Source organism: Streptomyces sp. CB00316 (genome assembly GCF_001905595.1).
Lineage (GTDB): Bacteria > Actinomycetota > Actinomycetes > Streptomycetales > Streptomycetaceae > Streptomyces.
In genome coordinates this window covers 398,690-511,700 of the sequence record NZ_LIXI01000003.1, presented here as the reverse complement: position 1 = coordinate 511,700, position 113,011 = coordinate 398,690, and the positions used below count along the sequence as shown (strand labels likewise).

Annotated in this window: 99 protein-coding genes and 12 pseudogenes; 52 read left to right on the top strand and 59 right to left on the bottom strand. The window is 72.0% G+C overall.

Annotated features, from left to right (window positions below; genetic code table 11):
* The first annotated feature begins 25 nt into the window (after positions 1–25).
* Positions 26–913, top strand: coding sequence for a glycosyltransferase family 2 protein (locus tag AMK21_RS10290; protein WP_073876427.1), 888 nt, complete (start codon positions 26–28; stop codon positions 911–913).
* A 24-nt stretch (positions 914–937) separates the two neighbouring features.
* On the opposite strand, the gene AMK21_RS10285 is transcribed toward AMK21_RS10290, so the two are convergent.
* Both AMK21_RS10285 and AMK21_RS10280 read right to left on the bottom strand, forming a co-directional pair.
* Positions 938–2,104, bottom strand: a complete 1,167-nt coding sequence (locus AMK21_RS10285) for an MraY family glycosyltransferase (RefSeq protein ID WP_073876425.1) — start codon at positions 2,102–2,104, stop codon at positions 938–940.
* A gap of 237 nt (positions 2,105–2,341) precedes the next feature.
* The gene (locus AMK21_RS10280; RefSeq protein WP_073876423.1) at positions 2,342–3,922 is read right to left on the bottom strand and encodes an amidohydrolase; all 1,581 of its coding nucleotides are present in this window, start codon (positions 3,920–3,922) and stop codon (positions 2,342–2,344) included.
* Positions 3,923–4,135: 213 nt separating this feature from the next.
* On the opposite strand from AMK21_RS10280, the gene AMK21_RS10275 reads away from it, so the two are divergent.
* The 3 genes and pseudogenes from AMK21_RS10275 to AMK21_RS10265 form a co-directional block, all read left to right on the top strand.
* The gene (locus AMK21_RS10275; RefSeq protein ID WP_073876421.1) at positions 4,136–5,080 is read left to right on the top strand and encodes a methionyl-tRNA formyltransferase; all 945 of its coding nucleotides are present in this window, start codon (positions 4,136–4,138) and stop codon (positions 5,078–5,080) included.
* Between the two features lie 18 nt (positions 5,081–5,098).
* Positions 5,099–5,911 (top strand): dimethylargininase, encoded by an 813-nt coding sequence (gene ddaH, locus AMK21_RS10270; protein WP_073876419.1) that lies wholly within the window; start codon positions 5,099–5,101, stop codon positions 5,909–5,911.
* Between the two features lie 155 nt (positions 5,912–6,066).
* A pseudogene (locus AMK21_RS10265) lies at positions 6,067–6,264 on the top strand (helix-turn-helix transcriptional regulator); the annotation flags it as partial.
* Positions 6,265–6,401: 137 nt separating this feature from the next.
* On the opposite strand, the gene AMK21_RS10260 reads toward AMK21_RS10265, so the two are convergent.
* Complete coding sequence (locus tag AMK21_RS10260) at positions 6,402–7,790, bottom strand: PP2C family protein-serine/threonine phosphatase (RefSeq protein ID WP_073876417.1); 1,389 nt, start codon at positions 7,788–7,790, stop codon at positions 6,402–6,404.
* A 230-nt stretch (positions 7,791–8,020) separates the two neighbouring features.
* Here AMK21_RS10260 and AMK21_RS10255 point away from each other — a divergent pair, with 230 nt between their 5' ends.
* Entirely contained in the window at positions 8,021–8,947 is a 927-nt protein-coding gene (locus tag AMK21_RS10255; protein ID WP_073876415.1) for an SDR family oxidoreductase, read from the top strand.
* Positions 8,948–9,228: 281 nt separating this feature from the next.
* Here AMK21_RS10255 and AMK21_RS10250 read toward each other — a convergent pair whose 3' ends face one another.
* Entirely contained in the window at positions 9,229–10,110 is an 882-nt protein-coding gene (locus AMK21_RS10250) for a universal stress protein (protein ID WP_073876413.1), read from the bottom strand.
* A gap of 252 nt (positions 10,111–10,362) precedes the next feature.
* Positions 10,363–11,280 (bottom strand): universal stress protein, encoded by a 918-nt coding sequence (locus AMK21_RS10245; protein WP_073876784.1) that lies wholly within the window; start codon positions 11,278–11,280, stop codon positions 10,363–10,365.
* A 358-nt stretch (positions 11,281–11,638) separates the two neighbouring features.
* On the opposite strand from AMK21_RS10245, the gene AMK21_RS10240 reads away from it, so the two are divergent.
* The gene (locus AMK21_RS10240) at positions 11,639–12,118 is read left to right on the top strand and encodes a cation:proton antiporter regulatory subunit (protein WP_073876782.1); all 480 of its coding nucleotides are present in this window, start codon (positions 11,639–11,641) and stop codon (positions 12,116–12,118) included.
* A 4-nt stretch (positions 12,119–12,122) separates the two neighbouring features.
* Positions 12,123–13,298: a cation:proton antiporter gene (locus AMK21_RS10235; protein WP_073876411.1), complete on the top strand. Its 1,176-nt coding sequence runs from the start codon at positions 12,123–12,125 to the stop codon at positions 13,296–13,298.
* Positions 13,299–13,736: 438 nt separating this feature from the next.
* Here the strand turns inward: AMK21_RS10235 and AMK21_RS10230 are convergent, their stop codons facing one another.
* From AMK21_RS10230 to AMK21_RS10170, 14 genes and pseudogenes are all read right to left on the bottom strand, one after another.
* On the bottom strand, positions 13,737–14,600 hold the full coding sequence (locus AMK21_RS10230; RefSeq protein ID WP_073876409.1) for a universal stress protein: 864 nt from the start codon (positions 14,598–14,600) through the stop codon (positions 13,737–13,739).
* A 5-nt stretch (positions 14,601–14,605) separates the two neighbouring features.
* Complete coding sequence (adhP, locus tag AMK21_RS10225; protein WP_073876407.1) at positions 14,606–15,628, bottom strand: alcohol dehydrogenase AdhP; 1,023 nt, start codon at positions 15,626–15,628, stop codon at positions 14,606–14,608.
* A gap of 32 nt (positions 15,629–15,660) precedes the next feature.
* The gene (locus AMK21_RS10220; RefSeq protein WP_073876406.1) at positions 15,661–16,560 is read right to left on the bottom strand and encodes a universal stress protein; all 900 of its coding nucleotides are present in this window, start codon (positions 16,558–16,560) and stop codon (positions 15,661–15,663) included.
* A 323-nt stretch (positions 16,561–16,883) separates the two neighbouring features.
* Positions 16,884–17,759 carry a universal stress protein gene (locus AMK21_RS10215; RefSeq protein WP_073876403.1) on the bottom strand — a complete coding sequence of 292 codons (876 nt, stop codon included), beginning with the start codon at positions 17,757–17,759 and terminating at the stop codon, positions 16,884–16,886.
* 278 nt (positions 17,760–18,037) lie between these two features.
* The gene (locus tag AMK21_RS10210) at positions 18,038–18,955 is read right to left on the bottom strand and encodes a universal stress protein (RefSeq protein WP_073876401.1); all 918 of its coding nucleotides are present in this window, start codon (positions 18,953–18,955) and stop codon (positions 18,038–18,040) included.
* 170 nt (positions 18,956–19,125) lie between these two features.
* Positions 19,126–19,296: a sigma 54 modulation/S30EA ribosomal C-terminal domain-containing protein gene (locus AMK21_RS33645; RefSeq protein WP_079181124.1), complete on the bottom strand. Its 171-nt coding sequence runs from the start codon at positions 19,294–19,296 to the stop codon at positions 19,126–19,128.
* Complete coding sequence (locus AMK21_RS10205; protein ID WP_079181123.1) at positions 19,293–19,922, bottom strand: sigma 54 modulation/S30EA ribosomal C-terminal domain-containing protein; 630 nt, start codon at positions 19,920–19,922, stop codon at positions 19,293–19,295. Before AMK21_RS10205 ends, AMK21_RS33645 begins: the two co-directional genes overlap by 4 nt.
* Before the next feature lie 396 nt (positions 19,923–20,318).
* Positions 20,319–20,597, bottom strand: a pseudogene (locus AMK21_RS10200) (pyridoxamine 5'-phosphate oxidase family protein); the annotation flags it as partial.
* A 156-nt stretch (positions 20,598–20,753) separates the two neighbouring features.
* Positions 20,754–21,234: pseudogene (locus tag AMK21_RS10195) on the bottom strand (universal stress protein).
* 152 nt (positions 21,235–21,386) lie between these two features.
* Entirely contained in the window at positions 21,387–21,974 is a 588-nt protein-coding gene (locus AMK21_RS10190) for a hypothetical protein (RefSeq protein WP_420712486.1), read from the bottom strand.
* Positions 21,975–22,008: 34 nt separating this feature from the next.
* Positions 22,009–23,766, bottom strand: a complete 1,758-nt coding sequence (locus AMK21_RS10185) for a GAF domain-containing protein (RefSeq protein WP_073876399.1) — start codon at positions 23,764–23,766, stop codon at positions 22,009–22,011.
* Between the two features lie 127 nt (positions 23,767–23,893).
* The gene (locus AMK21_RS10180) at positions 23,894–24,586 is read right to left on the bottom strand and encodes a response regulator (protein ID WP_073876397.1); all 693 of its coding nucleotides are present in this window, start codon (positions 24,584–24,586) and stop codon (positions 23,894–23,896) included.
* A gap of 91 nt (positions 24,587–24,677) precedes the next feature.
* Positions 24,678–25,415, bottom strand: a complete 738-nt coding sequence (pflA, locus tag AMK21_RS10175) for a pyruvate formate-lyase-activating protein (RefSeq protein WP_073876396.1) — start codon at positions 25,413–25,415, stop codon at positions 24,678–24,680.
* Positions 25,412–26,299 (bottom strand): annotated as a pseudogene (locus AMK21_RS10170) (pyruvate formate lyase family protein); the annotation flags it as partial. The pseudogene AMK21_RS10170 and the gene pflA, both read right to left, overlap by 4 nt.
* Between AMK21_RS10170 and AMK21_RS10165 the strand changes: the two are divergent.
* The 7 genes and pseudogenes from AMK21_RS10165 to AMK21_RS35350 all read left to right on the top strand — a co-directional run.
* Positions 26,295–26,960: pseudogene (locus AMK21_RS10165) on the top strand (molybdopterin dinucleotide binding domain-containing protein); the annotation flags it as partial. The pseudogenes AMK21_RS10170 and AMK21_RS10165 overlap by 5 nt on opposite strands.
* A 1-nt stretch (position 26,961) precedes the next feature.
* The gene (gene narH, locus AMK21_RS10160; RefSeq protein ID WP_073876394.1) at positions 26,962–28,494 is read left to right on the top strand and encodes a nitrate reductase subunit beta; all 1,533 of its coding nucleotides are present in this window, start codon (positions 26,962–26,964) and stop codon (positions 28,492–28,494) included.
* Positions 28,491–29,287: pseudogene (gene narJ / locus AMK21_RS10155) on the top strand (nitrate reductase molybdenum cofactor assembly chaperone). The gene narH and the pseudogene narJ overlap by 4 nt, the downstream one beginning before the upstream one ends.
* Positions 29,284–30,051, top strand: a complete 768-nt coding sequence (narI, locus tag AMK21_RS10150) for a respiratory nitrate reductase subunit gamma (protein ID WP_073876392.1) — start codon at positions 29,284–29,286, stop codon at positions 30,049–30,051. Before narJ ends, narI begins: the two are co-directional and overlap by 4 nt.
* A 109-nt stretch (positions 30,052–30,160) precedes the next feature.
* Positions 30,161–30,514 carry a vitamin K epoxide reductase family protein gene (locus AMK21_RS10145; RefSeq protein WP_073876390.1) on the top strand — a complete coding sequence of 118 codons (354 nt, stop codon included), beginning with the start codon at positions 30,161–30,163 and terminating at the stop codon, positions 30,512–30,514.
* 270 nt (positions 30,515–30,784) lie between these two features.
* Positions 30,785–31,990 (top strand): globin domain-containing protein, encoded by a 1,206-nt coding sequence (locus AMK21_RS10140; RefSeq protein WP_073876388.1) that lies wholly within the window; start codon positions 30,785–30,787, stop codon positions 31,988–31,990.
* Positions 31,991–32,065: 75 nt separating this feature from the next.
* Positions 32,066–32,440, top strand: coding sequence for a hypothetical protein (locus tag AMK21_RS35350; protein WP_199863151.1), 375 nt, complete (start codon positions 32,066–32,068; stop codon positions 32,438–32,440).
* A 188-nt stretch (positions 32,441–32,628) separates the two neighbouring features.
* On the opposite strand, the gene AMK21_RS10130 is transcribed toward AMK21_RS35350, so the two are convergent.
* Complete coding sequence (locus tag AMK21_RS10130; protein ID WP_073876384.1) at positions 32,629–33,051, bottom strand: pyridoxamine 5'-phosphate oxidase family protein; 423 nt, start codon at positions 33,049–33,051, stop codon at positions 32,629–32,631.
* A 374-nt stretch (positions 33,052–33,425) separates the two neighbouring features.
* Between AMK21_RS10130 and AMK21_RS10125 the strand changes: the two genes are divergently transcribed.
* From AMK21_RS10125 to adhE, 4 genes and pseudogenes are all read left to right on the top strand, one after another.
* Positions 33,426–34,628, top strand: a complete 1,203-nt coding sequence (locus AMK21_RS10125; protein ID WP_324613887.1) for an MFS transporter — start codon at positions 33,426–33,428, stop codon at positions 34,626–34,628.
* 302 nt (positions 34,629–34,930) lie between these two features.
* Positions 34,931–35,665 carry a hypothetical protein gene (locus AMK21_RS10120; RefSeq protein WP_073876380.1) on the top strand — a complete coding sequence of 245 codons (735 nt, stop codon included), beginning with the start codon at positions 34,931–34,933 and terminating at the stop codon, positions 35,663–35,665.
* 647 nt (positions 35,666–36,312) lie between these two features.
* Entirely contained in the window at positions 36,313–36,960 is a 648-nt protein-coding gene (locus AMK21_RS10115) for a CBS domain-containing protein (protein WP_073876378.1), read from the top strand.
* A gap of 219 nt (positions 36,961–37,179) precedes the next feature.
* Positions 37,180–39,819 (top strand): annotated as a pseudogene (gene adhE, locus AMK21_RS10110) (bifunctional acetaldehyde-CoA/alcohol dehydrogenase).
* A 201-nt stretch (positions 39,820–40,020) separates the two neighbouring features.
* On the opposite strand, the gene AMK21_RS10105 reads toward adhE, so the two are convergent.
* Together AMK21_RS10105 and AMK21_RS10100 are read right to left on the bottom strand one after the other, a co-directional pair.
* Positions 40,021–41,337 carry a YncE family protein gene (locus AMK21_RS10105; protein ID WP_107429892.1) on the bottom strand — a complete coding sequence of 439 codons (1,317 nt, stop codon included), beginning with the start codon at positions 41,335–41,337 and terminating at the stop codon, positions 40,021–40,023.
* Between the two features lie 755 nt (positions 41,338–42,092).
* Positions 42,093–43,535: a dihydrolipoyl dehydrogenase family protein gene (locus AMK21_RS10100; protein ID WP_073876376.1), complete on the bottom strand. Its 1,443-nt coding sequence runs from the start codon at positions 43,533–43,535 to the stop codon at positions 42,093–42,095.
* A 116-nt stretch (positions 43,536–43,651) separates the two neighbouring features.
* On the opposite strand from AMK21_RS10100, the gene trxA reads away from it, so the two are divergent.
* A complete protein-coding gene (gene trxA, locus AMK21_RS10095) occupies positions 43,652–44,050 on the top strand; it encodes a thioredoxin (RefSeq protein ID WP_073876374.1) in 399 nt (132 codons plus the stop codon).
* Between the two features lie 109 nt (positions 44,051–44,159).
* On the opposite strand, the gene AMK21_RS10090 is transcribed toward trxA, so the two are convergent.
* Positions 44,160–44,426 carry a hypothetical protein gene (locus AMK21_RS10090; RefSeq protein WP_073876372.1) on the bottom strand — a complete coding sequence of 89 codons (267 nt, stop codon included), beginning with the start codon at positions 44,424–44,426 and terminating at the stop codon, positions 44,160–44,162.
* Between the two features lie 57 nt (positions 44,427–44,483).
* On the bottom strand, positions 44,484–45,506 hold the full coding sequence (locus tag AMK21_RS10085; RefSeq protein WP_073876370.1) for a LacI family DNA-binding transcriptional regulator: 1,023 nt from the start codon (positions 45,504–45,506) through the stop codon (positions 44,484–44,486).
* Positions 45,507–45,625: 119 nt separating this feature from the next.
* Here AMK21_RS10085 and AMK21_RS10080 point away from each other — a divergent pair, with 119 nt between their 5' ends.
* The 5 genes from AMK21_RS10080 to egtD all read left to right on the top strand — a co-directional run bounded on the left by AMK21_RS10080 (position 45,626) and on the right by egtD (position 50,669).
* Positions 45,626–46,093 carry a type II toxin-antitoxin system PemK/MazF family toxin gene (locus AMK21_RS10080; RefSeq protein WP_073876368.1) on the top strand — a complete coding sequence of 156 codons (468 nt, stop codon included), beginning with the start codon at positions 45,626–45,628 and terminating at the stop codon, positions 46,091–46,093.
* A 148-nt stretch (positions 46,094–46,241) separates the two neighbouring features.
* Positions 46,242–47,591, top strand: a complete 1,350-nt coding sequence (gene egtA / locus AMK21_RS10075) for an ergothioneine biosynthesis glutamate--cysteine ligase EgtA (protein ID WP_073876366.1) — start codon at positions 46,242–46,244, stop codon at positions 47,589–47,591.
* Positions 47,588–48,955: an ergothioneine biosynthesis protein EgtB gene (gene egtB / locus AMK21_RS10070; RefSeq protein WP_073876364.1), complete on the top strand. Its 1,368-nt coding sequence runs from the start codon at positions 47,588–47,590 to the stop codon at positions 48,953–48,955. The genes egtA and egtB overlap by 4 nt, the downstream gene beginning before the upstream one ends.
* Positions 48,955–49,710: an ergothioneine biosynthesis protein EgtC gene (gene egtC / locus AMK21_RS10065; RefSeq protein ID WP_073876362.1), complete on the top strand. Its 756-nt coding sequence runs from the start codon at positions 48,955–48,957 to the stop codon at positions 49,708–49,710. The genes egtB and egtC overlap by 1 nt, the downstream gene beginning before the upstream one ends.
* Complete coding sequence (gene egtD / locus AMK21_RS10060; RefSeq protein WP_073876360.1) at positions 49,707–50,669, top strand: L-histidine N(alpha)-methyltransferase; 963 nt, start codon at positions 49,707–49,709, stop codon at positions 50,667–50,669. Before egtC ends, egtD begins: the two co-directional genes overlap by 4 nt.
* Here egtD and AMK21_RS10055 read toward each other — a convergent pair.
* The 3 genes from AMK21_RS10055 to AMK21_RS10045 all read right to left on the bottom strand — a co-directional run bounded on the left by AMK21_RS10055 (position 50,612) and on the right by AMK21_RS10045 (position 53,818).
* Complete coding sequence (locus tag AMK21_RS10055; RefSeq protein ID WP_079181121.1) at positions 50,612–51,535, bottom strand: lysophospholipid acyltransferase family protein; 924 nt, start codon at positions 51,533–51,535, stop codon at positions 50,612–50,614. The genes egtD and AMK21_RS10055 overlap by 58 nt on opposite strands.
* Before the next feature lie 44 nt (positions 51,536–51,579).
* A complete protein-coding gene (locus tag AMK21_RS10050; protein WP_079181120.1) occupies positions 51,580–52,368 on the bottom strand; it encodes a GNAT family N-acetyltransferase in 789 nt (262 codons plus the stop codon).
* A gap of 196 nt (positions 52,369–52,564) precedes the next feature.
* A complete protein-coding gene (locus tag AMK21_RS10045; protein WP_073876354.1) occupies positions 52,565–53,818 on the bottom strand; it encodes an extracellular solute-binding protein in 1,254 nt (417 codons plus the stop codon).
* A 203-nt stretch (positions 53,819–54,021) separates the two neighbouring features.
* Between AMK21_RS10045 and AMK21_RS10040 the strand changes: the two genes are divergently transcribed.
* Positions 54,022–54,237 carry a dodecin gene (locus AMK21_RS10040; RefSeq protein ID WP_018513053.1) on the top strand — a complete coding sequence of 72 codons (216 nt, stop codon included), beginning with the start codon at positions 54,022–54,024 and terminating at the stop codon, positions 54,235–54,237.
* On the opposite strand, the gene AMK21_RS10035 is transcribed toward AMK21_RS10040, so the two are convergent.
* A complete protein-coding gene (locus AMK21_RS10035; RefSeq protein ID WP_073876352.1) occupies positions 54,238–54,726 on the bottom strand; it encodes a hypothetical protein in 489 nt (162 codons plus the stop codon).
* A 98-nt stretch (positions 54,727–54,824) separates the two neighbouring features.
* Here AMK21_RS10035 and AMK21_RS10030 point away from each other — a divergent pair, with 98 nt between their 5' ends.
* From AMK21_RS10030 to AMK21_RS10025, 3 genes and pseudogenes are all read left to right on the top strand, one after another.
* Positions 54,825–55,826, top strand: a complete 1,002-nt coding sequence (locus tag AMK21_RS10030; protein ID WP_420712485.1) for an MsnO8 family LLM class oxidoreductase — start codon at positions 54,825–54,827, stop codon at positions 55,824–55,826.
* Positions 55,827–56,272: 446 nt separating this feature from the next.
* A pseudogene (locus AMK21_RS37055) lies at positions 56,273–56,460 on the top strand (MFS transporter); the annotation flags it as partial.
* 30 nt (positions 56,461–56,490) lie between these two features.
* Positions 56,491–57,168, top strand: a pseudogene (locus AMK21_RS10025) (ABC transporter); the annotation flags it as partial.
* A gap of 46 nt (positions 57,169–57,214) precedes the next feature.
* Here AMK21_RS10025 and AMK21_RS10020 read toward each other — a convergent pair.
* From AMK21_RS10020 to AMK21_RS10010, 3 genes are read right to left on the bottom strand one after another with little or no spacing between them, the layout of a single operon-like run.
* The gene (locus AMK21_RS10020) at positions 57,215–57,961 is read right to left on the bottom strand and encodes a succinate dehydrogenase/fumarate reductase iron-sulfur subunit (RefSeq protein ID WP_073876348.1); all 747 of its coding nucleotides are present in this window, start codon (positions 57,959–57,961) and stop codon (positions 57,215–57,217) included.
* On the bottom strand, positions 57,958–59,907 hold the full coding sequence (locus AMK21_RS10015; RefSeq protein ID WP_073876346.1) for a fumarate reductase/succinate dehydrogenase flavoprotein subunit: 1,950 nt from the start codon (positions 59,905–59,907) through the stop codon (positions 57,958–57,960). The genes AMK21_RS10020 and AMK21_RS10015 overlap by 4 nt, the downstream gene beginning before the upstream one ends.
* Position 59,908: 1 nt before the next feature.
* The gene (locus AMK21_RS10010) at positions 59,909–60,613 is read right to left on the bottom strand and encodes a succinate dehydrogenase cytochrome b subunit (protein ID WP_079181119.1); all 705 of its coding nucleotides are present in this window, start codon (positions 60,611–60,613) and stop codon (positions 59,909–59,911) included.
* Positions 60,614–60,708: 95 nt separating this feature from the next.
* On the opposite strand from AMK21_RS10010, the gene AMK21_RS10005 reads away from it, so the two are divergent.
* The gene (locus tag AMK21_RS10005) at positions 60,709–61,605 is read left to right on the top strand and encodes a LysR family transcriptional regulator (RefSeq protein ID WP_073876342.1); all 897 of its coding nucleotides are present in this window, start codon (positions 60,709–60,711) and stop codon (positions 61,603–61,605) included.
* 21 nt (positions 61,606–61,626) lie between these two features.
* Here the strand turns inward: AMK21_RS10005 and AMK21_RS10000 are convergent, their stop codons facing one another.
* The 5 genes from AMK21_RS10000 to AMK21_RS35070 all read right to left on the bottom strand — a co-directional run bounded on the left by AMK21_RS10000 (position 61,627) and on the right by AMK21_RS35070 (position 66,625).
* Positions 61,627–63,801, bottom strand: a complete 2,175-nt coding sequence (locus tag AMK21_RS10000) for a putative bifunctional diguanylate cyclase/phosphodiesterase (protein ID WP_073876340.1) — start codon at positions 63,799–63,801, stop codon at positions 61,627–61,629.
* A complete protein-coding gene (locus AMK21_RS09995; protein WP_073876338.1) occupies positions 63,798–64,616 on the bottom strand; it encodes an SAM-dependent methyltransferase in 819 nt (272 codons plus the stop codon). Before AMK21_RS09995 ends, AMK21_RS10000 begins: the two co-directional genes overlap by 4 nt.
* 236 nt (positions 64,617–64,852) lie before the next feature.
* A complete protein-coding gene (locus AMK21_RS09990; protein WP_073876336.1) occupies positions 64,853–65,812 on the bottom strand; it encodes an SCO0930 family lipoprotein in 960 nt (319 codons plus the stop codon).
* Between the two features lie 425 nt (positions 65,813–66,237).
* The gene (locus AMK21_RS34805) at positions 66,238–66,432 is read right to left on the bottom strand and encodes a hypothetical protein (RefSeq protein WP_143194849.1); all 195 of its coding nucleotides are present in this window, start codon (positions 66,430–66,432) and stop codon (positions 66,238–66,240) included.
* A 25-nt stretch (positions 66,433–66,457) separates the two neighbouring features.
* Positions 66,458–66,625, bottom strand: coding sequence for a hypothetical protein (locus tag AMK21_RS35070; RefSeq protein WP_158070711.1), 168 nt, complete (start codon positions 66,623–66,625; stop codon positions 66,458–66,460).
* A gap of 65 nt (positions 66,626–66,690) precedes the next feature.
* Here AMK21_RS35070 and AMK21_RS09980 point away from each other — a divergent pair, with 65 nt between their 5' ends.
* Both AMK21_RS09980 and AMK21_RS09975 read left to right on the top strand, forming a co-directional pair.
* Entirely contained in the window at positions 66,691–67,455 is a 765-nt protein-coding gene (locus AMK21_RS09980) for a DUF4239 domain-containing protein (RefSeq protein ID WP_073876332.1), read from the top strand.
* Positions 67,456–67,639: 184 nt separating this feature from the next.
* Positions 67,640–68,203: a hypothetical protein gene (locus tag AMK21_RS09975; protein WP_073876330.1), complete on the top strand. Its 564-nt coding sequence runs from the start codon at positions 67,640–67,642 to the stop codon at positions 68,201–68,203.
* Positions 68,204–68,302: 99 nt separating this feature from the next.
* Here the strand turns inward: AMK21_RS09975 and AMK21_RS09970 are convergent, their stop codons facing one another.
* A complete protein-coding gene (locus AMK21_RS09970; protein WP_073876328.1) occupies positions 68,303–68,785 on the bottom strand; it encodes a hypothetical protein in 483 nt (160 codons plus the stop codon).
* A 347-nt stretch (positions 68,786–69,132) separates the two neighbouring features.
* Here AMK21_RS09970 and AMK21_RS09965 point away from each other — a divergent pair, with 347 nt between their 5' ends.
* Positions 69,133–69,795, top strand: a complete 663-nt coding sequence (locus AMK21_RS09965; protein ID WP_073876326.1) for a class F sortase — start codon at positions 69,133–69,135, stop codon at positions 69,793–69,795.
* A gap of 45 nt (positions 69,796–69,840) precedes the next feature.
* On the opposite strand, the gene AMK21_RS09960 is transcribed toward AMK21_RS09965, so the two are convergent.
* Entirely contained in the window at positions 69,841–70,314 is a 474-nt protein-coding gene (locus tag AMK21_RS09960) for a hypothetical protein (protein WP_073876324.1), read from the bottom strand.
* 39 nt (positions 70,315–70,353) lie between these two features.
* Entirely contained in the window at positions 70,354–71,205 is an 852-nt protein-coding gene (locus AMK21_RS09955) for a polysaccharide deacetylase family protein (protein ID WP_073876322.1), read from the bottom strand.
* A gap of 141 nt (positions 71,206–71,346) precedes the next feature.
* On the opposite strand from AMK21_RS09955, the gene AMK21_RS09950 reads away from it, so the two are divergent.
* Complete coding sequence (locus AMK21_RS09950) at positions 71,347–71,808, top strand: universal stress protein (RefSeq protein WP_073876320.1); 462 nt, start codon at positions 71,347–71,349, stop codon at positions 71,806–71,808.
* 18 nt (positions 71,809–71,826) lie between these two features.
* Here the strand turns inward: AMK21_RS09950 and AMK21_RS09945 are convergent, their stop codons facing one another.
* Positions 71,827–73,026 carry a CapA family protein gene (locus AMK21_RS09945; protein WP_073876318.1) on the bottom strand — a complete coding sequence of 400 codons (1,200 nt, stop codon included), beginning with the start codon at positions 73,024–73,026 and terminating at the stop codon, positions 71,827–71,829.
* A 269-nt stretch (positions 73,027–73,295) separates the two neighbouring features.
* On the opposite strand from AMK21_RS09945, the gene AMK21_RS09940 reads away from it, so the two are divergent.
* Complete coding sequence (locus AMK21_RS09940) at positions 73,296–73,868, top strand: sigma-70 family RNA polymerase sigma factor (protein ID WP_073876316.1); 573 nt, start codon at positions 73,296–73,298, stop codon at positions 73,866–73,868.
* Here AMK21_RS09940 and AMK21_RS09935 read toward each other — a convergent pair.
* Positions 73,802–73,999: a zf-HC2 domain-containing protein gene (locus tag AMK21_RS09935; protein WP_073876314.1), complete on the bottom strand. Its 198-nt coding sequence runs from the start codon at positions 73,997–73,999 to the stop codon at positions 73,802–73,804. The genes AMK21_RS09940 and AMK21_RS09935 overlap by 67 nt on opposite strands.
* A 112-nt stretch (positions 74,000–74,111) precedes the next feature.
* Here AMK21_RS09935 and AMK21_RS09930 point away from each other — a divergent pair, with 112 nt between their 5' ends.
* The gene (locus AMK21_RS09930; RefSeq protein ID WP_073876312.1) at positions 74,112–74,630 is read left to right on the top strand and encodes a hypothetical protein; all 519 of its coding nucleotides are present in this window, start codon (positions 74,112–74,114) and stop codon (positions 74,628–74,630) included.
* Between the two features lie 259 nt (positions 74,631–74,889).
* Here the strand turns inward: AMK21_RS09930 and AMK21_RS09925 are convergent, their stop codons facing one another.
* From AMK21_RS09925 to AMK21_RS09910, 4 genes are all read right to left on the bottom strand, one after another.
* Complete coding sequence (locus AMK21_RS09925) at positions 74,890–76,107, bottom strand: sensor histidine kinase (RefSeq protein WP_073876310.1); 1,218 nt, start codon at positions 76,105–76,107, stop codon at positions 74,890–74,892.
* The gene (locus AMK21_RS09920) at positions 76,104–77,606 is read right to left on the bottom strand and encodes a cation acetate symporter (protein ID WP_073876308.1); all 1,503 of its coding nucleotides are present in this window, start codon (positions 77,604–77,606) and stop codon (positions 76,104–76,106) included. The genes AMK21_RS09925 and AMK21_RS09920 overlap by 4 nt, the downstream gene beginning before the upstream one ends.
* The gene (locus AMK21_RS09915) at positions 77,603–77,965 is read right to left on the bottom strand and encodes a hypothetical protein (protein ID WP_073876306.1); all 363 of its coding nucleotides are present in this window, start codon (positions 77,963–77,965) and stop codon (positions 77,603–77,605) included. The genes AMK21_RS09920 and AMK21_RS09915 overlap by 4 nt, the downstream gene beginning before the upstream one ends.
* A 126-nt stretch (positions 77,966–78,091) precedes the next feature.
* Entirely contained in the window at positions 78,092–78,844 is a 753-nt protein-coding gene (locus AMK21_RS09910; protein WP_073876304.1) for a LytR/AlgR family response regulator transcription factor, read from the bottom strand.
* A 71-nt stretch (positions 78,845–78,915) separates the two neighbouring features.
* On the opposite strand from AMK21_RS09910, the gene AMK21_RS09905 reads away from it, so the two are divergent.
* Positions 78,916–79,560 carry a zf-HC2 domain-containing protein gene (locus AMK21_RS09905; protein WP_073876302.1) on the top strand — a complete coding sequence of 215 codons (645 nt, stop codon included), beginning with the start codon at positions 78,916–78,918 and terminating at the stop codon, positions 79,558–79,560.
* A 38-nt stretch (positions 79,561–79,598) separates the two neighbouring features.
* Here the strand turns inward: AMK21_RS09905 and AMK21_RS09900 are convergent, their stop codons facing one another.
* The 4 genes from AMK21_RS09900 to AMK21_RS09885 all read right to left on the bottom strand — a co-directional run bounded on the left by AMK21_RS09900 (position 79,599) and on the right by AMK21_RS09885 (position 85,367).
* Positions 79,599–80,459, bottom strand: a complete 861-nt coding sequence (locus tag AMK21_RS09900) for an Fpg/Nei family DNA glycosylase (protein WP_073876300.1) — start codon at positions 80,457–80,459, stop codon at positions 79,599–79,601.
* Between the two features lie 71 nt (positions 80,460–80,530).
* Complete coding sequence (locus AMK21_RS09895; RefSeq protein WP_073876298.1) at positions 80,531–81,892, bottom strand: wax ester/triacylglycerol synthase family O-acyltransferase; 1,362 nt, start codon at positions 81,890–81,892, stop codon at positions 80,531–80,533.
* A gap of 121 nt (positions 81,893–82,013) precedes the next feature.
* Positions 82,014–84,080, bottom strand: a complete 2,067-nt coding sequence (locus tag AMK21_RS09890) for a SpoIIE family protein phosphatase (RefSeq protein ID WP_073876296.1) — start codon at positions 84,078–84,080, stop codon at positions 82,014–82,016.
* A gap of 99 nt (positions 84,081–84,179) precedes the next feature.
* Positions 84,180–85,367, bottom strand: coding sequence for a DUF6777 domain-containing protein (locus tag AMK21_RS09885; protein ID WP_073876294.1), 1,188 nt, complete (start codon positions 85,365–85,367; stop codon positions 84,180–84,182).
* A gap of 280 nt (positions 85,368–85,647) precedes the next feature.
* On the opposite strand from AMK21_RS09885, the pseudogene AMK21_RS09880 reads away from it, so the two are divergent.
* From AMK21_RS09880 to AMK21_RS09870, 3 genes and pseudogenes are all read left to right on the top strand, one after another.
* Positions 85,648–86,121 (top strand): annotated as a pseudogene (locus AMK21_RS09880) (YndJ family transporter); the annotation flags it as partial.
* The gene (locus AMK21_RS09875) at positions 86,118–86,630 is read left to right on the top strand and encodes a DUF1990 family protein (protein WP_073876292.1); all 513 of its coding nucleotides are present in this window, start codon (positions 86,118–86,120) and stop codon (positions 86,628–86,630) included. The pseudogene AMK21_RS09880 and the gene AMK21_RS09875, both read left to right, overlap by 4 nt.
* Positions 86,631–86,658: 28 nt before the next feature.
* The gene (locus tag AMK21_RS09870) at positions 86,659–88,113 is read left to right on the top strand and encodes a lipase maturation factor family protein (protein ID WP_073876290.1); all 1,455 of its coding nucleotides are present in this window, start codon (positions 86,659–86,661) and stop codon (positions 88,111–88,113) included.
* 29 nt (positions 88,114–88,142) lie between these two features.
* On the opposite strand, the gene AMK21_RS35065 is transcribed toward AMK21_RS09870, so the two are convergent.
* Positions 88,143–88,319 carry a hypothetical protein gene (locus AMK21_RS35065; protein ID WP_015612873.1) on the bottom strand — a complete coding sequence of 59 codons (177 nt, stop codon included), beginning with the start codon at positions 88,317–88,319 and terminating at the stop codon, positions 88,143–88,145.
* Positions 88,320–88,697: 378 nt separating this feature from the next.
* Positions 88,698–90,182, bottom strand: coding sequence for an SDR family NAD(P)-dependent oxidoreductase (locus AMK21_RS09865; protein WP_073876288.1), 1,485 nt, complete (start codon positions 90,180–90,182; stop codon positions 88,698–88,700).
* Between the two features lie 261 nt (positions 90,183–90,443).
* On the opposite strand from AMK21_RS09865, the gene AMK21_RS09860 reads away from it, so the two are divergent.
* From AMK21_RS09860 to AMK21_RS09840, 5 genes are all read left to right on the top strand, one after another.
* Entirely contained in the window at positions 90,444–91,340 is an 897-nt protein-coding gene (locus AMK21_RS09860) for an RNA polymerase sigma factor SigF (RefSeq protein WP_073876286.1), read from the top strand.
* Between the two features lie 206 nt (positions 91,341–91,546).
* Complete coding sequence (locus tag AMK21_RS09855) at positions 91,547–92,800, top strand: PP2C family protein-serine/threonine phosphatase (protein WP_251053139.1); 1,254 nt, start codon at positions 91,547–91,549, stop codon at positions 92,798–92,800.
* A complete protein-coding gene (locus AMK21_RS09850; protein ID WP_073876284.1) occupies positions 92,797–94,446 on the top strand; it encodes a sensor histidine kinase in 1,650 nt (549 codons plus the stop codon). The genes AMK21_RS09855 and AMK21_RS09850 overlap by 4 nt, the downstream gene beginning before the upstream one ends.
* Positions 94,443–94,886, top strand: a complete 444-nt coding sequence (locus AMK21_RS09845) for a response regulator (RefSeq protein ID WP_073876282.1) — start codon at positions 94,443–94,445, stop codon at positions 94,884–94,886. Before AMK21_RS09850 ends, AMK21_RS09845 begins: the two co-directional genes overlap by 4 nt.
* A gap of 96 nt (positions 94,887–94,982) precedes the next feature.
* Positions 94,983–95,438 (top strand): ATP-binding protein, encoded by a 456-nt coding sequence (locus AMK21_RS09840; protein WP_073876280.1) that lies wholly within the window; start codon positions 94,983–94,985, stop codon positions 95,436–95,438.
* Positions 95,439–95,528: 90 nt separating this feature from the next.
* Here AMK21_RS09840 and AMK21_RS09835 read toward each other — a convergent pair whose 3' ends face one another.
* Positions 95,529–96,704, bottom strand: a complete 1,176-nt coding sequence (locus AMK21_RS09835; protein WP_073876278.1) for a PP2C family protein-serine/threonine phosphatase — start codon at positions 96,702–96,704, stop codon at positions 95,529–95,531.
* Positions 96,705–96,790: 86 nt separating this feature from the next.
* Here AMK21_RS09835 and AMK21_RS09830 point away from each other — a divergent pair, with 86 nt between their 5' ends.
* Positions 96,791–97,306 carry a MarR family winged helix-turn-helix transcriptional regulator gene (locus AMK21_RS09830; protein WP_073876276.1) on the top strand — a complete coding sequence of 172 codons (516 nt, stop codon included), beginning with the start codon at positions 96,791–96,793 and terminating at the stop codon, positions 97,304–97,306.
* 212 nt (positions 97,307–97,518) lie between these two features.
* Positions 97,519–97,890 (top strand): STAS domain-containing protein, encoded by a 372-nt coding sequence (locus AMK21_RS09825; protein ID WP_374194652.1) that lies wholly within the window; start codon positions 97,519–97,521, stop codon positions 97,888–97,890.
* 55 nt (positions 97,891–97,945) lie between these two features.
* Here AMK21_RS09825 and AMK21_RS09820 read toward each other — a convergent pair whose 3' ends face one another.
* Positions 97,946–98,650, bottom strand: coding sequence for a (2Fe-2S)-binding protein (locus AMK21_RS09820; protein WP_073876274.1), 705 nt, complete (start codon positions 98,648–98,650; stop codon positions 97,946–97,948).
* A gap of 242 nt (positions 98,651–98,892) precedes the next feature.
* On the opposite strand from AMK21_RS09820, the gene AMK21_RS09815 reads away from it, so the two are divergent.
* Positions 98,893–99,993, top strand: a complete 1,101-nt coding sequence (locus AMK21_RS09815) for a DMT family transporter (protein WP_073876774.1) — start codon at positions 98,893–98,895, stop codon at positions 99,991–99,993.
* Here the strand turns inward: AMK21_RS09815 and AMK21_RS09810 are convergent.
* Positions 99,963–101,339: a transglycosylase family protein gene (locus AMK21_RS09810; protein ID WP_073876272.1), complete on the bottom strand. Its 1,377-nt coding sequence runs from the start codon at positions 101,337–101,339 to the stop codon at positions 99,963–99,965. The two genes, AMK21_RS09815 and AMK21_RS09810, sit on opposite strands and share 31 nt — an antisense overlap.
* A 228-nt stretch (positions 101,340–101,567) precedes the next feature.
* Between AMK21_RS09810 and AMK21_RS09805 the strand changes: the two are divergent.
* Positions 101,568–102,083 (top strand): annotated as a pseudogene (locus AMK21_RS09805) (LacI family DNA-binding transcriptional regulator); the annotation flags it as partial.
* Here AMK21_RS09805 and AMK21_RS35885 read toward each other — a convergent pair.
* A pseudogene (locus AMK21_RS35885) lies at positions 102,067–102,234 on the bottom strand (sugar kinase); the annotation flags it as partial. The pseudogenes AMK21_RS09805 and AMK21_RS35885 overlap by 17 nt on opposite strands.
* A 274-nt stretch (positions 102,235–102,508) precedes the next feature.
* Positions 102,509–103,654: a S1 family peptidase gene (locus AMK21_RS09795; RefSeq protein ID WP_073876271.1), complete on the bottom strand. Its 1,146-nt coding sequence runs from the start codon at positions 103,652–103,654 to the stop codon at positions 102,509–102,511.
* Between the two features lie 299 nt (positions 103,655–103,953).
* Between AMK21_RS09795 and AMK21_RS09790 the strand changes: the two genes are divergently transcribed.
* Positions 103,954–104,985 (top strand): SCO7460 family lipoprotein, encoded by a 1,032-nt coding sequence (locus AMK21_RS09790; RefSeq protein WP_073876270.1) that lies wholly within the window; start codon positions 103,954–103,956, stop codon positions 104,983–104,985.
* Between the two features lie 6 nt (positions 104,986–104,991).
* Here the strand turns inward: AMK21_RS09790 and AMK21_RS09785 are convergent, their stop codons facing one another.
* The 3 genes from AMK21_RS09785 to AMK21_RS35060 all read right to left on the bottom strand — a co-directional run bounded on the left by AMK21_RS09785 (position 104,992) and on the right by AMK21_RS35060 (position 108,603).
* Positions 104,992–106,506, bottom strand: a complete 1,515-nt coding sequence (locus tag AMK21_RS09785) for a carboxylesterase/lipase family protein (protein WP_073876269.1) — start codon at positions 106,504–106,506, stop codon at positions 104,992–104,994.
* 159 nt (positions 106,507–106,665) lie between these two features.
* The gene (locus tag AMK21_RS09780) at positions 106,666–108,141 is read right to left on the bottom strand and encodes a UDP-N-acetylmuramoyl-L-alanyl-D-glutamate--2,6-diaminopimelate ligase (RefSeq protein ID WP_073876267.1); all 1,476 of its coding nucleotides are present in this window, start codon (positions 108,139–108,141) and stop codon (positions 106,666–106,668) included.
* Between the two features lie 321 nt (positions 108,142–108,462).
* Positions 108,463–108,603, bottom strand: coding sequence for a hypothetical protein (locus AMK21_RS35060; RefSeq protein WP_158070710.1), 141 nt, complete (start codon positions 108,601–108,603; stop codon positions 108,463–108,465).
* A 283-nt stretch (positions 108,604–108,886) separates the two neighbouring features.
* Here AMK21_RS35060 and AMK21_RS09770 point away from each other — a divergent pair, with 283 nt between their 5' ends.
* The 3 genes from AMK21_RS09770 to AMK21_RS09760 all read left to right on the top strand — a co-directional run bounded on the left by AMK21_RS09770 (position 108,887) and on the right by AMK21_RS09760 (position 112,622).
* On the top strand, positions 108,887–109,468 hold the full coding sequence (locus tag AMK21_RS09770; protein ID WP_073876263.1) for a DUF5709 domain-containing protein: 582 nt from the start codon (positions 108,887–108,889) through the stop codon (positions 109,466–109,468).
* Positions 109,469–109,532: 64 nt separating this feature from the next.
* Positions 109,533–110,975, top strand: a complete 1,443-nt coding sequence (gene gndA, locus AMK21_RS09765; RefSeq protein WP_073876261.1) for an NADP-dependent phosphogluconate dehydrogenase — start codon at positions 109,533–109,535, stop codon at positions 110,973–110,975.
* 270 nt (positions 110,976–111,245) lie between these two features.
* Positions 111,246–112,622 (top strand): diaminopimelate decarboxylase, encoded by a 1,377-nt coding sequence (locus AMK21_RS09760; protein ID WP_073876259.1) that lies wholly within the window; start codon positions 111,246–111,248, stop codon positions 112,620–112,622.
* Positions 112,623–113,011: the final 389 nt, after the last annotated feature.

Below are 113,011 nucleotides of genomic sequence, written 5' to 3'. Positions count from 1 at the left end.
GATCCGTGCAGTGAGGAGCTTCGCCGTGCACTCCGTCCACCTGGCCGTGCTGATGACGAGTCACAACCGGCGTGCGAGGACCCTGTCGGCGCTGAGCGCCCTGGAGAGCCAGCAGGGTCTTCCGGCCCACGCCACGCTGGGTGTGCACCTGGTGGACGCGGGCTCCACCGACGGTACTCCGGAGGCCGTCCGCCTCCTCCATCCGTCCGTCGAGGTGATGTCGGTGGGCGCGGACGTCCCCCGTAACCAGGCGATGCGCATCGCCAGCCGCAACAGCCGCAGCGGCGGAGGCGGAGGCGGTTCGCACAGCGGCAGACCCGGCGGCCCGAGCCACCGGTGGACGCACCAGCTGTGGCTCGACGACGGGGTCGAGCTGTACCCGGACGCCCTCGCCCGGCTCATGGGCGCCGCGGACGCGGTCGGGACCGGGGCGGTCGTCGTCGGGGCGGTCCGGGACCCGGACGGGGCCACGGTGTACTCGGGGCGGCGCGGCCGGTCCCTCGTGCTCGTGGAGCCCGGCGGGGAGCAACCCGAGCCGTGCGACACGTACGACGGCCGGGTGGTGCTGCTCTCGCGGGCCGCGTACGACCTGGTCGGGGACCTCGACAAGGTCTTCCGCCACCGGATGGGCGACTACGACCACGGGTTCCGCGCCCGGCGGGCCGGGGTGCCCGCGTTCGTCGCCCCGTGGCCCGTCGGCGTGTGCGCGGAGGGGCCGGACGTCCCCGGCTCCAGGGAGCCGGGGATCGGGGTGCGCGAGGCGCTGCGCCGGGTGACCTCCGTGCGGGAACTGCCGCCGCGCCAGTGGTGGGTGTACTGCCTGCGCCACACCTGGCCGTGGGCGCCGTTCCTGATGGTGTTCCCGTACGCGCGGACGGCGGCCCGGGCAACGGTGGCTCGGCGGCGGGCGTGAGGAGCGCCGGCCGCCGCCTCCGGGTCAGCTCCGGTCGGCGGTGAGGCCGACGGTGGGGCGGCCGGTGGGCGGCGGGGGCACGGTGGGGCGGCCGGCGGGCGTCCTGGCCGGCTCGGCGGCTGCCGGTGCGGGTGGCGTGGGCGGTGCGGTGCGCGCAGGGGTGCCGGGGGCCGGGCGGCGGGTGGCGGTCCTGGGCGGAGCCGCGTACGCCGGGATCCTCAGCAGGGCGAGGACGGCCAGGGCGCTGCCCGCCGGCGGTACGAGGGCGAGGGCGGGGTGCAGCACCCCCGCGTACACCGACGTGCCGGTCGCCACCGCCGCACCCGCCCACAGGCCGAGGACGACGGCCGTCCCGGGCACGGTGACGCGGACCCGGCGCAGACGGTGCGTGATGTGGTCGCCGCCGTCCTGGAGCAGGGGGCGCGAGGCGCGGCGGCGGGAGATCAGGACGAGGGCGGTGTCGGCGAGGGCGACGGTAGCGAGGACGGGCAGCGCGGCCCAGGCGGCGCGTTCCGGCGGTGCCGCCGCATGGATCAGCGCGCCGGAGGAGGCGAGGACGAAGCCGGTGAAGAGGGAGGCGGAGGCGCCGGGACGGAGGCGCGCGGGGTGCCAGTTGTGCAGCAGGAAGCCGATGAGCCCGGCGAGCAGGGTGGCGGGCACCAGGGCGAGCCCGGACCGGCCGTCGACGGCCGCGCAGGCGAGCAGCCCGGCGGCGGTGACGCCGCCGACGGTCGCCAGGGCTCCGTCGGAGGTGTCGAGGAGGGAGAAGGCCTGGGTGACGAGGACGATCCAGATCACGGCCAGGACGCCCGCCACCGGCGACAGACCGACCAGGCACACGGCGAGCGTGGCGGCGGCCGTCTGGACCGCCACCCGCAGGGGGACGCCGAGCGGCCGCACATCGTGGACGAGCCCGAGGGCGGCGACGATTCCGGCCCCGGCCAGCAGCCCGGTGACGGCCCTTCCCCCGTCGCCGGCCGCTCCGAGTCCCGAGCCGGCGGCGGCAGCCGTACCGACGCCGATGACGACCGTCGCGCCGCCCAGTCTGCGCACCACCCCGGCACGCGAGGGGCGCGCGCCCGGCTCACGGCCGATGCCGGAGCGGAGCGCCGTACGGCGGACACCCTTGGCGAGTACGACCGTGATGAACAGCGCGGCCACACCGGAGGCGATGATCCCAAGCACGTTCACCTGCCCTGCCTTTCCTCGTTCGTGAACAGCGGCGCGCGGGGCGCCGGGCGACCGGTGGAACACGGCGGCCCGGCGCTCGTCCGGCTGCGGTGTCGGGGGACATAGGACGCCAGTCGAGTGGCGTTTCTCCCCAACCTACGGGGCCGATGTCCCCATTCACCCTGAATAACACGAAAAAGGAGTTGATTCCCTGATCTCATGGCGGGAGAACGGGACTGCAACCCGCGTCCCGGCACCTCAGGCGCGCAGGGCCTCCCGGGCGTCCCGGCCGTCCACGTACGTCGTCACGATCTCGATGTCCCCGATCCGCGTAGGGTCGACGCGGTGCGGGTCGTCGCCGAGGACCACCAAGTCGGCGCGCTTGCCCGGGGAGAGGGTGCCCGCCGTGTCGTCCCAGCGGCAGGCGTGGGCGCCGGCGACCGTGTAGGCGCGGACGGCCTCGCCGACGCCGACCGCCTCGTCCCCACCGATGATCCGGCCCGACGCGGAGACCCTCTCGACCATGAACTGGATCGCCCGCAGCGGGGAACCGTCGGTGACGGGCCGGTCGGAGGAACCGACGAGGGTGACGCCGTGGTCCAGGAACCCCTGGCCGCGGTACATCCAGTCGGCCCGCCGCTCCCCCATCACCGTCGCGTAGTCGTCGCCGAAGTACCGCAGGAAGTTGGGCTGGATCACCGCGCTCACTCCGAGCGCGGCGAAGCGGGGCAGCTGGTCGGGGCGGATGAGTCCGGCGTGTTCGATGCGGTGGCGCGCGTCGGGCCGGGGCTTGACCTTCTGGGCGCGTTCCAGGGCGTCCAGGGCGAGGTCGGCGGCGCGGTCCCCGATCGCGTGGACGGCGAGCTGCCAGCCGGCGAGGTGGCCGTCCACGATGAGGCGGGTGAGCCGGTCGGGGTCGTCCTGGAACCGGCCGGTGTCGCCCGTCCCTTCGTACGGGGAGGTGAGCGCGGCCGTGCGCGCCATCATGCCGCCGTCGGTGTAGATCTTCAGGGCACCCAGGGAGAGCCAGTCGTCGCCGAACCCGGTACGCAGGCCCAGGTCCAGGGCCTGGGTGAATCCGTCGCCGGGGTGGGCCGCACGGGTACGAAGAGTGTCTCCGGAGGCCATGAGCTGGACGCGCAGGGGCAGCCTGCCCTGGTCGCGCAGCAGTTGGTAGGCGCCGAGTTCGACGGGGCTGTGGCCCAGCAGCCCGCCGCCGATTCCGGCCTCGGCGCAGGCCGTGACGCCCTCGGCGAGGCAGGCGCGGGCGGCGTGTTCGATCGCGTCGGCGAGCTCCTCCTGGGAGTACGGCAGCCGCAGCCGGCGGGCGGCGGTCATGGCGCTCTCGGCGAGGAAGCCCTCCTCGTGCTCCACCTCGGCCGGCAGCAGGTCCAGGACGGCGGTGTTGACGACACAGGCGTGTCCGGAGTCGTGCATCAGGAGGATCTTGCGGCCGTGGCTCACCCGGTCCAGTTCGGCGGCGGTCAGATGGCGTCCCAGCGCCCGCTGGTCGTAACCGGCGATATCCAGCCAGGCACCGGGTGGTGCGGGGCGGCGGGCGGCCTCGTCCACGACGGCGAGGATGTCCTCGATCCGCGCACACGGGGCGATGCTCGGCGTACGGGCCTTCAACCCGGCCCAGGCAAGGTGGACATGGCTGTCGATGAAGCCGGGCAGCACGGTGGCGCCCTGGAGATCGACCACCTCGCGGGCCGGCAGAACGGTCACCGCCTCGTCCACGCCGACGATCCGGCCCCGCCAGATGCCCAGGTCGCGAGCGACGGGGTGGTGCGGGTCCATCGTGAGGATGCGGGCGTTCGTCAGCCTCGTACAGAGCATGGGAGGTCCCTCCCCGTCGCGGTCGGACCCACGGCGCACGGCCGGAGAGCGGGCCGGGCCAAGCTAACCCGCCGGCCCCTGCCTGTCGACGGCATGGTGCGATTCCGGCCGACCTGGGCCGTCAACCCCGCTGCGAATCATGGGCCGTTGTGCTCTTAGGTAAGGCTTGCTTTACTGAGGCGCCGGTCATCGCTCTTCCAAGGAGGCACCTCCATGCGGGTCGTCATGTTCGGTTACCAGACCTGGGGGCACCGCACCCTGCAAGCGCTGCTGGACTCCGAACACGACGTGGTGACGGTCGTGACGCACCCGAGAAGCGAGCACGCCTACGAGAAGATCTGGAGCGACTCGGTGGCCGATCTGGCGGAGAAGCACGGGATCCCCGTGATCATCCGCAACCGACCGGACGGTGAACTGGTGGACCGCCTCAAGGAGGTGGCCCCGGACATCATCGTCGCCAACAACTGGCGGACGTGGATGCCGCCGGAGATCTACAACCTGCCGGTCCACGGCACGCTGAACATCCACGACTCCCTGCTGCCCGCCTACGCGGGCTTCTCGCCGCTGATCTGGGCGCTCATCAACGGTGAGCCGGAAGTCGGCGTCACCGCCCACCTGATGGACGAGGAGCTGGACGCGGGCGACATCGTCGTCCAGCGGTCGGTCACCGTCGGACCGGCGGACACGGCCACCGACCTCTTCCACCGTACGGTCGACCTCATCGCCCCGGTCACCACCGAGGCGCTGGGCCTGATCGCCTCGGGACAGACCGAGTTCACCCGGCAGGACCGCTCGAAGGCCAGCTTCTTCCACAAGCGGGCCGAGGAGGACATCCGTATCGACTGGAACTGGCCGGCGCAGGACCTGGAGCGTCTGATCCGCGCCCAGTCCGCTCCGTACCCGAGTGCCTTCACCTTCCACAAGGGGCAGCGGCTCGAGGTCCTCTCCGCTGTCGTGTCCGAGGGCCGCTACGGCGGCACCCCGGGCCGGATCTTCTACCGCGAGGGCGACGGCGTCGTGATCGTCGCCGGAGCCGATGCCCGAACCGGCCGCAACCACGGTCTGGCCATCACCCGCGTACGGACCGGGGACGGCCGCGAACTTCGCGCGACCGAGTACTTCACCTCGATGGGCGGCTATCTCACCGGCCGCCCCTGACGATCGGGACCCTCACCCATGCGTACCGCACGTGCCCGGCACTACCTCATGTGCCGGCCCACCTACTTCGACGTGGTCTACTCCATCAATCCGTGGATGGACCCGAAGAAGCCTGTCGACACTCCGCTGGCCATCGCCCAGTGGGAGCGACTGCGCGAGGTCTACCTGAGCCTCGGGCACACCGTCGACACCATCGAACCCGTCCGAGGACTCCCCGACATGGTCTTCGCCGCCAACGGCGCCACAGTCGTCGACGGGCGCGCCCTCGTGGCCCGATTCCGTGACGCCGAGCGGATCGCCGAGGGTCCGGCTTACCACGACTGGTTGCACGACAACGGCTTCCCGGACCTGCGCACCGCGAGCGTCGTCAACGAAGGGGAGGGCGACTATCTGCTCGTGGGTGAGCTCCTGCTCGCCGGTACGGGGTTCCGCAGCGATCCCCGTTCCCACGACGAGGCCCAGGAGTTCTTCGGCCGCCCGGTGATCGGGCTGACCCTGGTGGACCCCGACTACTACCACCTGGACACGGCCCTCACCGTGCTGGACGAGAAGACGGTCGCCTACTACCCGGGGGCCTTCTCCCCCGGCAGCCTCGCCGTTCTGCGACGCCTCTTCCCGGACGCCGTGCTCGCCTCGGCGGAGGACGCGGCGGTGTTCGGGCTGAACGCCACGTCGGACGGGCTGAATGTGGTCCTGCCGCAGAACGCCACGGCTCTCGCGGACCAGCTCCGCGACCGCGGTTTCCGCCCGGTCGGTGTGGACCTGTCCGAACTCCTCAAGGCCGGCGGCAGCGTGAAGTGCTGCACGCTGGAGCTCCGGCCGGCGCGCTGACCGACGGCTCCTGACGCCCCCGTCCGGGTCGACGACCTGGGCGGGGGCGGGCGGTTCCCCCGCATGAACCTCCTCCGGAACATGCACAACTCAACGCCTTGCGCCCCGCAGCGCATCACGACAGCTCATGTCATGTATTCCTCCAGGGTTTTCGCATGCGTGCCGATCGACTGGTCTCCCTGGTCCTGCCGCGCCGGCGCGGCCGGCTCTCCGCGGCCGCGCTCGCCCGTGAGCTGGAGGTGTCCCCCCGCACCGGGCTGCGCGACATCGAGGCGATGTCGCGCAGCCCGGTGTGCCGGTCCACGCCGAACGTGGCCGGCACGGCGGTTTCGCGCTGCTGCCCGGATTCTGTCGACGCGCTCGCCACCGCGGTCGCCTCGCGCCACTCGGCTTCCCCCTGAGCGGAGCGCTCCTCGGGGACCGTTCCGACGGCGCGGGGCGTCGGCGTCGGCGTCGTGGAGGAGCGGTACAGGCGTGATCCGAACTTCTGTCAAGGGGTGGCCACGGCGTTCCTGGCGTGCGGCGGCGCCGTTCGGACCGCGATCAGAGCGACGTCGTCCGAACCGCCCCCGGCCATGCCTTCCAGGATCTCGTCGCAGAACGTCGTGAGCGGCTCACGGGCCAGGGCCGCCGCGTGCTGCCTCAGACGCGCCAAGCCTCGGTCCAGGTCTTCCTCGCGGCGCTCGACGAGGCCGTCGGTGTAGAGCAGCACGGTCGAGCTGGGCGGCAGGATGTCGGTCGCGTCGGGGCGATGGACCTCGGCATCGACCCCGAGCATGAGGCTGCGGCCGCCCGTGAAGAAGCGGGTCTCGCCGTCGTGCGTCACGAGCAGGGGCGCGGGGTGGCCCGCGACCGCGTAGTGCAGCAGCCACGGCTCGTCCGCGCCCAGCCGTTCGACCAGCGCGTAGATGCAGGTCAGCGTCTGGTGGGGGTAGAGGATGTGGTGCGCCGCGTCCAGCCGGGCGAGGATCTTGCCGGGCGGTTCCTTGCGGTCGCAGGCGATGCCTCGGAGCATGTTGCGCGTCTGGCTCATCATGACCGCGGCCCGCAGATCATGTCCCGCCATATCGCCGATGATCAGTGTCATGGCGCCGTCCGGCAGCACGAAGGCGTCGTACCAGTCGCCGCCCACCCGGGCGGTGGCACTCGCCGGCTGGTAGCGGGCCGCCACATCGAGCGGCCCGTCCGTGGGCAGGTCGGGCAGCAAGGAGCGCTGCAGCCGCTCTGCCGTGTGCTGCGCCTCCGCGTGCAGGCGCGCGTTGTCGACGGCCAGCGCCACCCTGCGGCCGAGATCCTCGACGAGGGAGAGGTCGTCCTCGGTCAGCCTGGCTTCCCTGCGGGTACGGGCCAGGGTCAGCACACCGAGCACCTGACGCCGGGCTCTCAGCGGGGCGACGACCGCCGTGTCGGCCGCCAGACGCTCGAAGAGTTCCTTCTCCCGGGAGCACAGGGGGTCGTCCGCGTCCTTCAGCGGGGAAAAGTCGGTGAGCAGTACGGGCCCCACGCCCAGCAGCGCGCGGGCGACCGAGGCCGCCGAGCCCTCGGCCGGGGGCAGCAGCCCCTCGTCCAGGCCCGGCGAGGTCACGTCGGCGTCCCGGTGCTCGACGACGAGCCTGCGCAGCCGCCCTCGCTCGTCGAGCAGGTCGACCGCACACCAGTCGGCAAGGCCCGGAATGAGCGTGCGGCAGAGCCGGCGGAGCCCCTGGTCCACTTCGAGCGTGCTGGAAAGGGCCTCAGCCGCGTTGATGAGCAGGGTGAGCCGGTCCAGGGCGTGCTGGACCTCCTCGTCGACCTCGAAGGGGTCCGCGCCGTCCGTGCCCCGCTCCGGACCGGAGCCGTGGTGAGGCGGGCCGGCCGCGTCATCCTGCGTCGGGCACATACCGGGTCCTTGCCTCTCTCCCACGTGACCACCGGAGACCTGGGGCCGCCGGGCACCTTCAGTCTCCAGCACGCGGCTACGCCGGGCACGTGGGCGACGGCGGCCGGCCGCGCTTAGGCCGTCGGTCATCTCCGCATGTTTCACGAAGCACGTACCGGGAACCCGGCTCACCCGTTCACGTCGGGGAGCCGGACCGTGAGCGAGGTTCGGACCCGAAGCGAGGAGAGACGATGCGTGACACCTCTGGCGGGCCCCGGAGCCGGCGTACCCCCGGCCCTCCCCTGCGCGGGCGGGTCGCGGTCGTCACCGGGGCAGCGCGCGGCATCGGTGAGGCGCTCTCCAGGCACCTCTCCGAGGCCGGCATGCACGTCGCCCTGATCGGACGGGAAGAGGAGACGCTGATGGCGGTCGCCGACTCCCTGCCCGGCCGGAGCATCTGCGTGGAAGCAGACATCACCGACCGCGGGGCGCTCGCGGACGCCGCCCGTCGCGTGGAAGCCGAACTCGGTGCCGCCTCCGTGGTCGTTGCCAACGCGGGCATCGCCGTGAGCGGCCCGTTCGACCGCACAGCCCCCGAGCTATGGCAACGGGTCATCGACGTCAACCTCACCGGTTCCGCCGGCACCGCCCGCGCGTTCCTGCCCCAGCTCACCGCGAGCCGCGGCTACTTCCTCCAGATCGCCTCCACCGCGGCGTTCGGGTCCGCGCCCATGATGAGCGCCTACTGCGCCTCCAAAGCAGGGGCGGAGTCCTTCGCCCTCGCCCTCCGCGGAGAGCTGGAACCGGACGGAGTCCAGGTCGGCATCGCCTACCTGCACTGGACCGGTACGGACATGCTCACCGGCATCGACGACCACCCCGTCCTGGAGACTCTGCGGCGCAACCAGCCCCGTCCCGCTCGCCGCGTGCACTCCGCCGACGAGGTCGCCCGGTGGCTCACCCGGGGTATCACACGCCGTGCGCCGAACATCTACTGCCCACCGTGGCTCCGCTGGTGCCAGCCGTTGCGTCCCCTGTTCCCCGCGCTCGTCGCCCGGATCACCCGCCGCGAGCTGCGGGACCGGCCCAGCGACAAACTCTCCTCCCCCGTCGAAGTCCTCGGCGCCGGAGGGCGTGCTGACTGGGACTCCCACCGGACCTCTCCACACGACCGCTAGGCAGCCCATGGACGGCTGAACCGGTGCGGAGCGGGCCGCAGGCGTGGCGCCGGCCCGCCTCGCCGGTCCGGTCACGGCGGCGCGTGCGCGGTGCGTGTCGCACCGTGGGCGCGGAGCGCCGCTCCCACCGGGCCTGCCGGGACAGCACCGCGCCCCACCCGAGGAAGTCGTGCTTGCACGAGTGGGCAACCGTACGTGCCACGCGGCCGATCAGGGGGATCGAGTAGGGCGAGGGCTGCGGGACCACCGCGTCCATGACCCATCCGGGCAGCGAGGCGCGGTCATTCCTGGCCGCGGACCACGGTGACGGGGCAGTGGGCGTGGTGCAGCAGGGCCTGGCTGACCGACCCGAGCAGCAAGCCGGTGAAGCCACCGTGTCCCCGGGCGCCGACGACCAACAGCTGGGCGTCGCGGCTGGCCTCGATCAGGGCCGGGCGGATACGGGAGCGCTCCAGTCGCCGCTCCACCCTGACCTGAGGAAAGTTCTTCCGGCAGGCGGCCACCGTCTCGTCCAGCAGGCGCTGCTCGGCCTCACGAAGCCGTTCGATATCCACCACCATGGCGTTGATGGGGTCGCCGGGGCCTTTGTAGGCGCGCTCGCTCCAGGTGTTCCAGACGTGCAGGGCCACCAGCGGCGCCCCGCGCAGAGCGGCCTCGGCGAACGCGAACCCCACCGCAGCCCCACCGGCCTCGGAGCCGTCCACGGCCAGCAGCACCGCACCGGCCGGATCGGGTCGACCTCGCACCACCATCAGCGGGCACCGGCCGTGCGCGGCCAGGTGTACCGCGGTCGAGCCCAGCAGCAATCCCGAGAACCCGCTCAGCCCCCGGCTGCCGACGACGGCCAAGGACGCCGACCGCGATTCGATCTCCATCACCTCCAGCGCCTCCCCGGCCACCACCGACCGAGTGACGACCACGCCCGGTGCCGCCGCGTGCGCCCGTTCCTCGGCGGCGGCGAGCGCCCCCTCGACCATCGGCTCAAGACCGCGGGCGGCCGGGCTCCACGGCGGCCCGCCGGCCGGCCGGTGGCCGGGCGTGTGGCCGAAAGCATGCACGATCCGCAGCGGGGCCTCACGCAGGCGCGCCTCACGAGCCGCCGCGTCGACCGCCTCAAGACTCGAGGCGGATCCGTCCACCCCTACGATCACCGGATCAGTCATTGCATTCTCCCGTCCTGGGCGCCGCCGATGCGCGGCTCCCTCCCCTCATCCTCGGCGCAGCCACTCCGTTGCGCCCAGGGACCAACAGGCCGGCTTCAGGACCACTCGGCCCGAGCGGCCCTGAAGCCCTCGCGACTGAACGGGGCTGCGCCCCCGCCATGCGCACGTGCATGCCCTGCGGCACCGACACCGCCCCTTCGGCAGTCCGCGTCAGCACCCAGAACGCGCCGACGAGCCCGCGTTGGGATGGGGTCAGTGCCGCGTGCCCGCCGCCCGCACCACCGCGACCGGGCAGTGGGCGTGATGCAGCAGGGCCTGGCTGACCGAGCCGAGCAGCAGTCCGGCGAACCCTCCGCGCCCTCGAGCGCCGACCACCATCAGCTGTGCGGAGCGGCTCGCGTCGATCAGCGCCTCGCGCGTTCGGCCGTGCACCACCCGGCGCTCCACCACCACGTCCGGATACCGTGCCCGGCAGCCCGCGAGCGCCTCGGACAGCAGCGTGTCCTCCTCCTCGGCGAGAGCGCCCGGTGGGTTGGCGTACGGCGCGGAAGCGTCCTGCGGAGCGGGCAGTGGCGCGTTCCACGTCGTCCAGGCGTGCAGCGCCACCAGGGGGGCCTTCCGCCGCTCCGCCGTGGCGAAGGCGAAGTCGACCGCCGGCTCGCCCGCGGCCGAGCCGTCGACGCCCAGCACGACCGGACCGTCCGCGAGGGGCTGCTCGCGAACCACCAGCACCGGACACCGCCCGTGTGCCACCAGGTGCACCGCCGTCGACCCGGCCAGCAGCCCGACGAACCCGCCCGACCCCCGGGACCCCACCACGACCAGTTCGGCCGCACGGGTCTCCGCCTCCAGAACGGTGAACGGTTCGCCGGTCACCACGGCGTGGCTGACCTCGACATCCGGCGCCGCCGTCCGCGCACGTCCGACCGCCTCGGCCACCAGCCCCCCGGCCATCTTCCGAAGCCCGTCCTCGGACGGGTCCATCGGCGGCGGCCCCAACGGCGACGTGCCCCCCGGAGACGGGCGAAGAAGGACGTACGTGACCGGCCAGACCAGCGCGTGCACCACCCGCAACGCTGCCCCCCGCGCCCACGCCTCCCGAGCCGCCGCCTCCACCGCGGCGAAACTCGACTCCGACCCGTCCACACCCACGACCACCAGACCACTCATCATGCCTCCTACGTCCGGACTGCCTGACTCTCGTGTCCCAGCCCACCCCGCACATGCTCCTCCTGCCATGGGGCGTATGGGCCACTTCCAGGGCCGACCGGCCTGACACACTCCTTTGACACAGCCGCTGCCGGCCGCCCGGGCCGGAGCCAGTTGTCGTCCGGAGGCCCGTCCGGCCCTTCTTGCGGGGCCCTCCGGCCCTGCCGACCCGAGCGCAACGCAAGCGAGAGCGACCATGGGCCTCCGCGGCCGAGGCCGGAGCTTGAGCCGCCGCCCTCGGATGCCGAATACCCAGGGCACGGCGGTCGGGCCCCGAGCCGCACGACAGCGATTTCACGGCGGACGGGATTGAGTGCAGGTGGACGTCAACGAAGTGCTACTGCCGGGTGTGGGACTGCTCTACGAGTTCGTCAATCTGGAGGGCGACAAGGTCGGTGTGATCGCACGACGCGCGGGCGATTTCGAACTGGCGGTCTACGGAGAAGAGGACCCGGATCAGGCACGGGCCGTGTTCCGGCTCACCGGCGAGGAGGCCGACGTCCTCGCCGAGATCCTGGGCGCGCCGCGCATCGCCGAGCGGTTCGCGGATCTGACCAAAGAAGTGCCCGGGCTCAGCGCCGGGCAGGTAGAGGTGGTCGCCGGCACCCCGCTCGTCGGCCGCCCGCTGGGAGAATCCAGGGCGCGGACACGGACGGGCGCGTCGATCGTCGCGATCGTCCGTGGTGAGAAGGTCATCCCGTCCCCCGGTCCGGAGGAGGTCCTCAGAGCGGGGGACGTACTGGTGGTGATCGGGACCCGCGAGGGAATCGCCGCAGTGGACCAGCTCGTCCGAGGCTGAGCGGATGCACATCTCGGTCGCCCTGCTGCTGGAGCTGGGCATCATCCTCACCTGCCTGAGCCTGCTCGGCACGCTGGCGCGGCGCTTCGCGCTGTCTCCGGTCCCGCTGTATCTCCTGGCCGGCCTGGCGCTGGGCGAGGGAGGCATCGCCCCGGTCCCGGCAGCCGGTTCCTTCGTGGAGACCGGCGCGGGCATCGGCGTCGTCCTTCTGCTGCTGGTACTCGGTCTCGAGTTCACCGTGCCGGAGTTCACGGTCAGTCTGCGCCGCCACCTGCCCTCGGCATGGGTCGATCTCGTACTGAACGCGACCCCCGGTGCGGTGGCGGGATGGTTGCTCGGGCTGGACGCCGGAGGGATCCTGGCGCTCGCCGGGGTGACCTACATCTCCTCCTCGGGAATCATCGCCCGGCTCCTGGGCGACCTGCGGAGGATGAGCAACCGGGAGACCCCGGCAGTGCTGTCCGTGCTGGTGCTGGAGGACTTCGCGATGGCCGCGTACCTTCCGCTGCTCGCCGTGGTGGCTGCCGGAGGGACGTGGCAGCAGGCCCTGCTGGGAGTGCTGCTCGCCCTGGGCGCCGTCGCGGTGGCGCTCGCCATGTCCTACTGGTGGGGGCATCACCTGGGGCGACTGCTGTCGCACCCCGACGCGGAGCAGCTGCTGTTGCGCGTCCTCGGCGTGACGCTGGTCGTGGCGGCCCTCGCGGAGGCCGTCCACGTCTCGGCGGCGGTCGGCGCCTTCCTGATCGGGCTCTCCCTCACGGGCGAAGCGGCCGACCGGGCACGGAAGGTACTGAGCCCGCTGCGAGACCTGTTCGCCGCGGTGTTCTTTCTCGCCATCGGCCTGTCGATCCCACCGGACTCGCTGCTGCCGGTGCTTCCGGTCGCCCTGCTCCTGGCCGTGGTGACCGCCGCGACGAAGGTGGCGTCCGGGTGGTACGCGGCGCGCCGCGAAGGAGTGGGACGCCGAGGACGGCTGCGGGCGGGTACCGCGCTCATCGCCCGGGGCGAGTTCTCCATCGTCATCATCGGCCTCATGGGCACCGGTCATGACCGGCTCGGCGCCCTCGTCGCCGCCTATGTCCTCCTGCTCGCCGTGGTCGGCCCCGTCATCACCCGCTTCACCGGACGACGCCCGTCCGGTGCGAGGCACTCACCGCGCCGCCGCGCGCCCGTGTCCTGATCCGCCAGAGGCCGGACGGCACCACGCCCCACGCACGGGGGCGGCGTGCAGCCCAGGAGGACACCCCGCGAGCCTGCGACGGAGCGGGCCAGGGCTGGGCGGCCCGGCCGCTCGGAACGGGCCGCCGCCGCGGCGAATTCGGCCGTGGGCACGCCCTTCGCACGCTGTCGGCCGTGTCGCGCTCCACGCGTCAGCTGAGGTGGTCCGCCGGTCGACCGGCGGACCACCTCAGCTGACGCACAAACAGATCGACGGTCCCACCTGACACCGCCCGCGCCGCACTCACCGGCGAGCCCGGAGCCCCCGTGCCCCGCAGCTCGCCCCTGCCCCGCTCGGAGCCCAGCGCCATCCGCATCCCCGAGATGTGTCGCGAAGGGGGGTACCCCACCGCCCGGCAGGAGCCGGTCCGCCCGTCGTCCGGCGTCGGAGCGTGTGCCTTCACTCCCGTTCGGGCACGACCACGACAGGGCAGCCGGAGTGGTGCAGGACCGTGTGGGCGACCCGTCCCAGATGAGGCCCCAGCCGGCCGGGACGCCGCCGGCCCACGATGAGGAGGCCGGCGTCTCGCGAAGCGGCCAGCAGGACCCTGCGGGCGGGGCCCTCCACCGTGCGCCGCCGCAGCCGAACCTCCACGGGAGCGTCGGCGAGGGCTTGCTCCAGCTCCCTGGCCGCCCGTTCCTCGTACACGCGCTCGGGATCACCCGTGAGCAGAGGGTGGTCGACCGTCTCGTGCATGGGGCACCGCCACGCCCGTACCGCCTCCAACGCGACATCGCGCCGCTTCGCCTCCGCGTAGGCGAAGCGCACTGCCGCTGTCGGCGCGTCGGCCACTCCGACGACGATGTGGTCCTGACCTCGGCCGACAGCGCGGTTGCCGTGGTTGCCACGGATCACGACGACCGGGCAGTCCGCTTGTGCGGCCACGGTCAGGCTGACGGAGCCCAGAAGCAGATCTGCGAGACCGCTGCGTCCACGAGTGCCTACGACCAGGGCGGACGCGTCGCGGCTTTCGCGCACGAGGGCGTGCTCAGGCTCCTCCAGCACGTCGTCGGTCGTCACGTGCAGCTCGGCATGATGACGCAGCGCCCGCAGGGCCGCAGCCGCGAGGATGTCCTCCGCGGCGACACGGCCGGACGAGCTGCCGATTTCGCGCGCGAGTGCGGGCCCCTCGTAGCGCTCCCACAGGGAGGCGTACACGATGCGCAGGGGCGCCCGGCGCAGGGCGGCCTCGTCGGCCGCCCAGTCGACGGCCCGCAGGCTGGCCTCGGAGCCGTCGACGCCGACGACCAGGGGCAGGTTCATCGCTCTCAGCCTCCCGCGCCGAGGTCGAAGACGATGCGGGCCTTGACCTGGCCGCGCAGGACCTCGTCGATCGATTCGTTGACGGCGGAGAGCGGGCGGGTCTCCTGGATGACCTTCGTCCGGCCGTCCGCGTGGAGCTGGAAGACCTCCGCGAGATCCTGGCGGGTGCCGACGATGGAGCCGATCACCGACGTGCCGTTCAGCACGGTGTCGAAGATGGGCACCTGGATGGTGCCGTGCGCGGGCAGGGCCACCATGACGAGCTTCCCGCCGCGCCGCAGACCCGCGTTGACGGCTTCGAAGGCGGCCGGACTGACGGCGAGAGCGAGGGCGGCGTGGGCGCCGCCGTGCCGCTTCAACTCCGCCCCGACGTCCTGGGTACGGGCGTCGATGAGGATGTCGGCGCCCAGTTCCCGGGCGAGTTCCAGCTTCTCGTCGGTGACGTCGATGGCGGCGACGGTGGCACCGGCGATCTTCGCGTACTGCACCGCCAGATGGCCGAGACCGCCCACGCCGGAGATGGCGACCAGCTGTGAGGGCCGGACGCCGGCGACCTTCAGGGCCTTGTAGGTGGTGACGCCCGCGCACGTCAGCGGGGCCGCGTCGATGGCGCTGACGCCCTCGGGCACCAGCTGGGCGAAGTCGGCCCAGGCCAGCATCTTCTCGGCGTATCCGCCGTCGCAGCCGTAACCGGTGTTGACCTGGCTCTCGCACAGCGTCTCCCACCCCGACAGGCAGTGCTCGCACCGCCCGCACGCGCTGCCGAGCCACGGCACGGCGACCCTTTCACCGACGGCGAGATGGGTGACACCCTCGCCGAGCTTCTCCACGAGGCCGACACCTTCGTGACCGGGCACGAACGGCGGGGTGGGCTTGACGGGCCAGTCGCCGTGCGCGGCGTGGATGTCGGTGTGGCACAGCCCTGACGCCTCCACGCGGACACGGACCTGTCCGGGGCCGGGCTCGGGGTCGGGGCGCTCCTCGATGACCAAGGGCTGACCGAATTCCCGTACGACCGCTGCTTTCATGATGTCCTCGTTCTCCTGTGTCCGGATGTGCGTCAGTCGTGTGCGACGACGGCGACGGGCGCGGTGGCGTGGTGGAGCACCGCGTGGGTGACGGCACCGATGTGGGTGCCGAAGGGGTTACGGCGTACACGCCGGCCCACGACGACGAGGGAGGCGTCACGGGAGGCATCGATCAGGTGAGTGGCGGCGCTGCCCGGGCGGGACATCTCGACGACCTCGACGTCCGGGTACTTCTGCCGCCAGGGACGCAGGGTCTCGGCGAGTGCGTCGGCCTGCTGTCGGGTGAACCCCTCGTGGTGCTCGAAACCCGGCCCGATGGTGTAGACGGCGTAGGGCCACGTGTCCCAGGCCTGGACCACGTACAAGGCGGTCTCCCGGTGCCGTGCCTCCTCGAAGGCAAAAGCGATGACGGTGTCGTCGGGACTGCCCAGGCCGAGGACGACGGGCCGGAACGCGGTGGCGGCGGACGGAATGCCGACAGGGTCCATGACGTGCTCGTCGGTGGCCTGTTCCCCGGCGCGCACCAGGACCACGGGCACCTCGGTCCGGGCGATCACGGACTGTCCGACGGAGCCCACGAGGAATCCGCCGAGCCCGCTCAGCGCCCGGGACCCCAGGACCAGCAGTTCCGCGTCGTGGGCGGCTTCCACGAGGGCCTCGGCCGGCGTCCCGGTAAGCTGCTCGGTGCTCACCTCGACCCCTGGGTGGCGCAGTCCCAGCCCCGCGGCGGCCTCGCGGGGCACCCGCTCGGTCCAGTGCTGGTGGGTCTCCGCTCCCAGGAGCGGGGCCTGGGCCATCGGCTCCGGCACCGGCATCCACACGTGGATCAACCGTACCGGCAGGTCACGCAGCGTCGCCTCGCGCGCCGCCCATTCCGCGGCGGCTGCGCTCTCGGCCGATCCGTCGAGTCCTACGGTGATCGCGCGGGCCATGATGTTCTCCTCGGTGTCGGGATGCTCTGGTTCCAGCGTCGCGTTCGGCAGGTTCTCGGGGCAGGGGCCGCTGGTCCCCCGCAGGGGCCGACCGGCCCTATCAGTGTGGGTGGACGGGCGCTCCGGGGCACTCAGCCGCAGTCATAAGGGGCCCGGACGGCCGGAAGCGGACGGCCACAGCCGCGCCAGGTCGAGCGGCACCGGGCGGGTACCGCCCGGCCCGGGCGCGAGCCGGCGGTCCGGCCGGGCCGCTCCGGCCGACGCGGGAGAGGAGACATCGCACGCTCCTTCGTCCGCACGGCGAGGGGATGCGGGCGGCGGTCCTACCCGGGAGGACAGTCGTGAGGCACGACCGCCACGGGGGCTGTGGCGTGGTGCAGAACGGCGTGGGTGACCGGACCCAGGCGTCGCAGGCCCGCCTCGTGGCTGCGACGCCCGACGACCACGAGGCCGGCGCCGGCGCTGTTGGACAGCAGGACCTCGGAGGCAGAGCCGATCTCGAAGTGCTCGACGACCTCGACCTGCGGGTACTTGTCGCGCCACGGCTTGAGGGTCTCGGCCAGGACCTCCCTGTTGATCTGCTCCAGACCGTTCGCCTCTTCGACCAGATACAGCGAACCCGGACTCCAGGCGAGGGTCGTCGGGACGCTCCAGGCGTGCACGGCACGCAGGGTCGCGCCGCGTTCGGCCGCGGCTGAGAAGGCGAACTCCATGACCGCGTCACCGATCTGCCCGGGTTCCACGCCGACCACCACTTCCTGAGCGTGCCGGGGCGTGGCGGAATGCGGCTTCCCGACCATGACGACCGGCCCGGCCGCCTGGCGCAGCACCTTCATCGAGACGGAACCGAGCAGGTAGCCGGTCAGGGTGCCGTAACCGCGCGATCCCAGCACCAGCATGTCGGCGCGTGCGGCTTCGGCCAGGAGGGTGGGCACCGGGTCGTCGACGATCAGGTCGGTCGTGACGTCCAGGGCCGGATGCTCCCTGGCCACGCGGGACCGGGCCTCGTCGAGCATGTTGCGCACCCAGCGCTCCTCGGCCGCCCGGTCTCCGACGTACGCAACGTCGGTGGGGCGCCAGACCCAGGCGTGCACCAGGCGCAGGGCCGATCCCCGCCGCTCCGCCTCTTCCGCGGCCCAATCGGCCGCCGCGGAGGCGTGGTCGGTCCCGTCCAGTCCTACGGTGATGGTGCCGGACATGTTGCCTCCTGATGCTGCCGCTGGGAGGGGAGATCCCAGAGGACGTGATGGTGTGATGGTGTGAGCCTCACACGGGTCCGGCGAACGGCGCTGGGGCCGATCGTCCCTGGTGTGGGCCTGAGCGGCCCTGGTTGTGCCGGCCGGTGGGACCTCGAACCGCTCTCGGGTCGCGGTGGACGGCGCGAACGCCGGAAGGACCGCTTCGGGGAGCCGGTGTGCCAGGGAAGCGGAGACGGCCGGCTCCGGCGGTCTCTCCGTCCGCGTCGCGCCGACCGCGCTCACAGGTGGGGGACCACTGCCACCGGGGAGGCGGCGTGGTGCAGCACCGCGTGCGTGACCGGCCCGACGTGCGTGCCGAACGGTGCCCGGCGTATACGCCGCCCCACCACCACCAGTGAGGCGTCCGCGGAGGCGTCCACGAGGTGGTGGGCGGCCCTGCCGACGACACACTGTTCCGTGACCTCGACCTGCGGGAACGTGCCGCGCCACGGCCGCAGTACGTCTGTGAGCGCGCTCACTTCGCGCAGTCCCCTGGCGACACGGTGGCCGGGGTCGGCGGCTGCGGGGTCGTGGTCGAAGACGGCCGGGGCGGTCCAGCCATGGACGACCCGCAGCCCGGCCGCGCGAGCGGTGGCGGCTTCGAAGGCATAGGAGATCAACTCGTCACACGGCCGGGAGAGGTCGAGGCCGAGCACCACGTCGAGGTACTGCCTGCCGGCCGCGCTGCCACCGGCCTCGTCCTCGACCCGTTCGCCGGGCCGCACGACGACAACCGGACGCTCAGCACGTGCGATGACGGGCGTGGACACCGATCCGGCCAGGAAACCACCGAGGGCACCGAGCCCTCGCGATCCCATCACCAGGACCTCCGCCCGCTCCGTCGCGGAGAGCAGCACCTCCGCGGGGCGCCCGATCACCTGCTGGACGCTGACGTCGAGGTCGGGGTACCCCTCCCCCATCCGATCGGCCGTCTCAGCAAGGACGCGCTCCGCCCCGTGCCGGGTCATGGTGGTTCCGTCGGGTGTGGGGCCCATGCCCCCCGACAGGGCGGGGCTGAAGAGCGGCGAACGGTCCTGCCGGGCATGGAGGAGGTGCAGGGGCAGACCGCGCAGGCGGGCCTCTCGGGCAGCCCACGCCGCTGCGGCGAGCGACTCGGCGGAGCCGTCCACAGCGGCGATGACGGTACGTCGTGACATGGTTTCCTCCGAGCAAGGGGTACGTCTGGTCGAGGAGCGGCGGCAGAGCGAAGGCGAGGGCAGGGCAACGGCCCGGACGCGGTGCCTGGCGGCGGTGCGCGGGCCGTCGACCGCGAGCTGTCCGATCCCGGGAGAGCCGGAACGGGCGGTACGGCGGTGAGATGGTCCCCCTACAGGGCCGGGGTGATCAGTCCGTAGTGGCCGTCGTAACGGTGGTAGAGCACGCTGCCCCGGCCGGTGCCGGTGTCGTGGAAGAAGACGAAGGGCAGGCCGGTCAGGCGCAGTCGCTGGGCGGCCCCGTCCACATCGCTCGCGGGGACGGGAACCGTGCTGACGCTCAGCGGACCTCGAAGTCCCGTTGTCGGCCGGTGGTCCCGAGCGACGCCATACGGTGCCGGCCGCCGACAGCGTCCCGATAGACCACGCTGTCGTGTCCTGAGGCCAGGTCGGTGAAGAGCCAGAAGGCGTGGTCCATGGCCTCCAGGTCGATCACGGCGTCCTGCGGTGTCTGCCGGGTCAGGCTGAACGACTTGTGCCGGATGACGCGGCGCTCTTCGGCCGGAAGGTGCTGGCGGTGCGGGCGGTGCTCATGACACGAGCCGTCTCGCCACGTCCGGTCGTCCGGGCCGCCACCGCGCGATCCGCGCGCCCTGTACCGCCGTGCCCGGGCGATGCGCGCGGTCAGGCGTTCCTGCAGGAGATCGACGGCCTCGAACATGGTGGTCGCGGCGACATGGGCCCGCACCGGCCTGCCGTTGACGTCCACCACGGCCTGAGCCGTAGCCGGACGGGCCGCCGAAGCATTGGCTGCCTGCGTGAGCTTCACGCGGGCCGAGAGGACCGGTTCGCTCACCTGGCTGATCACCACGAGCACCTTCCTCCGGGCGTAGGCTTCCGCCTCGTCCAGCACCTGCCCTCGGTTCCGCACCTGGACGTCGACTTCTTCGCTGGTCCTGAGACCACTCATGGCAACTCCTCCTCGGTCTCCCTCATCCTGGCTCCCGCCGCCCCTCCCCGGCAGAGCCGACGGGCCCGCACCGAGGTGCCACCCGTACCCGTGGGAGGCCCGTGCGCGAGGACTACCGGACTGCCGGTGAGGGCCCTTCGGCCCACAGCCATCCGCGGAGCTCGGAGGGTCGGGAAGGGCGATCGGCGCAACGCCGATCGCCGGCAGGCAGTCTGGATCATGGACGGCTCGTACGGACCTGGCTCGTGAACCGCCGGTGCTCCGGGCAGAGATCAGAAGAGGCTGGTCGGGCCGACCGGAGGGACACCGCCACGAAGCTCCTGCGTAGGCAGGACGATCTCGTGTCGGCGGAAGGTGGGGGCCGGTGTCCGGGCGCACCCGAGGGCTCACGAGGGCTCACGAGGGCAGGTTCACTCCGTAGAGGGTGCGCCCGCCGACGAGTTCCCGGCCGGTGACCAGTTCCGGCTCGATACGGACGAAGACCTCGGGCCAGGGCACCCAGGAGCGGGGACCGGTGCGGACCAGGCGTTCGTGCTCGTCGGGGTCGGTCACCACAGAGGCGAGACCGGTGACGACGACGCTCCAGCCGGAGTGCGCCGCGGTGTCGACCTCGTCGGCCTCGAAAGCGACGACCGTGCCGTCGACGGCACGGACCAGGTCGGAAGAGGCGGACGTACTCCGTCGGTCTTGCGGGTCAGGACCACGGCGACATCGGTCCCACTCCCGCGTTCCAGCCGGCCGTGCAAGGTGGTGGCCCCTTCGGTCACGGCAATGCCCGTCCGGCGCGGACAGGAGTCCGGTGGCCGTCGTGGCAGCAGGCGTGTCCGCGCGTCAGTCGTGAGCGACGACGGCGACCGGCGCGACGGCGTGGTGCATGACCGCGTGGGCGACGGCACCGATGCGTGCGCCGAAGGGGCTGCGGCGCACGCGCCGACCCACGACGACGAGGGAGGCGTCACGCGAGGCGTCGATCAGGAGGCCGGCGGTACTGCCGAGCCGAGTGACTTCGGCCACCTCCACATCCGGGTACTTCTCACGCCACGGCAGGAGCAGTCCGCTGCTCGGTGGCCACCTCCACGCCGGGGTGACGCAGTATCAGCCCCTGCGCGGCTTCCCGGGGAATCCGCTCGGTCCAGTGCTGACGTGTCTCGGTGCCGAGAGGCGGGGCCTCGGCCATGGGCCCCGGCACCGGCTGCCACACGTGCAGCAGCCGTACCGGCCGCTCCCGCAGCGCCGCTTCGCGGGCCGCCCACTCAGCTGCTGCCCGACTCTCGGGCGAGCCGTCGAGTCCTACGGTGATCGAGCGGGCCATGCTGCCCACCTCCTGTGTCATTCGGTCTGTTCTCAGCGTGTCTTGCGGCGGCCCCACGGGCAGGGGGCCGCTGGTCCCGGAAGAGAGCCGACGGTCCCTGCCGACGGGCTGGTGAAACGGGCCCGTCGGCGGACCCGCCCCACCAGCCGTGTTCAGCGCAGCCACCCGTGGTCACGGACGACCGGGAGCCGGGCCCACAGCCGCCCCAGACCGAACATGTCACCGGCCGAGACAGCGGCCAGAGCGATCAGCATCACGGCGTAGACCAGGTGGTAGTCGGCGAACGGGTTCGTCGACATGCTCGCCGACCCGTCCGACAGGTGCTGCGCGGGCGGCCATTCCGCGACCCACATCAACGCCATCATCAGCGTTCCCGCGAGCGCCGCCGGACGCAGCGCCACCCCCGCCGTCAGAGCCAACCCGACACCGAGCAGACCCAGCATGAACAGCCAGTACGCCCAGGCCGCACCCGCCCACACGTGGAACGTCGACTCCATCGGACCGACAGCGACATGCGCGAGGAATCCCTCGGTGGGCGAACCACCGTCGATCCAGCCCCTGCCGGAGGCGGTCGCCGTGTGCCACAGGAGAAGGGGAGAGCCGCAATGGGACGGACGTCGACCTGGCCGCCGGGAACCGCTGGCGGCGCAGCGGGCCCACGTCTCGTCGCCGGGGCTTCCGCGCTGTGAGCCGATGGCCGGGCAAGCCGCCGCCTCGCCCGTCAGCGGCCCCCGGAACAGGGGCCGAGGGTCCGCTCAGCAGCTGAGCGGCGCGTCACGAGGCGGGCCGGGCGCCCTCCGCAGCGCCCGAGGACTGCCCCAGGGGAGCATGCCACACGAGCCGCGCCCCCTTTCCTTCCGGGCTCTCCAGCACCATGTCGCCGCCGAGCGTCCGTGCGCGTTCCGCCATGTTGGCCAGGCCGCTGCGGCGGCCACCGGCCGGGATGCCGACGCCGTTGTCCGTGACCGTCAGGCGGACCTGCTTGCCGTCGGTGTCCAGCACCACGTCGGCGCGGTCGGCGTGGGCGTGCCGGGCGATGTTGGTCAGGGACTCGGTGAGGACGGCCATGACGTGGTCGGCGGTCCGACCGGGCACGTGCGTGTCGAGCAGGCCCTCCATACGGACGCTGGGGGCGAAGCCCAGAAGGGGAGCTGCCTCACCGATCGCGCGTACCGCGCGGGAGCGCAGGCCGGGCGCCGCGTCGTCGTCGCGGGCGCGGAGGCCGAAGATCGTCGACCTGATGATCTTGATGGTTTCGTCGAGGTCGTCCACCGCCCGCAGGATCCGCTCGGAAGCCACGTCGTCCTGGACGCGCCGCCCAGCACTCTGCAGCGTCATGCCGGTGGCGAAGAGCCGTTGGATGGCCAGGTCGTGCAGGTCGCGTGCGATCCGGTCGCGGTCCTCCAGCAGCGTGATCTGCTCGGCGTCCTGGCGGCGTTCCGCCAGCTCCATCGCGACGGCGGCCTGCGCGGCGAAGACCTGGAGCGACTCGGTCTCCTTCCCGGTGAACTCCCGGCCGCCCGACTGCCGGACCAGCAGGACCACCCCCTGCGCCTCGTCGCGCGAGCCGATCGGCACGGCGACGGCCGGTCCCAGCCCGTCGAAGCGCGGCGGGCCGACCGAGATCGGGAAGTCACGTGAAACGTCCGCGGTGCTGACAGGAGCCCGGCGAGCGAACGCCTGCCCGACGAGAGTGCCTTCCACCGGCAGGACGACTCCCCGCCATACGTCGGCGTCCTGGCCTATCGCGAGTTCCACGGCGAGTGTGTCCGTCCCGCTCACCGGCAAGGCCACGACGCTCAGCGCCGAAGCGGTGATCTCCCTGGCCCGCTCCGCGATCAGCGGCAGCACCCCGCCCTGGTCGGCACCGGACATCAACGTGTGGGTGATCTCCGCGTTCGCCTCCAGCCAGCGCTCACGCAGCCGGGACTCCTCGTAGAGGCGGGCGTTGTCGATGGCCACACCGGCCGCCACGGCCAGCGTGGCGAGCACCGACTCGTCGTCCTCGTCGAACTGCTTCCCGCCGCGCTTCTCCGTCAGGTACAGGTTGCCGAAGACATGGTCACGCACCCGGATGGGGACGCCGAGGAAGGTGTTCATCGGCGGGTGGTGGGCCGGGAAGCCGTAGGAGGCCGGGTGCTCGGAGAGCTTGGGCAGACGCAAGGGCTCGGGGTGGCGGATCAGCTCGCCCAGGATGCCGTGGCCTTCCGGGTAGGGTCCGATCCTCGCGATCTGTTCCTCGTCCACACCCACCGTATGGAAAGCCGACAGCCGTTTACCGTCCGGGCCGATCACCCCGAGCGCGGCGTACTCGGCGTCGACCAGTGCCGCCGCGGCCTCCACGATGCTGCGCAGCGCCTGCTCAAGGTCCAGCTCGCGACCGACCGACAGCACGGCCTCCAGCAGGCTGTGAACCCGGTCCCGGGTCCCGCGCGCCGCGTCCAGCCGGGCCTGCAGCTCCTCCAGCAACTCGTCCAGTCGCAGTTGCGGCAGTCGTACCCGTGCCTCGGCGGCTCCTTCGGCGTTCTCCACCCGCTACTCCTCCAACGCCACACCGCCTGTCGGCAACCGTCCCGTGCACCACCACAGTAACGGCTCGAACAGGAGCGGGACGAGGGACCGTCGCAGCCGTGCGGGCCCCCCGGCCGGGCCATCGCCTTCAGCGCCCTTCGGGTCGCATACGGTCGCGAGCCTGGGTGGCGATGACCGCGGCCTGGACGCGGCGCTCCACGCCGAGCTTGGCGAGCAGGCGGGAGATGTGGTTCTTCACCGTCTTCTCCGCGAGGTACAGCCGCTGCCCGATCTGCCGGTTGGTCAGCCCTTCCCCGATCAGGTCGAGGATCTCGCGCTCGCGGTCGGTCAGCCCCGGCAGCATCTCCGGCTCCTCGGCCGGCTGACCGCCCCGCAGCCGTGCCATGAGCTTGGCCGTGGCGCTCGCGTCCAGCAGCGACTGGCCACGGGCCACCGTCCGCACGGCCGTGACCAGGTCCGATCCCTGGATCTGCTTCAGGACGTAGCCGGCGGCTCCCGCCATGATCGAGTCCAGGAGTGCTTCCTCGTCGTCGAAGGAGGTGAGCATCAGGCAGGCCAGGTCCGGCATGGTCGAGCGCAGTTCACGGCAGACGGTCACCCCGTCGCCGTCGGGCAGACGCACGTCGAGGACGGCCACGTCGGGTCGCAGAGCGGGAACCCTCACCAATGCCTGCTCCGCCGTCGCCGCCTCTCCGACGACCGTTATATCCGGTTCGTCCTCCAGGAGGTCGTGCACCCCTCGCCGTACCACCTCGTGGTCGTCCAGCAGGAACACCCTGATCGGACCGCCCGTGCTGCCGTCCTGCTCGCCGTACGCCATCGACCGCTCCTCTTATGCCTCGTCCTGTGCTGGCATCCTCATCTTGTCGGACGCCCAGGACCAGGGCCGGTCGGCCCCACTTTCGCCCGCGTCAATGGGCCGCGAGCCCATGCTCGCGGAACTGACCCCGTACCCGGTCCACCAGCGCCGGGTCGGGAATCGGCGTGTCACGCAGAGGGAAGGGGATGCCCAGTGCGTCGTACTTGGCGGCGCCGAGCTTGTGGAACGGCAGGACGTCGACCCGCTCCACGCAGCCCAGGCCCGAGAGGAACGCGGCGAGTCCGCCGACGGCGATCTCGTCGTCGGTCCAGCCGGGCACCAGGACGTACCTGATCCACACGCGCTTGCCCAGGCTCTCCAGACGGGTCACGAAGCTGAGGGTGGGAGCGAGTGCGCCGCCGGTCAGCTTCCTGTAGGTGGTGATGTCGAAGGACTTGATGTCGAGGAGTACCAGATCGGTGTCGGCGAGGAGCTCGTCCGAGGCCCGGACGCCCAGGAGGCCCGAGGTGTCGAGGGCCGTGTGCAGACCGGCCTGCTTGCAGCGGCGCAGGACCGCCGCGGTGAAGGCCGACTGGAGCAGAGGTTCACCACCGGTGACAGTGACCCCGCCCCCCGCCGTGGTGATGAAGCCCTGGTACTTGCCGATCTCAGCCATCACCTCGTCGACGGTGGCCTCCCGTCCGTCGCGCATGTACCAGGTGTCGGGATTGGCGCAGTACAGGCAGCGCAGCGGGCAGCCGCTCACGAAGAGCACGAACCGGGTCCCGGGACCGTCCACGCCGGTGGACAGGTCCCAGGAGTGGATCCGGCCTGTCGTCACGGTGCTCACAGTGCTCCGTGGAAGGTGCGGCTGATCACGTCGAGCTGCTGCTCGCGGGTCAGGCGGACGAAGTTCACCGCGTAGCCGGAGACCCTGATGGTCAGCTCGGGATAGTTCTCCGGGTGCTCCATGGCGTCCTCCAGCACGGCCCGGCTCAACACGTTGACGTTCATGTGGAAGCCGCCCGCGGACACGTAGGCGTCGAGGATGCCGACCAGGTGACCGGCCCGTTCCCCGGGGACGTGCCCCAGCCCTTCCGGGGTGATCGTGGTGGTCAGGGAGATGCCGTCCCGTGCGGCGTCGTAGGGCGGCTTGGCCACCGAGAGGGCGGAGGCGGCCACTCCGTGCTTGTCGCGGCCGTTCATCGGGTTGGCGCCGGGGGCGAAGGGCTGTCCGGCGCGCCGGCCGTCGGGGGTGTTGCCGGTGTGCTTGCCGTACACGACGTTGGAGGTGATGGTCAGCACGGACTGGGTGTGCTCCGCGTCGCGGTAGGCGGGGTGCTCGCGCACCTTCGCCATGAACGACTCCACCAGGTCGACGGCGATGCCGTCGGCACAGTCGTCGTTGTTTCCGTACACCGGGAATTCCCCCTCGGTCCGGAAGTCCACAGCCAGCCCCGTCCGATCGCGGAAGACCTTGACACGGGCGTGCTTGACGGCGGACAGACTGTCCACGGCGACGGACAGACCGGCGATGCCGCAGGCCATGAAGCGGTGGACGGGGTAGTCGTGCAGCGCCATCTCGATGCGCTCGTAGGCGTACTTGTCGTGCATGTAGTGGATGACGTTGAGCGCGTCGACGTACGTCCGCGCGAGCCAGTCCAGGACGCGGTCGTACGCCGCCGACAGCTCGTCGTAGTCGAGGTACTCACCGCTCAGCGGCGCCATCTCGGGCTCGGAGACGGGTGGACGCCGCTACTCGCCGTTCGTCATCAACACCGAGCACAAGAAGCCGTGGCACACGCTCACCGGACGCCAGCACTTCTTCGTCCAGCACGACTGGATAGCCGAGCTGGGCGAGCAACTTCCCGTCTACCGGCCCCCGTTGAACTCACCACGGCACTACGGCGACCAACACCTGCACGACGACGGGCGCGCCGAGGTCACCGTCCGCTACCTGACCCCGCACTCCAAGTGGTCCATCCACTCGAACTACCAGGACAACAAGTACATGCTCGACCTGTCCCGCGGCGGCCCGACGATCTGGATGTCCACCGCCGACGCCGAGAAGATCGGCGTGAAGGACAACGAATGGATCGAGGCGTACAACCGCAACGGCGTCGTCGCCGCCCGCGCCGTGGTCACCCACCGCATGCCCGAGGGCACCGTCTACATGCACCACGCCCAGGACCGCAACGTGAACGTTCCGAAGACCGAGGTCAGCGGCGTGCGGGGCGGCATCCACAACTCGCTCACCCGTCTCCTGCTCAAGCCCACGCATCTCGCGGGCGGCTACGCCCAGTTCACCTACGCCTTCAACTACTACGGCCCGACCGGCAACCAGCGCGACGAGGTCACCGTCATCCGCCGCCGCAGCCAGCAAGTGGAGTACTGACATGCGCGTCATGGCACAGATCGCGATGGTGATGAACCTCGACAAGTGCATCGGCTGCCACACCTGCTCGGTCACCTGCAAGCAGACGTGGACCAACCGCACGGGTGTCGAGTACGCCTGGTTCAACAACGTCGAGACCAAGCCCGGTGTCGGTTACCCGCGCCGCTACGAGGACCAGGAGCACTGGAAGGGCGGCTGGATGCTGGACAGGCGCGGGCGTCTCGTCCTGCGCTCCGGGGGGAGGGTCAAGCAGCTCCTCTCGCTGTTCTCCAACCCCGACCTGCCGTCCATCGAGGACTACTACGAGCCGGTCACCTACGACTACGACAACCTCGTCAACGCCCCGGCGGGCAAGGACATGCCCGTAGCCCGCCCCCGTTCCGTCCTCACCGGCGAGCCCACCGCCATCACCTGGGGCGCGAACTGGGAGGACGGCCTCGGCGGGGCTCCCGAGAACGCCGGTGGCGACCCGAACCTGACCGGCGAGTGGGCCGAGAAGGTGAAGTTCGAGTTCGAGCAGACCTTCCTCTTCCACCTGCCGCGTCTGTGCGAACACTGCCTCAACCCGGCCTGTGTGTCGGCATGTCCGTCCGGGGCCATGTACAAGCGGGTCGAGGACGGCATCGTCCTGGTCGACCAGGACGAGTGCCGCGGGTGGCGGATGTGCGTGACGGCGTGCCCGTACAAGAAGGTGTACGTCAACCACGTCACCGGCAAGGCCGAGAAGTGCACCTTCTGCTTCCCGCGCATCGAGGCCGGCCAGCCCACCGTCTGCTCCGAGACCTGCGTCGGACGGCTGCGCTACCTCGGCCTGCTGCTCTACGACGCCGACCGGGTCGGCGAGGCCGCAGCCACTCCCGACGAGAAGGACCTCCTCGACGCCCAGCGCGGGGTCTTCCTCGACCCGCGCGACCCCGACGTGATCGCGGCGGCACGGGAAGCCGGGATCCCCGAGGACTGGCTGGCCGCGGCCCGCCGCTCCCCGGTGTACGACCTCGTCACGCGGTACAGGGTCGCGCTGCCGCTCCACCCGGAATACCGCACCCTTCCCATGGTCTGGTACGTACCGCCGCTCTCCCCCGTCCTGGACGCCGTCGACGCCGCGGGCGGAAACCAGGACGACCCCGACCACGTCTTCGCCGCCGTCACCCGGCTGCGCATCCCGCTGGAGTACCTGGCGGAGCTGTTCAGCGCCGGGGACGCCGACGTGGTCGCCGGAGTGCTGATGAAACTCACGGCCCTGCGCTCCTACATGCGCGAGCGCACCCTCGGCGAGGACGGCGACGAAGCCGTGCTCAAGGCGGTCGGCCTCACCGCGCAGGAGGCCACCGACCTGCACCGCCTGCTGGCCATAGCCAAGTACGAGGACCGCTACGTCGTCCCCGCAGCCCACAGGGAAGACGCCGCCGCGCTGACCGCCGCGGAGGAACGCTGCCCCGTCGAGTCCTCCGGCGAGCCCGCGGAGGCCGGTGGCCGACGGGTGATGCTCGGCATCCCCACCTTGCGCCGCAGGACCACCGGAGGTCACGCGTGAGCCCGCTGCCCGCGAGCGTTCCCGCCCTCGTCCGCACCCGCATCCGGGCGGCCGTTCGCCGCCCGGCCCGGCTCACGCCCGAAGAGAGGGAGGAGCGTGCCCTGCTGCTACGGCTCTGCTCTCTGCTGCTCCAGTATCCGGACGAGGAACTCGCCGCCTCCGCCGCGGGGTTGGCGGACACGATCGAGGCGCTGCCACCCTCGCCCGCCGCCGCTCATCTGGCCCACTTCACCACCTGGCTCACGGGGCAGGAGACGGACGCCCTCGAGCGGCACTACGTCGAGACGTTCGACCTGCGCCGCAGGAGCAGCCTCTACCTCACCTACTACCTGCACGGCGACACCCGCCGCCGCGGCATGACCCTGCTCACCCTAACCAGCGCTACCGCGCCACCGGCTGGGACATCGAAGGGGGTGAACTGCCCGACCACCTTCCGGTCGTGCTGGAGTTCGCCGCTCTGATGGGCCCGGGCGGCGGCGAAGCACCGCTGCGCCAGCACCGGCGGGGGCTGGAGCTTATCCACCGGGCGCTGGCCGACGCCGAATCGCCGTACCGGCACGTCATGACCGCGCTGCTCACCCTGCTGCCGCCGCCCACCGACGCGGACCGCGCGGCGGTGGCCCAGCTCGTCGCCGAGGGACCGCCGGACGAGGAAGTCGGCCTCGATTCCTACGGGACTTACGGGGAGGGGGCGTTCGCCCCTCCGGGCACCTTCGTGCCGCCGATGGCCGCATCGCCGACCCGTGTGCCGCCCGCCGATCCGACCACTACCCGCATGGAAGGCACCCGATGAACGCCGCATCCCTCTCCCCGTCGGCCGCAGAGGCGGTGAGCGGCACCGACCTCCTGCTGTGGGTCGCCGTCCCCTACGTCTGCCTCGCGGTGTTCGTCGTCGGGCACGTCTGGCGCTACCGCCAGGACCAGTTCGGCTGGACCACCCATACCAGCCAGCTCCTGGAACACCGCTGGCTACGCTGGGGCAGCCCGCTGTTCCACCTCGGCGCCTTCATGGTGATCGCCGGCCATGTCGTGGGACTCGCCATCCCCGACTCGTGGACCGAGGCCGTCGGCATATCCGAGCACACCTACCACACCACCGCCGTCTGGGCGGGCTCGGTGGCGGGCCTCGCCATGGTCGCCGGGCTCGGCATGCTGTGCGCCCGTCGGCTCCTGAACCGCACGGTCCGCCTCGGCACCGACCGCAGCGACAAGCTCCTCTTCCCCCTGCTGTCGGCGACCGTCCTGCTCGGCATCACCGCCACCGCCGCCCACAACGTCTTCGGCGCCGGCTACGACTACCGCTCCACCGTCTCCGTGTGGTTCCGCGGCCTGTTCGTCCTCCAGCCGCAGCCCGAGGCGATCATCGGGGCACCCCTGCTGTTCCAACTGCACGCCCTGACCGCCTTTCTCCTCTTCGCCGCCTGGCCGTTCACCCGGCTGGTGCACGTGTGGAGCGCCCCGGTCGGCTACCTCGTCCGGCCGTATCTCGTCTACCGCAGGCGGGCCGCACCGGCAGCGGCCCCGGGCCGGCAGCGGTCGGCCTCCGGCTCCCGGTGAGCCGCGCGAAGCGCCGGCCCGATCGGAGCCGGCCGCCGGACGGGACTGGTCATGCTCCTGACCGGGACCGTCGGCTGGCTCGCTTCCTTCCAGCTCACCGTGGACGGCCGTGCTCTCCGGAGCACGCCTGCACCGGCGGCTCTGGCTCGCACTGGACGCCGGGGCGGTGGTGGCGGTGGTGCCCGTCCACTGGCTGATCTGGCAGTCGCTGTACGAGCTGGACAAGCTGTGCCCGTACTGCGCCGCGGTCTGGGTCGTGAGCATCGCCCTGTTCTGGTATCTGACCCTGCACTGCCTGGAGTCGGGCATCGTCCGCCTGCCCCGTGGCGTGTCGGCGGTCGTGCGGGACACGCACCAGATGCTCCTCGGCGCCTGGTGCGCGGCCATCGCGCTGCTGGTCCACACGCGTTTCTGGGCGGCCACCCCCCGCCGCCCGGTGAAGGATGTGCTGCGCGTCTCGTGAGCGGGCCTCGCCGACGTGGGGAGTCTCCCGCGCATCAGGCGCCGGCGTCCGCCACGGCGAACCGGGCGCGCACGCACGGCCCGTTCCGGACGAGGGGCGGTAGGGCCTCCGCGCTCGCGCGACCCGGCCGGCGGGTCCGTTGCCGGCTGGCGGGGTGCACCCGAGCCGGTCGGCCCCGCGGAGAAGGCCGATCGGCCCATCTGGCCCGGTACCCGGACCGCCAGGATGGTGAGCACAGTTCCCCTGCACACCGCATTGTCGAGGAGACCCATGCTTTCGCCTGATTCGGCCGCCGTCGTCCGCGCAACCCTGCCTGCCGTCGGCGGAGCTCTGGATGAGATCACGGCTCGGTTCTACGGCACCATGTTCGCCGAGCAGCCCGACCTGCTGGACGGGCTGTTCAACCGCGGCAACCAGGCCACCGGTGGTCAGCGCCGTGCTCTTGCCGGTTCCATCGCCGCCTTCGCGCAGGCGCTGCTCGCCGATCCCGAGACCAGGCCGGACGCACTGCTTTCCCGGATCGCCCACAAGCATGCAGCGCTCGGTGTGACCGAGGACCAGTACACGATCGTCCACAAGTACCTCTTCCGTGCCATCGCGGAGGTGCTCGGCGAAGCGGTCACGCCGCAGGTGGCCGCCGCCTGGGACGAGGTGTACTGGCTCATGGCCGGCGCCCTGATCGCCCAGGAGGCCCGCCTCTATCAGCAGGCGCGGGTCGACCCCCGTCACCCGTGGCGGAAGTGGACGGTGGTGGAACGGCGTGAGGAGACCCCCGACGTGGTGTCCTTCCTGCTGCGCCCGGCCGACGAGGATCCCGTGCCGCCCGCCCGCGCCGGGCAGTACGTCAGCGTCAGGGTGCGGATGCCCGACGGCATACACCAGGTGCGCCAGTACAGCCTGTCGGGCGCCCCCGGCGACCAGCTGCGCCGGGTCACCGTCAAACGGGTGGCGAGCCTGTCCGACGCGCCCGAGGGCGAGGTGTCGAACCAGTTGCACCGCACCGTCGGGGCCGGTGACGAGCTCACCCTGTCCGCTCCGTTCGGCGATGTGGTCCTCGACGAGGCCGACAGCCCTCTGCTGCTGGTCTCGGCCGGCATCGGCTGCACCCCGATGGTCGGCATGCTCGAACACCTCGCGGCGACCGGAGCCACCCGCCCGGTCACGGTGCTGCACGCCGATCGTTCGCCGGCGGACCACGCCCTGCTCTCGGACACCCACCGCCTGGTGGGCCGCCTGCCCGCTGCCCGGGCAGAGTTCTGGTACGAGCAGAACGCCGCCGCCGAGCCCGGCGCCCACTCCGGTCTGATGGACCTCAGGGGGTTGAAGCTGTCCGCCGGCACTGATGTCTACCTCTGCGGCTCACTGCCCTTCATGCGGGCCGTCAGGGCACAGCTGCTCGACTCGGGGGTCCCGGCGCGCCACATCCGCTACGAGGTCTTCGGCCCCGACCTGTGGCTGGCCCACACCGAAGGCTGAGCACGGACGACACGGGGGCGTGGGTGCCGCAGGGTGGGGTGGGTGACACGCGAGAGCTTGTGAAGGAGAGTCGCCATGCGGACTTGGGAAATCGATGCCACAGCGGTCCGGACCCTGCTGGCCGCGGCGGTGGCCGCGCCCTCGATCCACAACACGCAGCCCTGGCGGTTCGGCCTGGACGCGGACAACGGGTCGGTCGAAGTCCGTGCCGCCGTCGGACGGCGGCTTCCGATGACCGTTCCCGACCTGCGTGCCCGCCACCTCTCTGTGGGCGCGACCGTCTTCAATCTCCGGGTGGCCGCGGCGCACCTGGGCTGGGTGCCCGTCGTCCGGCTGCTGCCCGCCGAGGACGATCCCGAGCTGCTGGCCATCGTGCACCTGGCCGGGGCCGGCGGGGACGGGCCCGCCTCAGGCACGGGGCGGCCGGTGAACGGCATCCGGCTGCTGTGACGGCGTTCGACGGCCTCGTACAGCGACCGCAGGGACGGGGCCCCGAGGGCGGTCGCACCCCGCGCGCGGCCGCGTATGCCGCATCGTCCCCAACGCCCGGGGCGGCGGTTTCCGGTGAGGGGACCGCCCCATCCGCCTGACCGTGTCCGGTCGGACTGCCGGCCGGGGACGCATGCGGAAACGCCCACTCATCCGGTGGTGCGTGTGCCCGTGATCTCGCGGCCCGTGACCAACTCGGACTCGATACGCACAAAGACCCCGTCGCGTACGGGCATCCAGGAATGCGGGCCGGACTGCGAGAGCCGTTCGTGCTCGGCGGGCTCGGCCACCACGCCGGCCCGGCCGGTGACGACCACGCTCCAGCCCGACCGGGTCGCCGCGCTGAACTCGTCCGCCTCGAAAGCGACCACGGCACCGTCAATGGCGTGCACGAGGTCGGAGGCCGCCGAGGTGTACAGCACAACGGAGTCGTCCTCGTCCAGGGCGAAGTTGACCGGGAGGACCGCGGGCAGCGCCTGCCGGGTGTACACGACCCGGCCGAGCGGCACTTTGGCGAGCAGACGAAGGCATTCCAGCCGGTCGAGTATGCGGATGGCGTCGTTCTCGAGCATCCCACCATCCTCCGCGCCGCGCTGTGACGCCGGGTAGGGCCGGTCGGCCCTATCTGCGGGTCCTGGCAGCAGACGGCCGCATCCGCCGCTCCGACCGAGTCGTGTGAGCAAACCGGGGCGCCCTTTCGAAGAGGGCCGGCCGGATTCGATGGAGGACCGTCAGCCTCGCGGCAGGGCCCCTTGGCCCCATGCCGCCCCGGCGCCCCGAGGGCGACAGTGGCCGAGCAGTCGCCGATCCGCAGGCGGAAGACCTGCGGATCATCCATGTCGCGGAATCACACAGATGGGAAGAAGCGGACAGCATGGTCGAGGTTTCGATGGCGGACAGCGACAGGACGGCGTCGGGTGCTCCGATGCCCGGCCGGGCCTGGCTGATGCTGGCCCTGGCCACCGCCGGTTTCGCGGTCAACTTCTGGGCCTGGGCGCTGCTCAGCCCGCTCGGCCCTCGGTTCAAGGACGGCCTCGACCTGTCATCGTTCGAGCAGTCGCTGCTGGTGGCGGTGCCGGTCGTCGTCGGTTCTCTGGGCCGGATCCCGGTCGGCGCACTGACCGACCGGTTCGGCGGACAGGTCATGTTCCCGATCGTGTCGGCGGCCACCATCGTGCCGGTGCTCCACCTCGGCCTGGCCGGGCACTCCTCACTCGGCGCCCTGCTCGTCGGCGGGTTCTTCCTCGGTATCGGCGGCACCGCCTTCGCTGTCGGCGTTCCGCTCGTCAACGCCTGGTTCCCGCCCGAGCGGCGCGGTCTCGCCATCGGAGTTTTCGGCGCGGGCATGGGCGGCACCGCCATCAGCGCCCTGACCACGGTGAAGCTGGTCGACGCCGGCAGCATGTCCACGCCGTTCCTGATCACCGCGGCGGTTCTCGCGGTGTACGCCGCCGCCGCCGCTCTCCTGCTCCGTGACGCGCCCGGCCGGACCGTGCCGACCGAGCCGGCCGCACGCCGCCTGGCCGCCACCCTCCGGCTGCCCATCACCTGGCAGGCCTCCGCACTGTACGCGGTTGCGTTCGGCGGCTACGTGGCCTTCTCCGTCTACCTGCCGACGTACCTCAAGACCGGCTACGGCCTCGCCCAGGCCGACGCGGCGAACCGCATGGCCGGGTTCGTTCTCCTCGCGGTGGCGATGCGCCCGTTCGGGGGCTGGCTGTCCGACCGGATCGGCCCGGTCCGCGTGCTGGCAGGCTCGCTGGCCACGGTCGTGGCCGGTGCTGTCGCGCAGGCGTTCACCCCCGCGCTGGCACCCGTGGGCACCATCGCCTTCCTGGCCATGGCCGCCGCACTCGGCGCCGGCAGCGGGGCGACCTTCGCCCTGGTGGCCCTGCGCACCCCGGCCGACCAGGTCGGCTCGGTGACCGGAGTGGTCGGCGCCGCGGGCGGACTGGGCGGGTTCCTGCCACCGCTGGTGATGGGGTCGCTGTTCGGGCTGTTCGAGTCGTACGCGATCGGCCTTGTCCTGCTCGCGACCGTGTCCGCCGGGGCTCTGGCCTTCACCCTTACCGCCGTCCATGCCTCGTCCGCGGACGGTGAGGGGAAGTCCCGCGCCAGCAGGCAGCGCGAGCCCCGCACGGCCGGCTGAACCGCATGAGGACCGGCGGCCCAGACCGGCGCCGGGTAGGGACCGTGGGACAGATCGTCCTCCGTCCGGCAGGGGCAGCCATGTGCACCATCGGCCTGGCCTGCGCCTCCGAACGGGCCGTGATCCGGGCCAGGGCGAGCCGGTCGCGGCACTCGCCGAGTTGCGCGGCCGCCCCCGACTGGCTGAGGCGCGTAGCAGCTGTACGTATTTTGGCTGACGCCGAAGCTGTCGCGCTCTGTCACCGTGCTTCGAGATGCGCCCCGGTGCCGACGCGCCCGGGCGCCACTACCAAGGGAGCGGGAATGAAGGTGCACGGACTGCGGCGGGTTCCGGTCGTCGTGGTGACGCTGGCGACGGTGGCCCTGCTGGCCGGCTGCGGAGGCGGCGACGACGGGGCCGGAGGCGGCGGAAGCGATGCCGTGACCGAGGACCCGGCGAAGGGCACGTCGGCGGGGAAGACGGGTGGCGGCCAGTTGGACGCAGCCGGCCTCGAGAGCGTGGCGGTCGCCGAAGCGGACCTGCCCGAATACACCTTCACCGTCTACAAGCAGGGCACCGTCCTCGGCACCAAGGGGAAGCCGGCCGACCCGGCCGCCTGCCAGCCCATGGAGGACATCCGGCTGCGCTCGCCCGAACCCGCGCCGACCGCGGCGGCGGCCCGGTCCGTCCGCCCGAAGACGGACACGAAGGCCACCGACATCACGCTGTACGCCTACGGCAAGGCCGCCGACGCCGAAGAGCTCCTCACCCGCGTTCGCGACGCGGCGAAGATCTGTACCAGCTACGAGGACGACATGGGCCTCGACCCGACCGTCACCGCCCTCCCCGACCCCGATCCGGGTCCGGCCGACGATGCCTTCGCCTACAGACGGGAGTTGTCGGGAACGGCGCACTGGTACCGGGTGGTGCGCAGCGGTTCGAATGTGGCCGTCTTCGGCTGGCAGAGCCTGGTCGCGCACAAGAACGCGGGCGACGCCCAGGAAGAAGTGATCACCGCACAACTCGAAAAGCTGACGGCGACGGCAGGCACGCGCTGAGCTCCTTCTTCCGCCGTCCTGGTGCTCACGGAAGCGGGCTCCGGTCCTGGCGCTGAGTTCGGCGCTTCGTCGTTGTGGGCACCGTGCAGCTCCAGGCGCTCGGCGAGATCGTCGCCGAGCGCCTCCTTGGCGGTGCCACCTCCAGGCGAGGACCCGACGCGGCGCACTTCTCCCCCACGACCGGACTGAACTACGTCTCAGGCTCGCCGTTCCGGGCGCCGCAGGCACGTCCGGGAGGGCCGACCGGGCCGCCCCGGAGGGGACCGAGCGGGGCAGACAGCAGCCGGGCACGGGGCTCCTCGGCCCTGTGGCCAGGGCCGGGTCGCCCCTCCCCACCAGGACCAGCCGCCCCTGGTCCGTGACTGCGGAGCGCGGCAGTCTTGAGGCGTGGCGGCACGGCTACAGGCAGCGGAGCACCGGGTCGCCCGGCACCTCGGTGCCCGTGAGACCTCCGCCACCATGTGAGCGCTCCAGGACGGTACCGAACGGACTCACCACGGTGGCGCCTGTCGGGCGATCGCGCGTTCCCCGTGGCGGAACGGCTCGCAGAAGTGGGCGTCACGCGGCGCCTGCCAGGTCTGGCGGGGCACCGGAGTCGGCCATCGGCTCCGGCCCTCTTCGCCCATGCTCGTGAAGGAGGATCCATCATGCCCCCTCGCACTGTCGGTGAGGTAATGACACGGGACGTCGTGCAGGCCGGCCCGACGACACCGTTCAAGGAGGTCGTGCGACTGCTCGACCACCACCGGATCAGCGGCCTGCCGGTGGTCGACGCCGACGACAAGGTCCTCGGTGTGCTGTCCGGAAGCGACCTGGTAGGCGCCCAGGCGTATCGGGAAGGCTTCGCTCCGCCCCTGGCCGTGACCGCGCAGGAGGTGATGTCCAGCCCGGCCATCACCGTGCACCCCGAGCAGTCCGTACCGGACGCCGCCCGGCTCATGGAGCGCCGCGGTGTCGAGCGGCTGCCCGTGGTGGACGAGGCCGACCGCCTGATCGGCATCGCCACCCGCCGCGACCTCCTCCGGGTCTTCCTGCGTGCGGACGAGGACATCCGCCGAGAGGTGACCGAGGAGATCGTCGGCGGAGCGGAGGGTCTGCCGTCCGACACGGTCGTCGTCTCCGTTCGCGACGGTGTCATCACTCTCGAGGGCCGGGTGGAACTGCGTTCCCGGGTACCGGAGATCGTCTACGCCGCCTGGCGCCTCGAAGGTGTGGTCGGCGTGGTGAACGGTCTGGGCTTCCGCATCGACGACTGTGCGGCACCGGCCGGACCCGCTCGCGTCGGGAGTTCATGAGCGCCCGGCGAGCAGCCTCGACCGGCGGCTCGGGCGGCCCGGACCGACGGTCCCTACCGAGCCGGGCCGGACGGCGCCGACGAAGGCCCTCCGGGTCCTCCCGTGGCAGACGGCACCAAAGGACAGTGAGGGCGGAGAGCGGGACGGTTCACCGTCGCACCGCTCCTGGCCGGCACCGCCGCACACCACGGCGGCCCCTGACAACGGAGGCACATCACCATGACCCGACAGGACGCGCGGACCGAGGACCGCGTCAGGACCGGCGCCCCGTCCGACATCGCGGTCGCCGTGGACCGTCTGGTCACGGACGGCCTCAAAGCACTCGCCGACTACGACGCCCTCACCCAGGAACAGGTCGACCACATCGTCAAGAAGGCGTCGGTCGCCGCCCTGGACCAGCACACCGCGTTGGCCCGTCTGGCGGTCGAGGAAACGGGACGCGGGGTCTTCGAGGACAAGGCGGCCAAGAACATGTTCGCCTGCGAGCACGTCACGCACAGCATGGCCCACATGAAGACCGTCGGGGTCATCGGCCGGGACGACGTCGAGAACATGGTCGAGATCGCTGAACCGGTGGGTGTGGTGGCCGCGGTCACCCCCGTCACCAACCCGACCTCGACCACGATTTTCAAGGCACTGATGGCGCTGAAGACCCCGTAATCCGGTGATCTTCGCGTTCCACCCCTCCGCCCAGCGGTGCAGCGCCGAAGCGGCCCGCGTCGTGCGGGACGCGGCCATCGCCGCCGGTGCCCCGGAGCACTGCGTGCAGTGGATCGAGGCCCCGTCCGTCGAGGCGACCAACACGCTGATGCGGCACCCCGGAGTCTCCCTGATCCTCGCCACCGGCGGCAACGCCATGGTCAAGGCCGCCTACTCGGCCGGCAAGCCCGCACTCGGCGTCGGCGCCGGAAACGTCCCCGCCTACGTCCACCGCAGCGCCAAGCTGCGCAGGGCCGTCAACGACCTGGTGCTGTCCAAGTCCTTTGACAACGGCATGATCTGCGCCTCCGAACAGGCCGTCATCCTGGACACGGCGATCTACGACGCGGCACTCGCCGAGTTCCGCACCCTGCACGCCTATCTGGCCACCCCGCAGGAGAAGGCGAAGCTGGAGACCTTCCTGTTCCCCGTCGCCGGCGGTTCGGGGGCCGGCTGCGAGCCCAAGGTCAACGCCGCCGCCGTCGGACAGAGCCCCGCGTGGATCGCCGAGCGGGCCGGGTTCTCGGTGCCGGAGACAACTTCGGTCATCCTCGTCGAGGCCGAACGCGTCGGTCCCGACGAGCCGTTGACCCGCGAGCTCTGCCCGGTCCTCGCCGTGCTGCGCGCCGAGGACGAACGTCATGGCTTCGGTCTTGCCGCCGACATGGTCGCCTTCCACGGCCAGGGCCACAGCGCCGTCATCCACACCGAGGACGCGGCTGTGGCGGAGGCGTACGGCATGCGGATGAAGACCGCACGGATCATCGTCAACTCCCCCTCCTCCCAGGGTGCGATCGGCGGCATCTACAACGGATTGCTGCCGTCACTCACCCTGGGCTGCGGCTCCTGGGGCAGCACCTCGGTCTCCAACAACGTCTCCGCCGCCCAACTGCTGAACGTCAAGCGGGTCTCCGCCCGCCGCAACAACCTCCAGTGGTTCAAGGTCCCACCGAAGATCTACTTCGAACCGCAGGCCATCCGCCACCTCACCTCCATGCCCGACGTCCACCGCGTCACCATCGTCACCGACGCCACCATGACCCGCCTCGGCTTCGTCGACCGGATCAGCCGCGTCCTGCAACAGCGCCGGGAACCGGTCACCCTCCAGATCATCGACAACGTCCAGCCCGAACCCAGCATCGACTCGGTCCAGCACGGCGCCGACCTCATGCGGGACTTCCGCCCCGACACGATCATCGCGCTCGGCGGCGGTTCCCCCATGGACGCCGCCAAGGTCATGTGGCTGCTGTACGAGCAGCCCGGCATCGACTTCGCGGACATGCGGCAGAAGTTCTCCGACATCCGCAAGCGCGCCTTCCGCTTCCCCGCCCTGGGCAAGCTGGCCCGTCTGGTCTGCGTGCCCACCACCTCCGGCACCGGCGCCGAGGTCACCCCTTCGCCGTCATCTCCGACCCCGCCACCGGCAAGAAGTACCCCCTGGCCGACTACGCGCTCACGCCCAGCGTGGCCATCATCGACCCCCTGCTCACCACGGTCCTGCCCCCTGCCCTCGCAGCCGACAACGGCTTCGACGCCCTCACGCACGCTGTCGAGGCGTACGCGTCCGTCTACGCCAACGACTTCACCGACGGCCTCGCGCTGCACGCCATCCGCCTGGTCTTCGACCACCTGGAGGCAGCGGTCACCGACCGCGAGGGCGCACTGGAAGCCCGGGAGACGATGCACAACGCCGGCACCATCGCCGGCATGGCCTTCGGAAACGCCTTCCTCGGCATCGTCCACGCCATGTCCCATACTCTCGGCGCGACCTTCCACATCGCACACGGGCGCACCAACGCCGTGCTGCTCCCCCACGTCATCCGCTACAACGGCACCATCCCGACGAAGTTGACCGGCTGGCCCAAGTACGAGGACTACCGCGCTCCCGAACGCTTCCAGGACATCGCCCGCGCCCTGGGGCTGCCTGCCACGACCCCGGCCGAGGGCGTGGAGTCCCTCGCCGCGGCCGTCGAGCGCCTGCGTGACGCCGTCGGCATCGAGCCGACGTTCAAGGCGCTGGGAGTCGACGAACAAATCTTCCTGGACGCGCTGCCGCAGCAGGCCATCAACGCCTACGAGGACCAGTGCGCACCGGCCAACCCCCGCGTGCCGATGCTGGGCGACATGCGGGAGCTGATGCGCGCGGCCTACTACGGCTGAGCACGGGGCGGTCTCCGCGCGGAAGCTGCTGCCAGGGTTTTCCGCTGGCAGCCCTGGCAGAGGACCGCCCGCAGGCGCGATCACCGTCCGTCGTGCCTCGCGAGCAGAGCTGGGGGCGGAGGAACTGCTCCCACCCGTACCGTCGGATGTGGTGCGGCGCGTTCGGGGCGAAGCGGCGCGAGGCTCGGGTTCCGAAGCGTCTCAGCCGGTGGCGGGGCCCGTCCAGCCTGTGGGGACGTGGCCGAGGCGGACTCGCTGCGGGTGGTCGCCGACGGGGATGGAGGTGACCTTCTCGCCGGTGGCGAAGTCGATCGCCGTCACCTGGTCGGTGCCGCTCTCGGACACCACGCAGTGCTTGCCGTCTCCGCTGACGGTGGCCCAGTACGGCTTGGAGGCGGTGACGAGCGGGCCCTCGTGAAGGGACTCGCGGTTCACGACGGTGACGTAGTCGTCCATGGTGCCGGCGATGCAGAGCTTGTCGCCCTGGGGACTCATGGACATGCCGTGATGGCGGGAGTCATTGACGTAGGTGGTGCGATCGTCGCTGGTGTCCGGGTTCTTCGGCAGCGTCTTCACCCGGGTGATCTTGTCCGTGTGCACGTCGTACTCGACGAAGCCGTTGAAGAAGGAGACCTGGAAGTACATCTTCGACTCGTCGGGCGTGAAGGCGACGGGGCGCAGCGCGTCGGACAGGTCCTTGCGGCCGAAGGCGTCGAGCCGCTCGCGCATGTCGATGACCTTCTTGACCTGGAAGGTCGTCGCGTCGGCGACGGTGATGCGCCGGTCGCCCTTGGTGAAGTCCTGCCACGGCGCGTCCAAGTCGGTGTTGACCTCGCCGATGGCCATGTTCCAGAGGTACTTGCCGCCGTCGGTGTAGACGTTCTCGTGCGGCTTGTCACCCGCCTTGAACCTGCCCGCCTCCTTGCCCGTCGCCATGTCCAGGACGTGCACGGTGTTGGAGGTGGAGGCGGAGACGGCGACCTGGGTTCCGTCGGGGGAGACCGCCATGTGGTCGGAGCGGAAACCGGACACCGGGAAACGCCAGTTGATCTTGCCGCTCTCCACGTCTATGGAGACCACATCGGCGAAACTGGGCCGGGAGGCGATCACGGACTTGCCGTCCTTCGTGGTGTACATGTCGTCGACGTACTGGTCGTGACCCTCACCCGGGCCGATCCGGATGCCGAGGAAGTACGCGAGCTTGACGGGGTTGAGGTAGATCTCCCACAGGCGCTCCTTCTTGTCGGGGATCATGTCGATGCGGCCGATCTTGGCGTAGTCACCGCGGGAGTTGATGACGTCGGCGGTGCCCTCCCAGTTGTTGCCGACGAAGAACACCTCCTTGAGCCCGTCCGATGAGGTGGCCCGGGTCTGTTCCCGTGCTTGCTTCGGGATCTCACTCGCGCCGGCCGAGCCCGGGATGGCGGGCAGCACGCCTAAGGTCAGCCCGACGGCGACAAGGGCGGCCGCACCGAAGGGGTGCCGACGGCGAGGACGACGTGCGGGGGAACGCGTCATGGTGAACTCCAGAGGCAGGGGTGGGCGGCGCGCCGTCAGACACAGGCCCGCATCTGTTACTGGAGGTAACGTAGCCAGGAGAGGGACTCATGAACAGAGTCCGATCGAGATTCCTCCACGGATGCGTTCGAGCCTTCCCGGCGGTCGGCCACCGGCAGACCCAGGAGCCGCCTTGTTGCGGGCATCGCGCATGCGGTCAGCAAGATCCCAGCGCCTCCGCGCGCAGGGCCTCACGTCCTGGCCCGCCGAGGGATCACTCGACCGCCGTGATGCGCGGCGCAGGGGCAAAAAAAAGGGGGTGACAACCCGCGCCCGCATCATCCAGGGCCCCGCTCCGCATCGAAGGCCCGTCGGAGCATTCGGGCCCGCACAACGGGCGAGAGGCATCGCCTCCCCGGCGAAGTCAGCGATCTTCGCCGTGACAACGGTGGTCGGCCGCTCTCAGCCTCGTCGGCCTCATCCAGTTCCCTGACCTCCCCGTGCCCGGAAGTCGTCCATGAGCAAAGTGAGGTAGTCCCGCGCCCCACGTGCGCCGCCGGCGAGCACCGCGGCCCGTCCGGCCCACAGGCTGCTGAGATCCGCCCGCCCCTGGGCACCGGCTTCACGACGTGTGAGGGAAGGCGTACGCGACCGCTCGTACTCAACGACGATGGCTGACTCGCCGTTCATGATCTTCCGCAGGACGTCTGAAAACGGATCCGCGAGATCGAGACCGATAGAAGGCAGGTCGCCGCGGAGACAAGTCATGTGGGTCGTCAGTAATCCCGGTACGTCTCCAGCAGCCGGAGCCACACCTCACTGATCGTCGGGTACGCCGGAACCGCGTGCCACAGCCGGTCGACGGGGACCTCGCCCGCGACCGCCACCGTGGCGGAGTGCAGGAGTTCGCCGATGCCGGGGCCGACGAAGGTCACGCCGAGCAGGATCTCGCGGTCCAGGTCCACGATCATCCGGGCGTGGCCCTTGTAGCCGTCGGCGTACAGGCCGGAGCCGGCGACCGAGGCGAGGTCGTGGTCGACGGCGCGGACGCGGTGGCCCGCGCGTTCCGCCTCGGCGAGGGTGAGGCCGACGGACGCCGCCTCGGGGTCGGTGAAGACGACCTGGGGGACGGCCGCGTGGTCGGCGGTGGCCGTGTGGGCGCCCCAGGGGCCGGTCTCCAGGAGCGGGACCTCCTGGGCGCGGGCGGCGATGGCGGCGCCCGCGATGCGGGCCTGGTACTTGCCCTGGTGGGTGAGGAGGGCGCGGTGGTTGACGTCCCCGACCCCGTACAGCCAGTCGGTGCCCTCCACGCGGCAGCTGTCGTCCACCGTGAGCCAGGAGCCGGGCTTCAGGCCGACCGTCTCCAGGCCCAGGTCGTCCGTGCGCGGTGCCCGGCCGGTGGCGAAGAGGATCTCGTCAGCCTCGATCCGGCCGCCGTCGTCCAGCTCCACGGTGACGGGCCCCTCCGGTGCGGGCCGGTGCAGGGCGGTGACGGAGACGCCGGTACGGATGGTGGCCCCGGCCTCCTCCAGCGCCTCGGCCACCAGCTCGCCCGCGAAGGGCTCCATCTTCGGGAGCAGGCCTTTGCCGCGGATCAGCAGCGTGACCTCGGCGCCCAGCGCCTGCCATACGGTCGCCATCTCCACGCCGACCACTCCCCCGCCGACGACCACGAGCCGGCCGGGCACCTCCTTGGCGCTGGTGGCCTCGCGGCTGGTCCAGGGGCGGGCCTCGGCGATGCCGGGGAGGTCGGGGACGACCGCCCTGGTGCCGGTGCACACGGCGACGGCGTGCCGGGCGGTGAGCCGGTGCTCGGCTCCGTCGGGGGCGGTGACGGAGACCTCGCGGGGGCCGGTGAGGCGTCCCTTGCCGCGGTAGATGTCGGCCCCGATGCCCTCCAGCCAGCCGACCTGTCCGTCGTCCTTCCAGTTGCTCGTCTTGTCGTCGCGGCGGGCGAGTACGGCCTGTACGTCGAGGGGGCCCTGCACCGCGGCGCTCAGGCCCGGGAGGCGGCGGGCGTCCGCCCGGGCGACCACGGGGCGCAGCAGGGCCTTGCTCGGCATGCAGGCCCAGTACGAGCACTCGCCGCCGATCAGCTCCGACTCCACCACGGCCGTGCTCAGCCCTGCCGCGCGGGCCCGGTCGGCCACGTTCTCCCCCACCGGACCTGCGCCGATGACCACCACGTCGTACGGGGAAACATCCACTGCATGAGTCATGGAAGCAGTGTCCTCGGGAGTGTGCGCCCCGGCCACATGGGCAGGCGGAATAGCGCACGTGCAGTCACCGTTGTGCCGGACACGTCCGAACGGGCACAGGAAGAGGTATCTGGAGTATGAGCACCGTAGAGCTCACCAAGGAAAACTTCGATCAGGTCGTCAGCGACAACGGCTTCGTGCTGATCGACTTCTGGGCTTCCTGGTGCGGCCCCTGCCGACAGTTCGCGCCGGTCTACGACTCGGCCTCCGAGCGCCACCCCGACCTGGTCTTCGCGAAGGTCGACACGGAGGCGCAGCAGGAGCTGGCGGCGGCCTTCGAGATCCGGTCCATCCCGACGCTGATGATCGTCCGGGACAACGTCGCGGTCTTCTCGCAGCCCGGCGCCCTGCCCGAGGCGGCCCTCGAGGACGTCATCGGCCAGGCCCGGAACCTGGACATGGACGAGGTCCGCAAGTCCGTCGAGGAGCAGAAGCGGGCGGCGGAGGCCGGGCAGGGACAGCCGGAGCCCCAGTAGCCGCCGTACCGGCACACGGCGCGAGCTGAAGGGCCCTGATCCGCCTCCGCTGAAGGGGAAGCGGTGGTCTGCGGTCGGGGTCCTTCAGGCATGCCCGCGCGGGGTCCGGTCAGGACGCACGGTCATTTCCCTCGGCGACCTGCACCGACATGCCCGGGTCCAGTTCCTCGCCGTCGATCAGCACGGCCTCCACCGTGCGGGTCTCCGGGTCGATGTCAGCCTCCATGCCCTGGCCCGTGTACCGGGGGTAGCCCGAGGCCCCCGTCTCACCGGTGGCGGCCACGATCGCCGAGCGGATCGGCCGCCCGGGGGCTCCGGTCCGCGTCCTGCTGTGGTCGGGGATCAGGAGGAGCTCGTAATTCTGCGGATGACTCATGGCCCCGACGCTAGACATCCCCCGTACTCCGCGCATGTCGTCGGGCCGGGGCGGCGGTCAGCTGGACTCCCGGTGTACGGCGCTGGTGCGCAGCAGGTCGTGGTGGACCGGTGCGGTGCCCGGGTGGTGGACGAGGCGATCGATGGTCTCCGCCAGCGGGTCCGGCATGGCGAGCTCCATGCGGACGGTGGAGAGGCGGGGCCGCAGCAGTCTGCCGAGCAGCAGGTCGTCCGCTCCGACGACCGCCGTGTCGCCGGGTATCGCGACGCCCGCGTCCTGAAGGGCCCGCATCAGCAGCATGGCGTACTCGTCGTTGTACGCGAACACCGCGTCCAGTCCCAGCTCCGGCCAGCGGTGCGCCAGCTCCGCCGCGGACCCCTCCTCGTAGTGGAGCGGGAGGGGGCGGACATGTGCCCCGGCCGGTTCCGCCGTCTGCCGGGCCCCGGCGAGGCGGGGTTCGGAGAACGGGGTGAGGCCCGCCTCCCGGGGCATCACCACCCCGATGCGGCGACGGCCGCGCGCCAGCAGGTGTCCGACCGCGCTGGCCCCGACCTGGCGCTGGTCCATGACCAGGCCGTGCGCGCCCTCGACCGGCACCGGGCCCAGGGTGATCACCGCCTTGGCGCCGGAGCGGGTGAGGACCTCCGTGCCGTGCGGAGTGAGGGTGATGCCCGGCGGTACGACGACGGCGACGGGCCGCAGTTCGGCCCAGGCCCGGACCGCCTCGTCGTCGGCGAGGCCGGCGCTGCCGTACTGGACGACGGTGTAGTCCAGGCGGCGCAGGCCGGCCTGGAGTTCCTGGAAGAAGCGCTGGTGGAGCGGGCCCGCCGGTATATGGCCGGAGGGCAGCAGGACCAGGCGGCTGTGTCCGGCGCGCAGGCTGCGGGCCGCCGCGTGCGGAACGTAACCGAGTTGCGTGGCGGCCTCCCTGACGCGGTGCCGCGTGGGTTCGCTGATCCGGACGGTGGCGTTGTTGTTCAGGACGTACGACACGGTGGCCCGGGAGACTCCTGCGAGGCGCGCGACATCGGCGCTGGTCGGTACGGAGACTTCGGTGGGCTGCTTGGGTAACTGGCTCATGGCGTGCGGCAGTCTTCCAGATCCGCCGGGCCGGGCCGCGCCCCGGGGGCGCCCCGCCGCGGCCCCCGTTCGGCGGACCCGCTCCCGGGAACGGGCCGTGCACGTCCTACGGTGTTGCGATGACGTTCCACCACAGCGCACAGCGCAGCGACAGCCCGCCCGTACCGCCCGGCAGCACCGGTCCGACCGCCACCGTCCGGGCCGATCCGCACGAGGCGGGCCCGGTCCGCACCTCGTACGCCCCCGACCGCGACGGCGACCCCGATCCGGGCGAGATCGTCTGGACCTGGGTGCCGTTCGAGGAGGACGACGGGCGCGGCAAGGACCGGCCGGTTCTCATCGTCGCCCGGGAGGGCGCGGGCACGCTGCTCGCCGTCCAGCTCTCCAGCAAGCAGCACGACATGGACCACGAGTGGGTGGCGCTGGGGGCGGGTCCCTGGGACAGCTCCGGACGGCAGTCCTGGGTCGATCTGGACCGGGTGCTGCGGGTCCACGAGGACGGGATGCGGCGCGAGGCGTGTGCCCTGGACCGGGACCGGTTCGATTCCGTCGTCGGCCGGCTGCGGGAGCGGTACGGCTGGAGCTGACCGCCGCTCGCCGGTGCTGGGCGTACGGCGCATGCTGGTTCCGGAGCGGTACGGCGGCGACCGCTCCTCCGGTGGCCCAGGGGCACTCTTGTGCGATCCCGGGGTACGGGTTTGGGTGGTAGGTACGCAACTGAGAAGGAGGCGCCTCATGTCCTCGGACACACCGGGCCGCCCCGGCCCACACCCGGACCACGCCACCCTCGACGAGGGTGCGGCACAGGATTTACTGCGCGGCATATGTTTCAAGACGGGTCCCCCTCGCATCGTGGGGGTGGAACTCGAATGGCTCATCCACGACCAGGAGAATCCCGCCGCCCCGGTGGCCCAGGAGCGGCTGGACAGCGCCGCCGCCGCCCTCCGCGAGCTACCCCTGAGCGCCGCACTGACGTTCGAGCCGGGCGGGCAGCTGGAGCTCAGCTCCCAGCCGGCCGGCTCCCTGATGGAGTGCGTCGGGAGGACCGCGGCGGATCTGGCCGCCGTCCGCGCCTCGCTCGGCCGGGACGGGCTCGCCCCGGTCGGGATCGGCGTGGATCCGTGGCAGACGCCGCACCGCAGGCTGCGCGAGCCGCGGTACGACGCGATGGAGGCGGCGCTCGACCGGGCGGGCCCGTCCGGGCGGGCCATGATGTGCACCTCCGCCTCCGTCCAGGTCTGCCTGGACGCGGGCGAGGAGGAGCCGGGACCGCTCGGCTACGGCCGGCGCTGGCAGCTCACCCATCTGCTCGGCGCCGTCCTGGTGGCCGCGTTCGCCAATTCGCCGTTCCGGCAGGGCCGCCGCACCGGCTGGAAGTCCACCCGGCAGGCCCTGTGGGCTGATCTCGACCCGGTACGGACGCTGGCTCCGGACGGCGCACTCCCGCCGCGCGAGGCATGGGCCGCGCACGTACTGGACACGCCCGTGATGTGCGTCCGCCGCGACGAGGGCCCCTGGGACGTTCCCGAGGGCCTCACCTTCCGTGAGTGGATCCGTACCGGCGCGCCCCGGCCGCCGGTACGGACCGATCTCGACTACCACATCACCACCCTGTTCCCGCCGGTCCGGCCGCGCGGACACCTCGAACTGCGCATGATCGACGCGCAGAACGGCGCGGACGGGTGGCTGGTGCCGCTCGCCGTGGCCACCGCCCTGTTCGACGACCCGGAGGCCGCCGAGACCGTGTACCGCACCGTGAAGCCCCTGGCCGAGTCGGCGGGCTCCGCCGCCGCGCCGCGCAACCCGCTCTGGACGACGGCCGCCCGCGAGGGCCTGGCCGATCCGGAACTGCGGGCGGCGGCCACCGTCTGCTTCGACACGGCGCTCACCGCCCTCGACCGGATGGGCGCCGGAAAGACGGTGCGGGACACCGTGGCGGCCTTCAACGACCGGTATGTGGCCCGGGGCCGATGTCCGGCCGACGATCTCCTCGAACCGGGCGCTCTCACCTCTCCGAGCCGGCCGGCAGGCCCTGCGGACGGGCCGGGTACCGGGCCGCACACCGGAAGGGTGACCTCAGCATGACCGACGACCGTGACCCCTCCGCCACCGCAGCGGACGGCTTCCCGCCGGGCCCCGGCGGCCACGACCCCGAGGTACTCCGGCAGCGGGCCCTCGACGCGCTGCTGACCGCCCGCGCGCGCACCGCCACCCTCACCGACTGCGTCGACGACGGTGAACTCACCGCCCAGCACTCCCCCTTGATGTCCCCCCTCGTCTGGGACCTGGCCCACATCGGCAACCAGGAGGAGCAGTGGCTGCTCCGCGCCGTGGGCGGGCGTGAGGCGCTGCGCCCGGAGATGGACGGGCTGTACGACGCCTTCGAGCACCCGCGCGCGACCCGGCCCTCCCTGCCGCTGATGGCACCCGCCGAGGCGCGGGCGTACGCCTCCGATGTGCGGGGCAGGGCCCTGGACATTCTGGAAGGCACCCCGCTGCACGAAGGGGGCCGTCCGCTGGAGCGGGCCGGGTTCGCCTTCGGCATGATCGCCCAGCACGAACAGCAGCACGACGAGACGATGCTGATCACCCATCAGCTGCGCACGGGTCCGGTCGCGCTGACCGCACCGGCGCCGCCCGCCCCCACCGACGCCGACACACTGCCCGCCGAAGTCCTCATCCCCGGCGGCCCGTTCACCATGGGCACCTCCACCGAGCCGTGGGCCCTGGACAACGAGCGGCCCGCGCACCGGCGTGAGGTGGCCGCGTTCCACCTGGACACCTCCCCCGTCACGTGCGGCGCGTACCGCCGCTTCATCGAGGACGGCGGGTACACCGACCCCCGCTGGTGGAGACCCGAGGGCTGGGACATGGTCCGCGAACACGACCTGACCGCACCGCTGTTCTGGCACCGGGAGGAAGGGCAGTGGCTGCGCCGCCGGTTCGGGGTGACCGAGCCGGTCCCGGACGACGAGCCGGTGCTGCACGTCAGCTGGTACGAGGCGGACGCGTACGCGCGCTGGGCGGGAAGGCGGCTGCCCACCGAGGCCGAGTGGGAGAAGGCCGCCCGGCACGATCCCGCCACCGGGCGTTCGCTGCGCTATCCCTGGGGCGACACGGACCCGACACCCCAGCAGGCCAACCTGGGCCAGCGCCATCTGCGCCCGGCGCGGACCGGTGCGTATCCGGCGGGCCGGGCGCCGTCCGGCGCGGGTCAGCTGATCGGCGATGTGTGGGAGTGGACCTCCAGCGACTTCCTGCCCTATCCGGGCTTCGTGGCGTTCCCCTACCGGGAGTACTCGGACGTGTTCTTCGGCCCGGGTCACAAGGTGCTGCGCGGCGGCTCGTTCGCCGTGGACCAGGTCGCCTGCCGGGGCACGTTCCGCAACTGGGACCTGCCGGTGCGGCGGCAGATATTCTCCGGGTTCCGCACCGCGAGGGACGCCTGATGTGCCGCCACATCGCCTATGTAGGCGACCCGGTGGCCCTCGGGACCGTGCTGTCCGAGCCGCCGCACTCCCTGGTGCGCCAGTCCTGGGCGCCGCGCCGTCAGCGGTACGGGACGGTCAACGCGGACGGTTTCGGCGTCGGCTGGTATGCGGACGGCGACCCGGTGCCCGGCCGCTACCGGCGCCAGGGGCCGATCTGGCACGACCAGACCTTCACCGACCTGACCCGGGTGGTGCGGAGCCGCGCGCTGCTCGCCGCCGTACGGGACGCCACCGAGGCGGGTGCGGACGGGGAGGCCGCGGCCGCGCCGTACGCCAACGGGCGGCTGCTCTTCAGCCACAACGGCGCGGTGCCGGGCTGGCCGGCCTCCCTGGCGGGGCCGGCCGCCGCCCTGCCCGCCGAGGAGCTGCTCTCCCTCGCCGCCCGCAACGACTCCGCGCTGGTCTGGGCGCTGATCCTGCACCGCGTCGCCACCGGGGACGACCTGCCGGCGGCGGTCGCGGAGACCGTCCGGGAGGTCGCGGAAGCGGCGCCCGGCTCCCGGCTCAATCTGCTGGTCACGGACGGCACCGCCATCGTGGCCACCGCCTGGGGCGACACCCTCTGGCACCTCCACGACCCGGGCCGCTCGACAGCCGTGGCCTCGGAGCCGTACGACGACGATCCCCGATGGCGCGAGGTCCCCGACCGCACCCTGCTGGTCGCGACCTCCGCAGACATCACCCCCACACCGCTCAAGGAGCCCGCCGCGTGAGCCCATTCCTGCTGACCCGCACCCTGCCGGAGGACGCGACGGACGCGGCGCTGCGCGCCGATGTCCTGAGCGGGCTCACCCGGCACCCCAAGACGCTGCCGCCGAAGTGGTTCTACGACGCGCGCGGCAGCGAACTCTTCGAGGACATCACCCGGCTGCCCGAGTACTACCCGACCCGCGCCGAGCGGGAGATCCTGGAGGAGCGCGCCGCGGAGATCGCCGCGGTCTCGGGGGCCCGGACCGTGATCGAGCTGGGCTCGGGCTCCTCGGAGAAGACGCGCCATCTGCTGGAGGCCCTGGACGGGCTGGAGAGTTACGTACCCGTGGACGTCAGCGAGAGCGCGCTGACCGGGGCGGCCGAGGCGCTGCTCGCCGAGCACCCCGGACTCTCCGTGCACGCCCTGATCGCCGACTTCACCGGCGGTCTCGCGCTGCCCGGCACGCCCGGGCCCCGGCTCGTCGCCTTCCTCGGCGGCACGATCGGCAACCTGCTCCCCGAGGAGCGGGCCGGCTTCCTGCACTCGGTGCGCTCGCTCCTGTCCCCCGGCGACGCGCTGCTGCTCGGCACGGACCTGGTCAAGGACGAGGAGACGCTGGTCGCGGCGTACGACGACGCGTCGGGCGTGACGGCCGCCTTCAACAAGAACGTGCTGAACGTCGTCAACCGGGAGCTGGGCGCCGACTTCCCGCTCGAGGACTTCGAGCATGTGGCGGTGTGGAACCCGCAGAAGCGCTGGATCGAGATGCGGCTGCGGGCCCGCCGGGCGCTGAGCGTGAAGATCCGGGAGCTGGACCTGGTGGTGCCGTTCGAGGCCGGTGAGGAGCTGCGTACGGAGGTGTCGGCGAAGTTCCGCCAGGAGGATGTGCGCGAGGAGCTGGCCTCGGCCGGGCTCCAGCTCACTCAGTGGTGGACGGACGCGGCAGGGCGGTTCGCGCTGTCGCTGGCCACCGCGGTCTGAGCAACGGCTGCCCCAGGAGCCGTCGTCGTCCGGTCCGTTCCGGCGACGGCGGCTCTCGCCGTGCGGGCCAGTCCACGGCGGCCGGGCTCACCGCTCGCGGACGTTCCCGCGTGATCGCCCACCGGGATCGGGGGGAGGACGTCGACCTCGGCGGTGAGCCCCGCCGCCCGCACCACCCGCCACAGGGAGGCGGCGAGCGGATCGTCCCCCACGAACGCCACGGCTCCCGGGGCGCTGTACGTGATGCGGACCGGCCGTACGGAGACCTGCGCGTCGATCGCCGCCTGGAACACGGCCGGCCGGAACACCCCGCCGCTCCCCCGCCCGCACCAGGTGCTGCCCTCGGGGAACGCCACGACGCGGGAACCCGCGCGCAGGGCTTCGGCGACGGTGTCCACAGCACCAGGCAGCGCGCGCAGCCGGTCCCGGTCGATGAAGAGCGTGGAGCCGAGCCCGGCCAGCCGTCCGAGCAGCGGCCAGCGTCCGACCTCGCTCTTGGCGAGCATCCGGCCGGGCAGTACGGAGGCGACGAGAGGGATGTCCAACCAGGAGACGTGGTTGGCGACGACGAGCTCGCCGCCGTTACTCGGGGCGTACGGATGCACCCGGGCCGTCACCCGTACGTCGAAGGCACGCGGTACGCCCCGGGCCCACCACCGCACCAGCCGGCCGCGCGGGCCCGCCCCGAGCAGCCGGACCGGCAGGGCGCAGGCCACGCCCAGCAGCGTCCACGCGCAGCCGGCCAGCAGCCGCAGGACGGCGGGGAGGGGGGCCCGGACCGGGCCGGTGTGCCGGGCGCAGGCCTGCGGGGTGCAGGGGGCGACAGGCAGCCAGGCGCTCGTGGCGGCGCGACGGGGGACGCTCACGCCCCGCGTGCGCGAGGTACTCACGCCTGCGGGACGGGGGGCGTTCACGCCTGCGGGACGAGCGAGAGGAAGTGGCGCAGGTAGCGCGGGTCGGTGCGGCGCAGCGAGAGCAGGACGTACAGGTCGGCGACGTTGAACTCGGGGTCGTAGGCCGGTGCTCCGCAGACCCAGGCGCCGAGCCGAAGATAGCCGCGGAGCAGAGGCGGCAGGTCCGCCCGGGAGCCGGCGCCGGCCTCGGGGTGCGCGGAGGCGTCCCAGAGGCGGTGCGGGGAGACCCAGTACTCCTCGGGCGCCAGGTGCGCGGCGCGTACGGTGTTCCAGCTGCGGGCGGCGAGCGTGCCGCCGTCGGCCAGCGGCAGGGAGCAGCAGCCCGCCAGCCAGGTGTGGCCCGTGCGCTCCATGTAGCGGGCGAGCCCGGCCCAGACGAGGGCGATGACGGCGCCGTCGCGGTGGGCGGGGTGGACGCAGGAGCGGCCGACCTCGACGAGGTCGTCGCGGATGGGCGTGAGGCGGGTGAGGTCGAACTCGCTTTCCGCGTAGAGGCGTCCGGCTATGCGGGCACGGTCGGGCGGCAGCAGGCGGTAGGTGGCGACGACCTCGTCCGTGGCTCTCTCGCGGACGAGCAGGTGGTCGCAGTACGCGTCGAACGCGTCGCTGTCGATGCCCGGTTCGGGCCCCTCCAGCCTGGCTCCCAGCTCACCGGCGAACACCTGGTGGCGCAGGCGCTGGGCGGCGCGTACATCCTCCTGGCCGGTGGCGAGGGAGACCCGGTAGGCCGGTTCGGGGGAACGGGGAGCGGCGGGGGCGGGCGGGGCGGTGGGCAGCACGGTCATGGCAGTCTCCGGGGACGGATCGGCTGGGGGTGCCTGCCGGGTCTTCACGGGATGCGAAGGCCCGGCCCCCTACTTCTTCCGTCACCGGCTGGATTCGACGTGACCGCTGCGGAGCGCGGGGATGTGCGACGGCTGAATCCCCAGGGGGGCCGTCCCGGCGCACCCGCGAACCGCCTGCCGGATCAGCTGTTCCGGATCAGCTGCCGGCGAGCATGGCCGTGATGCGCTCCGACGCCTTCTTCGCTTCCAGGGCGGGGTCGGCGCCCGTGAGCACCGCCGTCATGTACGGCTTGATCGGGTTCTCCGCCTCGACCTTGGCCCACTGCGAGGAGTTGGGCGTGGCGCGGCCCTGGCTCGCCCCTTCGGCCATCGCGGCGGTGCCTTCCTCGCCCTCGACGACATGGGCGAGCCTGGGCTTGTTGGGAACGTAGCTCATGGTGCGGGCGAGTTCGGTCTGCCATTTCTCGCTCGCCAGCGCCTTGACGACGGCGATACCGGCACTGCGCTGGTCGGCCTTCTTCGGGACGATGAGGTCCGAGCCGCCGGTGAAGACGGAGCCAGGGGCCTTGGCGGTCTTGCCGGGAATGGGGAAGTAGCCGAGCTTTCCCCTGAGTTCGGGATTCTTCTGCTCGATGAGCGCGGCGCTTCCGGGGAGAGAGATGATCTGGGCGACGTCTCCCTCGGCGAATACGTCGTTCTGCGGCGGTTTCTCCTCGTCGGAGTCCATGGGCCCGTCGCCGAGCGCCTGGAGTTCCTTGTAGAAGTTCATGCCGGCGAGCGCCTGGGGGGTATCCAGCGTGCCCCGCCAGTCACCGCCGCCGCCCTCGGCGAGTTCGCCGCCCTCGTCCCAGATGAATCCGGCGAGCACGTACCAGTTCTGACCGGCCAGATAAATGCCCTGCTGGCCCTCAGTGTTGAGCTTCTCGGTGTCCTCGATCCACTCTGCGCGGGTCTTGGGGAGGCCGTCCACCCCGGCGGCCTTGAAGATCTCCTTGTTGTAGATCACCACGCGATTGGCCGCGTACCACGGGATGCCGTACTGCACACCGCTGATCTGGCCGGGCTGGGCAAGGCCGGGCAGCCAGTCCTCGCTGCCCAGGTCACGCATCGATTCGAGGGTGAGGTCGCGCAGGCCGCCGCTCTCCGCGTACTGCGCGACCTGGGTGTTGCCGACCTCGATCACATCGGGGGCGTCGTCGCTCTCCAGGGCGTCCAGGACCTTGGGCCCGATACCGCCCCACTCCTGGATCTTGAACTCCAGCTTGACGGAGGGATTCTCCTTCTCGTACGTGCTGGTGAACTTCTCCAGGAATCCCTGCGAGACGCTGTCTTTCATCAGCCAGACCGTCACCGTGCGGTCTCCGCCACCCGAGCCGGAGAAGTAGCCACATCCGCTGAGCGTGACGGACGAAACGAGCGCGACGGCTCCGACGAGTATGCGGTTCTTCACGTAGTCACCTTCTGCGAAACGGCACGACGAAATCAGGACCCGGTGTGGGGGATTGCGGGCGGCGCTCGCACGGGCGTTTGGCTGAATTTTGGTATGGACCAATCAGTAGGTCAAGGCGTGCGCCTGTCCCCATTCACCCCACTCGCCCCCCTCGCGCGACGCCCGGGTTTGAGGCACCGTGGTCAGCAGAGAGGAGACAAAACATGTCCAACCACACCTATCGGGTCACCGAAATCGTAGGAACCTCCGAGGAGGGCATCGACGCGGCGATCCGGAACGGCGTCGCAAGAGCCGCGGAAACGTTGCACAATCTCGACTGGTTCGAGATTAACCAAGTGCGCGGCCATATCGAGGATGGCCGAATCGCGCACTACCAAGTCGGCCTGAAGGTGGGCTTCCGGCTCGACGAAAACGCCTGATCAGGTACGCCCGTCGCGCTCCTGGCCATCCTTCAGCGCCTGTGACGGGTCGAACCAGCGGGCCCGAACCACGGGGAAACCGGCCACTTCGGCCGCATCGCAGACCAGCTCGTCGTCGTCGACGAGCATGCGCACCTCACGCGACCGGCCAAGCCGCCGGAGGATGTCCAGCTTCGTCCGGCGGGCCGGGCGCCGGTCGTCGTTGCGCCGCATGTACAGCTGCCCTCCGGGCAGTCCCTGACGGCTCAGCCAGTCCACGGTGGCCCGGCGGCAGCGCTCGGGCCGCCCGGTCAGATAGACGACCTCGCACGCCTCGGCGCTCGCGAGCACGAGGGCCACCCCTGCGGCCAGCGGCGGATCGTCCGGAGCGGCGGCGAAGAAGCCGGACCAGTCACGCTTGGCCCCCTCCAGGAAGTGCTGCCGGTGGGCCGTGTCGGCGAGCGTGCCGTCGAGGTCGAACACGGCCAGCGGCCGGGCGTCGTTGTTCACCCGGCCAGCTTAGGAAACGGCGAAGCCGTCCACATCCGCAGGCAGCCGGGGTGCGGGAATCCTCACCGGGCGAGGACGTTGAACAGGGTGTGAGCTCTGTGATCGCCGCGACCCGGTTCTCGTTCCTCGACCGCTCCCGCACCCGTGAGGGGCACGACGGCCCCCAGGCGCTGCGCGACACCGTGACGCTGGCGCGGGAGGTGGAGTCCCTCGGCTACCACCGCTTCTGGGTCTCCGAGCACCACAGCGTGCCGGGCGTCGCGGGATCGGCGCCGACCGTGCTGGCCGCGGCCGTCGCCGCCGCGACCTCCGCCGTCCGGGTCGGCACAGGCGGGGTGATGCTCCCCAACCACCAGCCGTTCGTCGTGGCCGAGCAGTTCGGGGTGCTCGCCTCGCTCTTCCCCGGCCGGATCGACATGGGGCTAGGCCGTTCCGTGGGGTTCACCGACGGCGTACGCCGGGCGCTCGGCCACGGCAAGGAGGACGCGGAGGACTTCCCCGGACGCCTCGCCGAACTGCTCGGCTGGATCGACGGCACCCAGCAGGCCCACCCGCGGGTGCACGCCCGCCCAGCGGTGGGCCTGGACATCCCCGCGTACGTCCTGGCGATCGGCGAGGGCGCCGCGGTCGCGGCCTCCGCCGGCCTCCCCCTCGTCATCGGCGACCTGCGCGGCCGGGAGAAGGTGCTCCGCGCCATCGAGGTGTACCGCAGGGGCTTCCGTCCCTCCGCCCGCGCCGAGCGCCCCGAGGTGATCGTCTCCGGCACGGTCGCCGTCGCCGCCACCCAGGAGGCGGCCCGGCGCCTGCTGGTCCCGGAGGCCTGGGCCATGGCGTACGCGCGCACCCACGGCAGTTTCCCCCCACTGGTGCCCGCCGAGGAGATCGAGGCCCGCACCATGACGCCGAAGGAGCGTGGGCTGTACGAGCGCGGGCTCGACGGCCACATCCACGGCACCGAGGAGCAGGTGACGGAGCAGCTGGAGACGGCGATCAAGGAGACCGGGGCGGACGAGGTGCTCGTGACGACGAGTACGTACGACCGTGAGGCGCTGGTCGGCTCGCTGCGGCGGCTGGCCGGGATCATGCGACAGGAGGGCTGAGCACCCTGCCGGCCCCCTCTCCCCCGGTTTCTTGCTGCCGCCGGTGGGCTGCGTCCCCACCATGGCGGACGGTCACCCCACCTCCCTCCGCCCCTACGTGACCGGAGCGCCGGCAGCGCGCGCCGGGGATGACGTGGCGGGCCCGTGCTCCTGCCGGCCGCGCTGCCCCTCACCGGATCGGCCACCGGAGCGTCTTCGCTGCTCGCGGCCGTCTCCGCGGCGATCGGCGGTCCGGTGCTCAGCTGTCCCACGTCGTCCCGGGCGAACGGTGCCGCGGGTCAACGCCCTCGACGCGATGACCTTCGGCGGGGCAGGCCTGGTGGGACCGGCCCTCGCGGGCCGCGCTGTCGACCGGCCTCGTCGCCTCCAGGGTCCGGGCCGTCATCGGAGCCCGCCCATGGCCCGGGCGCCCCTCCGTGGTCCCGTCGGCGGCGCGGAGGGTCCCGCTCACCGCCCTGTTCACCGTATGTCACCGGGAGGCGCCGGACCGGCTGCGCAGCCAGGTCTTCACCACCGGCGCCAGCCTGAAGATCACCGGGTTCGCCTTGGGGGGCGGCCGCCGCCGGACCGCTGGGCCGGCTGGTCCCTGCCGGGCGCTCTCCTGGTGGCGGCGGGGACGGCGGCCCTCGGCGCACCGCCCGCCCCGGCGTCGGTCAGCACGCAGACCGGGACGGCGCGGGAACGGGGCTACCGGGCGGGGCGGTTCTCCTTCAACGTGAGCGGCGGGCGGTGCGAGACGTGCCAGGGCGAGGGGTTCGTCTCGGTGGAGCTGCTCTTCCTGCCCAGCACGTACGCGCCCTGCCCGGACTGCCATGGCGCGCGCTACGCCCCGGAGACGCTGGAGGTCACGCTGCGCGGGCTGACAGTCGCTCAAGTCCTCGACCTCGCGGTGGAGTCGGCGGCGGACTTCTTCTCCGGGACCCCGGCCGCCGAGCGCTCGCTGAGGACCCTGCTGGACGTGGGGCTCGGTTATCTGCGGCTCGGGCAGCCCGCCACCGAGCTGTCCGGCGGCGAGGCCCAGCGGATCAAGCTCGCCTCCGAGCTCCAGCGCACCCGGCGCGGGCACACCCTGTATCTGCTGGACGAGCCGACGACCGGTCTGCATCCGGCCGATGTGGAGGTGCTGATGCGGCAGTTGCACGGCCTGGCGGAGGCGCGGAACACGGTGGTGGTCGTGGAGCACGACATGGCCGTGGTGGCGGGCGCGGACCATGTCATCGACCTGGGGCCCGGGGGCGGTGACCGGGGCGGCCGGATCGTGGCGACCGGTACGCCTCAGGAGGTGGCGCGGGCGGCGGAGAGCCGTACGGCACCGTATCTGGCGAAGGCGTTGCGCAGCTGATCCCGTACGGCCCGGAGTTCACGACCGTACGGGATCGACTCCCGTGTCAGCGGCGGACCTTGCGCGTCGCCCGCAGCCACTCCTTGTTCATCGCGGCGATCGAGGGCAGCGGAATGCCCTTCGGGCAGGCGGTCGCGCACTCGCCGGTCAGGGTGCAGCCGCCGAACCCCTCCTCGTCCATCTGGGCCACCATGTCCAGGACCCGGGTCTCGCGCTCCGGGGCGCCCTGCGGCAGGACGTTGAGGTGGTTGACCTTGGCCGCCGTGAACAGCATCGCCGAGCCGTTGGGGCAGGCCGCGACGCAGGCGCCGCAGCCGATGCACTCGGCGTTCTCGAAGGCCAGCTCGGCGTCCGGCTTGGGCACCGGGGTCGCGTGGGCGTCGGGGGCGGTGCCGGTGGGGGCGGAGATGTAGCCGCCGGACTGGATGATCCGGTCGAACGAGGAGCGGTCCACGACCAGGTCCTTGACGACCGGGAAGGCGGATGCCCGCCACGGCTCGATGTCGATCGTGTCTCCGTCTTCGAAGGACCGCATGTGGAGCTGGCAGGTGGTGGTGCGCTCCGGGCCGTGGGCGTCGCCGTTGATGACGAGGCTGCACGCGCCGCAGATGCCCTCGCGGCAGTCGTGGTCGAAGGCGACGGGCTCGTCCCCGGCGAGGATGAGCTCCTCGTTGAGGGTGTCGAGCATCTCCAGGAACGACATGTCCTGGGAGATCCCGTCGACTTCGTAGGTGGCCATGGCGCCGGGCGTCTCGGCGTTCTGCTGGCGCCAGACGCGCAGGGTGAGCTTCATGCGTAGCTCCGCTGAGTGGGGTGGACGTACTCGAAGAAGAGGTCTTCCTTGTGCAGGACGGGAGCGGCGCCGGTCGTGGTGAACTCCCAGGCGGCGGCGTACGAGAACTCCTCGTCGCGCCGCTCGGCCTCGCCCTCGGGCGTCTGGGACTCGACTCGGAAGTGGCCGCCGCAGGACTCGGCGCGGTGCAGGGCGTCGAGGCACATGAGCTCGGCGAGCTCCAGGTAGTCGACGATGCGATTCGCCTTCTCCAGCGACTGGTTGAACTGTTCGCCGGTGCCGGGCACCTTGATGCGGCGCCAGAACTCCTCCCTGATCTCCGGGATCTTGGCGAGCGCCTTGCGCAGTCCGTCCTCGGTGCGGGCCATCCCGCAGTACTCCCACATGAGTTCACCGATCTCGCGGTGGAAGGAGTCGGGGGTGCGGTCGCCGTCGACGGAGAGCAGCAGATTGATCCGGTCCTCGGTCTCCGCGACGACCTCGGCGACGGCGGGGTGTCCGGCGCCGACCTCCTCGGTGTGCGGGTTGCGGGCGAGGTAGTCGTTGATCGTGGAGGGCAGGACGAAGTAGCCGTCGGCGAGGCCCTGCATCAGCGCGGAGGCGCCGAGCCGGTTGGCCCCGTGGTCGGAGAAGTTCGCCTCGCCGATGGCGAAGAGGCCGGGGATGGTGGTCGAGAGGTCGTAGTCGACCCAGAGCCCGCCCATCGTGTAGTGCACGGCGGGGTATATCCGCATCGGGACCGTGTACGGGTCCTCGTCGGTGATCCGCTGGTACATGTCGAAGAGGTTGCCGTACTTCGCTTCCACCGCCTTGCGGCCCATCCGGCCGATGGCCTCGGCGAAGTCCAGGTAGACGCCTTGCCCGCCGGGGCCGACGCCGCGTCCCTCGTCGCAGACGTTCTTGGCGGCGCGGGAGGCGATGTCGCGGGGCACGAGGTTGCCGAAGGCCGGGTAGATGCGCTCCAGGTAGTAGTCGCGCTCGTCCTCGGGGATCTGGCCGGCGGGGCGGTCGTCGCCCTTGGCCTTGGGGACCCAGATGCGGCCGTCGTTGCGCAGCGACTCGCTCATCAGGGTGAGCTTGGACTGGTGGTCGCCGGTGCGCGGGATGCAGGTGGGGTGGATCTGGGTGAAGCAGGGGTTGGCGAAGTAGGCGCCGCGCCGGTGGGCGCGCCAGATCGCGGTGGCGTTGGAGTTCATGGCGTTGGTCGACAGGTAGAAGACGTTGCCGTAGCCGCCGGTGGCCAGGACGACCGCGTCGGCGAAGTAGGTGTCGATCTTCCCGGTGACGAGGTCGCGGGCGACGATCCCGCGCGCCCTGCCGTCGACCACGATGAGGTCCAGCATCTCGGTACGGGCGTGGAGTTCGACGCCGCCCGTGGCGATCTGGCGGGAGAGCGCCTGGTAGGCGCCGAGAAGAAGCTGCTGCCCGGTCTGGCCGCGTGCGTAGAACGTACGGGAGACCTGGACGCCGCCGAAGGAGCGGTTGTCGAGGAGGCCTCCGTACTCGCGCGCGAAGGGGACGCCCTGGGCGACGCACTGGTCGATGATCTCCACCGAGATCTGGGCCAGCCGGTGGACGTTGGACTCCCGGGCGCGGAAGTCGCCGCCCTTGACGGTGTCGTAGAAGAGCCGGTGGATGGAGTCGCCGTCGTTGCGGTAGTTCTTCGCCGCGTTGATGCCGCCCTGGGCGGCGACCGAGTGGGCGCGCCGGGGCGAGTCCTGGAAGCAGAACTGGACGACGTGGTAGCCCTGTTCGGCCAGCGTCGCGCCGGCCGATCCGCCGGCCAGGCCGGTGCCGACGACGATGACCGTATGTTTGCGCCGGTTGGCCGGGTTCACGAGTCTGGCTTGGAAGCGGCGGGTGTCCCAGCGCTCGGCGACGGGACCCTCGGGGGCCTTGGTGTCGACGATGGGCTCGCGCGTGGCGTAGTGCGTGTAGTCGGGCATGTCAGCTCACCACTCCGGTCATGACTGCGACGGGTACGGAGATGAAGCCCAGCGTCAGCACCGCTGCGAGAGCGTTGGCGAGGGTCTTCAGGACGCGGTCGCGGGTCGCGTTGCCGACGCCGAGCGTCTGCGCGGCGCTCCAGAATCCGTGCTGGACGTGGAGGCCCATGGCGAGCACGGCGACGATGTAGATTGCGTTGCCGTACCAGGTGGAGAAGGTGTCGATGACGTTCTGGTACGGGTGCCCGGCCTCGAAGCTCGTGTGGACGGTGCCGGTCGTCAGGTCGAGGATGTGCCAGACGATGAACAGCGCGAGGATGATGCCGCCCCAGCGCATGGTCCGGGTGGCGTAGCTCGCGCGGGGCCTCTTGTGGACGTACTTCGCCGGGCGCGCTCTGATGTCGCGGCGGCTCAGCTGGTACGCGGAGATGCCGTGCAGCACGACGGCGGCGACCAGCCCCACGCGGACGATCCACAGCGCCCACTCGTGGTGCAGGACCGGCTCCCCCATGGTGCGCAGCCAGTGGGCGTAGCCGTCGAACTCACGGGGTCCGAAGAAGATCTTCAGGTTCCCGGCCATGTGGGCGACGAGGTACCCGAGCATGATCAGACCGGAGACGGCCATGATGGTCTTCTTGCCGACGGTCGAGTCCCAGAGCGTACGCGTCATCGACGGCCGTCGGTCCGTCCGCGTTGCCAATGCCATGGACCTGACGGTAGGGGTCCCGAGCTGATCAGTCCAAGACATGGAGTGGCTGATCTTCATAGGCTTCGCCTATCGAACGACAGTAGCCTCGGTGTATGCACTTCCAGCAGCTCACCTATTTCGTGGCCGTCGCCGAGACCCGGCACTTCACCCGGGCCGCCGAGGCCGTGCACGTCTCGCAGCCCTCGCTCTCCCAGCAGATCCGGGCCCTGGAGAGCGAGCTGGGCGCCGAGCTGTTCAGCCGGGCCCGGGGCAACATCGCCCTGACCGACGCGGGTGAGGCGCTGCTGCCGCTGGCCCGGCGGATCCTCGCGGACGCGGAGACCGCGCGCCACGAGGTGCAGGAGCTGGTGCAGCTGCGGAGCGGCCGGGTGCGGCTCGGGGCGACGCCGAGCCTCTGTACGGGGCTGCTGCCCGATGTGCTGCGCGCCTTCCACGACCGCCATCCGGGGGTGCGGCTGCTGCTGGAGGAGGGCGGCTCGCACGACCTCGTACGGCAGCTGGCGCGCGGGGCACTCGACGTCGCCCTGGTGGTGCTGCCGCTGCCCGCCGCCTCGCCCGCGCTCACCACGGTGGAGTTGCTGCAGGAGGACCTGGTGGTGGTGTCGTCCGCCGCGGAGCCGGCCCCGGGGCGCGGCGGGCGGGTCCGGATCGCGGATCTCGAAGGGGCGCCGCTGGTGATGTTCCGGCACGGCTACAACCTGCGGGAGCTGACGCTCGCCGCCTGTCGCGCGGAGGGGTTCGAGCCCTCGTTCACGGTGGAGGGCGGCGAGATGGACGCGGTGCTCGGTTTCGTACGGGCGGGGCTCGGGATCGCTGTGGTGCCGAGCATGGCCGCAAGCCGGGCCGGCCATGACCTGCGGAAGACCCCGCTGGCCGGACCCGGGCTGCGGCGCACGATCGCTCTCGCGCACCGCAGCGATGTGGCCCCGCCCCGGGCGGCCCGGGAGCTCCAGCGGATGCTGCTTGAGCACGGGCCGGGGGTGGGGTGACCGGGGGCCGGGCCCGTCCGCTCAGACCGCGTCAGCCAGCAGCAGCGCGTGGATGCGGTCCGGGGCCCCGGGGCGGGCGTAGTACCACCCCTGGGCGGTGTCGCAGCCCAGGCGGCGCAGCTGATCGGCCTGTGCCCCCGTCTCCACGCCCTCCACCGTGACGGCGAGCTCCAGGCTGTGGGCCAGCGAGACGATCCCTTCGACGATCTTCAGGTCGACCGGGTCGGCCGGATGCTGCTGCATGCCGCGGGTGAAGGAGCGGTCCAGCTTGAGGACGCTCACCGGCAGCCGCCGCAGGTTCGCGAGGTTGGAGTAGCCGGTGCCGAAGTCGTCGAGCGCGATGTCGACGCCCATCTCCGCGAGTTGCCGCAGCGGCTTGAGGAGATCGTCGTCGGCGCCGATCAGGGCGGACTCGGTGACCTCCAGGCACAGGGCTCCCGGTTCCAGGCCGGAGCGTTCCAGTACGTCGACCGTCTCGGCGACCAGCCGGGGGTGGTGCAACTGGGTCGGCGAGAGATTGACGTTGATCCGCAGCGGGCCGCCGTCGCTGTGCCGCTCCTTCCAGAAGTTCGCCTGCCGGACGGACTCCTCCAGCACCCAGCGCCCGAGCGGCACGATCAGCCCGGTGTGCTCGGCGAGCGGGATGAACCGGTCGGGGCCGAGCACCCCGTGCTGCGGGTGGCACCACCGTACGAGCGCCTCGGCGCCGTGCACGGTGCCGTCGCCCAGGTGGACGAGCGGCTGGTACTCGATGAAGAACTCGCCCCGGTCCAGCGCGGCGGGCAGGGCGGTGGTCAGCCCGTGGCGGGTGATGGCGCGGGCGTCGGCCTCGGCGTCGGCGAGTTCGAAGCGGTTGCCGCCCGCCGCCTTGGCCCGGTACATGGTGATGTCCGCGCTGCGCAGCACCTCGGCGGCGCTGCGCTCCCCGGCGGGCCCCTCGACGACACCGATCGAACCGCGGACGGTCAGCTCGCGGCCGTCCAGCCTGATCGGGGTGGCGAGCACGTTGAGGATGCGGCCGGCGAGCTCGTCCACCGCCTCGGCGGTGCCGGGGCCGGTGGTGAGGGCCACGAACTCGTCGCCGCCGAGCCGGGCGACCATCTCGCCGGGTGCGGTGGCGCAGCTCTGGAGCCGGTCGGCGACCTCGACCAGGAGCCGGTCGCCGGCCGCGTGGCCGAGGCTGTCGTTGATGGCCTTGAAGCCGTCGAGGTCCAGGTAGCAGAGGCCGAAGCGGGCGGCGTCCTTGGCGGAGAGCACCTTCTCCAGCCGCTCGAAGAACAGCGTCCGGTTGGGCAGTCCGGTGAGCGCGTCGTGGGTGGCCTCGTAGCGCAGCCGCAGGTTGAGCAGGCGGCGCTCGGTGGTGTCCTCCATCAGCGCCAGCTGGTACTGGGGGCGCCCCTCGGGGTCGCGGAGCAGGGAGACGGTGAGGTTGGTCCACAGGACCGTGCCGTCGTTGCGGTAGTACGCCTTCTCGACCCGGTAGTGGTCGCGCTCCCCCCGTACCAGCTCGTTGTAGTACTTCCACACCTGCGGGGAGTCCTCGGGGTGGACCCACTCGTTCACCTTGTGGCTGCGGACGTGGTACTCCAGGCCGCCGAACATCCGGGTGAGGGTGTCGTTGATCTCCAGGATGTTGCCGTCGAGGTCGGCGATGCCGATGCCGACGGCGGCGTCCTTGAAGACCGCGCGGAAGCGGGCCTCGGTGGCGTGCAAAGCCTGCTCGGCGTCCGAACGGGCGGTGAGCGCCGAGCGGGCGATCGCCTCCTGCTCGGCGAGGGTCCGCTCGCGCAGGGCCTGGGAGAAGCCGGAGGCGAGGGTGTGCTGGATCCGGGCGCACCGGGCACGGGCGTCCTCGGTGGACAGCTCCCCCGGACCGTTGCCGCCGCAGTACAGCACGAGGTAGGAGTCGACGACGCCGAGCGTGGAGCTGAGGGCGTCCGGGTCGGTGCAGTGCGCGTCGACCAGCGCCGCGCCGATCCGGGCGGCGGGCGAGGCGTCGAACGGGTGGGCGTGCAGGGTGAGGCTGAGCTCGCGGGCCAGCGGCAGCAGGTGCTGCTCGAACTCCGGGCGGGTCAGGGAGGTGGCCGTCAGGGGGAAGATGGCCCGGCTCCAGATCGTGGCGAATCTCCGGAGCCGGCCTTCCGGCCCGTCCGGTTCCGCGTCCTGCTCACCGGAGGCCTGGGCGGGAATACTCACGCCTTACGCCCGACCCCGCCGAAGCCCGAGAAGGCGTACGGGTCTTCCTGCTCCGGGGACTGCGGGGTCTCCGGGCGCCACTCGGGCATCGACACGAGGCCGGGCTCCACCATCTCGTACCCCTCGAAGAACGCGCCGATCTCCTCGCGCGTCCGCATGATGAGCGGGTTGCGGATGTTCCGGTAGACGCCGACCGTGCCGTCCGCCTCCTCCTTGGAGAGCGGGATGCCCTCGTACGAGGCGTGGGTCAGGATGACGAGGCTGCCCGGGGCCAGTGCCTCGCGCAGTTCGGCGACCGCCGAGCGCGGATCGTCGGCGTCCTCGATGAAGTGGAGCACCGCGACGAGCAGCAGGGCCACCGGGCGGTCCAGGTCGAGGAGTCCGGTGATCGCCGGGTTCGCCAGGATCTCCTTGGGCCGGCGCAGGTCGGCGGCGGCGATGACGGCCAGGTCGTTGCCTTCCAGCACCGCCTGGCTGTGCGCGACGGCGACCGGGTCGTGGTCGACGTACGCCACCTTGGCCCGCGGGTCGGCGGCCTGGGCCACCTCGTGGACGTTGCCGAAGGTCGGGATGCCGGAGCCGATGTCGAGGAACTGATCGATCCCCTCGCCGACCGCGTACCGCACGGCCCGGCGCATAAAGGCCCGATTCGCCTGCATGATCTTGGGAAGGCCCGGGAGGAACTCCATGGCCTTCCGAGCGGCTTCCCGGTCCACCTCGAAATTGTGCGATCCGCCCAGATAGAAGTCGTACATGCGGGACACGCTCGGCACCGAGATATCTATGCCTTGTGGTGCCCAGGCGGGACGCTCCATCGATGTCTCCAACAAGTCGCCACGGCGATCCGGCCATGTTCATGGTCAGTGTTGACCAGAGGCTACTGATCGACCGCCAGGAGAGCGAGCGGAAACGGAAATTAGGGATCCGTTATTGGTCACACTGCGGTGGCCACAACGGCCGGTCCGTCGCTGCGCGTACACATGCAGCGACGGACCGGCACTTCACTCACCGATTCCCTGTGGTTGGGGGCCACTTGGGAGCTACTGGGCGGTTACTTCGTGGTCTTGACGAGCTTGGAGTCGGGTGAGACCGCGAACCACGTACCGCCGACTCCCTGGCCGTTGACGTCACCCGGCTTCTCGTCCCCGGCGAACGTGTAGATGGGCCAGCAGTCGATGGTCTGCTGCTTGATCCCGTCGGGGCGGTCGAAAGTGACGAATCCCTTCTTCGTCACGCCTTCCACCGAGTTTTTGGACACAGGGGCGACAACCGGCCACTTCTTGAGGCAGTCGCCGGTGCAGGCCGTCTTCATCGGCCACGCGGAGTCCTGCGTGAAGCGGTAAACCGTCATACCGCGCTTGTCCACCACGATGTCACCGAGTTCCGGGTCCTTGCGGACGGAAAGCCCCGCGGCGTCGGCCGGTTCGGTGACGGCCGCACCGTCGGCGTTGGCCGCCGCCTTCTTCCCGTCGGGGGCGGAGGCGAACCAGGTGCCCCCGACGCCCTGGCCGTTGGTCTGTCCCGGCGCGGTGTCCTTCGCGTACCGGTACATCGGCCAGCCGTCGACGGTCAGTTGCTTCGAGCCGTCGGTCCGGACGACCTCGCCGAACAGCGAGGCATCGGTTCCGGCGGCGGCGGTGACGTCGCCGGCGGGCACGACCGGCCAGATCCTCGCGCAGTCGCCGTCGCAGTTCGACTTCGGCGGCTTCGCGGTGTCCTTGTCGAAGCGGTAGAGCGTGAACCCCTCGCTGTCGGTGAGCACCTTCCCGAGCTTCTTGCTGTCCTGTACGGCGAGCTGACCCGCCTCCTTCGGGGCCGCGACGTCCGCGCCGGAGCCGTAGCCACCGCCGTTCGAGCCGTAGCCGCTCTCGGCCGGCTGCTGTGCCGGGGCAGCGTTGCCCACCGCCTGGCCGTTGGGCGATGCCGTGCCCTGCTCCTGACCGCACGCCGTCGTCAGCGTCAAAAGGGCTGCGGCGGTGACCGCGAGCGAGGCGTTGCGCCAGGTGTTCATGTCGACTCCCGTAGTACGTCGTCGTATCGCTGCGATGGAGACGCGAGGCCGCGCCGTCCATGGCCCTAGGTACGCGGCGTGACGGGGCCTGTGTTCAACGCGGGGCGAGAAGAATTCGGCGGGACGCTCATCTGGGCGGTGGCCAAGGGTGCCTGGCGGGCCGTCAACCGTGCGCAAACATGAACGGCTTCTTGTCCCACCATCAGGCGAATCCCCGCGGAGTCCCGTGTGTCGCCGGACGACGTGCATCATGCTCCCGGTCGTGTACGGATCCCGCATCGGGCGGCTCTCGACAGCCGCCGCACTCGTCTGGCTGATAGCCGTACCGCAGCCCGCGACCGCCGACGCCTGCGCGGTGGCCACCATCGGGCAGGACGACGGCAGCACCGCGGTCGCCGTGGCGGGCAGCGGAAACTGCGCGGCGGTCACCCCACCGGAACCGCCACCACCACCGCCGCTACCTCCTCCTCCGCCACCACCACCGCCGCTACCTCCTCCTCCGCCGCCACCGCCGAAGCCGGCGAAGCCGCCGGAGCCGCCGCCTCCCCCACCGCCGGCGCCGGAACCACCGCCCCCGCCCTCGCCCCCTCCCCCGTCGCCACCTCCACCGGAGCCGCCACCACCACCTCCTCCGCAGCCGCCCGTTCAGCGGGCCGCGCACGCGCCCAGGCCGGCGCCGAAGCCGTCACCGGCCCCCTCGGTGCGGCCGAAGCCGCCGGAGCCCCGGCCCGTGGCGCTGCCGACGTACCGCAAAGCGACCCGCAAGGAGCCACGGAGCGGGCCGTCCCTGGTGTCCACGACCCTGCTGATCACCGCCCCTGCGGTCTTCGCCGTTGCCGTGCTGCGGCCCCGATCGTCCCGCTGACGAGGAGATATCCATGTCCGAATGGCTCGTCCTGAGCATTGCCATGGCGTCGGCCTGCGCGGTCGTCCTCACCATCGCGGTCCTCAACAACCGCAGGATCGCCGATGACGACGATCCGTCCGAGACACCCGATGTCATCGAGTACATGACGATGATGATCGGCGTGGTCTACGCGATCGTGCTGGGTCTGGCCATCGCCGGGGTCTGGGAGGGCCGCAGCGCCGCCCAGGAGTCCGTACGGCTGGAGGCGCAGGCGCTGCACGAGGTGCAGGCCCGGTCCTCGGTCTACCCGGCGGAGGTCCGCGACCGCATCCGCGCGGACGTCGACGCGTACGTCACCCATGTCATCGACACCGAGTGGAAGGTGATGTCGGAGAAGGGCGCCCTCACCGAACGCGGCACGGAGCTGCTGGACCGGGTGCGCGCGGACGTCACCGACTACGAGCCGCGGACCGACCACGAGGGGCAGGCCTACCAGCCGCTGGTGGACCAGGTGGCGGCGGCGGACGACGCCCGTACCTCGCGGGGACAGAACGCGGAGGCGACGATGCCGGGGGTGGTGTGGTTCGGTCTCATCATCGGGGCGCTGGTGACGGTCGGGCTCATCTTCACCCTCCAGATCCGCAGAACGTTCCGGGAACTGCTGCTGGCGGGGCTCTTCAGCGCGCTGATCGCCTTCCTGCTCTTCCTCATCTGGGACTTCGACGCGCCCTTCGGCCGGGGCATCTCGGCCACCGCCGAGCCCTTCCTCGACCTGTTCCCGGAGGCCACCCGCTGATACACCGTCTCCCCGGCCGGTGAACCGCCGAGTGCGCCGGCCGGGGGACAGAATGACCCGTTCGCCGGACCCCGATAGCGGTCGGTCCGCACCCCTCCTAGCGTGTCGCGCATCGAGGTGCATTTTTCCTGCTATGTGGAAATTCGTTCCGCAGCTGCCCCTCGGGGAACCCGGAGGATCCACCATGCGCGCGATACGTGTCGCACCCCTCGCACTCCTGGGCGCCACCGCCCTCACCCTGCTGGCTCCGTCCGCCGCCCGTGCCGCACCGGACGGGGCCATCAACACGTTCAACCCGACGATCTCCCCCTCGGTGATCGCTCCGGGCGGCCGGGTGACCCTCGGCGGCGGCGGGTGCACCGGCGAGACGACCGTCACCTCGGGCATCTTCGACACGACCGTGATCCCGAGCGGCAGCACGACCGCCACCGCCACCGTCGACGCGGACGCCCGGCGGGGCGCGGTCTACGCGGTGACGTTCGCCTGCGGCTCCACCGGCACCGTCCGCAACGTCAACCTGACCATCACCGGGGGCGCCACCAGCAGCCCGACGCCCACGACCGCTCCGACCACGGCCCCGACCGTCAGCTCCACGGCCATCGCGCCGAGCGGAGTGCGCGGCGGACTCGGCGGCAGCTCCGGCACCATGAACACGGTGGAGGTCGCGGCGGGCGCGGCCCTCGTGCTCGCGGCCGCCACCGGCACCCTCTGGTTCGCACGCCGCCGCGGCGCCGGCCGCCGGCACTGACGGCGCGAGTCCGAGGTGGGACGCACGACAGTCGCCCCGGGTCCTGACCACAGGACTCGGGGCGACGGGCGTATCGGGCCGGGCGGGAGGTCCGACGTCCTAGAAGGCCGCATGGCTCGTCCGCCGGCGCCGGACGAGGAAGACCGCGCCACCGACGGCCGCCGCGGCCACCAGTCCGCCGCCGACCTGCATCTCCGTGGAGTTCGGGCCCATCGAGCCGCCGAGCCCGCCCTGCGCGCCGTTGCCGGCGAGCACGGTGAACTTGTGCGTCGCGATCCGGTCGTTGTCACTGCACTTCACCGAGAGGTGGTAGTGACCCGGGGTGGTGTTGTTGCGGACGCGGGCGTGGGCGTAGTTGGTGCCGTCACCCGCCGAGAGGCTGGTCGTCGGGAACGCGTTCGACCAGACCGTGCCACCGTGGCCGCAGCCCCGGGCGGTGATCTTCAGCGTGCCGCCCTGGTGGACCGCCTGCGGGTTGACGGCGACGTTGACCGGACCGTTGGTGGCGGCGGCCATGGGGGCAGCGAGCCCGACTGCTGCGAATGCGGTCACGGTGACCGCGAGAGCGCGTGAAGCACGCATCGTGTGGACCTCCAGTGGGAAACGCCCCGGAGTCCTGTCCTCCGGGAATCGATCGACGTGAACGCCTCCCATGACGAACACTCACCAGCCGAACACCGGATCGCACTTCGGCGCTGCTCCACCCCGGTGACGCGACACGCCGTACGGAGGCCCCTGGATCTGACGGAGCCGCAGGTCACAGGCCATCAGAAGTTTTATCTGCTCATTACTCCGAAGGGCAGCCACCCCGGGGCCCGCACGCCGCCACCCCGGAGGCCCGGGTAGCGCCGCCACCCGTTCGCCTCTCCCTGATCGCCGCCCGGCCGCACCGCCCCTAACGTTCCAAGCGTCGCGACGAAGGGAGCACCATGGGCCGGGACTACGCTGGCGCCGAGCGGACCAGACGCGTGCCGTGGGGCGCCGTCGCCCTGGTCATGCTCACGGGCCTCGCCCTCCTGCGCAACGGCGCGGAGTTCGGGGAGGAGGGCCCGCCGCAGCCCGCGGCCGCCGCCTCGCTGGACCTGAGCGGCGACGCCGCGGGGGCGCCGGTGGAGGGCGAGCCGGTGCAGCCGCTGCCGTACGCCCCCGCCTCCCGGGTGAAGATCCCGACCATCAACGTGGACGCCCCGATCATCGACGTCAACCTGGACGCCAACGGCTGGATCGACGCCCCGCCGGCCGAGGACCCCAACCTCGCCGGCTGGTACCAGAACGGCATCGCGCCCGGGCAGCGCGGCACCTCCGTGGTCGTCGGCCATGTCGACAACAACTCCGGGCCCGCGGTCTTCTACGGCCTCGGCTCGCTCCAGAAGGGCCACCGCGTCGAGGTGGAGCGCTACGACGGCCGGGGCGGCGTCTTCGAGGTCTACGGGGTGGAGGTCTTCTCCAAGAACGACTTCCCCGGCGCCCGGGTCTACGGCGACACGGGCCATGCGGAGCTCCGGGTGATCACCTGCGGCGGGGGCTACTCGAAGGCCGGCGGCTACGACGGGAACGTGGTGGTCTTCGCCCGGCTCGTCGAGACGCGCTGACCTCGCGCGTACGGCGGCGCCCCCTTCGGCAGCGCACCGCGCGGTTCAGCGGGGGATGCCCTGCCGGTCCGGGAGCACGGCCATCTCTGCGGGCGGCAGCGCGGGGTTGGCCGCCGCGGCCATCTCCGTGCCGGGGTCCGCCAGGAGTTCCAGCAGTCCGGGCCCCGCGGGTCGCGGGCGGCCGCCCGCCGCGGGCAGCAGCGGCGCCCGGATACGGTAGGGGTTGGGGCCGATCGCGACCGCCATCGCGTCGGACGCCGGTCCGTCCAGGAGCCGGGCCCGCAGTTCGGGAGCGGCGGTGAAGCTCTCGCCCAGCCGGTGCCGCACCCAGCGCTCGGGGTGGGTGAGCATGGCCTCGGCGACCTCACCGGGCAGCGCGGGGTGGTACGAGAGCCGATAGGTGATCGACCGGTCGTTCAGTGCCGGCAGCCTCAGCAGCACGCCGGCCGGAGCCGCCGGGTTGCCCGCCAGGGCGTACGCCCCGCCCGGAGCGGCACCCCGGGCGCGCGCCGGAGGCACCGTATCCGGCGGGAACCGCCCCCCGGGCGGACCGGCCTCTCAGACCCGCTGCGGCACCGTGACGCGGTAGCCCTCCTCCAGCAGCCGGGGGAGGTAGCGCCGCAGGGCCTCGACGCTCTGGGACCGGTTGCCGCCCGCGTCGTGCGAGAGGACGACCACTCCGGGTGCCGCCCCGTCCAGCACCCGGCTGACGATGGTGCCCGTCCCCGGGGTGGTCCAGTCGAGGGTGTCGACGGTCCAGGCCATCGGCTCCATGCCGAGGTCGGCGCCGATCTCGAAGGAGTTGCGGTTCCACGCGCCGTACGGGGCCCGGTACCAGAGCGGCGCGGTGCCGAGCACCGTCTCGACGACGTCGCTGGTGCGGCCGAGCTCGTCGCGGATCGCGGCGCGGGAGAGCCCCGGGATCAGCGGGTGCGACCAGGAGTGGTTGCCCACGACATGGCCGTCGTCCGCCATCTCGCGCAGCAGGTTCGGGCTGGCGTCGGCCATCTCGCCGCAGACGAAGAACATCGCGCGGACCTTGTGCTTGCGCAGGGTGGCCAGGATGTCCGGGGTGTAGCGGGCGTCGGGGCCGTCGTCGAAGCTGAGCACCATCGAGTGCCCGAGGCCGGGGAGCTCCTCGAAGGGCCGGGTCCGCACCGGGGGTCTGGCCGGCCGGAAGCGGGGCGGGGAGCCCGCAGTCATGGGCTGCAGGCGGTACGCGGGCGGCCGGCCGGGCAGGCCGGCGGGCGGCCCGGCGGCCGCGGCGGGCGGGGTGCCCGCGGCCCGTGCGGGGCGGCTGGGCGTCGAGGCCGGATCGGCGGCGATCAGATGCAGGGTGGTGGCGGCCCCGAGGCCGAGGGCGACCTTCAGCAGGGTGCGGCGGTCGGGCCGGATGTGATCACTTCTCATGGCCAACTGCTCGCACGGCCGGGCTCCCGTCCCGGCCGACGACACCGCGGGCTGACCGTTTTGTACCCATTCGACGCAGCGGCCTGCCGAGGCCGCAGGCCCTCCTCCACGGCTTCCGGGCGAGCCGATAGCCTCGGAGCCGTGACAGAGCAGCAGCCTCATCAGTTCGAACGCGGTACGGACGGGCCCAAGGTGATCGTCGCGGGGCTCGACGGGTCCGACTCGTCCATGCGCGCGGCCGCCTACGCCGCCGGTCTCGCCCGGCGGCAGAACGCCAGGCTGGTCCTCGTCTACGTCCAGCCCGTGATCCCCTCGGGCGCCGCTCTGGGTGTGCCCGTCGGCGACACCACGGGCGAGGTCGCCCAGGAGCTGGCAGACGAGATCCGGGCATCGGCGGAGCGGCTGAAGGACACCTGGGACGTGCGCTGGGAGTTCCACACCTTCCGCGGCGACCCGTACAACGGACTGGTGACGGCGGCCGACGAACTCACCGCCGACGCCGTGGTCGTGGGGGCGTCGGAGTCGGCGGGGCACCGGTTCATCGGCTCGGTGGCCGTCCGGCTGGTGAAGGCGGGACGCTGGCCGGTCACGGTGGTGCCGTGACCCCTCGCAGGGCCGGGGTCACTCCCCCATCACGAGGCCGTCGGCCGCCGCGCCCCGGCCCAGCACCACGTCCCGGATCCGGTCGCGGACCTGGCGGTGGTGCTCGGCGCCGGCCTTGATGGACGTGTTGAGGTCGACGACGCGCCCGGTGCCCGTGTCGTACCACTGCGGAACGAACTCGGCCTTCCTCACCGTCCAGCGCCCGCCCGGCCGCACGGGCGGCGCGAAGGTGAAGCGGCCCATCGAGCTCTGGTTGCCGCGCGGGTCCTGGACGCCCCGGTAGTTGATCATCGCGCCGGCGATCTGGTCGCCCATGCCGTAGACGACCCAGGTGCCGTTGACCTTCTCGTACGCCTGGGGGACGTGGGCGTGCGTGCCGATGATGAGGTCGATGTCGGGGCGGCCGCGGTCCTGGGAGGCGGTGAGCCGCTCGGCCGACTCCAGCTGCCCGGCGTCCGGTTCGTCCTGCCATTCGGTGCCCCAGTGCGCGGAGAGCACGACGACGTCGGCGCCCGCCCGCCGGGCCTTCCTCGCCTCCGCCACGATCTTCCGCTCGTCGGTCACGTTGACCGTCCACGGCTTCCCGGCGGGCAGCGGGATGTCGTTGGTGCCGTAGGTGTACGCGAGATGGGCGACCTTCGCCGCCTTCCTCCCCGGCCCCGTCGGCAGGATCGTGGGGCGGGCGGCCTCGGCGGCGGAGCGGGCGGATCCGGCGTGGCGGATGCCTGCCGCGTCCAGGGCTCCCAGGGTGCGGCGGACGCCTTCGGCCCCGTCGTCCAGGGTGTGGTTGGAGGCGGTGGAGCAGGAGTCGTAGCCGGTGGCGCGCAGGGCGGTGGCGACCTCGGGCGGTGACTTGAAGCTGGGGTAGCCGGTGTAGGGGCCGCCGTCCTTCCCGTACACCGTCTCCATGTGGCAGATGGCCAGGTCGGCGCGGGAGACGACGGGTGCCGCCGCCTTGAGCATCGGGGTGAAGTCGTAGCCCTGCCCGGCCGCGTCGGCCGCCGCCCGGTCGATGACGGAGGAGTGCGGCAGGACATCGCCCGAGGCGAGGAGCGTGAAGGGGCGGGGCACGTCGGCGTCCTGGCCGCCCGCGCCCCCGGCGGCGGTGGGTGGTGCGCTCGGGACGGGCGCCTGGGGCTGCTGGCCCGTGCAGCCGGTGGCCGCGGCGAGCAGGAGGGCGAGGGCGGCCACGGCGCCCGGTCGGATGCGCTGCGTCATCTGCTCGACTCCATGTTCGGATGAATGCGACCATCCGACTACACATATCGTCATACTGCCGAAGCAAGGAGCATTGCCGCATACCTAGCTGAACTGGTCGTAACGTCCGACCCCGACGGCCCCTTGACCGTTCGCCGCACCATTCGCCGCACTGAGCGACCGCTCGTCGCACGCCTCGGTGCACCGCCTGTTCCTGCGCCGCCGAATGCGTTCGTATACGCCAGGCGGCAGCGAGGCCGTCCGGGGGCCTCCCGCGGGAAAGGACGTTCATGAAGACCACGACGACGACCGATGAGCGGGCCATCGCGGAGTTGCAGCGGGAACACGGCCCCGCCCTCTTCCACTTCCTGCTGGGCCTGACCTTCGGTGACCGGCAGCGGGCCGAGGACCTGGTGCAGGAGACCCTGGTACGCGCCTGGCAGCACCCGGAGGCCTTCGACGCGCCCTACGAGTCGATGCGGCCCTGGCTCTTCACCGTCGGCCGCCGCCTCGCCATCGACGCCCGGCGCTCCCGCCAGGCGCGCCCCACCGAGGTCAGCGACCTCGTGCTGGAGAGCACCCCGGCCGACCAGGACACCGCGGACTCCGCCGTCCGCGCACTGGACGTCCGCGAGGCGGTGCGCACGCTCAGCCCCGAGCACCGTGCGGTGCTGGTGCAGATCTACTTCCACGGGCTGAGCGTCGGCGAGACCGCCGAGGCGCTCGGCATCCCCGCCGGGACCGTGAAGTCCCGTTCGTACTACGCCCTGCGGCTGCTCTCACGCAATCTGCCCGGCTACTCACGGAGGTCCTCCGCCCGCAACAGCGCGAGCAGGGCCGAGGCCTCCGCCACCTCCACATAGTCCCGGGCACAGGCGTCGCAGCGCTGGAGGTGGCGGGCGACCCGGCAGGTCTCCCCCGCGTCCAGAGCGTCCAGGACATACGCGCCCAGCAGCAGGCGCACATGCGGGTCGTCGCCGGGGTCGGCACTCATTCACAGCCTCGCATCTCCTGGGCGATCCTCCGCTTCTGCCCACGCGGGGCGTCCGCCCCCGGTTCAATGCTGCGTGAAGCCCGGTACCGAGCAAGGAAAGAGGCGAGAGGGGATGCGTTGCGAGGACACGGATGGGACCGGTGGGGGCGGGCTGCCGGTACCGATGGCCTGGCTGTACACCGAGTACGTCGCGGATGAGCTGTTACGCACCGGCGACCTGATGGAGCCGACGACCCTGGAGTTCCGGGCCGGGCGCGACGCGCTCGCCCTCACGATCTTCCTCTCCGGCCTCCTGAGGGAGGTCCCGGTCTCCGGCGCGCTGTCCGAGGCGCGCGTCGACGAGCTGCGGGTGCTCACGGCGTACGGGGCCACCTGGCGGAGCTGGGTCTGCGAGCGGCTCGTGGATTGCGAGCGGCGGGCCGGGCCCGGCGACCCCGACGTGGCGCTGGCCCGGGCGGCCTGGCGGTGGCTGGAGGAGACCGAGCTGCTCGCGGCGGACCTCGACGCGATCGTGCCCGCGCCCTGGGAGCCGGTGGCCGGCGGCGCGCACGAGGAGGGGGAGGTCCAGGTGTGGACCCCCGCCTGGCAACTTGGCCTGCCCCTGGGGCATTTGGCCGTGCATCTGTGCTGATCCGGTGGCGATGACGTGGGCGAGCACGACCCGCGAGGCCTCACCGTCGCGCGGGGCGCAGGATCGCGGAGGCGAGCGCGGTGACCACCACGAACAGCGCCACGGGGCCAGGGACAGCAGACCGTAGGCCCGCTCGAACAAGGTGCCGCCGTGGCTGCTCCTCGGGCCGGGAGGGAAGATCACTGCGAATCCGCCCGCAGCCTGTCAGCAGCCTCCGCTCTCCTGCGCACCAGGTCGCAGGGGTCGGGCACGGCTCGGCTCATGAACCGTGCACTCCCGCGCGGTACTTGGGCAGCCGGAGCGTGATCTTCATGCCCGCGCCGATCCCGGTCTCGATGACGAGCCCGTACCCGTCCCCGTACACCTGGCGCAGCCTCTCGTCCACGTTGAGCAGGCCGATGCCGGTGGAGATGGTGGCCTCGCCGCGCAGGATGCGCCGCAGCCGGTCGGGGTCCATGCCGCCGCCGTTGTCCTCGATGACGACCTCGGCCTCCGATCCTGCGTCGAGCGCGCTGATGGTGATCCGGAAGGGGGCGTCCGCCGGCCGTTCGCGGGACGGGGTGACGGCTCCCTCCAGCCCGTGCTTCACGGCGTTCTCGACCAGCGGCTGGAGGCAGAGGAAGGGCAGGGCGACCGGCAGCACCTCGGGGGCCACCTGGAGGGTGACGGAGAGACGTTTGCCGAAGCGGGCGCGGACCAGGGCCAAATACTGGTCTATGGAGTGGAGTTCGTCGGCCAGGGTGGTGAACTCGCCGTGCCGCCGAAAGGAGTAGCGGGTGAAGTCGGCGAACTCCAGGAGCAGTTCGCGCGCCTGCTCAGGGTCGGTGCGGACGAACGAGGCGATGGCGGCGAGGGAGTTGAAGATGAAGTGCGGGGAGATCTGCGCCCGTAGCGCCTTGATCTCGGCCTCGATGAGCTGCGTACGGGAGCGGTCCAGCTCGGCCAGCTCCAGCTGTACGCAGACCCAGCGCGCCACCTCCCCCGCAGCCCGGGCCAGCACCGCCGACTCGCGCGGGGCGTAGGCGACGAGCGCGCCCAGGACCCGGTTCTCCACGGTGAGCGGGACGGCGACCGCCCAGCGCAGGGGGCAGTCGAGGTCGGCGCAGCCGCTGTCGAAGGCCGTGCCGCGCCCGCCCTCCAGCAGCTGCTCGATGTGGCCCATCACGTCCTTGCCGTGATGGTGTCCGGCGCCGTCCCAGACCAGGACACGCTCCCGGTCGGTGAGGCAGAGGGCGTCGGTGCCGAGCAGGGAGCGCAGCCGGCGGGCCGAGCGCCGGGCGCTCTCCTCGGTGAGGCCGGCGCGCAGCGGGGGCGCGGCGAGGGAGGCGGTGTGCAGGGTCTCGAAGGTGGCGTGCTCGACGGGGGTGCCGACATCGCTCGGGCGGACCGGGCGGGCGGTGCGGCGGCCCAGCAGGAACCCCGTACCGAGCAGCAGCGCCACCAGGACGACGAGGACGGCGACCCCGGCGCCCGTCATCGTTCCCTCCCGGCGGCGCGAGCCGAGGTGAGCGCCTCGGGGAGGTGGAAGCGGGTCATGGCCGCGTTGGTGCCCGGCGGTATCCGCCCCGGGGTCGCGAGCGAGACGAGGATCATCGCGAGGAACCCCACGGGGACGGACCAGACGGCGGGCCAGGCGAGCAGGGCGTGCGGCCAGCCGGGCGGACGTACAGCACCGCTCACCGTGATCGCGACGGCGAGCAGGGCGGACCCGCCGCCGAGGAGGAGCCCCGCGATCGCGCCGGGCGGCGTGAGGCGGCGCCACCAGATGCCGAGGACGAGCAGCGGGCAGAAGGAGGACGCGGAGACGGCGAAGGCCATGCCCACCGCGTCGGCCACCGGCACCCGGCTGACCAGCAGCGAACCGGTGAGTGGCACGGCGATGGCGAGGACGGTGGCGAGCCGGAAGTGGCGTACCCCTCGCGAGGACAGCACGTCCTGGGTGATGACCCCGGCGACGGCCATGGTGAGCCCCGACGCGGTGGAGAGGAACGCGGCGAACGCCCCGCCCGCGATCAGTGCACCGAGCAGGTCGCCGCCGAACCCTCCGATGACCCGGGCGGGCAGCAGGAGGACGGCGGCGTCCGCGTCTCCGCCGTGCCGCAGCTCGGGGGCGTACAGCCGGCCCAGCGCCCCGTAGATGGGCGGCAGCAGATAGAAGAGGCCGACCAGGGCGAGGACGGCGACGGTGGTGCGGCGGGCGTCGCGGCCATTGGGGCTGGTGTAGAAGCGGACGACGACGTGCGGCAGCCCCATGGTGCCGAGGAAGGTCGCCACGATGAGCCCGTACGTCGCGTAGAGCGGGTGGTCGGCGCGGAAGACGGCGAACTGGTCGTCGAAGCTGACCCGGGGCCTGCCGTCGCCCTGCCAGGCGAGGACGAGGAAGACGGCGGGCACCAGGAGGGCGGTGAGCTTGAGCCAGTACTGGAAGACCTGGACGAAGGTGATGGACCGCATCCCGCCCGCCGCCACGGCGACCATCACCACGGTCGCCACGAGTACGTCGCCGAGCCAGCCGGGCGCCCCGGTGAGGATCTTGAGTGTCAGCCCGGCGCCCTGGAGCTGCGGGACGAGGTAGAGCCACCCCGCACCGACCACGAGGATGCTGACAAGGCGCCGCACCTGGAGCGATTCGAGCCGCCCCTCGGCGAAGTCCGGCAGGGTGTACGCCCCCGAGCGGCGCAGCGGTGCGGCGACGAAGACCAGCAGCACCAGATAGCCGGCTGTGTAGCCGACCGGGTACCAGAGCATGTCCGGGCCGTGCAGCAGGACCAGACCGGCGACGCCGAGGAAGGAGGCGGCGGAGAGGTATTCGCCACTGATCGCGGCGGCGTTGAGCCGGGGCCGCACGGTACGGGACGCCACGTAGAAGTCGGAGGTCGTACGGGAGATGCGCAGGCCGAAGCCGCCGACGAGGACGGTGGCGAGGACGACGAGGGCGACCGCCACCCAGGACGCCGTGTGGTCGGGGGTGCTCACGGTGCGGGGCGGCCCTCCACCAGCCGGGCGAAGTCGCGCTCGTTGCGCTCCGCCCTGCGCACGTACCACCAGGCGGCCAGGGTGAGCGGCGGGTAGGTGGCGAAGCCGAGCACCGCCCAGACGACGGCGGCGCTGTTCAGGGCGGCGAACAGGAGCGGCAGGGTGCCCGCGACGAGGGCGAGCACGGCGAAGACGGTGAGTCCGGCGCGGAGCTGGCCGCGCATCAGCGAGCGGACGTAGGCGCCGCCGAGGGCGGTCTGCTCCTCGATCTCCGACTGGGTGCGGTAGCGGGGCAGCGGACGCACCCGGCGGGGCTCTCCCGTGACGACTTCGCGCCGGGGTGCGGTCTCCGGTGACATGGGCTCGGAGTGTAGGCGGCGGGGGGCGGTGCTGGGAAGGCTTGACCGGAGCGGCTTCGAGGGAGGTCGCCCCAGGTCAGCGGCGGCTGCCGGGCCCGGTTCAGCGGCCGTCGGCCGGCGCCCGGGTCAGCGGCCGCCCTGGCGCATCAGCAGGTCGCGCAGGGCCCGGGTGTGGCGGCGGCTGACGGCCAGCTCGGCCTCCCCGATGCGCACGCTCATGCTTCCGGCGTCCAGCCGCAGCTCGTCGATCCGGCTCAGCGCCACGAGGTGGCGGCGGTGGATCCTGACGAAACCGCGCGAGCGCCAGCGCTCCTCCAGGGTGGTGAGCGGGATGCGGACGAGGTGGCTGCCGGCCGCGGTGTGCAGCCGGGCGTAGTCGCCCTGCGCCTCGGCGTACGCGATCTCGTCGATCGGGATGAAGCGGATGACGCCGCCGAGCTCGACCGGGATCTGGTCGCTGGCGGTGTCGTTGACCGGGGCGGACCGCTCCCCCACCTGCTCGGCGACTCGGCGTACGGCCTCGGCGAGGCGTTCGCGGCGGACCGGTTTGAGGACGTAGTCGACGGCCTTGAGGTCGAAGGCGTGCACGGCGAAGCCCTCGTGCGCGGTGACGAAGACGATGAGCGGGGGCGAGGCGAATCCGGCGAGGAGCTGGGCGACATCGAGGCCGGTGAGCCCCGCCATGTGGATGTCGAGGAAGACGACGTCGATCGCGGACGGGTCGTCGGGGCCGGCGTCCACCGCGTTGCCGATGCGGCGCAGCGCCTCGGTCGCCCCGGTGGCACCTTCGGCGCTGCGGATGCGGGGGTCGGCGCGCAGGAGGTACAGGAGCTCCTCCAGGGCGGGTGGTTCGTCGTCGACGGCGAGTACGCGCAGCATGAGCCCGGAGTTTAGGTGCTCCGAAGCCTCCTGGCTTGAGTGAATCCCGGCTTGTTCCCGTACCGCAGTACATGCAGATGACCGAGCCCCACATCCGGGTGGGGGCCTACGCCCTGGGCGTCCTCGGGAGGGCCGACGCCTTCCGGTTCGAGGAGCATCTGGAGGAGTGTCCGCCGTGCCGTGCCCGGGCCAGCGAGCTGGCCCCGATCGCGGCCCGGCTGGCGGTCGCCCGGCCGGTGGTGCGGCCCTCCCCCGGCCTCGCGGACCGGCTGGTCGAGGCGGTGGCGGCGGGGCGGCGCAGGGCGGGCAGGCGGAGGCTCGCGCTGGTGGCGGCCGCGGTGGTACTGGCGGTGGGCGGACCGTTGGCGGTGGCCGGGTCCTCGAACGGCCCCGGCGGTCCGGCGGGCGGGGCGGTGGTGCAGCGGTGGGTGGGGGCGGACCGGGCGTCGGGGGTGGGCGCGGTGGTGACGGCGGCGGGCCACGAGTGGGGTACGTCGGTGGCGCTGGAGGTCGTCCGGGTGCCGGTCGTCGGCGTGTGCGCACTGATCGCGGTGGGCCGGGACGGCAGCGAGGAGACGGTGAGCAGCTGGTCGGCCGGGGGGGCGGGGGACGGCCTGGTGGAGGTGTCCGGCGGGGCGGCGCTGCGGCCGGAGGGCATCGACCACTTCGAGGTGCGGACGGCGGACGGGCGGAGGCTGGTGACGGTGGAGCGGTGAGCGGCCCCGGGTCCCACTTCAGGAACCGGCCCCGGGTCCTACTTCAGGAACTTGGACAGCCGCCGGTCCGCCAGCGGTTTGCCGCCGGTCTGGCAGGTGGGGCAGTACTGGAGCGAGGAGTCGCTGAAGGAGACCTCCAGGATGGTGTCGCCGCAGACCGGACAGACCTCCCCCGTCCGCCCGTGGACGCGCATGCCGCTCTTCTTCTCGGACTTGAGCTTTCCGGCCTCCACCCCGCTGGAGCGTGCCACGGCGTCCTTGAGGGTCGTGCGCAGCGCGGTGTACAGGCGGGTGATGTCGTCCTCGTCGAGGTCGGCGGTGCGTTTGAACGGGGACATCTTCGCCACGTGCAGGATCTCGTCGCTGTAGGCGTTGCCGATGCCCGCGATGAGCGACTGGTCGCGCAGGGCGCCCTTGATCTGGCGGCGCGCCCCGCCGACGATTTCCGCGAAGGTGTCCTGGTCGAAGGCGTCGGCGAGCGGGTCGGGGCCGAGGCGGGCGATGCCGGGGACGTCCATCGGGTCGCGGACGAGGTGGACCGAGAGGCTCTTCTTGGTCCCCATCTCGGTGAGGTCGAAGCCCTCGCCGTCCACGGTCACCAGACGCAGGGCGAGCGGGCCCTTGCCGGGGCGCGGCGGGGCGGCCGGGAAGGAGTCCTTCCAGCGGAGCCAGCCCGCCCGTGCCAGGTGGGTGCAGAGGTGCAGCCCGCCCGCCTCGATGTCGAGGAACTTGCCGTGGCGGGCCACCGAGGTGACCGTGGCGCCTTCGAGAGCGGTCAACGGCGGGTCGTACGTCTTCAGGACGCTGATCGCCAGCGGGAGGACGCGGGCGATCTCCTTGCCGACCAGATGGTCGTCGAGGAAGACCCGCAGGGCTTCGACTTCGGGCAGCTCGGGCATGGCACCAGCCTGCCGCAGGCCGCGTACGGCTGCCTGTCAGGACACCGGCGCCGGCAGATTCCACCGTCCGCTCAGGACACCGGCGCCGGCATCCGCCCGCCCGTCACCAGCTCGCGGAGCTCCTCGAACTCCTCCTCCACCGCGTCCGCCAGTCGGTCCAGGTCCGGCAGCGCCTTGCCGTCCGCCACCAGTCCCACGTGCACACGGCCGCCGTAGGTCGACAGGGCGACGGCCAGCGACTGCCCCCGGGCCAGCGGTGCCATCGGGTAGAGGGCGCTCAGGGGGCAGCCGCCGAGCGAGAGCGCGGAGCGCGGGAGCGGGACGCTGGTGACGAGCAGGTCGAAGAGCATGCGGGCGGCGTTGGCCGCCAGCGGTGCGCCGAACCGGTGGGCCAGCGGGTGCAGTTGGTCGGCCAGTACGGCGACGGCACCGGCGCCTTTCAGCGGTCCGGCCGCCTTGTTGCGGTCCATCGCGGCCCGGACGGCCCTGAGCCGTTCGCGGGGGTCGGCCGCTCCGACGGGCAGGTCGAGAAGGTAGGCGGAGAGCCGGTTCCCGCTCACCGCGCCGCCGGGCCTGCGCCGGGAGACGGGGACCAGGGCGCGCGGGTCGGCACCCGCGGGAGCCTCGCCGCGCTCGGCCATCCAGCGGCGCAGGGCACCGGCGACCACGGCGAGCAGGATGTCGTTGGCGGTGCCGCCCTCGGCTCGCCGGATCCTCTGGAGCGCCGTGGCGTCCAGGTCCGCGGTGGCCAGGCGCCGGGTGCCGCTGGAAGGTGCGGTGAAGGCGGTGGAGCGCAGGTCCAGGCGGCCCGCGCGGACGACCGAGGCGCCCACGCCCAGGGCCCGGCCGACCTCGCCGATCCGGCCGAGCGCCATGCCGGCCACCTCGCGGGGGTCGGGGAGCCAGGAGCGGGGCGGGACGGCGGGGCGGCCGCGGGCGGCGGACCGGGCCGTGGTGGCGGCGATCTCGTCGAAGATCCCGGCGCCGATGGCGACCGCCCGCATCCCGTCGGCCAGGGCGTGGTGCAGCTTGACCAGCACGGCGAACGGCCCGTCGTCGGCGCCGCCGATCAGGTACATCTGCCAGGGCGGAAGCCCGCGACCCAGCGGCTGTTCCATCAGCTCCCCGGCCAGCCGGGTGGCTCCCGCCATGAAGTCGCCCTCGTCCACGGCGACACGGCGCACATGCCGGTGCACGTCGAAGTCCTTGTCGACGGTCCAGGCCGCACCGCCGACCGGCAGCAGGACGTCCCGTACGCACATCCGCAGCCGGGGGATCGCGGCGGCCCGGGTGCGCAGGAGGCCCAGGACGTGGGGCGGGGTGACGCCGGGCGCCGGGGTGAAGACGGCGAGCGCGCCCAGGTGCATGGGGTGGGCGTCGGATTCGAGGTGCCAGAAGGCCAGATCGAGCGGGGCCAGGAGTTCGGTACCCAACAGGTGCCTCATGTCGTCGCGGGTGGGGTGGAACGGCCGTACCCCGCAGTCAATCGTTTGCGGTCGGTAACGGTCAAGCACGGACATGTTACGTACTGTTACAGCACAGGTTGCCCGCTCATCACGCCCGTTCGGGGATCAGGAACTCGCACCACACGCACTTGCCGCTGCCCCGGGACTCCACGCCCCAGACATCGGCCAGCCGGTCGACGAGCATCAGGCCGCGACCGGACACCCCCTCCGCCCCCGCGTCCCGGCGGCGGGGCAGGGCACTGGAGCGATCCTCCACGTCGACCCTGAGGCGGCGCTCGGAGCCGGCCATCACCCGGATCGTGACGACCGCCCCACCGTCGGTGTGCATCAGGGCGTTGGTTGTCAGCTCATCGGCCGCCAGTTCGATCTCGTCGGCCCGCTCCTTCGCCCCCCAGGCGCGCACCGCCGCCCGGATCATGTGCCGGGCCGAGCTGAGCGCCTCGGGGTCGTTCTGGGCGACGTGCTGCCGCAGCCGGCCGCCGGGCTGGGGTGCCTGGGCGGCCCGGCGGCGGAGCAGCAGGAGCGCCACGTCGTCCTGGCCGCCGCGCACGTCGACGGCGTCGCACAGTTCGTCGGCCAGCTTCTGGAGGTTCTGGGGGCCGTTGGAGACCAGCGTGGTCAGCAGCTGCATGCCCTCGTCGAGATCGGATCCGGGCAGCTCCACCAGCCCGTCGGTGAAGAGGATCATCGTCTGGCCCGGGTCCAGCTCCGCCGTGGAGACCGGGTACTCCAGCCGCCCGAACTCCGCGGAGAGCCCCAGCGGCAGCCCGCCCTCGGCCGGCAGCCGGCGGCAGCCGCCGTCCACGTCGCGTACCAGCGGGTCGACATGCCCGGCGCGGACCACCTGGACGACCCCGGTGGTCAGGTCGACCTCGGCGTAGGTGCAGGTGGCGAAGCGGTCGGTGTCCAGCTCGTGGAGGAAGACGGAGGCGCGCGCCATGACGGTCGCGGGGCTGTGGCCCTCGGCGGCGTAGGCCCGCAGCACGATCCGCAGCTGTCCCATGACGGCGGCGGCGTGGGTGTCGTGTCCCTGGACGTCCCCGATGACGGCGCCGACCCGGCCGCCGGGCAGCGGGATCAGGTCGTACCAGTCGCCGCCGATGTCCCGGCCGAGCCGGGCCGAGCGGTAGCGGACGGCGACCTGAGCCCCGGGGACGGCGGGGATCCGGCGCGGCAGCATCGCCTGCTGGAGCCCTTCGGCGAGGTCGTGTTCCTGCTCGTAGAGCATCGCCCGCTGGAGGGACTGGGCGATCGAGGTGCCGAGTGCCATGAGGAGGTTGCGCTCGTCGGGGGTGAAGCCCGCCTTGTCGCGGTAGAGCAGGCCGAGTGCGCCGATCGGGCGGGCCTGCGCGATCAGCGGCATGTAGGCGGCCGCGGTGATCCCGAGGTGGCTGATGTTGGGCCAGAGGACCGGGTAGGAGGTGGCGAAGTCCTCTGCGGACTCGATGAAGCGCGGGGCGAGGGTGCGGACGACCTCACTCATCGGGTACTGCTCGTCCACCCGGGTGAACCGGGTGCCGGGAACGTAGGCGCCTTCAGGGCCGTCGGCGACGAGGTGGATGCGGCCGGACTCCAGCAGGCCCATCACGAGGCTGGTGGCGCCCAGGTGGGCGAGGCCCTGGGAATTCTTGAGGACCGCTATGACGTCCTTGACCGTACGGGCGTGGGCCAGGGCCGCCGTGGTGCCCTCCACCAGGCTGGTCCGTCGGCGCCGCTCCAGGTCCAGCTCTTGCCGGGCGGAGGAGTCGGCCAGCTCCTGGGTCGCGTCGCGGACGATCCCGATGATGCGGCGGGGCCGGCCGGTCCCGTCCCGGTGGACGAAGCCCTGGGTGTGGGTCCAGCGCAGCGTGCCGTCGCGGCGCTGGATGCGGAAGTAGGCGCCGTAGTTGATCAGGCCGCTCTTGAGGGCCTGCGAGACCATCCCGTCCAGGCGCTGCGCCTCGTCGGTCGGTACGCGGTGGGCGAGGGAGGCCGGGCGGCCGTCGTACTCCTCGGGGGTCAGGTCGAACACGTCGAGGGCGGCCTGGTCCATGTGCATGAGGCCGGTACCCAGATCCCAGTCGAAGCTGCCCATACGGTTCAGGGCGAGGCTGAGGTCCGGGTGGGCGGGCCAGTCGTCCGGGAGTGACAGGGCACCCGCTACCCGATCATCCATGTGGGCCACTCTGCCATCATTTGTCCGATTCTTCGAGTGATCCGTTACGCCGACCGGAGCGGTCGCCGTACGGGCTGGAGAAGATCTGGTCCCGGCCGGTCATCCGGCGAGCGACTCGGGGACGCCGAAGTCCGCCGACTCTCCGAACTCATCGGGTTCGTCACGTTCGTCCAGCTCACCGAATTCGCCGGATTCATCGAGTTCGTCGACTTCACCGGGGGAGACCTGGGTCGGCTCCGGCACCACGCCGGGCTCACCCTCCCCCATCTCCCAGGGCTCGTCGGTCGGCGTGCCGTCGAAGTCGTCCGGCGCCTCGGTGCCGGGGTCGGGCTCCATGGGCGGCGGGCAGCCGGGGGGCAGTTCGACGGGGTCGCCCGGGGATTCCGGGCACCGAGTCCCCTCCGGCTCGGCAGGGGCCGGCGGGGCGGATTCCGTCGGTGCGGGATCGGAGGGGCGGGCCGGGGACGGGAAGAGCAGGTCCACGCTCGGTTCGAAGGGCGGCGGGTCTTCCGGGGCCCGGTCGCGTCCACCGTCGTCGCCGACGGTCCGCTCGATCCAGGTGTTGTCGGCCGCGTCCACGATGACCAGGCTGCCGACCGGTCGCACACCCGGGTCGATCGCCAGGATCCGCGCGGGGTCGTATCCGGCCCAGCGCTCGCCCCGGTGGGTGACCTGCCCCTTCGCGATCACGGGCCGCTCCAGCGGATTGCCGCAGACGCAGCGGACCCTCGGCAGGCCCCTGCTGTCGACCAGGACGGCGGTGCCGGCCTGGAGCACGGCCTGGAAGGCGGTGACGGAGCCGGCGCTGTAGCCGTGGTTGGTTACCTGGGTGTCGGCGCGCAGGGTCACCGGGGTGAGCGAGCGCAGATAGCCCGGGACCTGGACGGCATCGATGCCCGCCTTCTCCGCGAAGGCCCGCGCCTTGTCCTGGTCGGCGGTGAGCAGGCGGGCCTGCCGCTCGACGTCGCAGGACGCCTCGGAGCGGACGCCTCCGTAGAGCCCGGGGACAGCGCCCGAGACGCGATGGACCGTCCGGGTGGCGGACCCGTCGCCCCCCTGCGGCGAACGGGTGACCGACGGCGAGGGCGCCTGCCGCGCGGTCGACTTCGTGAAGGGCCCGGGGCCCGGCTCGGCGAGCGGCTGGAGGAGGACGTCCTCGGCCTCCGCGGTGCCCGTGGTGCCCTTCGTCGTGCGGTCGGCGGCGCTGTCGCAGCCGGCTACGGCGAACAGGGCCCCGGCGGCCAGCGCGGCGAGCGCGGCACACCGGAAACGTCTGGGTGAGCGCACAGAGCTCTCCTGCCTGTCCATGGCGAACGAGATGGATCCGTCACCATCTGTGCCGCACCGACCGACAGTCCGCAAGCGGACACCAGGCCGGAAAGCTTTCTTGAACGCGTTCAAGAAACCGTCTACCCTCACCCCGGGGAATTGAACACGTTCAACGTCAGGCCCGACCGCTCCGCGACCAGGGCGAGCGCGGCGACGGCCGGGTGACGAGGGCGGTGAGGAGGGCTGCCCCGGCGGGGGAGAGGTCCCTGCGGCGGACCGCCCGGCGTGCGCCGTGCCCGCCGGCTTCGCCGCGGCCCTGGTCGCCGGCCTCGTCTGCCGGGTCACCGAGGACCCAGCGGGCCGGTTCGCCGCACTCAGCGTGCCGCTGGGCACCCTGCTCGTCCTCGTCGGCTACTTCATCGGCGACTGGGCCGAACTGGCCGGGGCCGTGGTCCTGACGGCCGGCATGTGGACCGTCGGCCTGCTGACCTGGCGCCTGGGGCACGAGGAGGGCCGGGACAGGACGACCCGGCTGCTGCTCCTCACCTCCGCCGCCGTACTGGTGGCCACCATGCTGCTCGCCCTGAGCTGGGCGGTCGGCGAGGCGACCGGACCGCCCCACCCCACCCTGACCTGGATGGCCGCCACCCATGGCCTCCTGGGCAACGCGCTGGGCTTCGCCCTGTGCTCGCTCCTCGCCTGGCAGCGCGTCCGTACGACTCACCCGCCCCATCCGTCCCACTTGTCCCATCCGGAAAGCAGGACAGCATGAGCACGCTCACCTACCCCGAGGTCGGCGCCACCCGGCTCGGCCCGCTCCCCAAGGGTTACAACCACCTGCACCACCGCACCCCGGTCGGCCGGGGCGCGGACGACTTCTCGGTGGCGGGAGCGGCGGTGACCGAGTGGCGCATGCACCGGGCCGCGGGAACCCGCATCGACGCCTCGGCCCGGCGGGCGGAGCCCGGTGGCACCGTGACGGTGGCGCTCGGGGTGGGACCGGTACGCCTGAGCGCACCGTGCGAGGTGATCTGGGCGGCCTACGGGGAGGAGGGCCGCACCGGGTTCGGCTACGGCACTCTGACCGGGCATCCGGAGAACGGCGAGGAGTGCTTCGTGGTCGACCTGGCGGACGACGGCACGGTCTGGTTCTCGGTCATGGCGTTCTCCCGCCCCGCCGCCTGGTACGCCCGGCTCGCGGGACCGCTCGTACTCCCCGTGCAGCTCTGGTACGCGCGCCGACTGGGCCGGGCGCTGCGCCGGCTCGTCGCCGAGGTGTGACAGCGGGGTCTGGCCGATACTGGCGGGGATGGAGTGGTTCTCCGCCGACGGCTACTGGCTGAGCAGGCTGATCTTCCAGCGGACGCTGGCCGCGATCTACCTGGTCGCCTTCCTCTCCGCTGCCCTCCAGTTCCGCGCGCTGATCGGCGAACGCGGCATCCTGCCCGTACCGGAGCTGCTCAGGCGCACTCCCTGGAAGGCGGCGCCGGGGCTGTTCCGGCTGCACTACTCCGACCGCTTCTTCGTCGCCGTCGCCTGGGGCGGCTGCACGGTTTCGGTGGCCCTGATCGCCGGGCTGGACGGGTTCCTTCCGCTCTGGGGCGGGATGCTGCTGTGGGCGCTGCCGTGGGTGCTGTACCTGTCGATCGTGCAGGTCGGGCAGGTCTGGTACGGGTTCGGCTGGGAGTCGCTACTCCTGGAGACGGGGTTCCTCGCCGTCTTTCTCGGTACGGGGGACACCGCTCCGCCCGTGCTGGTGCTCTGGCTGCTGCGGTGGCTGCTGTTCCGGCTGGAGTTCGGCGCCGGGCTCATCAAGATGCGCGGCGACGCGTGCTGGCGGAAGCTGACCTGCCTCGACTTCCACCACGAGACCCAGCCGATGCCGGGGCCGCTCAGCTGGTTCTTCCATCGTCTGCCTCGGCCGGTGCACCGGGTCGAGGTGGCCGCCAACCACGTCACGCAGCTGCTGGTCCCCTTCCTGCTGTTCACCCCGCAGCCGGTGGCGAGCGCGGCCGCCGCCCTGATGGTGCTCACCCAGCTCTGGCTGGTCCTGTCGGGCAACTTCGCCTGGCTGAACTGGCTGACCATCGCGCTGGCGCTCTCCGTGATCGACTGGACCCCGTTCACCGGACAGCCGCCCGCCCTGGCCGCGCCACCGCTCTGGTACGAGGTGGTCGTCGTCGCGGTGACGGCGCTGGTCCTGGTCCTCAGCTACCGTCCCGCGCGCAATCTGCTCTCGCGCCGGCAGGTGATGAACCGGTCCTTCGACCCCCTGCACCTCGTCAACACCTACGGGGCGTTCGGTTCCATCAGCAGAATGCGGCTGGAAGTCGTGGTGGAGGGCACGGCTGATCCGGTCGCGGACGAGGGCGCCGAGTGGCGGGAGTACGGTTTCCGCGGCAAACCGGGCGATGTGCGGCGGCTGCCGCGCCTCTTCGCCCCGTACCACCTGCGGCTCGACTGGATGATGTGGTTCGCGGCGCTCTCCCCCGCTTACGCGCGCTCCTGGTTCGGGCCGTTCACCGAGCGGCTGCTGCTCGGGGACCGGGACACGCTCCGGCTGCTGGCGTACAACCCGTTCCCTGACGCTCCCCCGGCGCACGTGCGTGCCCGGGTGTTCCACTACCGGTTCACCGACATGCGGGAGCTGCGGGCCACCGGCCGCTGGTGGGACCGCACCTACCTCCGGGAATTCATGCGGCCCGTGTCCCGGCCGCTCCCGCCGGAGCGGGAGGGCCGGGACACGGGCCGTGGGACGCGCTGAAGGGCCTGTCGAAGAGGCCTGCCGAGCGGTCAGTCGATGCCGGGCAGGATGTGCGGCTCGGCGAGGTCGTCCTCGTAACCGGCCAGCCGGATCGGTGCGGACCGGGCCCACACCTCGATGTTCCGGAGCTTCTCGGGCCGTGCGGTCCGCTCCCCGTACCGTTCGGCGGGTCGCTTCTCGCGCATCGTCAGTTCTGGTGTCGTCACCGCGCACTCCTCTGTGTCGCGTCACCCGGGGCGTCGCCGACGCTCCGGCTGCGACGCCGGAGGTCGACCGCCCCGGAGTGGGGCAGGGGCTGAGCTATGCCGGTCGCGGTGGCGCCGTGTCGGGGCGGGACGGCGGTCGGGTTGCAGACCTGTCCCGGGACGGTCGGGGAACCTTCGTGGGCTCCTCGATGGCGTCCGTTCGCCTCAGAGTAACCAAATGAGCGGCTCCGCGCTCGTAGAATGTGTGCAGTGGGTCACTTTCGGCCACTTCGGACAGCGAAAACCCGGCCCAGGATCCATCCTGGGCCGGGTCTGCGGCCGCCGCACGGGAGGTGCGGCTCCGGTTGAGCCGGTCGGGTCACGCCGACACGGGCGGGTCTACCAGTTCCCGGGAGCGTAGTCCTTGAGGAAGCAGCCGTAGAGCGCCTCGCCACTCTCGCCGCGCACGATCGGGTCGTAGACCCTGGCCGCGCCGTCCACGAGGTCCAGCGGAGCGTGGAAGCCCTCCTCGGCCAGCCGCATCTTGTCCGGGTGCGGCCGCTCGTCCGTGATCCAGCCGGTGTCCACGGCCGTCATCAGGATGTTGTCCTTCTCGAACATCTCCTGGGCGCTGGTGCGCGTGAGCATGTTGAGCGCGGCCTTGGCCATGTTGGTGTGCGGGTGACCCGCGCCCTTGTAGCCCCGGCTGAAGACACCCTCCATGGCGGAGACGTTGACCACGTACGCGTGCTTGGCGGCGGCCTTGGCCATCGCCGGGCGGAGCCGGCTGATCAGGATGAAGGGCGCGGTGGAATTGCAGAGCTGGACCTCCAGCAACTCGATCGGCTCGACGTCCTCGACGGTCTGGACCCAGCTGTTGGTGTCGTGCAGGTCGGGGACGAGCCCGCCCGCGTCGATCGCGGTGCCCGCGGCGATCCGGGCCGGGGAGGCGGAGCCGGTGACGAGGGCCAGGTCGGTGACCTCCTGGGCGCTGAGGCTCTCCTTGCGGGCGGCGGGCAGGGCGGCCACCCGGTCGACCGTGCCGCTGCCGAAGGTCCCGATGACCTCGGCGGCGGGCAGCGCGCCCGCGGGCAGCGGAGCGGACTCGGCGTGGACGAGCTCGCTGTACGCCCCCGGGGAGCGGCGTACCGTCTGGGCCGCGTTGTTGATGAGGATGTCGAGCGGGCCCTCGGCGGCGACGGAGTCGGCCAACGCGACGACCTGGGCCGGGTCGCGGAGGTCGATGCCGACGATCTTCAGCCGGTGGATCCACTCATCGCTGTCCTCCATCGCCTTGAAGCGGCGGATCGCGTCGTTGGGGAAGCGGGTGGTGATGGTGGTGTGCGCCCCGTCGCGGAGCAGCCGCAGCGCGATGTACATGCCGATCTTCGCCCGGCCGCCGGTGAGCAGCGCCCGGCGCCCGGTGAGGTCGGTGCGGGCGTCGCGGCGGGCGCGGTTCTCCTTGGCGCAGGGCTGGCACAGCTGGTGGTAGAACGCGTCCACCTCGACGTACCGGGTCTTACAGATGTAGCAGGACCGGGGGCGCTGGAGTATGCCCGCGATCTCGGCCTGGGCGGAGGAGGACGGCAGGACGCCCTGCGTCTCGTCGTCGATGCGCTCGGCAGAGCCGGTCGCGGTCGCCTCGGTGACGGCCCGGTCGTGGGCGGTCTTGGCGGCCCGGCGCTCCTGGCGGCGGCGCTGCTTCACGGTGCGGTAGATCCCGGCGGTGGCCCGGCGGACGGCGATGGCGTCCGGGTGGTCGACCTCGATGCGGTCGAGCTCGTCGAGCACGCTCAGGCAGACAGCCAGCCGCTCCGGGTCGATGCCGGGACCGAACTCGTCGATTCCGGGAGCGAGCTCCGGGCTGTCCTCTGTCACCGTCATTGCCGTTCCTCTGTCATCTTCATCCCCGCGGGTCAGGGATCACCGCGGGCCGAAACACCCCGCTCAAGTTTGCCATGTGCGCGAGGCTGCTCCGTTCGGGCGTGACGACGGTCAGCTCCCGCGGCTTCCGGCGGACCGGAAGCGGACCGCCGTCAGAACCTCGCGGAACGCGATCAGAACTTTCTCGAAGAGGGACGCATGACTTCCGGATGACCGGGAAGGCGACGGTCCGACACATTGGACAGCAGGGAGGGTGACACCATGACGGCGATGTCAGTGCGAGCCACCGGAGGGACGGCGCCTCTGAGCGACGACCTGGCCGGCACGCGGACCGACGTCGGCGCCGAGGAACTGCCCTGGGTCGAGGACGCCGGCAAGGTGGCCCCCAAGGACGCGCGGGCCCTGTCGAAGGTCTTCTTCGACCGCCTCCAGGTTCTGGAGGAGGGCACGCACGAGTACCAGTACGCGCGCAACACGCTGATCGAGATGAACCTCTCACTGGTGCGCTTCGCCGCTTCCCGGTTCCGCAACCGCGGCGGCGACGACACCGAGGACATCATCCAGGTCGGCACGATCGGGCTGATCAAGGCGATCGACCGCTTCGACCTGTCCCGCGAGGTCGAGTTCGCCACCTTCGCCGTCCCCTACATCGTGGGCGAGATCAAGCGCTTCTTCCGGGACACCACCTGGTCCGTACACGTGCCGCGCCGCCTCCAGGAGCTGCGGGTCGACCTCGCCAAGGCGAAGGAGCAGCTCTCCGCCGAGCTGGACCGCGACCCCACGGTCAAGGAGCTGGCCGCCCACCTGGACCTGTCCGAGGAGGAGATCATCGAGGGGCTCGTGGCCGCCAACGGCTACTCCGCCGGCTCCCTCGACACCCCTTCGGCGGACAGCGATTCCGGGCAGGAGCAGCGCGCGTACGCCGATGTGCTCGGCGAGAACGACCCGGCCATGGAGACCGTCGAGAACCTGCACACCCTGGCACCGCTGCTGGAGCAGCTGGACGACCGGGAGCGCCGGATCGTGCAGATGCGGTTCGGGGCCGAGATGACCCAGGCGCAGATCGGCGCGGAGCTGGGTGTCTCCCAGATGCATGTGTCGCGGCTGCTGACCCGGATCGTCAAGCAACTCCGCAAGGGAATGAGCGTCGAGGCGTGAACCCGCTCACATCCTGACCTGTCGGGGTCTCCCCCGGCACCCGCCGTTCGACCGGTCGGGCACCCTCCTGGGTGCCCGACCGGTTCCTGTCCGAGCAGCGGCCCGTGGCATCCGCCGAGGCCGCCGATCACATATGCTTCCCGACGATCGACCGGATGGTCCGATGCCGGTCGTCCGAGGGGGTGGAGGGGTTGGCCGAGTCACCCATGGGCATGTCTCTGAAACCTGTGGGCACCGTCGGCATCCCGGCGCAGCAGGAGATCACCGGCGACTCCTCCCCCAGCACCCTCCTGTGGAACGTCGACGCCACCATCCTCCTGGTGGAGGACGACGCGGGCGACGCGCTGCTGGTCGAGGAGATGCTCACCGACAGCGAGCTGGACTCCGCCCTCACCTGGCGGAAGACCCTCGCCGAGGCCCGCGCCTTCCTGCGTACCTGCACCACCCCCGTCTGCGTGCTTCTGGACCTGCACCTCCCGGACGTTCACGGCCTCGACGCCGTACGCCAGATCCTGGAGTCCGACAGCGATGCCGCGATCGTGGTCCTCACCGGTCTCGACGAGTCGGGCACGGGGCTGCGCGCGGTCGCCGGAGGCGCCCAGGACTACCTGGTCAAGGGGCGGCTGGACCCCGAGATGCTGTCGCGGGCCATCCGCTACGCCTTCCAGCGCAAGCAAGTGGAACGGGCCGCGGCGGCGCTGAGGTCCAATCAGCTGATCGCCCAGGAGAACGCCCGGCTGGAGCGCGGGCTGCTGCCCGTGCCGCTGCTGCGGGACGACCGGTTCCAGGCGCGCGCCCGGTACGAGCCGGGGCGCGTCCACGGGCTGCTGAGCGGTGACTTCTACGACGTCGTGCAGACGGCCGACGGCGCGGTCCACGCGGTGATCGGTGATGTCTCGGGGCACGGTGCGGCGGAGGCCGCGCTGGGGGTCTGCCTCCGGGTGGCGTGGCGTACGGCCGTGCTGTGCGGGACCTCCCACCTGGAGCAGATCGAGCTGCTGGAGGAGATCCTGGTCGCCGAGCGCTCGGACTCGCACGTCTTCGCCACGATGGCCTCCCTGACCTTCGCGCCCGACGGGCGGAGTGTGCAGATCGTGCGGGCGGGGCACCCGGGCCTGCTGCTGCGCCGGGGCGGGGAGGTCCGCTGGGTGGAGCCGGAGGGCGGCATGGCGCTCGGGCTGCTGCCCGGGATGGGCCGGTGGCCGACGGTCGACCTGCCGCTGGTACCCGGAGACGGTCTCGTACTCTTCACCGACGGGCTTTTCGAAGGGCGCAACGGTCCGGACAGCCGCCTCGGAGAGGAAGGGCTGCTGGAGATGGCCCGGGCCCACGGGCGGTTGCCGGGCCGCAGATTCGTCGACGCACTGGTGGCCGGAGCCGCCGAGGGAGCCGCCCCCTACGGCGGACTCGCGGATGATGTGGCCGTCCTGCATCTGGGCTGGGGGTCGGAACTTTCATGAGCACGGAACAGTCCACGCGTACGGACACGAGGACGGACCCGGCACGCTCCGGTGTGGCCGCCCGGCCCTCGGTGCAGAACTGGGTGCACCTGATCCTCGGTGGTTTCATCGTGGTCGTCTGCGGCTGCCTGGTGGCCGGCGGGCTGGTGCTGGCCCGGATGTCCGACCGCACCAACGATCTGGTCGACCGAATACAGCCCGCGCGGTCGGTCTCGTTCCAGCTGCAGAACGCCCTGCTGGACCAGGAGACCGGGGTCCGCGGTTTCGCCCTGACGGGCGACGACTCGTTCCTCGAACCGTATGAGGCGGGCAAGGCCGCCGAGCGGGACCGGCTGGCCGAGGCCCGGCAGCTGGTCGGCGGGCAGAAGCAGTTCGCCGCGGATCTCGACGCGATCGAGACCGCCGCACGGCGGTGGCGCGAGAACAAGGCCGAGCCGCTGCTGAAGATGGTCCGCGAGCAGGGGCCGAACGAGGCCGACGCCTCGGCGCAGCTGCAGAGCAGCAAAGCGGACTTCGACGCGCTGCGGCGGGCCTACGGTGCCCAGCAGGCGCATCTCTCCGAGGCCCGGGACACCGTACGGGCCGAGCTGAACGACGCCCGCACCACCCGCGACCAGGTGCTGTTCGCCCTGGTGGCCGTCTTCGTCCTGACCGTGGTGGCGCTCAGCGTGCTGCTCCACCGGGTGGTGGGCGTTCCGCTGAACCGGTTGCGCGCCGCCTCGGAGCGCGTACGGTCGGGAGCCTTCGGCCAGCGGATCGAGATCAAGGGGCCCTCCGACGTCCGGGCCGTGGCCGGCGCCGTGGAGGACATGCGGCGGCGGCTGGTCGGCGAGCTGGACGGGGCGCAGGGCCGCGAGACGCTTCTCGCCGAGCAGACGGAGGAGCTGCGCCGCTCCAACTCCGAGCTGGAGCAGTTCGCTTACGTCGCCTCGCACGACCTCCAGGAGCCGCTGCGCAAGGTCGCCTCCTTCTGCCAGCTGCTGGAGAAGCGGTACGGCGAGGAGTTGGACGACCGGGGCAAGCAGTACATCGCCTTCGCGGTGGACGGCGCCAAGCGGATGCAGGTGCTCATCAACGATCTGCTGACCTTCTCGCGGGTAGGCCGGGTCCACGAGGGCTGGAAGCCGGTCGATCTGGGCCAGGCCCTGGACCGTGCGCTCGGCAACCTGGCGCTGGCCGTCGAGGAGTCCGGGGCCGTGATCGAGCGGCCGCGGGAGCTGCCCGAGCTGCTCGGCGACTCCACTTCGCTCACGATGGTCTGGCAGAACCTCATCGGCAACGCGATCAAGTTCCGCCGCGAGGACGCGGAGTGCCGGATCACCGTCGACTGCGTACGCGAGGACGAGGACTGGCACCTGACCGTCTCGGACAACGGGATCGGGATCGCGCCCGAGTTCGCGGACAAGGTGTTCGTGATCTTCCAGCGGCTGCACGCGCGCGACGAGTACGAGGGAACGGGCATCGGCCTCGCGCTCTGCCGGAAGGTCATCGAGTTCCACGGTGGCCGGATCTGGCTGGACGCCGAACCGGGCGAAGGCACCCGCATACACTTCACCCTGCCTGCGGCGCCCGATGCGCCCCAGCACACCACGGCGGAGCTCCTCGCTCCGGCCCTGACCGTCGGCCAGCCGGGAGACCCGTCTTGAACAGCCCCGTACAACCCATCGAGGTCCTCCTGGTCGAGGACGACCCAGGCGACGAGCTCATGACCCGTGAGGCGTTCGAGGACAACAAGATCCGCAACACCCTGCACGTCGTGCGCGACGGCCAGGAGGCGCTGGACTTCCTCTACCGGCGCGGCGAGTACACCGACGCACCCCGCCCCGACCTGGTGCTCCTGGACCTGAACCTGCCCAGGTACGACGGGCGGCAGGTCCTGGAGCAGATCAAGGGCGACCCCGAGCTGTCACTCATCCCCGTGGTCGTCCTGACCACCTCCTCGGCCGAGGAGGACATCCTGCGCAGCTACAAGCTGCACGCCAACGCGTACGTGACCAAGCCGGTGGACCTGGACCAGTTCATCGCGGCGGTACGCCAGATCGACGAATTCTTCGTGACCGTGGTGCGGCTGCCCGGACGTGCGTAGGATCGGTCCGGATCGCCCGGAGTGGGATCCTTCGAGGCGGGTAGACGACTGGCGGAACAGGGTCTCCGACCTCACTGCGGCGCCTGGCTGGAGCACATGAACACAGAGGTCACCTCACCACCGGAAGACCCCGGCCAGGCTCTGCGGTCCAGGGAGGCACTGCTGAGCGCCGAGGTCTTCGACGGCGAACCTGGCTGCATCGCGCTCGCGCGTGCCCTGGCGGACCGTTTCCTCACGCGGCTCGCGGTGGAGTGCCTGGCGCCGATCGGCGAGCACACCCGCAGCGACCTGATGCTGGCCGTGAGCGAGCTGGTCACCAACGCCGACCGTTACAGCCACGGCCCGTACCTCCTGGAGCTGGAGGGGAACGCCGAGGTCATGAGCGTCACGGTGTACGACAGCAGTACGGCGATGCCCGTGCTGTACGGCCCCGATCCCTCCCGGCTGGGCGGGCACGGCATGGAGATCGTCGTGGCCCTGTGCGACCGGCTCACGGCGGAGCGGGTGCCGGTCGGCAAGCGGATCCGCGCGGAGTTCCAGCTCTCGACCTGACCCGGACACGGCGACGCCCCCGGAGACGCGTGATGCGTCCTGGGGGGCGTCGTGTTCCGGCCCCAGCCGCCGCGGGCCGTGCATCCGGTCTCAGCTGTCGTCGTCCTGGCGGCCGAACCAGTCCACGCAGACCACCAGCGCGTCGTCGAGTGTCTCCGTGACGCGGTACTCGGCCAGTTCGCCGAGGATCGCGCGCGGGACGGTGGCCGCCGGCAGCAGCCGCGTCGACTGGATGGCCCGGGCCATCGCCCGTTCGCCGTACGTCTCCCCCGCCGGGGACACCGCCTCGTAGACACCGTCGCTGAGCAGCAGCAGCCGGTCGCCCGGCTCCACGTCGAACTCCTGGACCGTGTAGTGCGACTCCTCGAACATGCCGAGCGGGAGCTGGGCCTCCAGCTCCATGCGCCGGACCGTGCGGCCCCGCTGGATCCACAGCTGGGGCGATCCGGCGTCCACAACGCCGACCCGCCCGGTCGCCAGCTCGAAGCGGAGCAGCAGGGTGGAGACGTGGGAGGCCCCGCGGTGCTGGTCGTAGAGCGCCTGGTCGGCGAGGGCCGCCTGGTCGGCGATGCCGATGCCGGCCCGGCGGGCGTTGCGCAGGGCGTTCACCGCGAGGTTGGTGAGCAGCGAGGCCTGTATGCCCTCGCCCATGCCGTTGGTCACCGCGAGGGTCAGCTCGTCGGCGTCCGCCGCCCAGTCGAAGTTGTCGCCGTGGATGGAGTACGCCGGCTCCAGCTGGGCGCCGATGGCGAACTCGGCGGCCGTGCGGGCCCGGGCGGGCAGCAGTTGCCACTGCATCTCGGCGGCGAGGGTGAGCCGGGTGGTGCGCCGGGCGCGCTGGTAGACGTCGGTGTCCCGTTCGGCGACCAGGATCTCGTGGCCCAGCAGATCGGCCACATGGGCCAGTTCGCCCACCAGGTCCGGGACCGACCGCTCGGCGGGCAGCCGGACGGTGAGGATGCCGAGGCGTTCGCCGCGTACCGTCACCGGGAGGTAGTGGTCGACCGCGTCGCCGTGCCGGACCTGCTGTTCGCGGGGCTTCTGACTGCCGAAGGCCCTCCCCTCCGCACTGTTGTGCAGGGAGAGCGGTTCCTCCTCGCCGTCGGTCCCGTCCAGGCGCTTGAGGACCCTCAGACCGTAGTCGGCCAGATGCAGCTCCACCGCCAGAGCCCCGTAGGCCTCGGCCAGCAGGGTGCGCAGCGTCGGCAGCAGCGCGTGCGGAGCGGCGGCCCTGACGGCCGTCTCGATGTCCGGTCTTCTGTTCACGGTCTCTCGTACATTCTTCGTCCTGCGACGTGGTAGGGGCTGAGTCCGGGCTGACAAGCGGGGCCGACGGATGACAGAGTGGATGAATGCCCCACTCCGCACGCCGCACGCGCACCCGTGCAGAGGTGTCCGCCGACGCCTCCGCGGCCTCGGAGCTGCTGGAAGTGCTCTGGGGCCGCGGTCAGGAGGCGGCCGCTTCGGGCACCGTATCGCCCTCCCAGCTCCGGGCCCTGCTCGTGATCGAGAAGCAGGAGGGCACCAATCTGCGCTCGTTGGGCGAGGCGTTGGGTTCGCGTGCGCCGTCGGTCAGCCGGCTCTGCGACCGGATGGAGGCTATGGGGCTCGTGCAGCGCGCACCCAGCCCGACGAGCCGGCGCGAGGTGGTGCTGCGGCTGAGCCTCCGCGGCCGGACCCTTCTCGAAGAGTACCGGGCTCTGCGCGCCCGCGAGGTGAGCGCCGTGCTGGAACGCATGGAACCGGCCGCCGTGGCCGCGCTCGCGGAGGGCCTGGCGGCCTTCCACGCGGCAGCCTCGGACAGACTCTCGCCGGAAACGGGTGCGGCAGGCCCTCCGCTCCGCGATGATGTCGCCGATAGCGCCTAGCCTCATCCAGCTCCTGCTTCCGCTTCTCTCGGTGCGTCACCGCCGACGCCTGGTCATTCAGCCGTTGCGGATCAGATTGTTACCCAATGGAGAATGTTGTCAAATGGCAACTGTTCCTTCTATCGTTACCCACGTACCCCGCCGTGATCAGGGACGGAACAAGCCGACCCGTCCGGCACACCGGCGTCCTTCACCCGCCCGAACCGCCCGAGGTGCCTTCCGTGCAACCACCGCCCAGCGAAGACAGAGCCGTCAGAATCATCACCCGTCAGGAACGGGGTGCTCTGGTCCTCACCGTGTCGGGTGACCTCGATATCGACAGCGTCCCGCCGCTCGGCCGGGCACTAGAAGCCGCGGCCGAAGAAGGTTTTGGGCCTGTCGTCGTGGACCTCTCGGGTGTGGGCTTCGCCGACTCCACCACGGTCAACGTGCTCCTCCAGGGGCAGACCGCGCTCGGCGGCCGGCTGCGGCTCGCCGCGCCCTCCCCGTTCGTGCGGCGGCTGATCGGGATGATCGGGCTCGACAGCGCGATCCCCGTCCTGGGGGACGTCGACGAAGCCATAGACGCGCCCCTGACCTCCTGACCCTCCGGCGCGGTGGGTCGGCGGGGCGCGGCGTTCGGAAGCGGCCCGGCCGCGACTACCGGGCCGCCCCGGACGGCCCCGGCGCACGGTCGAAGACGCAGTCGCCGCAGAGTCCGCCGCCCGGACAACGCCAGTACAGACAGCAGCTCCGCCGCCGGAACGCCGGTCCGTGCGGGGAGCCGGTGGAGCGCAGGTCGGGGTGGTCGAACAGCTCGGCCGCCAGGGCCCGGGCCCGCTGCGCGACTTCCGGGCGGTCCTGCCCGCGCGACCAGGTGAGCAGCTCGCGTACGGCCCCGGCGAGCGCGGACCCGGCGTTGCCCCACAGCAGCTGCGGGGAGATGTTCCCGTCGCGCCGGACGGCCTCGGCCAGCGGCACCAGATGCCCGTACTGGACCTGCTCGCGGATCCGGTCGGCAGACCCCGGCAGCTCCTCGGGATCCGCGAGCCACAGATCGTCCGGCGAGGCGTGGAGCGGGTCCCAGTGCAGGGTCTCCGGTACGAGGGCGGGGAAGCGCCCGAAGAGGGCGGCCGGGCCCAGCGCGATCGACCAGAGCCGGGCGGCGAGGCCGAGATGGGCGATGGAGGCTGCGACCCGGCGCTCGGGGGCACCCAGCCGCGCCGCGACCTTGTCGACCCGAGCGGTCAGGGGCGCCGTCCCGCCCGCGTACAGCTTCGCCAGCGGCCGGTGGGAGCCGCCGGGGACCGGCTCGGTCCGCAGCGCGAAGAAGCCGCCCACCGAGGCCGTCCGCTCCAGGTCCATGCCCCGCTCCTCACTCGCCACGATCCCCGGGTCGGCGCCGGAGCGCGCCCGCGTCCGGCGACGGCGTGTGCCGTCCGCGCGGCTCACCGTATCCGCCGGGGCACAACTTCTGACGGCCGGGCCCGGCAGGGCTACCGTCGAGGGGAGGACCTCGGCCCTCCGTCCGTACTACTGGGGCAGTACGCGGAAGTGACGTCTCAAGGACGACGACGTGGCGCCCCGGACGGGACATCGTGGTGTACATGAGCTCCCTCGCGCTGTCTGTGCTGCTGTCACTGGTCTCCGCGGTCGCCTACGCGGCCGGGGCGATCGTCCAGGAGCGGGTGGCCGCGCGCGGCGACAACTCCCCACAGGCCCTGGTGCGCAACGCGGTCTGGTGGGTGGCCGTGCTGCTCAACGGCGTCGGCGCGGTCCTGCACGTGGTGGCCCTCGCCTACGGGCCCCTCAGCCTGGTCCAGCCGCTCGGTGCGCTGACCATCGTCTTCGCCCTGCCGATGGCGGCCCTCTTCGTCGGCCGCAGGGCCGGGGCGAGAGCCTGGCGCGGTGCGCTCATGGCCACGGCCGGTCTCGTCGGGCTGCTGGCCCTCACGGGCGACGCCGAACCGCACACCCTGCGCGGACCCGAGCAGCTGGCCCTGGCCACGGTGACCTTCGGGGTGGTGGGCGCGCTCATGCTGCTCGCCCGGGCGCTGCGTCGGCCGGTGCTGCGGAGCGCGGTGCTGGCCACGGCGGCCGGTGGGGCGTTCGGTATGGCCTCGGTCTTCACCAAGACGGTGGCCATGGAGTGGACGTCCGGCTCGGTGCGCTCGGGGCTCCCGACGCTGCTGGTGATCGCCGGGCTCGCGGCGGCGGGCCTGCTGCTCTCCCAGGCGGCGTACCGGGGCGCGGGACTCGCCGCTCCGCTGGCGACGGTGACGGTGGTCAACCCCGTCGTGGCAGCCGCGATCGGGATCACGCTGTTCGGCGAGCACTTCCGCCAGGGCGCCGCGGGCACGGTCCTCGCGCTCTCCTGCGGGGCCCTGGCGGCGGGCGGCCTGGTCCTGCTCACGAAGGAGCGGCTGAGCGCGGAGCAGGCCGGGCAGGGGCGCCTGAGGCCGCACGGCGCGCAGGAGGCGGAGCCGGAAGGCGGCGGTGCGGAGAGCGCGAAGGTGCGGCCCGAGGAGGCACCGGTCGCCGTCGGGTCGACGTACGTTCCGCCGCTGTCCCTCCGGCCCGGCGGTGCGGTTCCGCGTGTGGAGTTCGGTGGTCCGCGCCCGGCGGGGCACGACCGGCGCGGTGAGCCGTCCGCCGCCCCGCGCCCGGAGCGGACGGTTCAGACGCTGACGCCGCCCGCCCTGAGGTAGGCCAGCGGGTCGATGTCCGACCCGTAGCCGGGGCCGAGGCGCACCTCGAAGTGCAGGTGCGGGCCGGTGCTGTTGCCGGTGGAGCCGGACCGGGCGAGCCGCTGCCCTCCGGAGACCGACTGCCCCTCCCTCACATGGAGGGCGGAGAGGTGGGCGTACTGGCTGTACTTGCCGTCCTCGTGGCGGATGACCACCTCGTAGCCGTACGCCCCCGCCCAGCCGGAGGAGACGACCCGGCCCGGGGCCACGGCCTTCACGGAGGTCCCGGTGGGTACGGGGAAGTCGACGCCCGTGTGGTAGCCGCTGGACCAGGAGCCGGCCTGGCGGTAGGCGGTTCCGGTGGGGGCGGCGACGGGGGCGCTCATGCCGGAGCGCTGCACGGCGCGTTCCGCCGGCGCCTGCTTCTGCGGCTTGGGCGCGGCCTGCTTCTGCTCGGCCCGCTTCTCTTCGGCCCGCTTCTCTTCGGCCCGCTTCTGCTCCGCCCGCTCCTGCTCGGCCTTCCTCTGATCGGCCCGCTTCTCTTCGGCCTTCGACGCGGCCGCCCGCTGCTCGGCCTTCTTCGCCTCATCGGCCCGGGGCCCCGCGGCCTGCTGCTCGGCAGGCGTGGGCGCCGCCTGCCGCTTCTGCGGCTCGGGCGCCGGTGCGGGCTTCCGGGCACTCACCCCGTCCCCGCCGCGCGGGGTGAGGCTCAGCCGCTGGCCGGGGAAGATCAGGTCGGGGTTGTCGCCCACGATTGTGCGGTTGGCCGCGTAGAGCTTCTGCCAGCCGCCGCGGACCCGCTGGGCGTCGGCGATACCGGAGAGCGAGTCGCCGCTCGCGACGGTGTAGGCGTCGCGCTTGCCCGGTATGTGCGTCGGTGTCGCCGCGGCGGGCGTCGTCCTCGGCTTCCGGGGCGGGGCGCTCTGCGGCGCCGCGGCCTGGACGGGCCGGGTACCCGCGCTCTGTGGGGTGGTGTCGGGTGCGTCCCCGCCCCGGGTGAGGCCCGCCTTCACGGAGCAGGCCGGCCAGGCTCCGGGCCCCTGGCCGTCGAGCACCCGCTCGGCGATGTCGACCTGCTGGTCCCGGGTGGCGAGGTCGGCGCGCGGCGCGTGCCGAGTGCCGCCGAAGGCCGCCCAGGTCGGACCGCTGAACTGCAGCCCGCCGTAATAGCCGTTGCCCGTGTTGATGGCCCAGTTGCCGCTCGACTCACAGGCGGCGACCTTCTCCCAGACCTCCCCCGAGGCGGCTCCCGCCGAGGCCGCGGTGATGAGCGGGAGTGCTATGCCCGCACCGCCCGCGGTGACCGTGAGCGAGGCACGGTTGATCCGGCTGGGCTGGTATCTGCGGTGCCGACCGTTTGCGGCCATGACTGAGCTCCCCCACTGGCGTTGGGACACGTCGCAAGCGGCAAACGTAGGGCGGCGCGAAGACTGATCACAAGGGAAACGTGATAGTCGGCCGCCTTGGCCGGGTCTGTGGCCGGATTCCGCCCCTGGGCCCAACAGGGCGCCCACATCCGCTCCTTGCGCAAGGGGCCGGAAAGCGCGGGCGGTTGCGGATGGAGAGCGCTCTCCACGGGTGCTATCAGGACGCTCATGACGGATGATCTGCGGTCGGCCGGAGCACCGACCCCGCAGGACGTGGCGCGGGCTGCCGGTGTCTCGCGCAACCACCCGTCTCCCGGGTCACCAACGGCGTGCGCAACGTCGATCCGGCGATCCAGGAGGTGGTGGTACGGCAGGCGGTCTCCGTCACGGGCTACGCGCCGAACCGGGCGGCCCGCTCCCTGATGACGCGGCGGGCGGACTCCGTGGTGCTGGTGGCGTCGGGGGCGGGCGTCGAGTAGGGGTCGCACCCGACAGGGGCCGGGCCCACGGGCGGCCGGGGACGACCGCTCCTTCACCGCGCAGGCCTTCGCCGCCCTGTCCTTCGGCAGGGCGGTCAACTACCTGCGGCCTCGGGGGATGCATCCGGTGCTGATGCTCGCGGAGAGCTCACGGACCCGCGACGAGGTGGTGACGTATCTGCGGCAGGGCAGCACAGACGGGGCGCTCATCGTCTCCACGCACGCCGAGGACCCGTTGCCCGGCCTGCTCACGGAGGCGGGACTCCCGGGCGGCTCCCGCCGCGGGTCAGGAAATCGGCGAGCGGGAGCGTGGCGGCGCCGACGGTGACCGCGTCCGGGCCGAGCCGGCCCATCTCGATGGTGGTGCGGGCCGCCGCGTGGCGCAGGGCGTACTCGCTCGTGTACCGGCGGATGTCTCCTGGGAGAGCGCTCTCCAGGGCGGTGTCGGTGTTGCGTCGAGGCTGAGAGGGTGTCAGTAGCTGGTGAAACGATGCGCCGCGCGACGGGCGTGGAGGTAACGGGCCAGTGCGACGGCGGATACCGAATGGCCCGGGAGGCGGAGGCGAGGCGGGCATGCGGACGGGCGGGCACCGGCATACGGAAGCGGCCCCGCCCGTGGGCGGGGCCGCTCCGATGCCTGTCGTACGCGTTCACCTCATCCACGGGAGCCGGGCGGCCGACTCCCTGGGATCACGCGGTGTGCAGCCTCAGCCCGTACCGGTTGAGGATCTCGTTGATCGGCTGGTACCAGGTCTCACCACCGCTGGAGCAGTTGCCCCAGCCGCCCGAGGTGACGCCCTGGGCCTGGTCACCGCTGATGAACGAGCCGCCGGAGTCGCCACCCTGGGCGCAGACGCTGGTCTTGGTCATCTGGTGCACGGCACCCTGGCTGTAGTTCACGGTCTCGTTCTTGGCGAGGACACGGCCGCAGTGCCAGCGGGTGGTGGAGCCGGAGCGGCAGATCGAGGCGCCGATCGGGGCCTCGTTCGAGCCGCGGACCAGCTGGTCCGGGACCGTGCCCCAGCCGAGGACGACGGGGACGGTCCACCAGCCGCTGCCGACGTTGACCCAGGCGTAGTCGTTGCCGGGGAAGGACGAGCCCTGGAAGTTGCCGATGTAGGAGTTGTCCCAGCCGCGGACCTGCTGCCCGGTGCCCCCGCAGTGCCCGGCGGTGACGAAGCCGCCGTGGACCGAGAAGCCGATCGAGCAGCGCACGTTGCCGGTGTAGTACGGGTCGCCGCCCACGGTGCCGGCGGCGAAGGTCTGCGGGGCCTCGGCCGTCCGCTCGACCGTGACGGGCCCGGCCTTGCGGGCCTTGGCGACGAAGGCGCGGACATCGTTGTCACCCTGCGCCGAGTCGACGACGTTCACGACGACACGGCTGGTCGCGGGGTCGACGCGCCAACTGGCCACACCGTCCGGCGCGCTCAGGGCGTCGATGCGTTTCATGGTGGCGTCGAGCTGGGCGGCCGAGTGCTCGACGACCCGGGTCTGCGCGCCGGCGGCCCGTACGGCACCGGCCTTGCCGGCGTCCGTGACCGCCACGGTGAGCTTGCCTGTCGCGGGGTCGAACCACGACCCGCCGTAGGCGGAGCCCGCGGCGCGCTGCGCCTTCGGTTCCAGGGCCGTCGCCGCCTTCTCCTGCGCCAGCCGCGTACGGGCCTGGCTCTCGGTCAGGCCGAGGTCACGCTGCATGGCGGAGAGCAGGGCGGCGGAGGCGGGGAGCTCCGCGGAGTCGGCGGGGGCGGCGGACGCGGTCGACGGGCCGACGGCGGTCCAGGCACCGAGGACCAGGAGCGCGGACAGACCGGTCCGCAGGACGGTTGCGTGTCTCAAGGGAGTGACCCTTCCTGTTGTTCCAGCGACGTGGGGGGTGGAACGGGAGGCATCCGGGCGCACATCCGGATCGAGACCTTGAGAGCGCTCTCAGATGCGTCGTCCCGGACTGTAGCGGAGTTCGATAGTCAGGTCCATGCCAATGACGGGAGCGGGTCCGGAGGGGTGCTGCGGAGACCGTCCGGCCCGAGCCGCGAAGGCGCCCCGCACCGGGTTTGAGTAGGCGTACTCATCCGGTCCGCGAAGTCCGGTCCTACTGTCACAGGAACACAGGGCAGCACCACCCCGAGGAGCCGACCATGGCCGGATCACGCCGCAGACAGTGGAGAGCCGCCGTCACCTGCGTACTGGCAGGGTCGCTGGTCGCACTGACCGGCGCCTGCGGCGTGGTCACCACCAAGGAGGACCGCCGGGCGGCGGAGCAACTGGCCGACGAGCACTTCCCCGGGCAGATCAAGGCGATCGGGGCACGCACGCTCTTCCCGGGCGCCGGAGGCTCCGAGGTCACCTTCGCGGTGGCCGACGACCGGGACGCCGTGGTCCGGCTGCGCATCAACGCGGACAAGGGCACCTGCGACAGCAAGGAGTGCGCCGGGGTCCTGAAGGAAGCGGTGGCGCGCGGACGGGCGGACGCCGCCGCGTTCCGCACCCTGCGGGACGCGTTCGACGCGTGCGGCTACCAGGTCATCGCCCTCGGCCCCACCGGCACTCCACCGTATGTGGTGGCCGAACTGACCAACGCCACCGTGCAGCGGGTGCTCGCCGACATCGGGGGCTGCGTCCAGCGCTGGGTCACGGCAAGCGGAGCCGACAGCCCGCTCGCGAAGGCGAAGGCCTCGTACGTGAACGTGGTCTCGCCCGCCGTCGCCGGGAAGCGCGACCGGGGCAAGGACTCCTGGCCCACCATGATGCGCCTGACCCGCAGCGACCTGCTCGCCTCGCTCACCGAGCACGCCTACCATTCGGCGAGTTTCGACATAGGGGCCGGCCAGGTGGACACGGCGGGCAGCGCCCGGGTGGTGCGGCCGTTCAAGGAGAGGCAGGCGTTCGGCAAGACGGTCCAGGACGCCGTGCGGGAGGAGCTGCGCGCCACGTACCCGAACGTGGTCATGAGCGGCTACCAGTGGGTGTGGCGCCTGGAGCCGGGCCGGGTCGACCGGCAGACCGGCTATCTGCTGTTCTGCCCCGAGCCGAGCGAGCGGGGGAGCTGCGTCAACAGCGACGACGCGGTCCTGGTGACCACGGACGAGCGCGGCAACCCGGTGGGGAGGATCCGCCTCGTGCGCGACGTGCGGGACGGGACGGGGTCGCTGCGGCTGCCGCCGTACTGAGCCGTGTCAGGGTTCCAGCAGGGGCAGTCCCGCCGCTTCCCACAGACCACGGAACGCGTCGGTCTGCCGGGCTTCCTCCCCGGCCGTACGCCACACCCGCACCGCACTCCCTTCTCCGCTGCCGCCCAGAGGGGCCCAGCCGGGGTCCCCGTGGGCGGCGAACGCGACCCAGGCACCGGCCATGCGGTGCGACAGCTCGTGGTCGGCCGGGCCGGGCGGGCCGCCGGTCAGGAAGTGCAGACTCTCCTCGTTAAGGTTCCCGAAGGCGAAGGGGATGTCCGCACAGTGCCAGGCCCGGACCCGTCCGCCATGCCCGCCGCACCGGCGGTCGAAGCGGGAGAGGAAGGTCCGCCCGCCTGACCGGGCGTGTGCCTCGGCGAGCCGGCTGCTGTATTCGGCGAAGAGGAGGTCTCCGTACAGGGCCAGATGGACATCGAGCACGGACGCGTCCGGCATACGGTCGCGGTAGCCATCGGCGAGGTGGGGCGGCAGGCCGAAGTCCGCAGCGAAGGTGGCGAGTTGCCGTTCCGTGGTGACCGGGGCGCTGCTGCCCACGGCGTCCAGGAGCCAGAACTCCTCGGTCGTGTGGCAGACCAGCAGCTCCACCTCCGCGCCGGCTCCGGCGGTCCATGCCTCCAGCGGGTCGCAGGGCAGCAGGTCCCCGTCGGCGACGGGCCCGTAGATCGCCGGATCGTAGTGGCGCTGCCCGGAGCCGGGGTCCTGCCGGTACCGGTCGACGACCCGGTCCGAGGCGCTCACCAGCGTCTGCGGTGACGCGGCGAGCAGCCCCGCGCGGGTGGCGGGCACCCCGGCCGCCGCCGCGACCTCGGCGGTGGTGCGGGCCGCCCGGTCGGCCGTGGCGCAGGCGTTGACGGCGCTGTGCAGGATGGCACGGCGGAACAAGCCGCGCGCCCGGGTGGTCGCCATCAGGCAGGCCACGGAGGTGGCCCCCGATGACTGTCCGGCCAGGGTGACGCGCCCGGGTGAGCCACCGAAGGCGGCGATGTTGTCCCGTACCCATCCCAGGGCGGCGATCTGGTCGAGCAGCCCCCGGTTGTCGGGGCAGACGGCCCCCTCGCCGTCCGCGGGAACGTGGCCGAACCCCTCGAAGCCCAGGCGGTGGTTGAGCGTGACGACGACGAGCCCCCGGGCGGCGAGGGCGGTGCCGTCGAAGTCGGGCTGGGCGGAGGAGCCGAAGACGTACGCGCCACCGTGGATCCAGACGAGCACGGGCAGGCCCCCGGGCCCGTCCGCCGGTGCCCAGATGTTCAGTGTGAGGATGTCCTCGTCCCCGGGCGACCAGGCCGGGGAGCCGGGCAGTTCGGCGGACTGGGGCGCCACGGGGCCGAACGCGGTGCACTCCCGTACGCCGTCCCAGGGCTGTGCCGGACGCGGCGCCCGGAACCGGTCTGCGCCGAACGGCGGTGCCGCGTACGGAAGTCCGAGTACGGCGATGATCCCCGGATTCCGCCCGGAGCGCCGCCCCCGTACCTGCCCCGCCTTCGTGGTGAACACGTCCACGGCTGCCGCTCCCCCGCCCTGCTCCGCCCGACCGCCCGGCGTTCGGGCGTGCGGTTGCCAGGATGTCAGCCGGTCCGCCCGTCGCGCCAACACCTTTTCGCAGGTCAGCGCGGTGGGCGATGCCGGCGAGGCGGGCTCCCGGGGACGGCGGACTGCTGCCTACTGACCGATCAGTTCGCGCACCGTCGCCATGTCGCTGAAGGGCAGCAGCTCGTCACCGACGATCTGGTGGGGCTCACTGCCCTTGCCCGCGATGAGCACGATGTCAGCCGGTCCCGCCGAGGCGAGGGCGGAGGCGATGGCCGCACGGCGGTCGGTGAACCGTTCGAACGGCGTTCCGGTCGCCGCGATGCCCGGCACGATCTGGTCGAGGATCACCTCGGGGTCCTCGTACCGGGGATTGTCCGAGGTGAGGACGCACAGGTCGGAGTGGGTGCCGGCGATGGTGCCCATCTCGGCGCGCTTGGTGGTGTCGCGGTCGCCGCCGCAACCGAAGACGGTGATGACCCGGCCCTTGGCGAAGCCGCGGATCGTGGACAGGACCTTGTTGAGGGAGTCCGGAGAGTGGGCGTAGTCCACGATCACCGAGGTGCCCTCGGGGGTGTGGAGGCGCTCGAAGCGGCCGGGGATCTGCGGCATGCGCTCCAGCGCGTCGACGAGTCCGGCCAGGCTGTGGCCGAGCAGATGGCAGGCGGCCACGGTCGCCAGGGCGTTGGAGACCGAGAACCGGCCCGGGGACGGGATCGCCGCCGGGTACTTCCGGCCGTCGTGGTGCAGGGTGAACCGGGTCCCCGAGGCGTCCACGGCCAGGTCGGTGGCGCGGTAGTCCGCCGGGCCGTCCAGGGCGTACGTGGTCACCGCGTCGGGCATCAGCTCCCGGATGCCCGCGCCGACCGGGTCGTCCGCGTTGATGACCGCGCGCCGGCACAGCCCCTGGAAGAGGCGGAGTTTGGCGTCCCGGTAGTGCTCCATGGTGCCGTGGTCGTCGAGGTGGTCCTGCGACAGGTTCGTGAAGACGCCCACGTCGATGAAGGTCCGGTCCAGACGGTGGGTCAGCAGGCCCATTGAGGTGGCCTCCAGGACGACGCTGCCGGCCGCGCTGTCGCGCATGCGGCTCAGCAGGTACTGGAGGTCGGGCGCTTCCGGGGTGGAGAGCGCCGAGGGCGGCATCGGGATCGGTTCGTCCCCGATCCGGCTCCCCGCCGTGCCGATCACCCCGACCCGGGCGCCCTCGGCGAGCCGCAGCACCGACTCGACCATGTACGAGACGGAGGTCTTGCCGTTGGTGCCGGTGATCGCGATCAGGTCCATCGCACGGCCCGGCTCACCGAAGTAGCGCGAGGCGATGACGGCCGCGGCCTTGCGCGCGTCCGGCACCCGGATCGCGCACACGTCGCCCGCCGCCGCGGGGAGAGTTGGTGCCTGGGCGTCGACGACGACGGCTGCCGCGCCACGGGCGACGGCCGGTGCGACGGCGTCCGGACCGCCGGCCGCATGGTCGGGTACCGCGACGAAGACGGAGCCGGGGGTGACCCGGTCCGCGTCGAACGTCGTGCCGGCCGTGATCCTGGTGCGCTCGGGGCTTCCTTGCAGCACGTGGTGGTCCTGCCCGGCCAGTAGGTCGCTCAGCTTCACGATGGTCCCTTCGAGTGCGGCTCGGCCCGTCTCTGCGGCCGTCGCCGGGCAGCGGCACGGGCAGGTGCGCCGTGTCCGCGTGTTGCGTGTTGCGTGTTGCGTGATGGGTGTTGCGTGACGTGGTGGGTGTCGCGTGACGTGAATCAGTCGTGGTGGGTGCCGTCACTCGTACGTCGTGGTGCTGGGGAGCAGGTGGCCGAGGCGCGGGTCCGGCGTGCGCCGGGGGCGGCGGCTCCCTCCGGCGCGGAGAGGCCGGAGTCGTTCATGGGAGGGGCGGCGGACCGGGGCGTCCCCGCCCGGGCCTGCGGACGCCGAAGACCGCTAGCCGTGGCCGTGCAGCGCGGTACGGCCCGATCCGGGCGCCGCGTCGGCGGGTGCCGGTGCGGCGCCGGGGACCGCGACCGGGGGCAGCGCGGAGAGGGCCCGGTACGGGCACTTCCCCAGTTCGGCGCTACGACTCATGAGCCGAGTGTACGTCCGACCCGGCGTGCCCCGGCCCGTCCGGAGCAGGCAGGAGCACGTCAGGGCCGTCGCGGCGCCGTTCCGGACGGGGCGCACGGAGGTTCCTGCCGGAGGCGCTGTGTTCCGGCCCCCGTCCCCGTACGGCAAGGCCGTGACCTCTGCACGGACCCTTTCGGCGCACCACGGCGGAGCGCCGGAATCCGATCTTCCCTTTGCGGCCGGAGCGGGACCGGAGTGGAATTGCGTACAGGGGACAGTGGTTCTCCCGAGGAAAGGACGCGCCATGAGCGACACCGACTGGGGGGACGACGTCTACCAGCCCCAGGAGCAGGAAGCTTCCGATCCGGATGAACAGCTCGGCGCCGAGGACACGCTGCTGGACCCCTCCGGCACCGGCGATCCGCTTGACGAGGGCTATTCACCGCCGGACCGCCCCTGGGTGGTCGAAGGCCTCGGCACCACGGCTGCCGAGAGCCTCACGGGTGAGTCGCTCGAAGCCCGGCTGACCAGGGAACTTCCCGAGACGCCCGGTTTCACCGGCGACGGCGTGGGAGACCTGGCGGGCGGGGACGGCGAGCTCTGGGACGGCAAGGTCGGCGTCGCCCGTGCCGGGCGGCTGACCCAGCAGGCGGACGGCAGTGTCCCGGCCACGCTCACCGCCAGCGATGTGGGCATCGACGGCGCGGCGGCGTCGGCCGAGGAAGCCGCGATGCACGTGATCCCCGAGGACGGGGACGACGAGAGCCTTCTGGACGGTTCGCTGCCCGACGGCGCGCTCCTCCACGGTGCCGGCGAGGACCGGGGTGCCGAGGACGGCTCTTCTGTTGTCAGCTCCCCCGTCGACGGCTCCGCCGAAGGCGCGTGAACGCCGCCGTCCCCCGTCCCGTACTCCTCTGACCGAACGCCCCCGGAATCGCAGGAGCACACAGATGAGCGGCACTGCCCAGATCGGCGTCACCGGACTCGCGGTGATGGGCCGCAACCTGGCACGGAACTTCGCCCGCAACGGCTTCACCGTCGCCTTGCACAACCGCACGGCCTCACGGACCGACGCCCTGGTGAAGGAGTTCGGCGACGAGGGCACGTTCGTCGCCGCGCACACCCCCGGGGAGTTCGTCTCGGCGCTGGAACGCCCCAGGCGACTGGTGATCATGGTGAAGGCCGGGGATCCCACGGACGCGGTGATCCAGCAGTTCGCACCGCTGTTGGAGGACGGCGACGTCATCATCGACGGTGGCAACGCCCACTTCGAGGACACCCGCCGCCGGGAGAAGGAGTTGCGGGAACGCGGGATCCACTTCGTCGGGGCGGGCGTCTCCGGCGGGGAGGAGGGCGCGCTCCACGGCCCGAGCATCATGCTGGGCGGCTCGGCCGCGTCGTACGCGTCGCTGGGCCCGATGCTGGAGAGGATCGCCGCCAAGGCGAAGGACGGCACCCCGTGCACCGCGCACATCGGCCCCGACGGGGCCGGGCACTTCGTGAAGATGGTGCACAACGGCATCGAGTACGCGGACATGCAGCTGATCGCCGAGGCGTACGACCTGCTGCGCCGGATCGCCGGGTACTCCCCCGCGCAGATCGCCGACACCTTCCGGAGCTGGAACACCGGGCGGCTGGACTCCTACCTCATCGAGATCACCGCCGAGGTCCTCGCCCATACGGACGCGGCCACCGGCAAGCCGTTCGTCGACGTCGTGCAGGACCGCGCGGAGCAGAAGGGCACCGGGCGCTGGACGGTCCAGATCGCGCTCGACCTGGGCGTTCCCGTCTCCGGGATCGCCGAGGCGGTCTTCGCCCGCTCGCTCTCCGGCCACGTGGACCTGCGCGAGGCGTCGCGGGAGCTGCCGGGCCCGGAGGCGAAGCCGCTGGAGGGAGCGGAAGCCTCGGCGTTCGCGGACCGGGTCGAGCAGGCTCTGTACGCATCGAAGGTCGTCTCGTACACGCAGGGCTTCCACCAGATCCGGGCCGGCGGCGAGGCGTACGGCTGGGACATCGGCCTCGGGTCCGTGGCGGCGATCTGGCGGGCGGGGTGCATCATCCGGGCCGCGTTCCTGGACCGTATCCGGGCCGCCTACGACTCGCGGCCGGAGCTGGTGAGCCTGCTGTCGGACGAGGAGTTCGGCCGGGAGATCGGGGCCGCGCAGGACGACTGGCGGGCGGTGGTGGCGGAGGCGGCGCGCCAGGGCGTGCCGACGCCCGGTTTCGCCGCCGCGCTGTCCTACTACGACGGGTTGCGCGCGGACCGGCTGCCCGCGGCGCTCACGCAGGGGCAGCGGGACTTCTTCGGGGCGCACACCTACCGGCGTACGGACCGGGAGGGGGCGTTCCACACGCTGTGGGGCGGGGACCGGTCCGAGGTCGGGGCGGGCTGAGGCGTACGCGCCCGGGGCAGGGGCGGGTGTCAGTCGGCCGGGTCACCCCGGGTGCGGGCGCCCGTGGGGCGTGGCTTAGTGGGCTGCGAGCCCTGTACCCGCGGTCTCACGCGATCCACCCGATGCCTGGAGTGCCGCGCATGTCCGCAGCCGTCCCCGACGTTCCAGCAGGCGTTCACGTTCCGGATGCTGACGCCGGAGGCGGTGGTCGGGCTCATCGCCTGAGCGGCAGCCGTCCGCCAGAGTTGTCCGACGACGAGCCGAAGACCCGTGGGGGCAGCCATCACCGACTCCGGCCGTACGACCCAGACGCCTACGCCACCCCGTGCCAGGCCCGCCGTCCGCTTCGACGCGGCCGTCCGGGCGGCCGTCGGGCAGGGGCTGCTGAGCGAGTCCCGCCCGGTGGCCGGGTTCGTCGACACGGACGGGGTGCGATCGTCCGTCACCGAGCTGCGGGAGGCGTTCGGCCACAGCCCCGGTGTGCTGCACACCTTCGCGGCCAAGGCCTCCTCCCTCATCCCGGTCCTGCGGCTGCTCGCCGAGTGCGGGATGGGGTGCGAGGTGGCGAGCCCTGGTGAGCTGCGGCTCGCCGTCGAGGCCGGTTTCGCTCCGGGGACGATCGTCCTGGACTCCCCCGCCAAGACCCGCGAGGAGATCCGGCTGGCGCTCGCCCTCGGGGTGGCCGTCAACGCCGACAGCATCGACGAACTCCGCCGCATCGACGCACTGCGCAACCGGGACTCCGCCTCCGTCCTCGGGCTGCGGGTCAATCCGCAGGTGGGCGGCGGCGCGATCGGCCCGATGTCCACAGCGACGGACACCTCGAAGTTCGGGGTGGCGCTACGCGATCCGGGCGCCCGAGAGGAGGTCGTGCGGGCCTTCGAGGCGCGCCCGTGGCTGACCCGCCTGCACGCCCATGTCGGCTCCCAGGGCTGCCCGCTGGAGCTGATCGCGGCGGGCGTGGCGCAGACCTACGAGCTGGCCGAGGAGATCAACGAACGCCTCGGCACCCGGCAGGTGACCAGCCTGGACATCGGCGGCGGGCTGCCGGTCAACTTCAGCGACGACACCGTGCACCCCACCTACACGGCGTACGTGGACGCCCTCACGGCCGCCGCCCCCGCGCTCTTCTCCGGCCGGTACACGCTGGTCACCGAGTTCGGCCGGTCGCTGCTCGCGAAGAACGGCTTCATCGGGGCGCGGGTGGAGTACACGAAGGACGCCGGCGACCGCCGGATCGCGCTCACCCACGCGGGGGCGCAGACCGCCACCCGTACCGTCTTCATGCCCGACTCCTGGCCACTTCGGGTCGGGGCGTTCACCGAGGACGGCTCACCCAAGCAGGGACCGGAACTGGCGCAGGACATCGCGGGGCCGTGCTGCTTCGCGGGCGATGTGGTGGCGCACGGCCGGAAGCTGCCGGAGCTGGCCGAAGGCGATTTCGTCGTCCTCTACGACACCGGGGCGTACTACTTCTCCACCCCCTGGGCGTACAACAGCCTGCCGCGCCCGGCGGTGTACGGCTTCCGCTCGACGGCGCCGGAGGGCGAGGTGAAGTTCGCAACGGTACGGGAGGCCCAGACGATGGACGCGATCGCCGCGGAGAGCGGCCTGGCACACGCGGACGCGCTGACAGGACTGGGCTGAGTCCCCCGCCCGCCGTGGGCGGAGATCGTGCGCGGGGCGGCTCCGGCAGCCGACCCGCGCACGTCCCTGCGTCGCCTTACGCCCCCTACGACCCGGCGGGCTCCGGCTGTGGCTCCGGGGCCGGCACGGGGTCCGGGCCGGGTGCCGGAGGCTGCGGGATCGGGTCCGGGGCCGGGCCGGGCGGCATCGGGGCGGGCCCCGGCGGCACGGGCGGCGGGCTCGGCACGGGCGTGGGCGGACCCGGCACGGGCGGAGGCGTCGGCGACGGCGGTACGGGGTCGGGGTACGGGTGGGTCATTTCGATCCTCCACAACGACACGAAACGGACAGATGGAGCTTTCCTCCACCGTCTCCCCGTGCGGCTGCCCGCGCCTGCCGAGTCCACACGT

Coding starts and splice junctions, on each gene's coding strand:
- AMK21_RS10280 (WP_073876423.1), bottom strand. CDS start 3,922: ATGCTCTGTACGAGGCTGACGAACGCCCGCATCCTCACGATGGACCCG.
- AMK21_RS10275 (WP_073876421.1), top strand. CDS start 4,136: ATGCGGGTCGTCATGTTCGGTTACCAGACCTGGGGGCACCGCACCCTG.
- ddaH (WP_073876419.1), top strand. CDS start 5,099: ATGCGTACCGCACGTGCCCGGCACTACCTCATGTGCCGGCCCACCTAC.
- AMK21_RS10260 (WP_073876417.1), bottom strand. CDS start 7,790: ATGTGCCCGACGCAGGATGACGCGGCCGGCCCGCCTCACCACGGCTCC.
- AMK21_RS10255 (WP_073876415.1), top strand. CDS start 8,021: ATGCGTGACACCTCTGGCGGGCCCCGGAGCCGGCGTACCCCCGGCCCT.
- AMK21_RS10250 (WP_073876413.1), bottom strand. CDS start 10,110: ATGACTGATCCGGTGATCGTAGGGGTGGACGGATCCGCCTCGAGTCTT.
- AMK21_RS10245 (WP_073876784.1), bottom strand. CDS start 11,280: ATGAGTGGTCTGGTGGTCGTGGGTGTGGACGGGTCGGAGTCGAGTTTC.
- AMK21_RS10235 (WP_073876411.1), top strand. CDS start 12,123: ATGCACATCTCGGTCGCCCTGCTGCTGGAGCTGGGCATCATCCTCACC.
- AMK21_RS10230 (WP_073876409.1), bottom strand. CDS start 14,600: ATGAACCTGCCCCTGGTCGTCGGCGTCGACGGCTCCGAGGCCAGCCTG.
- adhP (WP_073876407.1), bottom strand. CDS start 15,628: ATGAAAGCAGCGGTCGTACGGGAATTCGGTCAGCCCTTGGTCATCGAG.
- AMK21_RS10220 (WP_073876406.1), bottom strand. CDS start 16,560: ATGGCCCGCGCGATCACCGTAGGACTCGACGGATCGGCCGAGAGCGCA.
- AMK21_RS10215 (WP_073876403.1), bottom strand. CDS start 17,759: ATGTCCGGCACCATCACCGTAGGACTGGACGGGACCGACCACGCCTCC.
- AMK21_RS10210 (WP_073876401.1), bottom strand. CDS start 18,955: ATGTCACGACGTACCGTCATCGCCGCTGTGGACGGCTCCGCCGAGTCG.
- AMK21_RS10205 (WP_079181123.1), bottom strand. CDS start 19,922: ATGAGTGGTCTCAGGACCAGCGAAGAAGTCGACGTCCAGGTGCGGAAC.
- AMK21_RS10180 (WP_073876397.1), bottom strand. CDS start 24,586: ATGGCGTACGGCGAGCAGGACGGCAGCACGGGCGGTCCGATCAGGGTG.
- narH (WP_073876394.1), top strand. CDS start 26,962: ATGCGCGTCATGGCACAGATCGCGATGGTGATGAACCTCGACAAGTGC.
- narI (WP_073876392.1), top strand. CDS start 29,284: ATGAACGCCGCATCCCTCTCCCCGTCGGCCGCAGAGGCGGTGAGCGGC.
- AMK21_RS10140 (WP_073876388.1), top strand. CDS start 30,785: ATGCTTTCGCCTGATTCGGCCGCCGTCGTCCGCGCAACCCTGCCTGCC.
- AMK21_RS35350 (WP_199863151.1), top strand. CDS start 32,066: ATGCGGACTTGGGAAATCGATGCCACAGCGGTCCGGACCCTGCTGGCC.
- AMK21_RS10130 (WP_073876384.1), bottom strand. CDS start 33,051: ATGCTCGAGAACGACGCCATCCGCATACTCGACCGGCTGGAATGCCTT.
- AMK21_RS10125 (WP_324613887.1), top strand. CDS start 33,426: ATGCTGGCCCTGGCCACCGCCGGTTTCGCGGTCAACTTCTGGGCCTGG.
- AMK21_RS10120 (WP_073876380.1), top strand. CDS start 34,931: ATGAAGGTGCACGGACTGCGGCGGGTTCCGGTCGTCGTGGTGACGCTG.
- AMK21_RS10115 (WP_073876378.1), top strand. CDS start 36,313: ATGCCCCCTCGCACTGTCGGTGAGGTAATGACACGGGACGTCGTGCAG.
- AMK21_RS10105 (WP_107429892.1), bottom strand. CDS start 41,337: ATGACGCGTTCCCCCGCACGTCGTCCTCGCCGTCGGCACCCCTTCGGT.
- AMK21_RS10100 (WP_073876376.1), bottom strand. CDS start 43,535: ATGACTCATGCAGTGGATGTTTCCCCGTACGACGTGGTGGTCATCGGC.
- trxA (WP_073876374.1), top strand. CDS start 43,652: ATGAGCACCGTAGAGCTCACCAAGGAAAACTTCGATCAGGTCGTCAGC.
- AMK21_RS10090 (WP_073876372.1), bottom strand. CDS start 44,426: ATGAGTCATCCGCAGAATTACGAGCTCCTCCTGATCCCCGACCACAGC.
- AMK21_RS10085 (WP_073876370.1), bottom strand. CDS start 45,506: ATGAGCCAGTTACCCAAGCAGCCCACCGAAGTCTCCGTACCGACCAGC.
- AMK21_RS10080 (WP_073876368.1), top strand. CDS start 45,626: ATGACGTTCCACCACAGCGCACAGCGCAGCGACAGCCCGCCCGTACCG.
- egtA (WP_073876366.1), top strand. CDS start 46,242: ATGTCCTCGGACACACCGGGCCGCCCCGGCCCACACCCGGACCACGCC.
- egtB (WP_073876364.1), top strand. CDS start 47,588: ATGACCGACGACCGTGACCCCTCCGCCACCGCAGCGGACGGCTTCCCG.
- egtC (WP_073876362.1), top strand. CDS start 48,955: ATGTGCCGCCACATCGCCTATGTAGGCGACCCGGTGGCCCTCGGGACC.
- AMK21_RS10050 (WP_079181120.1), bottom strand. CDS start 52,368: ATGACCGTGCTGCCCACCGCCCCGCCCGCCCCCGCCGCTCCCCGTTCC.
- AMK21_RS10040 (WP_018513053.1), top strand. CDS start 54,022: ATGTCCAACCACACCTATCGGGTCACCGAAATCGTAGGAACCTCCGAG.
- AMK21_RS10020 (WP_073876348.1), bottom strand. CDS start 57,961: ATGAAGCTCACCCTGCGCGTCTGGCGCCAGCAGAACGCCGAGACGCCC.
- AMK21_RS10015 (WP_073876346.1), bottom strand. CDS start 59,907: ATGCCCGACTACACGCACTACGCCACGCGCGAGCCCATCGTCGACACC.
- AMK21_RS10010 (WP_079181119.1), bottom strand. CDS start 60,613: ATGGCATTGGCAACGCGGACGGACCGACGGCCGTCGATGACGCGTACG.
- AMK21_RS10005 (WP_073876342.1), top strand. CDS start 60,709: ATGCACTTCCAGCAGCTCACCTATTTCGTGGCCGTCGCCGAGACCCGG.
- AMK21_RS09995 (WP_073876338.1), bottom strand. CDS start 64,616: ATGGAGCGTCCCGCCTGGGCACCACAAGGCATAGATATCTCGGTGCCG.
- AMK21_RS09990 (WP_073876336.1), bottom strand. CDS start 65,812: ATGAACACCTGGCGCAACGCCTCGCTCGCGGTCACCGCCGCAGCCCTT.
- AMK21_RS09980 (WP_073876332.1), top strand. CDS start 66,691: ATGTCCGAATGGCTCGTCCTGAGCATTGCCATGGCGTCGGCCTGCGCG.
- AMK21_RS09975 (WP_073876330.1), top strand. CDS start 67,640: ATGCGCGCGATACGTGTCGCACCCCTCGCACTCCTGGGCGCCACCGCC.
- AMK21_RS09970 (WP_073876328.1), bottom strand. CDS start 68,785: ATGCGTGCTTCACGCGCTCTCGCGGTCACCGTGACCGCATTCGCAGCA.
- AMK21_RS09965 (WP_073876326.1), top strand. CDS start 69,133: ATGGGCCGGGACTACGCTGGCGCCGAGCGGACCAGACGCGTGCCGTGG.
- AMK21_RS09955 (WP_073876322.1), bottom strand. CDS start 71,205: ATGAGAAGTGATCACATCCGGCCCGACCGCCGCACCCTGCTGAAGGTC.
- AMK21_RS09945 (WP_073876318.1), bottom strand. CDS start 73,026: ATGACGCAGCGCATCCGACCGGGCGCCGTGGCCGCCCTCGCCCTCCTG.
- AMK21_RS09940 (WP_073876316.1), top strand. CDS start 73,296: ATGAAGACCACGACGACGACCGATGAGCGGGCCATCGCGGAGTTGCAG.
- AMK21_RS09935 (WP_073876314.1), bottom strand. CDS start 73,999: ATGAGTGCCGACCCCGGCGACGACCCGCATGTGCGCCTGCTGCTGGGC.
- AMK21_RS09930 (WP_073876312.1), top strand. CDS start 74,112: ATGCGTTGCGAGGACACGGATGGGACCGGTGGGGGCGGGCTGCCGGTA.
- AMK21_RS09925 (WP_073876310.1), bottom strand. CDS start 76,107: ATGACGGGCGCCGGGGTCGCCGTCCTCGTCGTCCTGGTGGCGCTGCTG.
- AMK21_RS09915 (WP_073876306.1), bottom strand. CDS start 77,965: ATGTCACCGGAGACCGCACCCCGGCGCGAAGTCGTCACGGGAGAGCCC.
- AMK21_RS09910 (WP_073876304.1), bottom strand. CDS start 78,844: ATGCTGCGCGTACTCGCCGTCGACGACGAACCACCCGCCCTGGAGGAG.
- AMK21_RS09905 (WP_073876302.1), top strand. CDS start 78,916: ATGCAGATGACCGAGCCCCACATCCGGGTGGGGGCCTACGCCCTGGGC.
- AMK21_RS09900 (WP_073876300.1), bottom strand. CDS start 80,459: ATGCCCGAGCTGCCCGAAGTCGAAGCCCTGCGGGTCTTCCTCGACGAC.
- AMK21_RS09890 (WP_073876296.1), bottom strand. CDS start 84,080: ATGGATGATCGGGTAGCGGGTGCCCTGTCACTCCCGGACGACTGGCCC.
- AMK21_RS09875 (WP_073876292.1), top strand. CDS start 86,118: ATGAGCACGCTCACCTACCCCGAGGTCGGCGCCACCCGGCTCGGCCCG.
- AMK21_RS09870 (WP_073876290.1), top strand. CDS start 86,659: ATGGAGTGGTTCTCCGCCGACGGCTACTGGCTGAGCAGGCTGATCTTC.
- AMK21_RS09865 (WP_073876288.1), bottom strand. CDS start 90,182: ATGACGGTGACAGAGGACAGCCCGGAGCTCGCTCCCGGAATCGACGAG.
- AMK21_RS09860 (WP_073876286.1), top strand. CDS start 90,444: ATGACGGCGATGTCAGTGCGAGCCACCGGAGGGACGGCGCCTCTGAGC.
- AMK21_RS09855 (WP_251053139.1), top strand. CDS start 91,547: ATGGGCATGTCTCTGAAACCTGTGGGCACCGTCGGCATCCCGGCGCAG.
- AMK21_RS09850 (WP_073876284.1), top strand. CDS start 92,797: ATGAGCACGGAACAGTCCACGCGTACGGACACGAGGACGGACCCGGCA.
- AMK21_RS09840 (WP_073876280.1), top strand. CDS start 94,983: ATGAACACAGAGGTCACCTCACCACCGGAAGACCCCGGCCAGGCTCTG.
- AMK21_RS09830 (WP_073876276.1), top strand. CDS start 96,791: ATGCCCCACTCCGCACGCCGCACGCGCACCCGTGCAGAGGTGTCCGCC.
- AMK21_RS09820 (WP_073876274.1), bottom strand. CDS start 98,650: ATGGACCTGGAGCGGACGGCCTCGGTGGGCGGCTTCTTCGCGCTGCGG.
- AMK21_RS09815 (WP_073876774.1), top strand. CDS start 98,893: ATGAGCTCCCTCGCGCTGTCTGTGCTGCTGTCACTGGTCTCCGCGGTC.
- AMK21_RS09810 (WP_073876272.1), bottom strand. CDS start 101,339: ATGGCCGCAAACGGTCGGCACCGCAGATACCAGCCCAGCCGGATCAAC.
- AMK21_RS09790 (WP_073876270.1), top strand. CDS start 103,954: ATGGCCGGATCACGCCGCAGACAGTGGAGAGCCGCCGTCACCTGCGTA.
- AMK21_RS35060 (WP_158070710.1), bottom strand. CDS start 108,603: ATGAGTCGTAGCGCCGAACTGGGGAAGTGCCCGTACCGGGCCCTCTCC.
- AMK21_RS09770 (WP_073876263.1), top strand. CDS start 108,887: ATGAGCGACACCGACTGGGGGGACGACGTCTACCAGCCCCAGGAGCAG.
- gndA (WP_073876261.1), top strand. CDS start 109,533: ATGAGCGGCACTGCCCAGATCGGCGTCACCGGACTCGCGGTGATGGGC.